Here is a 115,343-nt window from a genome sequence, read left to right as displayed (position 1 = left end):
GTGCGCCCGGCGACCCCTGGGTGGATGGCCGGGCTGGGTCTCCACCGCGTGACCGTTCGTGGCCTTTGGTGATCGTCCCAGGCATCGGCTACTTGCACGTGGATGGCGCGGACCACGCGTTAGAGAGTCGAGGCCGTAAGCTATCGCAGTGCCCGAGCATGGCGTGATCGATCTCGACGAGCACAACCATGTGCCGGCCGAATCGGGTGCCACCACTACCCGTCCTCGTGCGGTTAAGAAGGCCCAACTGCGCCTCGTCGCCGCCTTCCTAGTCGGCTCGCTGCTGGGCGGGATCAGTGTCAACGAGTTGCGAGACCTTCGTGAGCAGCGGGAACGGATCGCGTCGGTCGCACTCGTCGTCGCACCGGGGGCGGCCCGTACCGACGGCGTCGTCACCGAGGGCGTCGCGGAATTGGACGGATCGGTGGAAGTGTCCAACTTTGGTCCTCTGCCGGTCACGATACGTGCGGTGCAAGCGCAGACATCTGGCGTCCTGATTCAGGACACCGGCCAGTCCCAGTCGCTGCGCCCCGGCAGCATCCGCTGGCTCGACGTCAAGCTGCGGATTCAGTGCCCGCTCGAAGTCCGGGACGAGCCGTTGTCGATGCGCATCTCAGTAGAGACCGCCGATAGGCAAATCAGAGAGTTCCGCTACCCGGTGGCCCTGCACCGAAGCGGCTGGCACAGCCAGGCTGGGTTCCTGTGCTTGCAAGCAGGTCTAGACCAGTGAGATGTGACAACGGGGGCCAAGGGGCTTGAGGGAATCCCCGGGTCACTGCGCGGGATGTGGACTGTTCGCGGACTGGCACGTCCGGCGGCGCTGTGGTGGACCTTGAGAAACGGCAGAAGCCCAGGTCAATGACCTGGGCTTCTGTACCGGGCCGCCTGACGGAATCGAACCGTCGACCTACGCATTACGAGATCAAGATGCCCGCCCCGTCGACCTGGTCAACCAAGGGTCTAGCAGCGGGGATGCCTCTCGACATCTCTCACCGCTCCCCCGCCGTCTGCAGACCTCTTGCGGACTAGATGCGGACCGCTCAGGGTCAGGAGGCTGCCAGGTGTCTAGTGGCGGTGGTGCTGGCTGCGCATTTGCGCGGTCACTTCTGCTGTCGAAAGAATCGCTCGACCGGACGGCACGGTAAGCCGATCATTACGCCTGTCCCTTCCACCACCCGTGCGTCGATCACCGCTTACTTGGACCTTCGTTGTCCTGTTCCCGATGGAGGACTGATGCTGGCTCCGCTTCGGTATGGCGCGTTCCGCTACCTCGCTGCTGGCCGGCTGGTCAACATGCTGGGCAACGGTGTCGCGCCCATCGCGCTGGCCTTCGCCGTCCTCGATCTGACCGGCTCGGTGCGCGACCTGGGCCTGGTGGTCGGCGCGAGATCGCTGATGACCGTGCTGTTCGTACTCTTCGGCGGGGTGGTGGCCGACCGGATTCCGCGCCGGCTGGTCCTGGTCGGCTCCAATATGCTGGCTGCGCTGACCCAGGCGGCGGTGGCCGCCCTGGTGCTCACCGGCACGGCGACGATCCCGCTGCTGCTGGCGCTCGGTGCAGCCAACGGCATCGTGAGCGCCCTGGCCCAGCCAGCCTCGGCCGCCGCGACGCCGCAGACCGTGCCGCCGGAGCTGATCCAGCCGGCCAACGCGCTCATCCGGCTCGGCATCAACGCGGGCATGATCGGCGGGGCCGCGCTCGGTGGCCTCCTGGTGGCAGCCGTCGGGCCCGGCTGGGGCCTCGCCGTCGACGCGCTCACCTTCGCCCTCGCGGCTGTCGCGTTCACCGGAGTCCGGGTCGCTGCCTCGCCGGTGAAGAGCACCCGCACGAGCATCGTCGCCGACCTCCGCGAAGGCTGGACCGAGTTCACCGCGCGGACCTGGGTCTGGGTGGTGGTGCTCGGCTTCATGATCCTCAACGCGGCCCTCGCTGGCGGCGTGAACGTGCTCGGCCCGGCCGTCGCGGACGAGACGATCGGCCGTAGCGCCTGGGGCGTGGTGTTGGCGGCGGAAACCGCCGGAATGGTCGTCGGCGGCTTGATCGCCCTGCGGATCCGGGTGCGCCGGCTACTGCTGCTCGGGGTGGCCTGCATGTTCGCCGAGTCGTTCCTGCTGTTGGGGCTGGCCCTGGCGCCCACCATCGTCGTACTCCTTGCGGCCGGACTGGCGGTCGGCATCGCCGTCGAACAGTTCGCCGTCGCCTGGGACACGTCAATCGCGCAACACATCCCGGCCGACCGACTGGCCCGCGTCTACTCCTACGACATGTTGGGGTCCTGGGTGGCCATCCCACTCGGACAGGTGGCGGTCGGACCGGTCGCCGCGGCCATCGGCACCCGCGACACGCTGCTGATCCTCGCCACGTTGGTGGTGCTCGCCGTCCTCGGCATGCTGGCCAGCCGGGACGTCCGCCAGCTACAGGCGGTAGCTCCCGCCCGCGCTGCCAACAGAGCGCAGACCCCGTCACCCGACGGTGGACCGGATGACGACCCTGCCACCACGCCCGCCGAATCAGCAGCCCGCGCCTGACCCAGCAGCAAGACTTCCTCGGGGCCAGCCGCACCGTCAGTTTGGAAGAGCGTTCTCAAACGGACGTGATGCCCGAAACGCCTGCGGGCGGCGGCCGGCCCGGATGCGTCTCGTGCCCGCTCGTGCCCGCTGCGCGCCACGGTTACTGGCCCACGGATGGCCCATGCCGGTCTGACTCCGCACGACCTACGGCACACGGCACACGGCACACGGCACACGGCACACGGCACACGGCACACGGCACACGGCGGCGAGTCTGGCCGTGGCGGCGGGTGCGAACGTCAAGGCGGTTCAGCGGATGCTCGGACACGCTTCGGCGTCGATGACGTTGGACGTGTACGCGGGCCTGTTCGGTGACGACCTGGACGCGGTCGCCAACCGGCTGGACGAGGCGGTCGCGGCGCGGGATGCGGACTATTTGCGGACTGGCACGGGCGGTGGCGGTGTCGTCGACCTCGGGAAACGGCGAAGCCCAGGCCGATGACCTGGGCTTCTGTACCGAGCCGCCTGACGGAATCGAACCGTCGACCTACGCATTACGAGATCAAGTTGCCCACCTCGGTCTACCTGCCCTAACCCCGCCGGGCCTGCGGAAATCCCTCTCGGCATTTCTCAGTGTCGGTGGTCGCGATCCGGCCTCTTGAGGACTAAATGAGGACTGATGCAGTGCGCTGCCGCCATCTGATCCGTAGATTCCCAAGACCAAGTCTGGGCCGTTCTGGACGGTTCGCCTCGCCTTGGTCGTCGCACTCCTGGCAAGGCCACCGGTTCGACGCCGTTCTATCCGGTCCGCCCCGGTGGCTCCCACGCTTGGCTCCCGAAGCTCGCACGGGCCTACGGCTGCACAGTCGTGCAGAGTTCGCACGTGTGTCGGCCGCTGACGTACTCGGCGACGTAGTAGTCGATCTGCTGAGCCGTACCTGTCTGGTGGCGCTGCCCCGTTTGCCGATCCACAAGAATCGGCGCGTTGCCGACCAAGGAGTCGAGGAAGGAGCCTGTCTCGATGTATCGCACCGACTGGTAGTACACGACCCAGCAGGCCTGGCGCTCCTCCACGTTCATGATCGCGAGCGGCGGCATACCGCGCAGCGAGGACATCTCCTGCAGCACAGCTTCGGCCGTCCTTCTTGCCTCCTGCTCCGTGATCACCGGCACATCATGCCCTCAAGACCTCCGGGCGACCAGTGCCTCGCAAAGATCAGGACTGCTGTCGGCCGGCGTCGGCCATCGCCGCTGACCTGCTCGCCGTGTCGCCCACCGTCGACCCGGGACCGTGTCTGTCGGCTGGCTTGGCTGTACGGATGGCTGTACAACCACCTCCTGATCCGTAGCCTCGGCGGGGTCGTCCGGAACGGTCCGCATTCGGTGTCCGCCTTTGGTGATACGCCTGCCCATGTCCACGCTCATCCTGCGCAATCCGACCACGTTGCTGTCAACCAGTGCTGTCGTGGGCGGTGCATGGCGTTCACCGTCTTTGGTGCACCTAGGACTCACGCTGTCCACAAAGCCGGCACCTGGGCTCCAGTTCGTTCGAGGTGGCCAGCCGGAGGGACCGTGGGCGTGACTGCCTGCGTCTACGCTCCTGCCATGCTGTTGTCCGCCGCCCGCCGCGCTGGACGTCGGGTCAAGATTCTTGTCACCGCCGCTTGTGTCCTGCTCTTGCTTTCCACCACGTACCTCACGGTGACTCTGCGATATGAGCTTGCCGCGGGAAACCATGGGTCGAGCCAGGGGTCCTTCTCGGATTCCTTTTCCGGCAACGTCAGAGAAGTCCGCTACCTGGCTCCGCCCGGCGGGGCTATCGAATACGGTTTCAGCATAGCCAACAAAGGACCGTTAACCGTCCGGTTGGAAGAAATCATGAAGAGCGACGGAGTGGACTTCACCATTGAGCGGGTCAGCATGGAGCGAGACATCGTCCGCAAAGGCGTAGTACACGATGCCGTTCCGTTCCAGCCGGTCGACCTACGCCCAGACGAGCAGGTGTTCCTGTGGGTGACACTGCGGTTTGCCGACGAGGTGCCGCCACGGGGCAGCGAATGCAGCTCGGTTTGGTTCGAGACTCAGGTGGTTCGTTTCACCGTGCTCGGCATGCCGCGCGAACAACGAGTGCCGTTGTGGACCGTCATTCGCCTCACAAAACCCGACCCCGACGGTCGGCCATGCGCCGTCTACCAGTAGACCCCTAGACCGGTTGAAGGAACATCACGGCCGACGAGCCCTTGGTGGGTCACGTTGATGCAGAGCGAGGTGACCCTTAGTGCCCCGTGGTGACCGCCCGGCGCGTCCGCTATTGGGACGTGGACGGCACGCGACCAAGGGATTATGAGATCAAGATGGGTGACCCGGCGACCTGGGCAACCAGGCCCCTACCAGCGGAAACACCTCTCGACATCTCTCACCACTCCCCCGCTGTCCGTCGACCTCTTGCGGACCAGATGCGGACCGACGAGGGGTAGGGCGACAGAGGTCCTGTCTCTAAGCTGGCAGGATGGCTGAGCGTGGAATCGTCGACCTAGATCAGCGAGACGGTGGCCCCGGGGAATCGGACGAAAACTGGCCTGGCCGGGACCGGTTTGGGCGACGGTTAGCGATGTACCTCCTCGGTAGCGTCGCCCTCGGTATAGCGATCGGCGGCGTAGGCGGTGCCAACATCCAGGACCGTCGCGAACATCGGGCAGAGTCCGGCACGGTAGCGGTGGTGGCCGTCGCCGGTCCTACCAGCAGTAGCGGCGAGAACCGCAACGGGACCGCGCGTCTCGACGCCCAGCTCACGGTAATCAACACTGGCCCCGCCCCAGTCACGGTTCGTCTCGTCGGAGCGCAGGAGACCGGCGTGCTGGTGCGTGACCTCGGCCAGTCACTGTCATTGGACCCGGGTGGCACGGGTGGGCTTGACGTCCAGTTAGCGGCTGAGTGCCGCTTCGCCAGCCCGAATCCCCTGCCAATGCGCTTGTCCGTCAAGACCGCAGACCAGCGCACCCACGAGGTCAGCTACACCGTCGCAGTTGAAAAAAGCGCCTGGCATTACCGCGTCGATGCGCTCTGCAACGGCTCGCCAACTTGGACCAAGTGATAGACGGTGCGTCCAGGCCATTGAAGCGGATCTCCTCGTCGGGCAGTCGTAGACCGTCCAGCCTCCCCGGGCGGGGCCAAGGTGGAGCGCCCTACCGGACGAACGACCTTGGCCCCGCCCGGGGAGGCTGGTAGCCCTTGTGGTGCCCGATGAGGTGATCTGCGGCGGCATCTCTGAGGAGGGTCGGGGTTCGGGGCAGAGCCCCGAGTTCTTCGGGTCCTGGCAGTCCGTCAATCTGGCCGGCCGGCCCGGCCGATGCCGGCCGGAGGTCGCCAGCAGGCCGGGGCCGTCGGTATGGCCTGCTGGTGCGGTTCCTTGCCTACACCGGGCTGCGGTGGGGCGAGGCGTCGGCGCTGCGGGTGTCGCGGCTGGATCTGCTGCGGCGGCGGGTGACCGTGGCAGTGGCCTTCGCGGAGGTCGGCGGGGAGCTGGTGGAGGGCACGCCGAAGAATCATCAGCGTCGGTCGGTGCCGATTCCGCGGTTCCTCGTCGACGAGCTGGCCGCGCACGTCCCCGGGAAGCGCCGGGACGGCCTGGTGTTCACCGCCCCGAACGGCGGTCAGCTGCGCAACACCAACTTCCGATCCCGGGTCTTCGCGCCGGCTGCGGCATCGGTCGGGCTGGCGGGCCTGACTCCGCACGACCTGCGCCACACGGCGGCGAGTTTGGCCGTGGCGGCGGGCGCCAACGTCAAGGCGGTGCAGCGGATGCTCGGGCACGCCTCGGCGTCGATGACGCTGGACGTGTACGCGGGCCTCTTCGGTGACGACCTGGACGCGGTCGCCAACCGCCTGGACGAAGCGTTCGCGGCACGGGACAAGGACTATCTAAGGACCGGCACCACGGACGGCGGCGTGATCGACCTCGGAAAACGGCGAAGCCCAGGTCGTTGACCTGGGCTTCTGTACCGAGCCGCCTGACGGAATCGAACCGTCGACCTACGCATTACGAGTGCGTCGCTCTAGCCGACTGAGCTAAGGCGGCAACGATCAGCAAGTGTACGGCACCCCGGCGGCACCGACCGAACGGGATACCCTCGCCGCGCCGGCCAGCACCAACCGGACATCGGCCGCCATCTGGACGCTTACCGGACAGCGGATGATCGGGTCCGGGACTACGCTGCGGCGGGTGAGCGACGAACGCGACCACCCCGAACGTCAGGACGAGACGACCGAACGTCCTGACCGCGCGCCGGCCGGTGAACGCGCCGCCCAACGGCCGCGCAGCACCGACCCGCTGGAGTTGGGCTTCACGCCGCGCAAGCCGGTGCCGTGGCTGGCGCCGTTCCTGTTGATCAGCACCGGCATCCGGACGCTGCTGGCGGTGCTCTTCGGGGCGTACCTCGACAAGCGCGAGTTGCAGAACGCGTTCGGCGACGGCGTCTTCCGCCAGGTCGGGCCGGACGGCGGGCTGTGGCTCGACTACGTGGCCGACCTCGGTGACGGCTTCAACGCCACCTACTCGGTGGCGTACCTGCTGGCGCAACCCGAGCTGACCGTCGACGGGCACCGCCTGCCCCGGGCGCAGACCCTGGTGATGGGCGGCGACCAGGTGTACCCGTCGGCGGCCTACGCCGCGTACGAGGACCGCTGCAAGGGCCCTTACCAGGCTGCCCTGCCGGTGGCGCCGGCCGAGAAGCCGACGCTCTTCGCGGTGCCGGGCAACCACGACTGGTACGACGGCCTCACCGCGTTCCTGCGGTTGTTCGTCCGCTCCCGGGACCGCAACTTCGCGGGCTGGGGCACCGGGCAGTCCCGGTCGTACTTCGCTGTGGAGTTGCCGTCCGGCTGGTGGTTGCTCGGCGTGGACGACCAGTCCGGCTCGTACCTTGACGACCCGCAGCTGGCCTACTTCGACGAGGTGGCCCAGCGGCTCGGGCCGGAGTCCAAGGTGATCATCGCGGCGCCGGCGCCGACCTGGGTCAAGGCCGCCGACAACCCCACGGCGTACGACTCGATCGACTACTTCATCCGCACGATCATCGACCCGACCGGGGCGCGGGTGCGGCTGTTGCTCTCGGGCGACCTGCACCACTACGCCCGCTACTCCGGGCCGGACCGGGAGCTAATCACCTGCGGTGGTGGCGGCGCGTACCTCTACCCCACGCACAAGCTGCCGGAGCGCATCGAGGTGCCACCGCGGGACACGCTGACCCGCAAGGCCAGCTCCGCCCAGCCGTACGACCTGGCGGCCCGTTACCCGGACGCCGCGCGGTCGCGCCGCTACGGCTGGGGCATCTTCCCCCGGTTGCCGTTGCGCAATCCCGGCTTCACCACGTTGCTCGGCACCCTGCACACCCTGCTGATGCTGGCCATGGCCGGCGCGACGGCGAACTGGGCCGACAGCACCAACCAGCGGCTGTTCAGCGTCCCGCTGGTGGTGATGGTGCTCGTGACGGTGATCGCGGCAGCGCTGTTCGCCAAGCCGCCGAGCGCGAGCGGCAAACGCCACGCGCGGCACTGGATCCTCGGCGTCGGCCACGGCGTGGCGCAGGTCGCCCTGGGGGCTGCCGGCACCTGGGTCTGGTTGGCGCTGCCGTTCTACGACTGGCCGTGGCCGCTGCCGGCGGTCGCCGCCGCGGTGCTCTACGGCCCGGTGATCGGGCTGGTCGCCAGCCAGCTGGTCGCGGCGTACCTGCTGGTGGCCGGCTCTTTCGGAGTGAACGTCAATGAACTCTTCGCCGGCCAGGGCATCGAGGACTCCAAGTCGTTCCTGCGCTTGCGCATCGACCCGGACGGCACGCTGACCATCTACCCCGTGGGGGTGGACCGGGTCGCCCGCGACTGGCAGGTGAACCCCGACCAGTCCCCCACCCAGAGTTGGCTGATCCCCAAGTCCCCCCTAACCCCCCACCTAACCGAACCCCCCACAGTCCTGCACTAACCCACCCCCACCCACCCCACCCCGCCCCACCAACGCTCCGGTGATCATGAAGTTATTGCCCCGACACGCCGCCCGCGGTGGCAGTAACTTCATGATCAACGCGGGAGGGGGTGGGACGGACGCCCGGGGGCGGGGTGGGAGGGGGCCCGGGACGGGCGCGGGGTTAGGGGGTGTAGTGCTGGTCGTGGGCTTGGCGGGAACCGCAGACGTCGGCGCGGGAGCACATTGAGCGGGAGCCGTCCGCGTCCAGGCGTACGGTCACCGCGTCTCTCGGGACGCTGTGGCCGACGACCCGGCCGTCACCCTCGGGGGTGGAGACCCGGCTGCCGACCGCCGGGGCGGTCTCCTGAAAGCGCTGGTACAGCGGGTGCTCGTACTTCAGGCAGCACATCAGCCGACCGCACGCGCCGGAGATGCGCAACGGGTTGAGCGGTAGGTCCTGGTCCTTCGCCATCCGGATGGTCACCGGCTCGAAGTCGGTGAGGAACGTGGCGCAGCACAGGTCCCGACCGCAGGAGCCGATGCCGCCCTGCACCCGCGCGGAGTCGCGTGCGGAGAGCTGACGCAGCTCCACCCGACAGTGCAGGGTCGCGCCCAGGTCGCGGACCAGGGACCGGAAGTCCACCCGGTGCGGGGCGGTGAAGTACACGGTGCTGCGCTCACCGCCGCTCTCGGCGGAGCCGAGCACATGGTCGACCGCCACCACCTTCATCGGCAGGCCGTGCGAGCGGATCAGCCGCTTCGCGGCCACCTTCGCCTCGGCCTTGCGCCGACGCAACGCCTCGTCCCGGCGGAGGTCGTCGTCGCCGGCCAGCCCGACCAGGCGGGGAAAGCCGTCGGTTTCCTCGGTCACCCACTGCGCGGCCCACACGCACTCCGCCACCTCGGGCCCGTCATCGGTGGGCACCAGCACCCGGTCGCCCACCTGCGGACGCAACTCGCCCGGGTCGAGGTAGTAGAGCCGCCCGTACCGGTTGAAGCTGACCGCGCAGAGCATGCCCATCCCCCCACCCTACGACGGGTCACGGCGCAAGGCGCACCGGCCGGCTACGCCCCGCTCGCATTCATGACGGTCGACTTGACCTATTGCCGGGCGTCCCGTCGTGCCGTTGCTGCTCGCCCGGACGGTTGAATCCGGGGCCGGGCAGGAGACAAGACGTGCCTCGGCGGCGTTGAGTGGAGGCAGACCTGCGGGGGGTGCAGGGGGAAGACCACGGCGTCGCCGTGGGCGTCGGCTTCAGGTCGGGCGCCCGCGAGCGACGCCGTGGCCTGTCCGAGGCGACGCGGCCACAGCCAGAGGACCGAGGTCCGGTGCAACACCGCCACGGCCGGAGGGCCGGGCTCGGTTACCAGCCGACCCGGGTGGGCTGGTCGTAGCGGGGTCGTCCGTCCGTTGGCAGGCGCCACGCGGTCTCGGCGAGGCTCGGCGCCCACTGACGCAGCAGCGTCTCCGCACCGTCGTACGCGACGCAGAGCACCGCCAGCACCCGTGCGGCGATCTCGGCGGCGTCGGCCACACCGGGCCCGACCGGCCCGGGGCGCGTCGACGCACCGGTGGCGGTGGCGGCGACCACGGCGACGGCTTCGGCCGAGCGGAGCACGTCGGCCAGGGTGCGGGCCAGCGCGAGACGGCTGCCCTCCACCCAGTCGGCGAGGGCGTCGGCGTAACCGGCTGTGGATTCGAGTCGCCCGACCAGGCTGTCCGGCCCCTCGTCGAGGTGACGCAGCAGCGCCGCCCGCTGTTGCCCGTACGCCGTGGCGGCCGGACCGGACCAGAGCACCGAGTCGGCGAGCGCGGCTGAGACGTCGTCGTACCCCCGGACGAGCCGGCGCACCGCGTGGCCGGCGCTGGCGAGCGGCACCGGGTGCAGGTCGAGGAAGCCGCGGACCGCGTCGCCCGGCAGCACCTGCATGCGGCGCAGCAGCGGCCAGACCCGGTGCCCCTCGGGGACGCCGGCCGCGATCAGCCTGTCCACCCGGCGGAGCAGGTCGAGGCCGGGCTCGGCGAGCCGGTCCAGCGCATCCATCACGGTTCCCCGGTGAGCCGGCGGCGGGCCGCCCGGTCGACCTCGGCGTAGCGGTCGGCGGCCTCCCGCACGGCCGCCGCGGCGGCGGCCAGTCGACCGGCCGCGGCGCGGGCCTCCCGGGCCCGGTCGTCGGTGGCGGTGGTCCACTGCCTGTGCAGCGCCCGACCGATCTCGCCCGGGCGGCCCGGTGCGTCGGCGCCGAACGCGGCCTGGGCCGGATCGCTGGCGGTGACGGTGTGCGAAACGACTGTGAGCGTGGCGCTCGCCTCGTCCAGTCGGGCGGAGAGCGCGCGCAGTGTGTCCATCTCAGGCCCCCGCGAGCGGTCGGTAGGCGGCGAACGTCTCGTTGTGCAGCTTTTCCCGGGCCCATTCGGCGGCGTCGGCGGCCGCGGTGACCGCGGCCTGCACGGAACCGGCCACGTCGCGCGGGCTGCGGGTGTGCAGCGGCCCGAGGAACCGGACGTCGGTGATCCGTCCACCGGCGGTGACCACCACCTCGACCAGGCCGTCCGGCGAGCGGACGGTCACCTCGACGGTCGACACCGCCTGGTCGAACTCGGCCTGGAGGGACTCGATCCGGCGGTAGCGTCGCACCGCCTCCTCGATCCAGGCTTCGTCGATCTCCCCCCGCGGCATCGGCCGACTCCTCCCGGGTGATCCATCACTCAGTGTGGTGCCACCGTCACCACGGCACAGGGACCGTACCGCACCGCAATCGGGCCTGTCGATGCCTGTGGACAACGGCCGGGAGGTGCGGGTCAGCCCTTCCAGAGGGCGAGCATCATCGCCTCGACCGCGATCCGTGGCTTGACGTTCGCCTCGATCGCCGCACGGCAGGCGAGCACGGCCTCCAACCGGCGCAGCGACCCCTCGGCGTCCCATTTCTGCGCGCCGGCGCCGGCCAGCGCGGCCGTGTCGGTGTGCACCGGGGCGACGGGTGCGCTCAGCGCCATGGTGAGCGCGTCCCGGTAGAAGCCCGCCAGGTCGACGAGCGCCCGGTCCAGTGCGTCCCGCTGGGCCCGGGTGGCCCGGGACTTCTGCCGCTTCTCCAACTCCTTGAGCTGCCCGGCGGCGCCTCGCATGGCGCCGGCCGCGCCCCGGCCGGTGCCGCCCGCGCCGAGCGCCGTCTCCAGTGCCGCCCGCTCGGTCGTGTCGGCCTCGCTGACCGACGCCTCAGCTTCCGCCTCGGCCGCCTCGATCAGCGCCGACGCCGCGTCGAACGCCGCGCCCACACCGGTCAACCGGCGGGGCACCGCGAGCACCGCCTCGCGTCGTTTGCGGGCCTCCGGGTCGCGGGCCAGCCGGCGGGCCCGACCCACGTGGCCCTGCGCGGCCGCCGCCGCCCACTGCGCCACGTCGGGCGCGATGCCGTCCCGACGAACCAGCACCTCGGCCACCGCGTCGGCCGGCGGCTGCCGCAGGGGTACGACCCGACAGCGCGACCGGATGGTCACCGAGATGTCGTCCGGGTGGGTGGACGGGGCGCAGAGCAGGAAGACCGTCCTCGGTGGGGGTTCCTCGATCGCCTTGAGCAGCGCATTGCCGGCGGCCTCGGTGAGCCGGTCGGCGTCCTCGATGACCACCACCTGCCAGCGCCCGCCGGACGGGGTGCTGGCCGCGCGGAGCACCAGGGCGCGCATCTCGCCGACGCCGATGGAGAGTCCTTCCGGCACCACCATCCGCACGTCGGCGTGGGTGCCGCCCATGGTGGTGTGGCAGCCGGGGCACTCGCCGCAGCCGGTCCCGTGCACGCACTCCAGTGCGGCGGCGAACGCCCGTGCGGCGACCGAGCGGCCGGAGCCGGGTGGGCCGGTGAAGATCCACGCGTGCGTCATCCCGGCGGACGGATCCACCCCGCCGGTCGCGGCGTCGTCGGCAGCGGACTCGTTACCGCTGGCCGGGCCGGCGGTGACCAACGCGGCCACGCCAGCACGCAGCACGGCGGCTGCCGCGGCTGCGGCGCGCCGCAGCTCGACCACCGCCTCGTCCTGACCGACCAGGTCGGCGAAGACGTCCGGCATCAGGTCTTGTGCTCCATCGTCACCAGCTCCGCGTCGGATAACTCAGGCTGCACCGAGGTGTCCGGGCCCTGCGCCGGCCGCGGGTGCACGATGCCGCCCGGCTTGCCGAGCATCTCCTCGACCCGCCGGACCACCAGCCCGGTGATCTCGTCGGCCGGCCGGGACGCGTCCAGCACCAGGTAGCGCTTCGGGTCGGCGGCGGCGAGGTCGAGGAACGCGTACCGGACACGCTCGTGGAAGGCGACCGACTCGGCCTCCAGCCGGTCGGTGCCGGTGTTGCGCGAGGCCACCCGGGACAGACCGGTGCGCGGTTCGACGTCCAGCAGCACCACCAGGTCGGGCTTGAGCCCACCGGTGGCCCAGGAGGAGAGCCAGGAGACCTCGTCGACGGGCAGTGTCCGGCCGGCGCCCTGGTACGCCAGGGACGAGTCGACGTACCTGTCGCTGATCACCACGCCGCCCCGGACCAGCGCGGGCCGGACGACGGTGGCCACGTGGTGCGCCCGGTCGGCGGCGTAGAGCAGCGCCTCGGCCCGGGGGGAGGGCGCGTCGTCGCCGGAGGTGTCCAGCACCAGCGACCGGATTCGCCGGCCGACACCGGTGGCCCCCGGCTCGCGGGTGACCACTACCTCTCGGCCGTGACCGCGCAGCCGCTCGGAGAGCGCGGTGAGCTGGGTGGACTTCCCCGCGCCCTCGCCGCCCTCGAAGACCACGAAGAGCCCGGCGGAGACGAACGGCTCGGCGGGCATCAGCGGACGGCCCCGGATGGAGCCCCACAGGTCGGCGAGAACCGGGACGCCCTTCTTGTCGTCCATCTGGCCGAACGCGCTGATCCCGGCGAAGATGCCGGCGGCACCGGCGGCGAGCAGCAGCAGTCGGGTGGAGGAGACGGAGATGCCGAGGTCGGCGATCTCCAGCTTGCGCGAGCCACCGACACCGACCAACACGCTGCTCAGCCCGATGGCCAGGATCAGCACCAGCCGGGTGCCGATCTGCACCACAGCGAAGACCCGGCCCCGCACCTCGTCGGCCACCTCGCCGCCCAGCAGCGTGGTGCCGGCCAGGAAGGCCATCCCGGCACCGGCGCCGACCAGCACCGCGCCGACGATCGCCATGGACAGGTGGATGGCGAAGGCGAGGGTCATCACCGCAGCGCTGGCCAGCACGATGCTCATGCCGAACCAGCGACGCCGGGACATCTCCTTGACGACCATCGGGCCGAGCCCGATGCCGAGCGCCAGGCCGACGAAGATGGCACCGAAGAGCAGTGAGAACGCCGCGTCGCCGGCGCCCAGCGAGTTGGCGAAGAACTTGGCGGTGCCGACCACGATGCCGCCGCCGGCGAACGCGCCGAAGATGCCCAGCACCAGGCCGCGGACGAGCGGGGTCTGACCGATGTACTTCCAGCCCTCGGAGAACTGCCGGAACATGCTCTGCTCGGCACGCTCCGCCTCGCCGCGCTGCGCCTCGCTGATCTCCTTGATCCCGAACGCCACCACCAGTGCGGTGGCGAGCCGGGAGAAGGAGTTGAACCAGAGCGCGAGCTGGGCCGGCTCGGCCCAGGAGGGTAGGTCGCCGCCCACAGCGCCTCTGACACCGCGGTCGAGCACGGCGAGACCGATGGCCGCGGCCACCGGGGTGAGGCCGTACGTGGTGATCAGGGTGAGCTGATTGGCCGCTTCCAGCCGGGCCCGCGGGATCAGGTTCGGGACCGCGGCCTCCTTGGCCGGGATCCAGAGCAGGGTGAGCGACTCGATCAGGAAGGTGGCGATCAGCGCCCAGCCGACCACCAGGCCGCCCGCGGCGCCGCTGAGGGCGTAGAGCGGAATGGAGGCGAAGAGCACGAAGCGCAGCAGGTCGCAGATGACCATCGTCCAGCGCCGGTCGAACCGGTCGGCGAAGACGCCGGCCACCGGGCCGAGCACCAGCGCGGGCAGCAACCGGATCGCGGTGACCCCGCCGAACGCGGCGCCCTGGGCGGTGCTGCCCTGCACCTGCGAGGCGGCGAAGAGGGCGGTGGCCAGCAGGCCGAGCCAGTCACCGAAGGAGGCGGCGCCGAGCACGATCCACAGCCGGCGGAACGGCCGGATGCGCAGCACGGACCGGATCGCGGCATAACCGGACGGATCAACCTGACCGCCGTTGGGCTGCTTGGCGGCGTTGTCCGACTGGTCACCCGAGCGCGACACGCCGGGCGACTCGCCGCTGTTCTGGCTTTCGATGGCCGTACCTCCACGTGCCGGCCCATCGCTGGGCACCTCCGGTGCAACACTCTAGACCCGGTGGGGGCCACCCCCCGGGCGACATTCTCCTGCTCGCTGAGCCTAGGCCGCCGGACGTACCGACCGCAGCCCGGACGTACGCGAGGGTATTTCGCATTCTCCGTCAGACAGTTAGCGTGCACACGTGGCCATCGAAAGCGACAAACTTCGCGAGCGCCTGGATCGGGCGACTGCCCACCTCGACCCCCCGTACGCGGTGGTCGACCTCACCGCCTTCGACGCCAATTCGGTCGCCCTGGCCGATCGCGCCGCCGGAAAACCGGTCCGCCTCGCCAGCAAGTCGGTCCGCAGCCGGGAGTTGATCAGCCGAGCCCTCGCCCGGCCCGGCTGGCAGGGCGTGATGGCTTTCACAGTGCCCGAAGCGATCTGGCTGGTCCGCGCCGGCGTCAGCGACGACGTGCTGGTCGCGTATCCGAGCGCGGACCGGGCCGCCCTCGCCGAACTGGGCGCCGACCCGACGCTCGCCGCCGCGATCACCCTGATGATCGACAGCACCGGCCAACTCGACCTCATCGACGCCGTCACGGCACCAGGGCAGCGCGCCGAACTGCGGCTCTGCCTGGATCTGGACGCCTCCTGGCGACCGCTGCGCGGTCGGGTGCACGTCGGCGTCCGCCGCTCACCGGTGCACAGCGCGCGGGCGGCCGGCGCGCTCGCCGCCGCCGTCGCCGGGCGGCCCGGCTTCCGGCTGGTCGGGCTGATGTCGTACGAGGCGCAGATCGCCGGCCTGGGTGACGCGCCGCCGGGCAGGACGCTGCTGGCGGGCGCGATCAGGCTGGCCCAGCGCGGGTCGTACCGCGAGTTGCTGGCCCGCCGTGGCGCGGCGGTCACCGCGGTACGCGAGCACGCCGACCTGGAGTTCGTCAACGGCGGCGGCACCGGCAGCGTGGCCGCGACCAGCGCCGATCCCGCGGTAACCGAGGTCACCGCGGGATCGGGCCTGTACGGGCCGACGCTGTTCGACGCGTACCGCGCCTGGCGACCCACCCCTGCGGCGTTCTTCGCCTGCGCGGTGGTCCGCCGACCGACGCCGGAGCTGGCGACGGTGCTCGGCGGTGGCTGGATCGCCTCCGGCCCGGCCGCCGACAGTCGACTGCCCCGGCCGTGGCTACCGGCGGGGCTGAAGCTGGTCGGCACCGAGGGCGCCGGCGAGGTGCAGACGCCGCTGTCCGGAGCGGCGGCGGCCGGGCTGAACGTCGGCGACCGGGTGTGGTTCCGGCACGCCAAGGCAGGTGAGCTGTGTGAACGGGTCAACGAGCTGCACCTGATCGAAGGCGACGCGGTGGTGGCGACCGTCCCCACCTACCGGGGTGAGGGGCAGGCTTTCCTCTGAGACCGGACAGCCGCCCTCACCGCCGGCCGGGGCCCGCGCCGCACGCCGATTCAGGCGGGTTGGGGCGCCTCAGCCTGCTTGCCGACTATGGGTCGGCCGCTGTCCGGGCCGTCGACCTGGCGGTGCAGGTACTCCCGGATCAACGCCTTCGCCTCCAGCAGCACCCGCTCGTCGCCCTCGGGCTTCCGGCGGAACGCGAGCTTGATCAGCGCGTCCGCCGCCTCGACCGCGATCTCCAGCACGAAGCGCAGCTTGGGTACGTCGGTGAGCCCGAAACGCTCGGTGAGCACCCGGGCCAACTGGTCGGCGATCACGCCGTTGTTGTCCCGCTGCTCGTCGAGCAGGTGCAGGTCGACCACGTCGCCGAAGTGCAGGGTACGGAAGCCCGGGACGGTGCGGTGCATCGTGATGTACTCGTCGATGCCCGCGTCGACGCCGTCCCACCAGTGGGTCATCTCGTCGGAGGCGAACCGCTCGTCGAGGCGCTGGAGGTAGGACTCCATCGTCCGCAGCGTCAACGCCTGCACGATCGCCCGCTTGTCCGGAAAGAACTGGTAGACCGACCCGATCGCCACCTCGGCCCGCTCGGCGAGCAGGGTGGTGGTCAGCCCCTCGTACCCCACCTCGTCGACGAGTTCGGCGCAGGCATCCAACATGCGCTGTACCCGCGCGACACTTCGACCTTGCACCGGTACGCGGCGCAGCGGCCCGGTCGTGGCGGCTGGTGTGGACACTCTGCGCCACCCCCCTTCGACGGATGAACATATCTCCACGTCACGAGTCCGTGACTACCGGTACAACGAGCGGATCGCAATTGCGGTATTTACCAGCTAGAACGTTCCTGATATGAAGTCAGTTCATATTCATGAATGAGGAGCGCGCATGGTCCGCACCGCACCGCTCGGGGCAGGATGGTCCAACTGGGCCGGGAACCAGCGTGGCAGCGCCAGCGCGATCCTGCGCCCCGGCTCGCCGACCGAGGTCGCAGAAGCCGTCCGATCTGCCGCCGCCGACGGCGGTCGGATCCGGGTGACGGGCAGCGGCCACTCGTTCACCGCCGTCGCGCTCGCCGACGACCGTCGGATGGATTTGTCCGACCTGGACACGATGGTCAGCGTGGACGTCGCCCACCGACTGGTCACCGTGCCGGCGGGCATGACCCTGCACGCGCTCAACGGGCTGCTCGCCCGGCACGGCCTCGCGCTGCCCAACCTCGGCGACATCGACGCGCAGACCGTCGCCGGGGCGATCTCCACCGGCACCCACGGCACCGGAGCCGGCTACGGGTGCCTCTCCACCTTCGTCGAGGCGATCACAGTGGTCACCGGCACCGGCGAGGTGCTGCGCTGCTCCGCCGACGAGCATCCCGACGTCCTCGCCGCCGCCCGGGTGTCACTCGGCGCGCTCGGCGTCCTGGTCGAGGTGACCCTGCGCTGCGTGGACGCCTTCGTCCTGCGCGCCCACGAACGACCGGCCGAACTGGCCGACGTGCTCGGCGAACTGCCCGAGCTGATCGGCCGGCACGACCACGTCGAGTTCTACTGGTTCCCGTACACGTCCCGGGTCCAGGTCAAGGCCAACGACCGGGTACCCGCCAACGACCGGCCGTTGTCCCGCTGGCGCGGCTGGGTGGACGACGACTTCCTGTCCAACCGGGTCTTCGCCGGTGCCTGCCGACTCGGCCGGGCCGTGCCCGCGCTGGCCCCGGGGATCAGCGCGGTCTCCGCCCGCGCCCTCACCGAACGCCAGTACACCGGCCGCTCCGACCGGGTCTTCTGCACCCCGCGTCGGGTCCGCTTCGTGGAGATGGAGTACGGCCTGCCCCGCGAGGCGTTGCCCGAGGCGCTCGCCGCGCTCCAGCGGATCGTGGACGGCCTGCCGTTCAAGGTGCTCTTCCCGGTGGAGGTGCGCTTCACCGCGGCCGACGACATCTGGCTGTCGCACGGCTACGGCCGGGACAACGCCTACATCGCCGTGCACCAGTACGTCGGCATGCCGTACGAGCCGTACTTCCGGGCCTTCGAGCAGGTGGCCGCCGGGCTGGGCGGTCGCCCGCACTGGGGCAAGCTGCACTACCGCGACGCCGCCTCGCTGGCCACGGCGTACCCCCGCTTCGCGGACTTCCAGGCCGTCCGCGACCGGCTCGACCCCGACCGTGTCTTCACCAACGCCCACCTGAACCACGTCCTGGGGGTCTGACGGCTCCCGTCGGTACGCGCCATCGCGGTGACCGGCGCTAGAGCGCGAGGTCGTCCACCCTCTCGCATGACCTGAAACACCACAAAAAAGATCTTGGACAGTTTCCGTTCGGGCGGCGGAACGGAAACTGTCCAAGATCTGGAGCACGGATCAGACGGCGCGGAGGGCTACTCCGTGCTGGTCGCGGCCTTGCGCGGGGCGGCCTTCTTCGCCGGAGCCTTCTTCGCCGCCGTCGCCTTGGCCGTGGTCGTCTTCTTCGCGGCCGTGGACTTGCTGGCGGCGGCCGTCTTCTTGGTGGCCGTGGCCTTCTTCGCGGGGGCCTTCTTCGCCGCCGCCTTCTTCTTCGGCGCCGGGCCCTTCGCCCGCTTCTCGGCCAGCATCTCGGACGCTTCCTCGATGGTCAGCGCCTCGGGAGTCTGCCCGCGCCGCAGCGACGCGTTGAACTCCCCGTCGGTGACGTACGGGCCGAACCGGCCGTCCTTGATCACCATCGGCTTCTCGGTGGCCGGGTCCACGCCCATCTCGCGCAACGGCGGTGCCGCGGCTCGCCGTCCACGCGCCTTCGGGGCGGCCAGCAGAGCCAGCGCCTCGTCCAGCGTGACGGTGAACATCTTGTCCTCGGAGTCCAGCGAACGGAACTCCTCACCCTGCTTGACGTACGGGCCGTAGCGACCGTTGTTCGCGAAGACCTCGACGCCGTCCGGCGCGACACCGATCAGCCGGGGAAGGCTGAGCAGCTTGAGCGCCTCCTCCAGCGTCAGCGAGTCCGGGGTCTGCGTACGCAGCAGCGACGACTTCCGCTCGCCGCTGGACACGTACGGGCCGAACCGGCCGGACTTGAGCACGATCGGCTCGCCGGTGCCGGGGTCGTCGCCGAGCTTGCGCTCGCCGCTGCCGCCCAGGAACAGCTCGTGCACCTTCTCCGGCGTCAGCTCGTCCGGGGCCAAGCCCTCGGGGATCGGCGCCCGGTCACCCTGGGAGCCGCCCTCCTCGCCCTCGGCAGCCGGTGCTGGCTGCTCGCCGCCGGGCAGCTCCCGTTGCAGGTACGGCCCGTAGCGGCCGACCCGCACGACGACCTCGCGGCCGTCGTCGTCAGTGAAGAGCGGGATGGAGTTGACGCTGCGGGCGTCGATGTCGCTGAGGTTCTCGGTGACCAGCTTCTTGAGCCCGCCGGAACGGGCGATGTCCTGGTCACCGGCGCCGTTGGAGCTGCCGAAGTAGAACGCCGTGAGGAAGTCGACCGCCGCGTGGTCACCGCCGGCGATCTCGTCCAGCTCGTTCTCCATGGTGGCCGTGAAGTCGTAGTCGATCAGGCGGGGGTAGTGCCGCTCCATCAGCCCGATCACCGCGAAGGCCAGGAAGGTCGGGATCATCGCCTGGCCGCGCTTGGTGACGTACCCCCGGTCCTGGATCGTCTGCATGATCGACGCGTAGGTGGACGGGCGGCCGATGCCCAGCTCTTCCAGGGCCTTGACCAGCGACGCTTCGGTGTAGCGCGACGGCGGCTGGGTGTGGTGGCCCTGCGCGGCCAGCTCGTCGGCGGTCAGCGGCTGGTCCTTGACCAGGGTGGGCAGCCGGCGCTCGGCGTCCTCGGCCTCGGCGTTCTCGTCGTCGCTCGACTCGACGTAGGCGCGCAGGAAGCCCGGGTCGGTGATGGTCTTGCCGGTCGCGCCGAAGTCGGCTTCCTCCTGGGAGGTGGAGACCGCCCGGATGCGCACCGACACGCTGGAGCCGACCGCGTCGGTCATCTGCGAGGCGATGGTGCGCCGCCAGATCAGCTCATAGAGCTTGAACTCCTCGGCGGACAGCTCCTTGGCCACCTCGCCCGGGGTACGGAAGTTGTCCCCCGCCGGGCGGATCGCCTCGTGCGCCTCCTGCGCGTTCTTCACCTTGCCGGTGTAGCGGCGCGGCTCCGGCGGAACGCTGCGCTCGCCGTACAGCTCGACGATCTGTCGGCGGGCCGCCGAGATGGCGGTCTCCGACAGGTTGACCGAGTCGGTACGCATATAGGTGATGTAGCCGTTCTCGTACAGGCGCTGCGCGGTGCGCATCGTCTGCTGCGAGGACAGGCGCAGCTTGCGGGCCGCCTCCTGCTGGAGGGTCGAGGTGATGAACGGCGCGTACGGGCGGCGACGGTAGGGCTTCTCCTCGACCCGGGTGACGGTGAACGGCCGTCCGTCGAGTCGGGCCGCGAGACCCCGGGCACCGCTCTCGTCGAGGTGCACGACGCCAGCGCCGGCCCGGACACGGCCGGTGGTCGGCTCGAAGTCCTTACCGGTGGCGATCCGGTCGCCGTTCAGGGCGATCAGGGTGGCGTTGAACGCACGCGGGCCCTCGCCGGCGTTGGCCACCGCGAGGGTGGCCAGGATGTCCCAGTATTCGGCGGTGCGGAAGGCCATCCGCTGCCGCTCCCGCTCGACCACGATGCGGGTCGCCACGGACTGCACCCGGCCTGCCGAGAGCCGCGGCATGACCTTCTTCCACAGCACCGGGGAGACCTCGTAGCCGTACAGGCGGTCGAGGATCCGGCGCGCCTCCTGGGCGTCGACCAGATCGCGGTCGATCTCCCGGGGGTTGGCCACCGCCGCCTGGATCGCCGGCTTGGTGATCTCGTGGAAGACCATCCGCTTGACCGGGACCTTGGGCTTGAGGGTCTCGACCAGGTGCCAGGCGATCGCCTCGCCCTCGCGGTCCTCATCCGTCGCCAGGAAGATCTCGTCGACTTCCTTGGCCAGCTTCACCAGCTTGCTGATCTGCTGCTTACGGTCGGCGGAGACGACGTAGAGCGCCTGGAAGCCGTTGTCGACGTCCACCCCGAGCCGGGCCCAGGGTTCCTTCTTGTACTTGGCCGGCACGTCGGCGGCGTTGCGCGGCAGGTCGCGGACGTGACCGAAGCTGGCCTCCACGACGTACCCCGGGCCAAGGTAGCCCGAGATCGTCTTGGCCTTCGCCGGTGACTCGACGATGACCAGACGGGTGGTTCCAGCGTTGCTCGGCACGTCTCTCCCCGACCTCACTCCTGCTCGTGGCCTGCCGGCGCCCGGACAGCGACCGCTTTCGACCCCGCCGTCGCACCGGCGGTCCGGATGTCCAACGTAACGCGCCGCCCGCGTTTCGGGTTTCGCGGGCCGCAAACCGCTTCGACGCGGCGGTCGACGCCGCCCCGCCGCGCTCGGCACTGCCGGACGGCGCCACCGTACACCGTGGGTAGGGCTCGAAGCGGGTCACTGTGACGATGGCGGACCCACGACCGAGGCCCGACCCGCCCGTTTTCCGCCTGGATCAACCCGCCGGCTGTCCGGCACCGGACACCCGACCGGCACCGCCGACCTGGGCGGAATGACCGATTCAGGGGCGGGTTGGCCAGGCGTCGGCCGGCGCCGCGCTCGGCGCTCCGCCCACCAGCTCGGCGAGCCGCGCCAACCGCCGGCGGCCGGCGATCCGGTACGCCGGGCCGCCCTCACCCGGGCCGAGCAGCGTCCCAGCCAGCCCCGCCGAGGCGAGCGCCACGCCGATCGGCTCCCAACACTCCTTGTCGTCGGCGCCCAGTCGCAACAGGAAGCAGTCCGGAGGCTCCGGCGTCCCCGCGGCGGCGAGCCACAGCCGCAACCGCCGGCCGGTCAGGTGGAAGGCGGCCGGCGGGCGTTTCGTCGTACCGTGCAGCCAGGCGGCCGCGAGCGGCTTCAAGACCCGGGTGTACGACGTACGCACGGCGTGTCGCGCGCCCTCGGTCGGCTCCCAGCTCGCCGCCAGCCCACGTGACGCCAGTTCGGCGACGAGCACGTGCACCCGCCAGGCGGCGTCCACCTGCACCGAGAGCCGGGCGGTGCCGCCCATCCGGACCACCTCACCCGGCCCGGCGAGCAGCCCGGCCAGGTCGGCGACGGTCGGTTCGGCCGCGTCCGCGCCGAAGAAGACAAGTTGCCGGCCCGCGTCGTCAGTCTGCTGACCTGGGCCGTCCTGCGACGAGCGGTTCTGCGGCGCGCCGCTGCGGCGTCGCCCGGAAGTGGGCGTGTCGGACTCGGGCGCGGGGAACAGCGCCGGGGGCGGCTGTGCCTTCCCGGTGTCACCGAGCCCGCTCAGCGACACTCCGGCACCTCGTCGAATGCCTGTTTCAACTCCTCGGAGTTGAGCTTGCTGGTGTCCAACGCGCTGGCGTCGTACTCCTTGTTGAGGGTCTCCACGGCGGCCCGCACGCCGTCGTAGAAGACGGTCGGCTCGCCGGTGCCCAGGCCGTCGATGGTGTCCCGGGCGCGACCGTACGCGTCCCGCATCTTCCCCAGGGAGCTACGGAAACCCGCGGAGATGGCCTCGCCGTTCTCCGCCTCCGGGATGCCCGCCTTCTCCACCTTGCGGCGCGCGGCCTCGCTGGCCTGCTCCGCCCCATCGAAGAGCCGCACCAGGTTCTCCTTGGCCTGCGCCGGCGTGGTCTGCGCGGTCATCTGCTCGTCAGTGCTGCTGGTCAGCTTGTTGATCTCGGAGCGCCACGGGGTGAGGGCGCCGCAGACCGAGGCCGCCCAGGCCCGTGGGCTGGGACCCCCGCCGCAGCCGGCCAGGACGACGATCGTGGCCAGGACCACCGTGAGCTTTCCGGCGGCAGACGCCCGGCACGTACGCATGCGTTGCAGCGTACGGCCTTTGGCCAGGTGTGGCATCGGGCCGGACGGCCCGAGGTCCCCGGTCGACGTAGCCGTCGACCGGGGACCCCGGGCCGTTCCTGGATCAGGCGTTGACCGTCTCCGGGCGGTGATCGGTGCTGCCCGCGCCGGTGTTGCCATCGGCGTCCGAGTCGGACATCGCGATGCCCTTGCGCTTGCTGAACACCACCGACGCCACGATGATCAGCGTCGCGACCAGCGCGATGCCGACCCGCAGGCCGACGTTGCGGTCATCGCCGACGCTCCAGGCCACCACGGCGGGCGCGATCAGCAGCGAGACCAGGTTCATCACCTTGATCAGCGGGTTGATCGCCGGGCCGGCGGTGTCCTTGAACGGGTCGCCGACGGTGTCGCCGATGACAGTGGCGGCGTGCGACTCGGAGCCCTTGCCCCCGTACGCGCCGTCCTCGACCAGCTTCTTGGCGTTGTCCCAGGCCCCACCTGAGTTGGACAGGAACACCGCCATCAGCGTGCCGGCACCGATCGCACCGGCCAGGTACGCCGCGAGCGCGCCGGGCCCGAGGCCGAAGCCGACAGCGATCGGCGCGAGGATGGCGAGCAGGCCGGGGGTCATCAGCTCGCGCTGCGCGTCCCGGGTGCAGATGTCGACGACCTTGCCGTACTCCGGGCGCTGGGTGCCGTCCATGATGCCGGGCAGCTCACGGAACTGCCGGCGGACCTCCATCACCACGGCACCGGCCGAGCGGGACACCGCGTTGATGGCCAGCCCGGAGAAGAGGAAGACCACAGCCGCGCCGATGATCAGGCCGACCAGGTTGCGCGGGTTCGCCACGTTCAGCGCGTTGAGGATCTCGTTGTCGACGTTGCCCACGCCAGCCGTCTCGTACGCGCTGCTGAGCGTGTCGGTGTACGAGCCGAACAGCGCGGTCGCGGCGAGCACCGCAGTGGCGATCGCGATGCCCTTGGTGATCGCCTTGGTGGTGTTGCCGACGGCGTCCAGCTCGGTCAGCGTGCGCGCCCCGTGCTCGTCGATGTCACCGGACATCTCGGCGATGCCCTGGGCGTTGTCGGAGATCGGCCCGAAGGTGTCCATCGCGACGATCACGCCGACAGTGGTGAGCAGGCCGGTACCGGCCAGCGCCACAGCGAACAGCGACAGCGTGATGGAGCTGCCGCCGAGCAGGAAGGCGCCGAAGACGCCGGCACCGATCAGCAGCGCCGAGTAGACAGCCGACTCCAGACCGATGCTGATGCCGGCCAGGATCACTGTCGCCGCACCGGTCTGCGAGCTCTTGCCGATGTCCTGCACCGGTCGCCGGTTGGTCTCGGTGAAGTAGCCGGTCAGCGCCTGGATCGCGGCGGCCAGCACGATGCCGATGACGACAGCGCCGATGGCCACCAGTCGCGGATTTCCGCTGGCGGTGGTGAGACCGTCCTCGAACTCGCCGAAGGTCGCCGGCAGATAGGCGTAGGCGGCGATGGCCACCAGCACCGCGGAGAGCACCGCCGACAGGTAGAAGGCCCTGTTGATAGCGGTCAGGGCGTTGCGGTCGGAGGCACGCAGGCGGGTGATGAAGACGCCGACCATCGCGATCAGCACGCCGATGGTGGAGATGATCAGCGGGAAGACCAGGCCCTGCTCGCCGAAGGCGGCGCGGCCGAGGATCAGCGCGGCGACCAGCGTCACTGCGTACGACTCGAACAGGTCGGCGGCCATGCCGGCGCAGTCACCGACGTTGTCGCCCACGTTGTCGGCGATGGTGGCGGCGTTGCGCGGGTCATCCTCGGGGATGCCCTGCTCAACCTTGCCGACCAGGTCGGCGCCGACGTCGGCGGCCTTGGTGAAGATGCCGCCGCCGACCCGCATGAACATCGCGAGCAGCGCGGCGCCGAAGCCGAAGCCCTCCAGGACCGTGGGCGCGTCACCCCGGTAGACGAGGACGACCAGCGCCGCACCGAAGAGGCCGAGGCCGACGGTGAGGAAGCCGACGACGCCGCCGGTCCGGAATGCGATCTTCATGGCGGCCTCGCGGCCACCTACTCGCTCCCGTGCGGCGGCGGCCACGCGCAGGTTGGCGCGGGTGGCCAGCCACATGCCGGCGCCGCCGATGAACGCGCTGAACAGGGCGCCCACCACGAAGAAGAGCGAGCGGCCGATCTTCACAGCCAGCTCACTGCCGTCGGTGTCGTGCACCGGAAGCAGGAAGAGCAGCACGACGGCGACGACGACGAAGATCGCCAGGGTACGGAATTGCCGGAGCAGGTAGGCGGAGGCGCCCTCCTGGACCGCCCCCGAGATCTCCTGCATTTTCTCGGTGCCCTTACCAGCGGCCAGCACCGTTTTCGTCAGGGCGGCAGCGAAACCGAGTGCCACCAGCGCGACAACCGCGGCGATGACGACGTAGGTGACATTGCTTCCGGTAAGGGAAAGCCCGCCGCCGTCGGCGGCCAAGGTCCCGGACATCTGTGTCCTCCTGTTACCGAACAATCGCGCCGGTGAGTGGAGACGCACTGACCGACGCCTGGATGCGGACTCGCAAGCGCGCGCCAACCCACCAGCGGACCAGCGATGAACACCCATACCCGCTGGCTGCGGGATAGGTCACTTGCTGACAACCCGGGTACTGTAGCCCTCCGCAGTGTTGGAGGTCACACCCAGGTGGCACCGTGTCGCGATGATCTTCGTCGCTGTGTTATGAAACGAAATCTGATATAGGGCCCCATCCATGCAAAGAAGGCCGCATCCCCAGCAGGGGACGCGGCCTACGCAGCGGAACTCGTCAGCGGCCGACCGGCCACACCATCCGCACCTCGGTGCCGATGCCCTCATCGACCGGGCGCACCTGAAGGTCCTCGACGAAACCCGCGAGCAGCGCGAAGCCGACGCCGGTGGTCAGCGCCTCATCGGTCAGCGACTCGTTGGCCAACTCGTCCGGTGGCAGCGCGGTCAGACCGATACCCGCCTCGATCGGCGCCCGGTCCACCACCCGCACGGCGTACGAGCCACCGTCGGACATCTCCACCAGCACCGGGTCGGCGAGGCCGTACTGCCGGTGCAGGGCCACCGCGCGCGTGCACGCCTCACCGATGGCCAGGCGCACCTCGTCCAGCAGGTCCTCCCGCACCCCGGCCCGCCGGGCAACGGCGACGCCGACCAGGCGGGCGGTGCGCACGTGCACCGGAGCGGGCGAGAACGAAAGCTTGACTGTCGCCATCACGCGCCGGCGCCCGCCGAGTCGGCGCTGACCGCCGCGTCGACCGTCGGGTGCAGCGGAAACACCTGGTCCAGCGCGGTGATCCGGAAGATCTTGAGCAACGGCTCCTTGTCGCAGACCAGCGCGAACGAACCGCTCGCCGAGCGGAGCCGCTTGAGCGCGCCGACCAGCACGCCGAGCCCGGTGGAGTCGAGGAAATCCACCCGACCGAGGTCGACCACCACGTGACGGGCGCCACCGTCGATCAGTTCGAGGAGTCGTTCACGGAGTCGGGGCGCGGTGTAGACGTCCACCTCACCACCGACCTCGAGCACCGTGTGCTCGCCCACGGTGCGGGTCGCCAGTGACAGCTCCATCGGTCCTCCTCGCCAGAGCCGTAAACTCTCGTGGGCATCTAACCACTACCGCCGGGGCGGCCTGCGAACGCCAGCGGAGGCTTCCCCTTACCCCGGTGTCCGACTTTTCATCTCCGAACACCAGTGCGAGAGTGCAGGGCGTGACCTCCAACGACTTCAGCTCCGCGCGCGGCACGCCGCGCCCCGACCTGGAGTCGTCGTCCGCGGCCACCGTATCCGCTGGTCCCGGCCCCGGGCCAGCGCCGGCCGACCTGCTGCGCCGGCTACGCGCCCGGGGCGCCGCCGACCCGGTCACCCACGTCGAGCGGGTGCCAGCCCGCGCCGGGGTGCCCGCGCCGTGGCCGTCGTGGGCACCGGCGGAGTTGCGCGCCGCGTTCACAGGGCGCGGCGTGGTCGCGCCCTGGCAGCACCAGGCCGAGGCGGCCAACCTGGCGTACGAGGGCCAGCACGTGGTCGTCGCCACCGGCACCGCGTCCGGCAAGTCACTGGCGTACCAGCTGCCCGCCCTGGCCACCCTGCTCGCCGACCCCCGGGCCACAGTGCTCTACCTGGCGCCGACCAAGGCCCTCGCCGCGGACCAGTTGCGCGCCGTCGCCGCGCTGGAGCTGGAGGGGGTACGCCCCGCCTGCTACGACGGGGACACTCCGCGCACCGAGCGGGAGTGGATCCGCCGGCACTCCCGGTTCGTGCTGACCAACCCGGACATGCTGCACCACGGCATCCTGCCCGGGCACGCCCAGTGGTCCGGCTTCCTGCGCCGACTCGCGTACGTGGTGATCGACGAGTGCCACACCTACCGGGGCGTGTTCGGCTCGCACGTCGCGCACGTGCTGCGTCGGCTGCGTCGGCAGTGCGCCCGGTTCGGGGCCACGCCGGTGTTCGTGCTCGCCTCGGCCACCTCCGGCGACCCGGCCACCGCGGCCGGACGGCTGACCGGCCTGCCGGTGACGGCGGTCACCGAGGACGCCTCCCCCCGCGGTGGGGTGACCTTCGCACTCTGGGAACCGCCGCTGCTGCCACCCGACACGTCGGCCGCTGCTCCGGTGCCGCCGCAGGCAACGGGCGAGCACGACGAGCTTCACCAGGTCCGTCGATCGGCGCTGCGCGAGACCGCGGACCTGCTCGCCGACACGGTCGCCGAGGGGGTACGCACCCTCGCGTTCGTCCGCTCCCGCAAGGGCGCCGAGGTGGTGGCCGCCAACGCGCGACGAGCGCTGGACGACGCGGTGCCGGGGCTCGGCGACCGGGTCGCCGCCTACCGGGGCGGCTACCTGCGGGAGGAGCGGCGCGAGCTGGAACGGGCCCTGCTGCACGGCGACCTGCTCGGCCTGGCCTCGACCAACGCGCTGGAACTGGGCGTGGACCTGGTCGGGCTCGACGCGGTGCTGATCTGCGGCTACCCGGGCACCCGGGCGTCGCTGTGGCAGCAGGCGGGCCGCGCCGGGCGTTCCGGGCAGGAGGCCCTCGCGGTGCTGGTGGCCCGGGACGACCCCCTGGACACCTACCTGGTGCACCACCCGGAGGCGATCTTCGGCGCGCCGGTGGAGGCTACGGTGCTCGACCCGGCCAACCCGTACGTGCTGGCACCGCAGCTCGCCTGCGCCGCGGTCGAGGCACCGCTCACCCCGGCCGACCTGGTGCTCTTCGGCGAGGGGGCGAAGGAGGCAGTCGACGAACTGGTCGCGGCGGGGGCGCTGCGGCAGCGGCCCACCGGTTGGTACTGGCGGCACCGGGAGCGGCCCGAGGTGGACCTGCGCGGCGAGGGCGGCGCCCCGGTCGCCGTGGTGGAGTCGTCGACCGGCCGGCTGCTCGGCACTGTCGACGGCGGCTCGTCGCACTTCCTGCTGCACTCCGGCGCGGTCTATCTGCACCAGGGCGTCTCGTACGTGGTCGACCAGCTCGACCTGGCCGACGGGTGCGCGCTGGTGCGCGCCGAGGAGCCGGACTGGTCCACCCACGCCCGCGACGTCACCGACCTGTCCGTGGTGTCGGTGCGCTCCTACGTGGACGCAGGGCCGGTCGGCATGTTCCTCGGCGAGGTGGACGTCACCAGCCAGGTGGTGTCGTACCAGCGGCGACGGATCGCCACCGGCGAGGTGATCGACACTCGACCGCTCGACCTGCCCACCCGGGAGCTGCGCACGGTGGCGGTCTGGTTCACCCTGTCACCGCAGTCGCTGGCCCTCGCCGGGGTCCAGCCGGCCGACGTGCCGGGTGCGCTGCACGCCGCCGAACACGCAGCGATCGGTCTGCTGCCGCTGATGGCGACCTGCGACCGGTGGGACATCGGTGGGATCTCCACCGCGCTGCACCCGGACACCGAGGCACCGACCGTCTTCGTCTACGACGGGCATCCGGGTGGCGCCGGGTTCGCCGAGCGGGCGTACGGGACGGCGGCGGCGTGGCTGCGGGCCACCCGGGACGCGATCGCGGAGTGCGGCTGCGATACCGGCTGCCCGTCCTGCGTGCAGTCACCGAAATGCGGCAACGGCAACAACCCGCTCTCCAAGCCGGACGCGATCCGGGTGCTCGACGTGGTGCTGACGAACCTGCCGGACTGAGCGGCTTGCATGAATCGGCATGGCACGGGGCACAATGATGTGGGAGCGCTTCCATCGATGCCAATGTTGCTATCGCCCCCCGTGCCCGAGGAGAAGCTGTGGCCGACACCATCGCCGAGACCGTCGACCTGCTCTACACCATCGACCAGGACAATCTCACCCTCGACCAGCAGATCGCGCTGGGGTCGGCACTGGCCGCCCTGGCCCAGGCGGAACGGCTGGAACAGATCAACGAGCGCCTGCGCGGCATCCACCAGGTCCTCAACACCTGGGCGCTGCGGGCCGCGACCTCCGTCGACAGTCGCTGAGGTCTCCCGGAGTGATCCTGCTAGGGCACCAGTGATCACTCCGTGCTGGGTAGTCGTCCGGCGACCTCGACGGCTACCCAGCAACTGATCATGGGCAGCAGGGGCGCGACGGTTGTCGGGCTGTGCGAGACTCCGGCGCACCAACCCCAGAGGAGAACACATGCAGCTCGACAACTTGCAGGGCCAGCACCAGTTCCACATCCGCCAGCGACTGCGCATGATGGTCAACCAGTACGAGGTCCGGGCGGTCTCCCCCGACGGCACCGAGGGTGAACTGCTGGCGTTTGCGCAGCAGAAGCGGCTCGCCTTCAAGGAGCAGGTGACCATCTACACGGACGACTCCAAGCAGCAGCCTCTGCTCGGCTTCAAGGCCCGCCAGCGCATCGACCTCGGCGCCACGTACGACGTCACCGACGCCGCTGGCAACCCGATCGGCCTTTTCCGCAAGGACTTCGCCCAGTCGCTGCTGCGCTCCACCTGGCACGTCGAGCAGAGCGGCCTGCCGCAGGTGACGGGCCAGGAGCGCAGCATGCCCGTGGCACTGCTGCGCCGATTCGTCGACTCGCTGTCCTGGCTGCCGTACCACTTCGACTTCACCGCGAACGGCCAGCCGGTCTTCACCGTGGTGAAGAAGTGGGGCCTGCGCGACAAGTACATCGTCGAGGTGCAGAACCCGCAGATCGACCGTCGGCTGGTCATCGCGATGGCCGTCGCCCTCGACGCGCTCCAGGCCCGCTGACACACCCGGCCCGGACCAGGGCACTGCGGTGACCCTCGGTGGTCGCCGTCGCAGCCACCCAATCCTCGGCTGCCGGCCGGGACCTGGACCTCGACCAGTCCCGGCCGGCAGGCCGTCGGGCCGCAATCCCCGGCCGGCAGGCCGTCGGGCCCCACTCTCGGGCGGCGTGCCGTTGGCCGCGCTCCCGGCCGGGCAGGCCGTTGGCGACTCGGCTCCTGACGGGTCCGATCCCCTCTGGAGCTGATGTCGTAAACGCATCGCCCTTGATGTCGTAAACGATTCAGCTCCACAGCGCCCACCAAACCCACCAGACCCCTGAGTCTTTCGACCACGCGCCGGCCCGTACCTGCACCTGATGCCGCGACGCGGGTCAGCCGGGACTCCACAGGCCGCGCCCTGCCGCGGACGCGCCCTGCCGCGGACGCGCCCTGTGCCGGACGCGGCGGCGGTGAGCAGAGACGCCGCCGCGAGGGTCAGCCCCGCACCGGGCCGGCGCGGGCGCTCGCCGCAGCCACCCGACTCAGGCCGGGTAGTGGCGTGAACGCCACCTCGACCGTCACCAGCACGTCCAGCCCGTTAAGGTGACAGCCGACCAGCCGGCCATCGTTGCGACCGGCGAAGTCAGACGCGGACGCGCAAGCCGCAGCGTCGCCGTCGAGCGCACGCGCCGCCCCGGCCAGCGCGCCGAGATCGGCTGCCACCGCCGCCCGCTGACTCGCCATTCCGGCGGCGACGATGGCGGCGCCGAACGTTCCGAACACCACGAAGACGAGCCCCATCGCCAGCAGCAGGACCGTAGCTCCACCTCGCTCCGGGGCCGACCGACCACCAACGAGCCGTCCGCCAGCCGGTTCTCGACCGGAGCGGGATGATGGATCGCCCGTTCGTCGCACTACCAGCTCCCCTCGTGCGCGCCCGGTTCGACGGCGGCGACGGCGGTGGCGACCACGGTGATTCGCGGTAGTTGGCCGCCCAACGTCCGGACGGGTGCCCGCACCGTCGCCTGCACCCGGTCGCCGTCGACGGACACTGAAACCGCCGCCCCCGGCGGCGCCGCCCGGCCACCCTCCGCGCTGCCGTCCGCGCCCCGGGCGGCGGCGAGCGCCGCCTCCCGGGCCGCGTGCAGGCAGCCCGCCTGTGCGCTGACGGCGTTGACAGCGGTCAGGCCGGCCAGCAGGAGCAGGAGAAGCGCCGGCAGGCCGGCCGCCAGTTCGGCGGTGAAGGACCCCCGGTCCCCGCAAACGGTCCGCGCGAGGACGCGAAGCCTCCGCCCGCGGCGTGCCGCCAACCAGGGAACGCTCGACCCTGGAACGGGTCCGGCCCGCCGGCGCCCGATCACTTCAGTGCCCGGTCGATGACCGCGGTCAGCGCCGACTGGACGTTGCCGGAGGTCAACACCTTCAACAGGATCCCGGCGAAGGCGACCGCTGCGAGGGTGCCCACGGCGTACTCGGCCGTGTTCATTCCGGCGTCGCCGCGCAGGCGAGCGATGAGTTTGCGCATGACTGTTTCCCCTTCTCGATGGGTCAGAGCACATCGCCGAGAACGGCGACGATCACCGGCACGAGTCCGGCGAGAATGAACGCCGGCAGGAAGCAGAGCCCCAGCGGCAGAACGATGAGCACACCGGCCCGGCGGGCCGATGCCTCGGCAGCGGTGGCCCGGTCGGCGCGCAGGTCGTCGGCGAGCCGTGTCAGTGCGCCGGCCAGGGCGGCACCACTGTTGGCCGAGCGCAACGCCGCCGCGGTCAGGCGCTCCGCGCCGGGAACGCCGTCCAGCGCGGACCATGCCTCCGCTGGGCCACCACCAAGAAGCAGCGTGCGGCCAACCCGGGCCAACCGACCGGCGAGCGGTCCGTCCAGTGCCTCGGCGACGGCCAACACCGAGCGATCCACCGGAGCGCCCGCCCGCATCGCCGCCGCCAGAAGGTCGGCGGCTAGCGGCAGGTCCGCGGCCTCCTGCTGCCGCCGCCTACGCACAGCGGGCGACTCGATCCGCCGCAACAGGACATCGAGCAGGAACGCGGCCGGGAGAGCACCGAGCAGCCCGAGCCAGCCCTCGACGACGATGGCCACGGCGAGCCCAGCCAGCACCGCCACGAGCCGGATCGCGTCCGGCCGCCGCCGCCTGGTTGAGCTGGGCGGGCCGGCTGGGCCGCGGGCCATCATCCGGCCCGCCCCGGTGTCGCGCCCAGCCGTTCCGCCCAGAGGAGGCCCACGATCTGAAGGGCGACCGCGACAACCGCGCTAGCGCCGCCGACCGTGCTGTGCAGGAGAACCGCCATGGGGTCGACGCCGATGCCGTACCCCAGCCCGATCCCGCCAACCGGCAGGGCCGCCAGTAGCCAGGCCGTGGCCCGAGCCCCGGCCGCCTGGGCCGCCGCCGCGGCCAGACCCCGGTCGGTCGCCCGAGCGTCCGCCTCGATCCGCTCCACAAGCTCCGCCAGCGGCGCGCCGGTCCGGTCGGCCAACCGCACCGCCGCCGAGGTCAGCTGACGTAGGCGGCTCGCCCCGTCATGCTCGCCGGCCGCGACCTCGAGAGCGTGTGGGACGGGCAGGCCGGCCCGCAGATCCGCCGCGAGGCCGCAGAGCTGGTCCAGCCCACGTCGTCGGTCCCGTTCGGCACCCCGATTCGCTCGCCAACGCAGCGCGGCGCGCACGGCCAGCGTGCCGTACCCGGCCATCGCGACCGCGGCCACCGGACCGCCGACCACGGCACCCACACCGCCGCTGAGCAGACCGACCACCGGCAGGACGCGGGCCGTCGGTCGCGAGATGCGCACCGACGGAGGCGTACCCGGCCTTCTCTCGGGCGGGCCGACGCGCCCGTGGGCGCGGCAACCGGCGATCGCGCACCCGTCGGCCGCTGCCCCGGCGGACGCTGCCCCGGCGGACACGTCGCCCCAACAGCCAGCGTCCAGGTCGCCGTGCCCATCTGCGATTGCCGGACCGGAGACATCGTTCCGACCGGTTACGTCCACACCGCTGACACCGATCGGGATCGTGGCCGCCGATGCGCTCGGCCGTCGTTCGGCGTCGAGCATGGTGGGGTCCGCCTCTGGGCGAGCGGTGCCGGTCGGGCGTCGGGGATCCCGACGGGCCGGCGGGCGCGTCGGGCCTTCCGGACGCGTGAACCCGCCTGCCGTTCCCGGCCACCTCGGGCTGCGGGTGACGTCCCGTTCGGGCCAGCCGAGTGCCGTACGCCTTCCGTTGGCACCCGCAGTAGTTGCCGACTCGAACCCGAGGCCGACCGGATGACCCGAGGTCGGCACAGCGCCGATGCCGTCGACCGGCCCGTCCGGCGTGCGACCGAGTTCCCTGATCCACTGCACCAGGGCGTCATCCGGATCGACGGCGGCCCTCCGTCCCGGTGCCAGCACGCGACGTCGACGGGCCCGAATGGTCCGCATGGGCCACGCCACCAGGGCAGCGGCGACCAGGAGCAGCGCCGCCACCAGCATCGTCTCGCCGGTCACGCCGGACCCGCCGACCCGGGCCAGGGCTCGCTGAGGATGGGCGGCACCGCCACCCCACGCTCCCGCAGCAGCGCCCCGAGGGCACGGGCAGCGAGCCCGAGCCCGCTGCCACGCACCCAGGCGGGCACCACTGTCACCATCCGTTCGGGCCCCTCGGGCAGCAGCAGACAGACCGACTCCAGGACGCGGCCCCGGTCGCTGCGTCGCACCTGGAACAGCACCTGCAACGCGGCGGCCACCTGGGCGTGCAGCGCGGCGCGAGGCAGCCCACCCAACATGCCCAGGGCCTCCAACCGGGCCGGCACGTCCGACGGCGTGTTGGCGTGCAGGGTGCCGGCACCCCCGTCATGGCCGGTGTTGAGCGCGGCCAGCAGGTCGACCACCTCACCGCCCCGGCACTCCCCGACCACCAGCCGGTCCGGGCGCATCCGCAACGCCTGCCGGACCAGGTCCGCCAGGCTGACCACGCCCGTCCCCTCCACATTGGCGGTGCGTGCCTGGAGCCCCACCACGTGCGGATGCCCCGGACGCAGCTCGGCGGCGTCCTCCACCAGCACGATCCGTTCGGTGGCCGGCACCATCCCCAGCAGGGTGTTGAGCAGTGTCGTCTTGCCAGAACCGGTGCCCCCGGTCACCAGGTACGCCAGCCGGGCCGCCACGACTGCGGCGAGCAGTGGTGCCAACGGTCGCGGCACCGTCCCCTGGCGCACCAACTCGTCGAGGGTGAACGGCCGGTGCCGGAAGGTCCGCAGGGACAGGTAGGGACCTTCGGTCGCCACCGGCGGCAGCACGGCGTGCAGTCGGGTGCCGTCGGGAAGCCTCGCGTCCGCGTACGGGGAGGCGTCGTCGACCCGCCGCCCCGCGCTGGCTATCAGCCGCTGCGCCAACCGGCGGACGTCCTCCACCGAGCCCATCGGGACGGCGACCTGGTGCAGCCCCGACCCGCGGTCGACCCAGACCCGGACGCCGTTGACGAGGACGTCGGTGACCTCCGAGTCGGCGAGCAGCGGCGCCAACGGCCCGGCCCCGACGAGGTCGTCGCGCACCCGGTCGGCGATCCGCAGCATGGCGGTGTCGCCGAGCACTGCGGCGGCGGGCTCGGCCCGTACCGCGGAGACGATGGCCGCCGCGGTGACCGGGGTGGTGGCGGCGGCGATCCGCTGCCGTACCCGGGCGGCGAGGGTGTCGTCCTCCGGCCCGGCGGTCATGCCGCACCCGTAGCCGGCACGCCGGTAAGGTCGGTGACGATCCGTTGGCAGAGCGCGGCCAGTGGGCCCTTGCCCCCGGCGGCCGGCGCCTCGCCCCGTTCCAGCCCACGGCAGAGCCCCGGCTCGGGGCGCAACGTGCCGGCCAGGGGAAGGCCCAGCGCGCGTGCCACCTCGGAGGCCCGCAACCGCCCGGGGGCGGGCCCGCGCACCACCACCGAGAGCGCGGCGCAGTGCGGGGCGGCCGCGGCCACCACCCGAGTGGCCGCAGCGGTGGCGCGCAACTCGGCCGGTACGACGACGAACGCCTGGTCGGCGGCTTGCAGGGCCACCGCTGCCGCGTCGTCCAACTGTCGGGGCAGGTCGATCACCACGAAGTCCCGCCCACGTCGGGCCGCATCGACGGTCGCCGCCATCGCCGTCGCGGGCAACGCCAGCATCTCGCCGCGGTCCCAGGAGAGCACCACGAGATCACCCCGGCTGGGCAGGGCCTGCACCAGCGCCGGGGCGTCCACCCGTCCGTCTGCGCTGGTGAGCGACGGCCAGCGCAGGCCTTCCAACTGCTCCCAGCCCAGCACGAGGTCGAGGCCACCGCCGAGCGGGTCGGCGTCGATCAGGAGGGTGCGCAGCCGGGCCCGGGCGGCGGTCACCGCAAGACCACCGGCGAGCACACTCGCGCCCGCACCGCCACGACCACCAAGGACCGCGACGACCCGGGCACCGACGCCGGCCGGACGGTCCGGGTCATGTTCAGCGAACCGGTCGACCAACCACGGCTCCGCGGCCGGCAGCGTGGCGACGTGCTCGGCCCCGATCAGCTCGGCGATCTGCCAGCCGGGGTCGAGCTGACCAGCCCGACCGAGCAGCACCAGCCGGGGCCGCTGCGGCAACCGGGCGCGCAGGCAGGCCTGCGCCTGATCGGCGCCGAGCAGCACCAGGGGCGCGGGAAGCCACCGGGTACGGGCAGCCGCTGGGTCGCGGGCGAGCTCCACCTCCGTGCCGCCGACGGCGGCGAGCCGGAGCACATCATCGAGTAGATCGTCGTCGCCGGTGACGACCAGCGGGAGCCGGCGGATCGGCGGAACCGTGGTACGGGGTGGCATCGCGGCCTCCAGCGGTCGGGCTCTGGTATGCCGCCGACAGTGCTCGGAATCCGCCCCCACGAGCCGTCCCGATGTCGTCGCCTGTGGACAACCTGGTGGCCTGTGGAAAACCTCCGCCGAGACAGTCGATCTGCTACGAACGCAGGTAACTTCGCAGCTACTGCCGCTGCGGGAAAGACAGCGAGGCCGCTCCCGAGAGGAGCGGCCTCGCAAGTCGGACGTCAGCCGACCCGGTCGGTCCAGGCGGTATCGAGGATCACCATGTACGAGCTGATCCGCACGGGCGACAGCGTCAACCGCTCATGGGCGAGCAGTTCGCCCGTCTTCGGATCGAAGATCAGAAGAGATTGCGCGTCGTGTTCGCGGTCGTCGAAGGTGACGGCGGCTCCATTGCGACCGGCGCGGTCCGTGACCTGCCCCCGCCAGCGGAAGCCGGGCACGTCGGCGAGGACCCGCAGGACTGCCGCTCGGGTCGCACGCGGTACGACGTACCGGCCATAGAGCGTGCTGACCTCCTTGCTCGCCGCCCCCGCGCCGTACTCGACCTTCAGCAGCTCCCGCAGTTCGGACGGGACGGCCGACGGCGGCCTGAGCTCCTCCGGCGGCAGCGGGATCATGGCCGGAGCAGGGGTGCCCTCGACCGCCGGACGCGAACCGAGATTCCGCTGCCAGTAGTCCCGGGATGCCTGGTCGGGGTACTGCGGCTCCAACTGGGTGTTGATCTGACTGCCGGTCCCGTCTGCGGCCTGCCAGACCTTGGAGGCCCCGGCGAAGGCCACGTGGTGGCGACCGTCGGCGGAGGTCATCACCGGATCGCCCCACACCTTCGTGTGGTGATACATGTAGCGCCCGCTCTGGTGGTCGTACGCCGCGTCTTTGATCTTGTCGGCCAGCATGCGCAGCTGGGGGCCGGCGGCCGGCGGATCCGCGTCGAACTGGTACGCGACCGGCACGAGCACCAATCCCGCTGCGGTTCCAGGCCCACCCGGGGCGTCCGGTGCGGGCCCGCCGAACGGCTGGAGCACCGCCACGGCACCGGCCGCGACCGCCAGAGTCCCAGCCGTCAGGACCAGCCGGCGGGTCGGGCGTACCCGGCGACGCCCGGCCACCGTTTCGGTAGCGTCGGCGCGGTCGATCAGCTCGCGCGCCGAGACCAGCGGTGGCCCGACGACGGCGTTCCGGGCCGGGTCGGCCGGGCCGAGAAGAGTACGGGTTCGCTCTGCTCCGAACATCACAGATCCTCTCGAATGGTCATCAACACCGGGCTACGCCGGGTCTGCGCGGGCCGGTCCGACATCGCTTCGGCAAGACGGCGGCGGGCGCGATGCAGGCGCACTGCGGCGGTCGGCCCGGTGCAACCGAGAACCCTGGCCGCCTCGGACACCGTCAGCTCCTCCCAGCCGACCAGCCGGAGGATTTCCTGGTCGAGGTCGTTGAGGTTGGCCAGAGCAGTCCGGATGTCGGCGACTCCGACGCTCGTGTCGGCACCCGACGATCCGGCCAGTCGCTCGAGGTCGACATCGGTGATCGAGAGGAGGTCCGGTGCGGCACGTCGCGACCGCCACTGGTTCGCGAGAAGACGCCGGGCCACCCCGTACAGCCAGGGCAGGCTGCGCTCCGGCACCTCGGCGCGGCGACGCCAGGCGACGACGAAGACCTCCTGGGCAAGCTCCGCGGACGCATCCCGGTCAGCGAGCCGGCGCAGGCCGTATCGGACCATGTGCTCGTACTCGGCGGCGTAGAGACTGGTGAACCAGCCCTCGTCCCGCTTCTTCGGTGGACCCACCCCGAACCCCCCATTGCCTCGGCGACTCTCACAGTGGCTTGTGTCGCTGAGGGCCCCGGGATTACCGCGCGGCCGAGGGCGGGTGCCGCCCACCGGAAACGAACGCTGCGGTCAGTCGTCGATCGCCTGGTACACGGTGGTCCAGAAGTCGTGCCACATCGGCAGCCGCTGGTCGCCCGCGTGCGCCCGCTGCATGAACACGATCGTCGTCAGGTCCTCGGCGGGATCGTTGTACCAGGCGGTGCCGTAGAAGCCGGGCCATCCGTAGCTGCCGACCGAGGGCCCGAGATGCGTACGGCGGGTCCGGACCGACATTCCGAAACCCCAGCCGATGGCGTCGAAGTATCCGGGCCAGAACCCGGAGATGGCCTTCTGCGTCGGGGTCAGGTGGTCGCTCGTCATCAGCGTCACCGCCGGCCGCGACAGCACCCGCTCGCCGCCGTGGGCGCCGTCGGCGAGCAGCGCCGAGGCGAAGGCCAGGTAGTCCTGGGCGGTCGAGACGAGACCGCCGCCGCCGGACTCGAACATCCGCGGTCGACTGAACCGCCCGTCGGGAGCGTCCTCGACAACCGGCTCGCCGGTGGCGGCGTTGTCCTGCTCGTACGCCGTCGCGAAACGGCCGATGCTCTCGCTACCCACACTGAAGGCGGTGTCGGGCATCCCCAGCGGCTTGCAGACCCGCTCACGGATGGCATCCCCGAAGGACATGCCGGTGGCCCGGGCGACGAGCACGCCGGTGACGTTGGCGGCGGTGTCGTACATCCAGCGCTCACCCGGCTGGTGGACGAGCGGAAGGTCACCGAGCTGGCGGATCCATTCGTCCGGCGACTGATATTCGAGTGCGTCCAGCGCGTCGGCGATCGGGACCGTTCCGGGCTCGGCGGGGACCATGCCGGTGCCAAGGGTGCCGTCCAGGACGTCCCGCAGCGTTATCGGGCGTTCCGCCGGGACGGTGTCGTCCAGCGGGCCATGCGGATCGGCGAGCACTGTCATGTCCGCCAGTTCCGGGAGGAGATCGTCGACCGGATCGTCGAGGCGGAGGGTGCAGTCCTCGACGAGGGTCATCGCGCACGCGGCGACGATCGGCTTCGTCATCGAGCCCAGGCGACAGATCGTGTCGATCGCCATCGGCGTCTGTGACCCGGGGCCCTCGAACGCGAGGTGACCCGTTGCCTCGACGTGCACCTCGCCGTGGCGGGCGAGGACGACCACCATGCCCGGGACGAAGCCGGACTCGACGCGGTGCACGAGGAACCCTTGCAGCCGGGCCAGCCGTTTCGACGAGAAGCCACCACCAGCCACGTTTTCCTCCTCAGCTCGTCCCGTTTGGCAAATTACACGGCAGGCGGCGGTCGCACCGTCCGCGACGAGGCGGGAAGGAAACCCGCCCGAGCAGTACGCGCCCCTCGATCAACCAGCTACTGACACCCGGCGAGCTGGAGGCGAAGACCAACTGGTCACTGGTGAGCGACAGTGACAGCACTGCGCTGGCAGGCTGGGGGCATGGTGTTCGCCGATGATCAAGAACTGGGTAGGGCGATCGGGAACGCCGACTCGGCTACCTGGTCGGTTCGCGCCGCAGCCGGACGGCACCTCGCGAATTCTCGCGAGATCGACGAGGTAGCGGACGTCCTCCACCGCCTTCTCCTAGATCCCCATGACACTGCGGTGACCTGGCAAACGGCCGAGGCACTGCTGGAACGCAAAGACGCCGCGGGCCTACGCCTTGTGCTGTCAGCCCGTAGCAATGCCGCCGTCGAAGCCACTGCCGAAGAGCTACAGGCTGCCCTGGACTGCAACCCTGACTGGATGACGGCCGAGGGTGCGGGCCGTCTGACCAAGCACCTTCGGGAGCTAACAATTGATGAAGACGCCCAGGTGCGCGACGAGGCCCGAAGGATTCTCGGGCCCCTGCAACCCGAATAGACAGGAAATGGGCCGGCGTGCGAGCCGTACCGGCGCCCGCCGTTGCTGACCGGGGAGACACGCGTTCACCGGGGCCGGAAGCGCTCCCGGGAAAGGGACGACCCCCGTCGGGGGGATGCGGACCCAACCTGTCGACTGCTGTCGAGCGATGGCGGCGGAAGTCGGCGAGCAGGTGCCGGCCGTCCTTATTCGACGATCGCAACCAACCCTGATCGAGGCGTTCGCTGCCTTCTTGCTGCCTCGCCGCCGGGTGCTCCTGGCCGCCTCAACCGGCTCGGCGCGGTACATCTAGTGGAGGACATACGCCGGCACCGCCGCGCGTGGACCGTCGCTGGCGAGCGGCTGCACCCGGGCGAGTACGCCCGCCTGTGGCCCGCCGTCGCGCTGGCGTTCGCCGTGCTGTGCGGCACCAAGCTCAACGTGCACCCCTCTGCCCCAGGGTGTCGGCGCATCACCACCTACTGCGGCGTGCCCAGCAACTCCGTTTTGACGCCGCGGCGGATCAGCAACGAGGTTGGTGGCCAAGCGGCGAAGAAGCCGATGATCAGCCCGACCTGGATAACGAACCAAAACACCGGACTGCTAGGCCGCAGGGTCTCGCGGAAAACAAGAAAATGCATTAGCGCAAGCCAACCTAATAGGCCGAGCTCGAAGACGGACACGGTCAGCAGGTCGGCCCTGAAAAATTTCCGCATTGCGGCCCACGCTCTTCGATCACCCGTGTGAGTCTCAGCAGAGTAGCGAAATGCAATGCCCATGGCCACTGCACCTACATAGTCGCCGACGACTTCGGGCCACAGTGTGCTGCCGAATATTTCGACGCCAACGCCGTAGGTGATAGGCGTAGCAATGATGACACCCAGAGTGCAGTGCGTCCCACAATGATAAGTTTGGATTATCGGAGGAGCATGTCGCGACCTCCTGGACGGGTTGCCGTGCCGGTCCAGCCACCGGGGAGACTGGGGTCTACCCCACTTTCTGTAGGTCAGGACGGCTGCTGGGCCAAGGTAGAGGGCGGTCGCCGGCCAGACTATCTCCATGACTTTGACTGGCTGACGATATCCGAGAACAAATTGGTCAACAACGACAACGGCGGTGCTGGCCAACCCCACAAAGAGCACAGCCCACGAAAGCATCACGAGCCACGTCGGTTGCAGAATCATCTTCGTTCGCTCCAGGGCACTCGATGCAATGTCGGTGGCGGCGGATGTGACGAACTCCGCCACCAGGTGAGGAAGGCGACCCAAGATGCCGTCTCAAACATGAGAGCACATCGGGCGGCGCGGCGTCCGGCATCGCCCACCTGCACAACATCGCGCCTTGCGGGCTAAACAATGAACCCGATGCCGAGCAGGGGGGCCTGGTCGGCGTTGTCGGTCAGTGTCAGCGGGTGTCGTTCACTGTGTTCCTGCCTCGGTGTCATGCCGGCTGTGACCATTGGAGGCGGTCGCGCATCACCACGTTCGCTGAGTTTCTGCTGACGCGGCACCTCTTGGTCCGTAGCTCATGGTCCGCCGTACCCCTTGGCAACCTGGGTGGCTATTCAACCGCTATGCCCCGGCTCCGAATCATTCAGCGCTGTAACGATTGACCCACGACGGGAGGGGACAAGATCCCCGTGGCGCCGATGAACGTGCGTCTGCCCGCGTGGCGGGTTCCGGGCTGGCTGCTGGTGTTCTGTGGCTGGGGGTCTGTTCCGCCTCGCCGTGCTGATCGCCCGCTACTGGTGGTGGATCACTGCGCCTGCGGGCCTCGCGCTGTGGGTGCGGGTCGAGTTCGGTGGCCTCGTCTTGGCCGGCGTCGTCGCGGCGGTTGCCGCCGGCAGGCCCGCTCGACGGCCCGGCCGGATCGGGTGGTGGTCCGCTTGATGCGCCGCGATCCGCTTGCCGGAATCGTGGCGCCGCTACCGGTAGGCGACGTTCCGGATCTGGATGGGCTGCCGCTGGGCGTCCGGGAGGACGGGCAGGCGTACCGGTTGCGGCTGACGGTTCACACGTCCTCATCGCGGGCGCGACCGGTGCTGGGAAGGGGTCGGTGCTGTGGTCCCTGATCCGCTCCCTGGCCGGCGGCATCCGCTGCGGGCTTGTCGAGGTGTGGGCGTTCGACCCAAAAGGGTGGCATGGAGTTGGCGGCCGGAGTGCCGCTGTTCGCCCGGTTCTCCTACGACGACCCCGACGGCATGGCCGGCGTCCTCGAAGAGGCCGAAAAGCGGATACGCCTTCGTGCGGCCCGACTGCGCGGGTGACTTTCCGCCCGTCGCCTCGACCGGACGACCCAGAAGACGACCTGTGAGCTGACCGGAAGCGCTCCCGGGAAAGGGACGACCCCCGTCGGGGGGAAAGTGACCTGACGTAGCAGCGAGTGTGATCAAGTGCCGCACCGCGTGGTCAGACATACCGGTAGTGCTGTCGAGCATGATCGGGAGTCGCCACGCGGTACGGCGTTCGCTGACGATCCGCTGACTTTCGGATGAAGCGCTGCGGGCGCCCGAGGACGGCCGGAGGCCGCCCGCAGGGCAGTCCGCAAGCGCCACATTCCGGACCCCTGCTTTGCAAAGATCAAGACTGCTGTCGGCCGGTGTCGGCCCCTGCGGCTCGCCTGCTCGACCTGTCGGTTGCAGACGCTCTCCGCCCGTGTCCGTCGACTGGCTTGGCTGTACGGATGGCTGTACTGCCGTGCGGTTCCAGGTAATGCGAACAGGTGTGGGCGCCCGCCTGCCACCTCGCTTGATGCCGGCCTTGCAGCCGGCCTACGAACGTGACGGCTGGCTCGTCCCCCCCGAGCCAGCCGTCACTGCGTCACTTGCTCTTCTTGCTCTTCTTAGCCGACTCGTTGACAGTCGTCTTCGGACTGCGCTTGACCGTCGACTGCTTCACGAACCGCCCGGTGACAGCACTTCGACCACGCTTGCCAGGCATAGTTTCACCTCCTCTCGCTGTCTCGGTCTGGCGCCCTGCGTCCGTGACGTCAGGCGTACTGGGTCAGCTGCCAGGTCACGGCCCGACCGGCGTACGGCGGCATGACGTTGTTCTTGGCGATCGGGGCGGTCGTGGACGGGTTGCCCACGACCTGCCAGACGCCGCTCTCCGGGCAGCGCTCGCCGGTCTTGGCTGTGGTGCCGATGGTTGCCACTTGATCATTCCTAACTCGAAACGTTGTGCCGGTATCGACACAAGGGTGACTGTAGATCATCGGTGCGTCGACTGGCAAGCAGCGCACCGGAAGTGACACACTCCAAGGCGGGAGGTCACTGGATGAGCAAAACCAAGGTCGACGTCGTTGCCCTTTACGGAGCGCTGAACGCTGCCCGCGAGTCGCAGGGGCTGTCATGGCGACAGCTCGCGAAGGAGATCGGGGTGAGCCCCTCGATGCTGTCCCGCCTCGGAAACGGAGACCGACCCGATGCCGACGGGTTCGCAACGCTGGTGACGTGGTTGGGAATGCCCGCAGAGAAGTTTATGATTGGCAGCAACGATGCTGCCAGAGCGGAGCCGGCGCTGATGACCCAATTAGCACCATTGCTACGAGCCCGGGCCGACTTGACGGAGGACGATGTCATCTATTTGGAGGAGGTCATTAGAGCAACCCTTAGGCGTGCACGCGCCGTACAACAGGAGTAGCGTTGAACAAGGCGGCACTAAAAAGGCTGGCTATTGAACTCCGCGAAGAGGTCGGGATTGGAATTCATGACGTATTCGATCCCTACCAGTTAGCGAAGCTCTATGGAGTTAAGGTTATATCGCTGTCCTCTTCGGGCTGTTCGGAGGAAGCACTTCAACACTTCCAGATCAAGCGGCCCGACGTGTTCTCAGGCGCGTTAGTACCTGTCAACAACGGGGCGATCATCCTGGAAAACGACTTGCACCTACCCGAAAGGAAGCGCTCGACATGTAGTCATGAAATGGCTCATGTCGTATTAGAACATCCCTTCACGGCAGCACTCGTTAACGAGCGAGGGTGCCGCGTAGCCAACCGGGAGCACGAACAGGAAGCCGCAGAACTGTCGGGTGAGTTACTTCTCCCATTCGAGGCGGCGAAGCTACTTGCCCGACGGCGCGCCTCAGACGAAGAAGCGGCTAAGAGGTTTGCAGTTAGCATTGACTTTGCCCGCTGGCGCCTTAACAGCACGGGAGCCCGCATAATCGCAAGTCGCCGCAAGTAGTCATTGCATGCCTCGATATCCGTCATCCCGTCCACCGTCGACCCACACATCGTGGAGCGGACCTGCCCCGGGGTGACAAGGTGGAGCGCCCTACCGGACGAACGACCTTGTCACCCCGGGGCAGGTCTGTTCGGCTTCGCCTGGGTCGACGGTGGGCGGGATGACACCCATCCCAGAAGCCCGAAGTACCCCCGCCGGAGGCGCAGGCCTTATCGGCCGGCGCGCCGGCCGATGCCGGCGCTTGCGCCGCCAGCAGGCCGAGCGCGACCGGCGCGGCCCGCTTGCGGGCCGCCTTGATCCAAAAGAGAGTGTTTCGGCAATGCTGAGACTTGAACCCTGAACCCCTCCGGCCTGGTACTGATCGACCTCAATCGGGCGGATCGGCGGGCTACCTCGGTGAGTTCTTCCGCTGCCTTACAGCAGTTGACAGCCCTTGTCGGTGTCACTTGTGCCCGATGATCTTGTCAAGTCGTCTGGAACTGAGCCAACCGACTACCGTCGACCCGTGCTCGATCCCGCAAGTTGTCTTCGACAACTCCGGCCCGCTGGAGAATCCGCTCACCGACGAAGTTCTGCGGGCCGTGGAGGCGCAGCTTGGGCACCAGCTGCCTATCGCGTACGTCGACCTAGCCCGACGACACAACGGCGGCTCGTTCGCCCGCGACGCCCATCCCGCGCCCGGCCGAACCTCCTGGGCGGAGGATCACGTCGGCGTGTACACCCTGGCGGCGATCGGTCGAACTGCTCGGTTCAGCCTTTGCGGCGAACTCGGCAGCGCGTTCTGGGCGGCGGAATGGGGCTACCCGGACATCGGCATCTACATCGCCGACTGCCCTTCGGCGGGTCACGACATGGTCGCCCTCGATTACCGCTCGCCCGGCGAACCGGCCGTCGTACATGTCGACCAGGAGTGGAACTACCGGATCACGGTCTTCGCTCCCGACTTCGAGACCTTCGTGACCGGCCTCGTGGACGAATCTGACTACGGCATGGACGACTGAGTCGCGCATTACGAGTCGGCTCCAGGATCCTGGTCTGCCACTCAGGCGCCCACATCTGACTTATCCGTGAATACCGAATCTGCGAGGGCCGAAAAGTCCTCCGCATGGATAAGCGCGTAAGCTTCCTTGAACTTCTTCCGCCGCCTCCATTTCGGGAATGCGCGGGCGTCGTTTGCGCGAATAACCACTCCAGTGGCAAGAAGTAAGCTCCTACTCTTCGACTCCCACGGTTCATCGATCTCTATTGCCGCAATAAGGTAACCTAGGTACGCCGCATATAGCTCGTATGCGTCCGGCAATAGGTCCGGCGCTAGGTCGGTTACGACTAGATCAAGGACCTGAACAGCGTCCACTAGGCGATCCGTCGTGGTTTTGCTCTCACGCCGAATTACCGACCGATATTTGAACACCGTTCCCTCAACGTCAAAAGTATTTAGCCGTATTGCCGCTTCCCTAATACGGAGAAGCTGTCGACGCAATTCGGTTTCAGAACGTCGCCTCGCCAAGATGGCATCTTTTCTAGCTTCGAGGCGCGGCTTAGCAGCCCACTCTACGCCGAGGGCTACTAGGGCAGAGGTAGTGGCAGATACGGCCGCCGCCTGCATGAGGGTGTTCATGTCAGCCACGTTTCTGGCCTCCTTCTAACACATCCTGCGGGCGCAAGGCGATTATTGCTATGGCGGCGATTGATGATTGGCTCACCTTGCAATCATGGCATCCGGCCACAAAATAACGACAAGCATCGCACCCGGTCTCGCCATCCCGATGCTCCTATGGATGTCAATCCGCGACCCCTTGGCCCCCAGGCAACGATCAGAACCCGTCAAGCTGCCCCAGCTGCCGTCTTCGCCAGGCATCCGCGTCCCTCATCATCCACCAACGTCCACGCTTGTACGCCGTGATCGTCACCCAGTTAGTCAGTCAGGCTCGTATGCCTCGTGTTCGGCAAAGCGGATGATGGCTTCAACTCCAACGGCCTGCGGCGCTGCCGGCTGCCGTCTATCACGCCGTAGCGGCCGCACCTCTATCGCCTCCTCAGCGAGATGCGTCTCAAGCAAGCACTCAGGATGACGGGCAGGCTGCTCGCCGCCATACACCTCAGCCAACGAGTCGGCCAGCCACGGCCTACTCGCGTAGGTCACTCCAGCGTCGAGTTGACCCCAGGATCCGCACTCGCTCACTCAGCGCATTGCTCATTCTTAACGGCTGCGTCCCTTAAGATTTCATTTCTTCGCATCAGGCTTGAAAATAGACATGATGTCCTTGGTGGCCTGCACTCGCGTCGGAAGTAGGGGGTCGAATGCACTGAGGACGCCGATGATGGCCCATACGGCGGCGGCGGTCACAATGGTGCGACCTGCCACATCTTTGGCTAGGATTCCGGCGCGATCGAGGGCGATTACGGAACCCAACGGGATTAGGGCAACCAAGAGGGATCGAAGGTAGGCAAGGGACGTTCTCGCCCAGTGTCCTCCACCGCCGGTATCGTTCAACTCGATCACTTTAAGAGGCAGCGCGCCGAAACGTCCAGTACACACCGCAGATACTGCGGCACGCACCATTCTCCTAAGCTCGAACAAGTTATCGACGTCTGGCAAGGTCAACGATAGTTGCTGCATATGCATCCACCGAGTAATTTGACGAATTCGCACTACCGCAGCTTCATCGATCGCGACATCGGAGATCCGGGCAGCTCGGCGCAAATCAAGCTCAATTACGCGTGTCGCAAACTCTAGGTGATAGGCAGCTCTTCTTCTTACTGCCGAGTCTGCGAAGCGATGCTCGGGTAGATGCAAGTCGTTAAGAACGGACATTAGCGCATCGAGCGCAAGGGCGTCAGAGTAGCGCCTAGTGTCGTAGCGCTGCTGGAGAATAGCGAATAACTCCCAAAGAACAACGCTCCCGATCAGCGGGAGGATCACTACTCCGGCCAGAAGAATCCCAGAGACGAAACCGTCATGGAAGGTTTCTACGTCAGAGAACATCAGCCTTTCTATCGACGAGGCGGGTAGGCCCTGGCTAAGCTGCCAAGCTAGGGCTATGAATCCAGCCGGTATCGCGATAGCGACTAGGCTGGATAATAAGCTGGAGAATATTCTTTCGATCAAGGCGAGCAGCCCGACCTGAATAGCAATGGTTGCAACGAAGGCTAGCCAGAAGGCACCGAATCCCAGATGGGAGTTGAGCTTAAGAGTGAAGGCGGCAGCTGTCCCTATCACCAAAATGGCGAGAGTGGAACCTAGAAAAAGTGCCTGCAACCGCTCCATCCTTAACTGAAGGGCGCAAACTTGAACACGCAGGCGGCGAAGGCGAATTCGGAAGGCCGCAGGAGCAATGCGATCGCTTTCGTCCAAGTTCAAGAGGGATCGATCCGAAAAATAACTCGCGCGCGCTCGCCGTAGAGTCTCAGCCCTCCGGTAATTCTTTCTAATCGGATGCAAAAACGCGGAAGCTTCGGCGAACGCCCTATGCAGATCCCTCAACGCACTGTACAGCTCCCTCAACCGCAGGCCACTCTCGCTCATGTCAACGAGATGCGCTAGTAGGCGTTCCTTAAGCCGTCGCTCTGCGCCCTCGCCTCGCCTCGCGGTTGTGCCAGCCTTGACAAATCGAACACGGACCTCTCGACGCACGCGACGTTGTCTTGGGACGCGCCTCTTCTGCGACAGCTTCTCAGGCACTGCGCCCCCAATTGTGCTGAACCAGCTATTGAGATCAGCATGGCTGGATTAGGTCGTCACATAGCTTGGTCTATCGAGCGTAGGCCCGCAAACGACGTGTCGGCATCCCGATGCTCCTATGGAGGTCAAGGGGCGAGGGAGGCGAAGTCGGCGCGTAGGGCGGTGTAGACGTCGCGGACGATGTAGCGCTTGAGGCAGCGCAGGATCTCCTGCTTGCTGAGGCCTTCGGTGATGCGGCGGTGGACGTAGGCGCGGGTGCGCTGGTCGTAGCGCATGCGGCAGAGGGCGATGGTGTGTAGGGCGTGGTTGGCGCCGCGGTCGCCTCCTCGGTGGAGGCGGTGGCGGCGCACTCGTCCGGAGCTGGCGGGGATGGGTGCGGCGCCGCAGAGGTGGGCGAGGGCGGCTTCGGAGTGCAGCCGGTCGGGGTTGTCGCCGGCGGTGGTGAGCAGCTGGGCGGCGACGTCGGGGCCGACACCGAACAAGGCCGAGGTGCGGGGCGCCGTTTTCCGGACGATGGGTGCCACCTGCCGGTCGAGGGCGGTGATCTCCTCGGTGAGGGCGGTGACCCGGCGGGCGAGCCCAACCAGGGCTGCCGCGGTGGCGTGTTCCGGCTCGTGGAGTCTGGCCGGGTCGTAGGTCAGCGCAGCGCACCGGCTGGCCAGCACGGCAGCGCTGACTCTGGTCAGGTGGGCTCGCAGGGCTTCGGGGGCGGCGGCGACCAGGCCGCGCATCTGATTCAAGGCCGCGGTGCGGGCCTTGACTGCTCCTCGACGGGCGACCCGCAGGGCGCGGATCGCCTCGACCGGCCCAGTGCGGGCCTTCGGCGTGCCCATCGCGGTGCCATCAAGGGTCGCCCGGGCGGCGGCGATCGCGTCGATCGGATCGGACTTGCCCTGTGCGCGGCGGGCGCGACGGTCCGGCCGGTCTACTTCCGTGACGACGACTTTTTTGCTGGTCAGGTAGCGGGCGAGGCCGGCCCCGTAGCTGCCGGTGCCCTCCACGCCCACGGCAGTCACCCGCCCGAAGGAGCGCATCCAGGCCAGCAGATCCGCGTAGCCGGCGGTGGTCGCTGGGAACTCGGCGTCGGCCAGGAGTCCGCCGGTGCTGTCGATGACAGCGGCGTGGTGGGTGTCGCGGTGGGTGTCAACACCACCGATGAGAGATCGCTTCTTGGCTGCCATGCTGGTGAGGTCCGCCTTTCTCGGTCACGTCGAGAACACGTGGACACGTCACCGGTCAGGCGATGCGGACAACACAGTGGTGGGCGCCTCTCGCACAGGCTCCTATCAGGTCACGACGCCTGACCGGTGACATGCAGCTGCCGGGGCCACCGAGCCAGCCGACGAATCGGGATGAGGACAGCAACCGTCGGTCTGCCGGTGAGTCAGACCAACCCGGCGACCCACCCCACCATCCTCACTGTCTGCCGTCGGCCCGCCCTCCTGGGGAGCGGGCCGCCACCCGGCCCGCCACGTCAAGACGGCCTTGACGCACGCATGGACACTGGCGGGTCGGGTGGTGGTGTACTCGGCTCGCCCGGGTCGATGGCAGGCGGGATGGCCCGCGCAACCACCCACGGACCGCAACTCGCCGACGGGTCTTCAACCATCCCGGAGCCCGAGCGCCCCCGCCGGAGGCGCAGTAACCGCAACCGCGTCACCGGCCGCCAACTCGCCGACGTGGCCGGCGTGCGCTCCCCTACGCCCCGCGGGCTCGTGACCGCGCGGCCCGGCCGGCTGCCGGCCCACCACCACCCGGTCAACCGCCTGTCGTTCTGCGGCGGCCCCTTGGGCTTCCCGCTTCCGCGCCAGCCGCCGGGCGTGTTGCGTGGCCGGAGTCGGAGCGCCAGCGGAGCGACGGACGCGCGCCCAGGCGGCGGCGCGTGCGGCCCGTTCAGGGCCGCCTTGAGGACGTACAGAAACTCCGCGCGGTCGGCGCTACCGGCACGCTTTCCGAAGTCGCTCGACCGCGACAAAGATCTGCTGTTCGGGACCAGGTCGACTCGGCCGCCACTCAGCGAGTACGGGTAGGACGGCTTCGACGAACCCGGTGAGTTCCTCCGTAGTGGTCGGCTCGGGTACGGCGTCAAGCGCCGCGACTCCGGCCATGGTCGCCTGGTGCCGGTGGGCGTTCGTCGGTGTGTCCTGCCACGCGGACGAGTTGCGCCATTCCTGCACACGCTGATGTACCTCGGCTGCGGCGGCTCGGATGGCTGCCGCTTGTTGGCGAGGTGTGAGCTCGGCGCGGGCGTGAAGATGGTCGGCGGGTTCCTGCGGCGGCGTGTCGGCGTCGCGCATGGCGGCGATCGTACCGGTGCCATGATCGGAGTTGCTCGCCCGCGTGCTGAGCGACGATGGCGGTCAGCCGGCGGTGTCGCTCCACTCCGGTGCGAGGATCGAGTAGAGCTGGGAGTCGCGCCAGGCACCGTTGGTGAAGACGTGATCGCGCAGCCGGCCTTCGTACTGCATCCCGAGCCGCTTGGCGACTCCGATGGAGGAAGCGTTGTCGGGGCCGATAGCTGCGGTGATGCGGTGAAGCTTCAGCTCTCGAAAGCCGTAGTCGATGATGGTTCGGGCTGCGTCGGTGGCGTAGCCGTGGCCCCAGTGTTCCGCGCCGATGGCGTAGCCGAGCTTTGCGGCCTGGTGCCCGGTGAGTCCGAGGCGGGCGAAGCCGATCATCCGGTCGGAGGTGTCAGCGACCGCAAGGTAGTACTCGATGCGCGGGTCGAGCTGTGCGCGGTTCGCAGCCCCCTCAACCATGGCGACAGTGGCGGCCTGGTCACGGCTGTCGAACGAGAGCCACCGCGTGACCCGGTCGTCACCGACGATCGCCAAAGCGTCGGCCGCGTCATCAGGTCGCAGTTCGCGAAGAGTGATGACGCGGCCGGGGATGGTGATCGGGTACATGTGCTGATGGTGCCTTATCGAGGAAGGGCGTTGGCAGGCGTGTGCGTGAAGTGCTCGATGCCCTCGACGAGGTCGCGAGCGTCGTTGGCGTGACCGGCACGGGTGATGGCTTGGTGGACGCGCCGGACGGAGTGAATGACGCCGTTGATGCGCTGATCGGCGGGGAGATCGAGCACGGGGGCGAGGGCATCAGCGGCGGCATCGAGCTCTCCGCTGGCAACGCGAGCAATGGCGAGGTTGGTATGGGAGCCGGCCTGATCGCCGAAGGCCCACGCCGGGTCGTAGCGGTCGGAGTACGCCTGGACGGCACGCAGGGCGTAGCGCTCGGTGGAGTCAGCCTCGCCAGGCAGCCAGGCGAGGGCGTCGCTGGCGTAGTAGAGCGTGCGGGGCTGGTTGAAGGTGCAGATGCCGCCGATCTCGTCCATCTCGTCGGGGCGCACCCGTGACCAGGTGTCCTCAGCCTCGGTGATGGCGGCCTTGGCCTGTTCAGAGTTACCGAGCGCGGCGTAGGCGCGTGCAGCGCTGACGGGCAACCAGACGGCCGAGGTTCCGCCTGCTTGGGTGGCGTACTCGCGTCCCGCCTCGGCGTAGCGGACCGCTTCGGCATACCGACCAGCCCAGTAGGCGACCAGCGACTGAAGTCCGCGGAGCCAGGCTTGCAACCCGGAGTGGCCGGACTGGTCGGCGCAGAGGACGGCGGTTCGGGCTTGCAGCATGGCCGAGTGCGGGTCGGCCATGTCGTGCGAGACCTTGGCAAGCAGGCCACTGGTGATGCCAGCAAGGAAGTGCAGGTCACGAGACTGGGTCGGCTGTTGGCGACGTTCGAGCAGCGTGAACAGAGTGTCCTGAGTCTCGGCCAGGTCCGGCAAGATCTGGCTGACCGGTCGCTGCGGATAGGCGAGTGCGAGGCGCTGCACATCCTCGGCGAGCTGGTCGATAGCTGCCGGGGAGGTGGCTTCGGCGGCGAGCATTGCGTACTGGCGGGCGCGTTGTGCGGCCATGGCGAGGAGGTTCCTTTCCGGGCCGGCGCCGGTGGGCTCGACGATGAGCTCTCGGGCCGGCACAGGGGTCAACTGGTGGGATGCCCAGGGGCGCTGCAACTCGTCAACCGGCTTGCCGAACATGACCTGCAAAGCCCGCCGTGTAGCGGGCGTCGACGAGGCCAGGTCCCGTTCGCCACGAGCCAGCCGACCGAGGTGCCGCGCGCTGATCGCCGCGTGAGGGTCCATGCGGCTGAACTCGTCGGCCAGTTCCTCGTACGTGCGGTCACTGCACTGGATCAGGTACTCCAGGACCGTGTGAGGTTCGCGGCGATCTCGGGCCATCGTCGGCGCCTTCCTGATGGGCTATCTCCACGCTCACCTGCGCGAGGTCCTGACCACAAGACAGGTCCTCATGGTGTCCGCCCGAGGTCCGCCAGAGGTGCTGTTTCGGTCCTCGATCGGTCTCTATAACCGGGTGTTCCATCTCCACCATGGACTTCTCACCCACCGCAATTGTGCGCGTACTGAACGCTGAGATGCACGTATCAAAACGGCGTCCGGCTCCTCGCGCCCGCGCCGATTCGGCTGCAAGGACGAAAGTGCCCGGACCGCGCCGGCAACGGCGGTCCTTGTCGTAGCGGGTGCACGTCCTGAGCAGGGCACCGGAGCAGGTGCAGGCAGGCGATTCGCGGTGTCGGCCGTGGCCACAGCCCGCCTGCTTCGGTGCCCATCCACTGATCGAGGGCGGGCGGTGATGGTTCCAAAGCCGGGCGATGTTCTGCACGTCGGCAGCGATGCGTCGGTGCAGTTCGGCGGCGATCGCTCGCTGATCTTCCGTGTCATCAAAGTCTGCGACCGGCCGACGTACGACGGCTGGATCTGGCTGACCGGCTACTCACTCGACCGTACGGGCAAGGCAGTCGACCGGCGAGAGGTCTTCGTGCAGCGCGCCGGGTTGCGAAGAATCACTCCGGCCGCCCCTCCCGCCACCGGGCGGACACCACCCGCTCCCCCACCCCCTGCCGGCCTGAGCGGCGCGAGCCGGAGAACCCGCACGACGGTTTCAACATCGAGGAGGCTGTGAGCATGCATTCGGTAGGCGTCGTCCGGGCCGCGTCGCGCCTGGCCCGGCTCCGCCCCGAGCAGGTCAAGCGAATCCGCTTCGGTCGCGCGAAGCTCGGGCGACGCGGCCTGGCCGAGGAACAGGTCTACGCCTTCCTCCGGGCCGTCGTCGACGAACTGATCGCACGGGATGGCGTGGAAGCTGGCCTTCGGGCGGAAAATACCCGCTTGAAGACCGCTTTGAGGCGTTGGCAGGGCAACTTCACCCCAGAGCCGAGCCGGATGGGGAACGCGGGGCGAGGTGCACGCCTGAGGAGTACGCCGAGCGAGTTCGGCTGACCTTCGCTAGTCACTCCGACCGGAAGATCCAGGAGGCACGCCTTCACCTGGTCGGAAGCGCTCCCGGGGAACGGGACGACCCCCGTCGGGGGATGTGGTCCCGCGCTGTCGACCGCTGCCAACTGGTGGTGGCACGCGTCAACGAGCAGGTGCTGGCCCTCGTCGCTTGCCATTCAAGGCCGACCAGCCCCGGCGCTCGCGCTGCCTCTTTGCTGCCTCGCTGCCTGACGCTCGCTTACAGGTCCGGTGCAAATCGTCCGGTTGCTCACGCGCGTTAATGTGTTCCGTGATCGTATGGCTCAACGGCACCCACGGCGCGGGCAAGACGACGACCAGCTCGCTCGTGCAGCAACTGATCCCGGATTCGCGGGTGTTCGACGCCGAGAAGGTCGGCGAAACACTCATGGACATCACGCCGGGGCTGCCCGAGACGGACAACTTCCAGCACTGGCCGCCGTGGCGGCAACTCGTCGTCGAGACCGCCCGCCGCGTGCTCGACTACACCGGCGGCACTTTGGTAATACCCATGACTGTCCTGGTCGAGCAGTACTGGCGCGAAATCAGTACGGGCCTCGCCCAACACGCCATCCCGGTAAGGCACTTCGTCCTCCACGCTGATCAAGACACCCTTCGCGGGCGCATCGAGGGAGAACACCCAGTTCCGTCTCCGTTCCGTCTCAAGTACCTCGAGCCCTACGCGGAGGCGGCCCGCACGTGGCTGCATGCCGAGGCCGAGGTCGTCGACACCACGCACCTGACTCCTGCACGAGCCGCCATGCAGATCGTCCTCCGAGCTACCGGGGGAAGCCCCGGGGCCCAACCTCAACTGACGCGGCCGGCGTGAGTGAGTGGCACTTTCGTACTGACGGGCGCCGCAGATCTGGGCGATACTTCTTCACTGGCTGATCAGGCGGGATAGGAGCAGCGGCATGGAACCGCAGTCCGGAGACGGCGTTGATGCGGTCGAACGTGCGCGCGAGCTGGTTCGGGCCGAGCAGTTCGGGCCCGCCATCGAACTGCTGCGCGAGCACCTGAACGCGCACCCGGATGACGGCATCGCCTGGCACCGCCTCGCCGGCGCCTTGATTGGTCTCGACGACCATGCCGCTGCGGTCGATGCGGCTGGTCGAGCAATCGAAATCGACCCCGAGGACGTGGCTGCCTACCGCTACCGGGCGCTCGCTCTTCTCATGCTCAAGCGGGACGGGGATTCGTATGCCGACGCGAAGCGCGCGGTGGAGCTTGCGCCCGATGACCACGAGGCGCTGAGCCTGCTCGCCCGGAACGTCGTCGAGGTCGATCGCGACGTAGCGCGGTTCAAGGAGCTCATCCAGCGGGCGCTCACCGTGAATCCGGACAGTGCCCCTGCACGGCACCTGGCCAGGCAATATCGAAGGCGCCATCGCCGGACCCTAACCGTCGCGATACATCTTGTGACCCTCCCGGTCGCGATCGTGTTGCTGCTTGGTTGGTTCGCGGTAGACACCGGCAGGTCGATGGACGCTCGTTGGATGGTGTGGCCTTGCCTTGTCGCGCTGGCCGTCATCCTTATCAGAGGCATGTTCACTTGGTCGGAACGCGGCGTGCTCCCGATGCTCACACTGCCCCAGGTGTCGGCAGCGGCGGGCGCCGCCGGAATTGTCGCGGCAGGCGCGGGTTACGGCACTACACGAGAAGTCCCAGCCGCAGCCATCCTTGGCCTGACCACCCTCGCGATATCGGGCGTCATCGGGCTTCTTCTCCTGCTCCGTCACGCCACACGGCATAACCGACCATCAGAAGAACCTACGACTGGCCATAGATCGTCCAGCCGGACAAGTCACGCAGGTCCTGAGACCGGTCTGTCACGCAGGTCCTGAGACCCGGACCGTCAGACACCGCCCCGGCGCGCCACCTCCGGCACCGCTCACACCAGCAGGGCCCAACCTGAGGGCGTACCTTATCCGGCCGATCACCGCGGCTCTCGGAGCACTCGGCCGTCCGCGCTGGTCTACTCGGCCAGATCGCCAACACCGGTCCGCACCGGTACCGCGCTATGTGGCCCGATCGGGAGGGCATCGAGTGGTCAGCCGAGTTCACCACCGAACGGGAGGCAGTGGCGTGCGTCGCGGCCAAGGCTGTCGGCGGGATGCGGTTCCACGATCTGCGGCACGCCTACGTCACCTGGCTGGTCACCGACGGCATCCCGATCAACCTGGTGCAGCGGGTCATGGGCCACGAACAGGCATTAACGACGCTCAACCGGTACACCCACACCCCGGACGACTACGCCGCTCGGGTCCTGGAGGCGTTTGACGGCCCTGCTGCCTCTCTGCTGCCTCCGGCCGTAGAAACGCCGTCCCTGGACGGTCTGGACGGCCCGGAGGACGACTTGTGAGCTGTGGTGGAGCGTTTCCAGCAGAAAGGGACGACCCCCGTCGGGGGGAGACGGGGGTCGTCGGAGGTTCGGCTCCGGGGGGGTCGAGCCGAACCACTCAGCGGTCACGGGGGGTGCAACCGCTGAGGGTCTGCCTGTTTCGAGGATGTGAAAGCTCGTCGTACGGACAAGTCTGCCTGAGCGGGCCCGTCACGTCGAGTGGTGCTGCCTCCACTCACTGCGAAAATCTCCTCGCAGAGTGTGAGCGTGATCACGCGGAGCGGAGAGCCCGCAGGTCTGAGGGGTGGCATGACCCCGGGCACCCGCCGACGATAGACCATCCGGCTAGACTTTCGCGCCGTGGGCCGAAGTGCCGCTTTCTTCGATCTGGACAAGACCGTCATCGCCAAGTCGAGCGCCCTGGCGTTCGGTCGGCCGTTCTACCGGGATGGGCTGATCACCCGGCGTGACGTCGTCAAGTCGGCGTACGCGCAGCTGATGTTCCGGCTGGGCGGCACCGACGAGCAGACCATGGCCCGAACACGGGACTACCTGGCTGCGCTCTGCAAGGGCTGGCAGGTGGAGCAGGTCCGCCAGATCGTCGCGGAGACGCTGCACGAGCTGATCAACCCCTACGTGTACGCCGAAGCCGCCGCCCTGATCGAGGAGCACCAGGCGGCTGGGCGGGACGTGGTGCTGGTGTCGGCGTCGGGCGAGGAGATGGTCCGGCCGATCGGCGAGCTGCTCGGGGTGACCGACGTGATCGCCACCCGGATGACGGTGCGGGACGGCCGGTACAGCGGCGAGGTCGAGTTCTACGCGGCCGGCCCGAGCAAGGTCGAGGCGGTCAGCGAGTTGGCCGCCGCCCGGGACTATGACCTGGCTGATTCGTACGCCTACTCCGACTCGTACAGCGATCGCCCGTTGCTGGAGTGCGTGGGTCACCCGAGTGTGGTCAACCCGGACCGGCAGCTACGCAAGTTGGCCTCCGAGAACGCGTGGCCGGTGCTGGAGTTCCGGCACCCGATCCCGCTGGGCCGGCGGCTGCGGGAACGGCCCGCGGTCCCGGTGGCCGCGGCGGCCCTGGGGGTCGGGGTGGGTGTGGCCATCGGCATCGCCTGGTACGGCCGGCATCGTCGCACCCGAGCCGCAACCACCGCCTGACTCCACCCGTCCAACCGTTCAGGCGGCGGCGAGGATCTCGTCTCCGATGGCGGTGAGCTGGTCGGTGCCGACCTCGACGGCGGCCATGTAGTGGCGTAGCCAGGAGCGCAGCCCGTCCGGGGTGCCGGTGGCGAAGGCACCGGCCGCGCCGACGTACTCGGGCTCCCGCTCGCGGTGCCCCACGTCGACGGGGAGCAGGCCACGCGGGTCGAGGCCACTGGCGAGCAGCACCAGCCGGGCGGCCCCACGGGCCACCACGCCGGACGGCCCGGCGAACGGGCGCAGGTTCAGCAACTCCCCGTGTACTACAGCGGCGAGCACCAGCGGGGAGACCTTCGTGCCACCGGCGACGAGGCCGGCCAGCCCGTCCAGCCGGGTGGCGACCACCGGGTCGGCGACCGGGCGGCCCAGCTCGGTCTCCGACACCAGGTCCCGGGCGGCGAGCACGTGCAGTTTCGCGAGCGCCTGGCGGGGCGCCTTCGGCCACAGCTCGCTCAGGCCCGGCAGCGCTCCGGCGACCCGCAGCGCCCCCTGGAGCACCGGGTCGGTGACGGTGCCGGCCCGGACCGCCTCACGCTCATGCCCGGCGCCCTCAAGGGCCGCGCTGGCCACCGCGGAACGGAGGCTGACCTCGGCGGCGACCTGTCCACCGTGCCGGCGCAGCGCCCGGTGCCCGAGCGCCTGGTCGAACCGCGCGCGGGCCTGCTCGACGGCGGCGGTGATGTCGGCGAGCGCGAGCAACGGGGCGAGCGGGTCGGTGGTCACCCCGCCACGCTAACGACCCGACCCGGGGCGGCGGGCCGCACCCGCCCGCAACGCGACCCGGACCACCCGCCTCGGCCCGGCACGGGCAAGGTCAACACTGGCTTCTTGAAGTCGCGATGTCCGGGCGAGGCAGACACCGCGACTTCAATGAACCCGAGTCGATCAAGGCGCCCCGCCAGCGACCGGGCCGGGGACGGGCCGCCGGGCGCGCGGCGGGGGCCACTCGGCGCGACGCGGCGGGCAGCCGTGGCCGGTCGCAGGCCCCGCGACTACCCTCGTGCCATCGAGACCCAGGTCACCCCGAGGATGAGGAGTCACGGCATGAGCGAGGCATTGGCCAATCTGCTGAACGAGACGCGCCAGTTCCCCCCGCCGGCCGAACTCGCCGCGCACGCCAACGTCACCATCGACGCGTATGCCGAGGCTGAGGCCGACCGGCTGGCCTTCTGGGCGAAGCAGGCCGATCGGCTGGCCTGGTCGAAGAAGTGGGATGAGGTGCTCGACTGGTCGAACCCGCCGTTCGCGAAGTGGTTCGTGGGTGGGCAGCTCAACGTCGCGTACAACTGCCTGGACCGGCACGTCGAGGCGGGCCGGGGCGACAAGGTGGCGATCCACTGGGAGGGCGAGCCGGGCGACACCCGCACCATCACGTACGCGGACCTGCACGAGCTGACCTGCCGGGCGGCGAACGCGCTCACCGCCCTGGGGGTGACCGCCGGCGACCGGGTGGCGATCTACCTGCCGATGATCCCGGAGGCGGCGGTGGCCATGTTGGCGTGCGCCCGGATCGGCGCCGCGCACAGTGTGGTCTTCGGTGGCTTCTCCGCCGACTCGTTGACCAACCGGATCCAGGACGCCAGCGCCAAGGTGGTGATCACCGCGGATGGTGGTTACCGGCGGGGCAAGCCGTCGGCGTTGAAGCCCACTGTGGACGAGGCGGTGGCGAACTCCCCGTCGGTGGAGCACGTGCTCGTGGTCCGCCGCACCGGCGAGGACGTGGCGTGGTCGGAGAAGGACCACTGGTGGCACGAGACGGTGGAGACCGCGTCGGCCGAGCACACCGCGCAGCCGTTCGACGCCGAGCACCCGCTGTTCATCCTCTACACCAGCGGCACCACGGCCCGCCCGAAGGGCATCCTGCACACCACCGGCGGTTACCTCACCCAGGCGTCGTACACGACGCACGCGGTGTTCGACCTGAAGCCGGAGACGGACGTCTACTGGTGCACGGCCGACATCGGCTGGGTGACCGGGCACTCCTACATCGTGTACGGCCCGCTCTCCAACGGCGCCACCCAGGTGATGTACGAGGGCACCCCGGACACGCCGCACAAGGGCCGGTTCTGGGAGATCATCGACAAGTACGGGGTGAGCATCCTCTACACCGCTCCCACCCTGATCCGGACGATGATGAAGTGGGGCGACGACATCCCGGCGGGCTTCGACCTGTCCTCGCTGCGCCTGTTGGGCAGCGTCGGCGAGCCGATCAACCCGGAGGCGTGGATGTGGTACCGGCAGCACATCGGCCGGGGCGAGCTGCCGGTGGTGGACACCTGGTGGCAGACCGAGACGGGCGCCATCATGATCTCGCCGTTGCCGGGGGTGACGGCGGCCAAGCCGGGTTCGGCGATGACGCCGCTGCCGGGCATCGTGGCCGACGTGGTGGACGACCAGGGCCAGTCGGTGCCGAACGGTGGTGGCGGCTACCTGGTGCTGCGCGAGCCGTGGCCGTCGATGCTGCGCACCATCTGGGGTGACGACGACCGGTTCATCGACACGTACTGGTCGCGTTTCCAGGGCATGTACTTCGCCGGCGACGGTGCGAAGAAGGACGACGACGGGCACATCTGGCTGCTTGGCCGGGTGGACGACGTGATGCTGGTGTCCGGGCACAACATCTCGACGACCGAGGTGGAGTCGGCGTTGGTGTCGCACCCGTCGGTGGCCGAGGCTGCGGTCGTCGGCGCGACCGATCCGACCACCGGTCAGGCGATCGTCGCGTTCGCCATCCCGCGGGGCAGCACTGACATCGCCGGTGAGGCGGGCGAGCAGCTCATCGCCGACCTGCGCAACCACGTGTCGAAGACCCTCGGCCCGATTGCCAAGCCGCGGCAGATCATGCTGGTGCCGGAGCTGCCGAAGACCCGCTCCGGCAAGATCATGCGCCGGTTGCTGCGGGACGTGGCGGAGAACCGGTCCCTGGGCGACGTGACCACGTTGCAGGACTCCTCGGTGATGGACCTGATCTCCTCGGGGATGAGCGGTACGAAGTCCGACGAGGACTGACGGTAGGCGTACTCATTGGAGGGTGGCGGTCCGTGCGGACCGCCACCCTCCGTCATGTCTTACGGGTTCGGTTCGTGCTGCCTCGCCACTGTCACATCGGTCGGTCGGGGGAGTCGAGAGAAGCTGAACGGGCACAGGCGTAGATCACCTCTGTCCTTTCGGCCGGTTGTGCTTTAGGTTCACGCAGGTTGGAAGAGTTCGACACACATCACATCGATGGTCGGCCACGCCAACGTCCTCCTCCCCATGCCCGAGAAACGGAGCGGCATGAACCACAAACCGCAGTCCAGGGCGCGGCGACGACTACTCGTCGCGCTGCCCGCCATCGCCCTCGCGGCCACGTCACTGACCGTGAGTGGCAGCGCGGCGGCCCAGTCGCCGTCCGGCACCCCTCTGGCGGTGATCGGGGCCGACGAGCACTACATCAACTACGCCGAGCCCGAGGTGCAGCCGGACACCACCGGCCGTGAGGTGAAGGGCAAGGGTGGCATCTACACCCCTGCCGCTGAGTCCGCGCGCGCGTTCGACCAGAAGCACGCCCGGGGCAACCCGGTGACCGCACGGCAGCTGGCCAAGGACGAGGCCAAGTCGCTGAAGACGGGTCAGAACCCCCGCAAGTTCAAGAAGGCGCCGACCACCCAGACGGCGAAGCTGCTGACGCTGCTGGTGGAGTTCAACGACAAGGCCAACGACGACTTCACCGGCGTCATGGTCCCCAAGACGGTGTTCGAGGACCGCACCTGCGTCCCCGGCACGGTCCAGAACGGCCCGAAGCACAACAAGATCCCAGACCCGGCGCGCCTGCCCCACGAGGACAACAACTCGATGTGGGTGCCGGACTTCTCGCCGCAGCACTACAACAAGATGCTCTACAGCAAGAAGGGCATCACCGAGCGGGTCCGCACGGACCTGAAGGGCCCGGACGGCAAGAAGGGCATCGACCTGTCCGGTCGCACCATGCACAACATGTACCTGGAGATGTCCAAGAACGCGTACACGGTCGACGGGCAGGCCAGCCCGTGGATCACCGTGCCGCACTCGGAGGGCTGGTACGCGGCCAACCGCTGCTTCCAGGACGAGACCGGCGCGTGGGTTCCCGGCCGTGAGCAGTCGATGAACGGCCACCCGGACAACCCGGCCGGTGCGGGCCGCCTGGCGACCGACGCGATCGACGCGCTCGTCGCGAAGGACCCGAACTTCCCGTGGGCCGACTACGACATCGAGGACCAGGCCGACCGCGACGGTGACGGCAACGTCTTCGAGCCGGACGGCGTGATCGACCACCTCGTGCTGGTGCACGCCGGTCAGGGCAAGTCCCGCGGCGGCGGCGCCGAGGGCGTGTACGCCGTGTGGGCGCACTCCTCCACGGTCGCCGGTGGTTACACCATCCCGGGCACCAACCTGAAGGCGTCGAACTACATCGTGCAGCCGGAGGACGCCGGCGTTGGCGTCTTCGCCCACGAGTTCGGCCACGACCTGGGTCTGCCGGACCTCTACGACACGTCCGGCAACGCCGACTCCGACGTGGACTTCTGGGACCTGATGGCCTCGGGCTCGCACTCTGGTGAGATCTTCCAGGCGCTGCCGACGCACATGGGCATCTGGGACAAGTGGGTGCTCGGTTGGGCTGACCCGCTGACCATCCGCCCCGGGTCGAACCCGCGCGAGGTGAAGCTCGGCCAGACGTCGCGCACCCCGATCGACTCCGAGGACGGCATCAAGGTTGACCTGCCGGACAAGGTGACGACGCTGGCCACCCCGCACAGCGGCACCAAGATGTGGCACAGCAACAACGACCAGGAGTGGGCCGACGTCAAGCTCAGCCGCTCGGTCGACGTGCCGGCGGCGGCCGACTCGAAGTTCTGGATGTGGAACAACTACATCATCGAGGAGGACTGGGACTACGGCTTCGTCGAGCTCTCGACCGACGGCGGTACGACCTGGACCGAGCAGAAGGTGTACGACGAGGGCGGCACGGTGGTCACCACGCCGGACGGCTACCCGGACCCGAACGGCCGCATGAACGACTTCGGCGGCAAGAAGTACGGCCTGACCGGCAGCACCGACGGCTGGCGGCACGACTACGTCGACCTGTCGGCGTACGCCGGGACGACGGTCCAGGTGCGGCTGCGCCTGGCCACCGACGAGGCGTTCGAGGAGCGCAACTGGTTCGTCGACGACTTCTCGGTCACCGGCGGCGGCGCCCCCACCTGGAGTGACGACGTCGAGGGCGGCGCCAACGGCTGGACGGCCACCGGCGGCACCTTCGTCGACACCACCGGCGGGGGCTGGAAGGTCTCCAGCGGCACCGAGGTGCACGCCCAGTACTACCTGGCGGAGTGGCGCAACTTCGACGGCTTCGACAAGGGCCTGAAGTACGCCTACGACACCATCTACTCGCACGAGGCGTGGAAGGTCGACCGGATCTCCTACAACGCTCCGGGCATGCTGGTCTGGTACCGGGACACCGCGCTCGGCGACGTCAACCACGTCACCGGGCAGATGACCGCGCTGCCCAGCTACGGCGCGAAGGGCGGGTTGCTCATCGTCGACTCGCACTTCGACCCGTTGCGGCGAACCGGTGAGGCGGCCGTGAAGGACCCGTCGGTGACGGACAACCTGCCGAGCCGTCCGCAGTCGTCGAACGCGGCCTTCACGTTGCAGCGGACGTACCCGTTCACCGAGTGCCTGGAGGCGGCGGACGAGCCGTACAGCGCGTACTGCACGAAGTTCAAGGGGCTGGCACCGGTGAAGGCGTTCACCGACGCCAAGGGCTGGTACCCGGGCATCGAGATGCGTGATGGCGCTGCCTACGCCCGGGACAACGACGCGTCGGTGGTCCTGCCGTCGCGCGACAACGCGCCGTACACCACCCGGGTCACCAACCCGGACGGCAGCCCGGCGCCGGAGTTCTACGGCGTGACCCTGGGCGGTGGCGCGATCGTGCTGGGCACCGGCAACCCCGGCGACCAGGGCGTGAACTACGGCGTCTCGCTGACGATCAAGAAGGCCGCCGGGGACAACTCGTCGGCCATGATCTACGTGACCCCGGCGAAGAAGTAACGGTTTCACGGGTCGAGAACTGACGGTGGGGCCGGTGGCGGAGACGCTGCCGGTCCCACTGTCGTATGTGGGATCGGCTTGATCGAAAAATGTCGTTGTATACGTTCGCGCCCGGAGCCGCGCTGGTCAACGCGGCTGATGAACCGGCGGGGTGTGACGGTGAAAAGCATTCCCAACAAAATCTTGCAACAAATCGACGCGTTCGTCTTCCCACCCGTCCCGCCAGTAACTATGTTCACCAATGGTCCCACTAGTGGGATCGATCTCCCACCGGCCCGTACCCCGTTGGGCCGGTTCCCTCAAACCGGAGGTACCACGTGCGCAAAGTCGCAGTGGGTCTGCTCGGGCTCTCACTGACGGCGACAGGCCTGGCTTTCGGCCCGTCCGCCTCGGCGGCGCCTCAGCCCAAACTGCCGGCCGCAGCACCGGCCGCTGCCGAACCACAGGCGCTGAAGGATGAACTCCCCGACAAGCTCGAGGAGAAGCGCCGCGCACTGCGTGAGCAGGGGCTCAGCGACGTGCTGAGCGGTCGGAGCAAGCCGATCGAGCGCAACGGAAGCACTGTCGTCAAGGTCGGCGAGGTCGCCAAGGCGGCCGGACTGGGCGCCAACGCCCGCACCACCGCTGGCGCGAGGCAGACCAAGGACCAGTACGTCGAGCTCAAGCGCGAGCGGACCGACAAGATCTTCGTGATCCTGGCCGAGTTCGGTGACGAGCGGCACCCGTCCTACCCGGACAAGGACATGAACCCGGACATCGCCGGACCGACGACGTTCGAGGGTCCGCTGCACAACAAGATCCCCGAGCCCAACCGGGCCGTGGACAACTCCACCATCTGGCAGCCGGACTTCAGCCCGGAGCACTTCCGCCAGCTCTACTTCGGCACCAACCCGGGCGACGAGTCGCTCAAGCAGTACTACGAGGCCCAGTCCTCGGGTCGCTACACCGTCGACGGTGAGGTGACCGACTGGGTCAAGGTCAAGTACAACGAGGCCCGCTACGGTCGCTCCGACGACCCGATTCCGGACCCGGAGCCCGGCCAGGAGCCGGACCCGCAGGATGACCGGGCCGTCTGCGCCGACAACGTCTGCCCGAACACCTGGAACCTGATCGCCGACGCCGCCAACCAGTGGGTCGCCGACCAGAAGGCCAAGGGCCGGACGGACGCGCAGATCGCCGCGGAGATGAAGTCCTTCGACCAGTGGGACCGCTTCGACTTCGACGGCGACGGCGACTTCAACGAGTCGGACGGCTACATCGACCACTTCCAGATCGTCCACTCCGGCGGCGACCAGGCCGACGGTGACCCGCAGCAGGGTGAGGACGCGATCTGGAGCCACCGCTGGTCGGCGTTCAACAGCTCGCCCGTCGGCCCGCCGAACTTCCCGATCGGCGGCACCCAGATCGGCAACACCGGCGTCTGGATCCGCGACTACACGATCCAGCCGGAAAACGGCGGCCGCAGCGTCTTCTACCACGAGTACGGCCACGACCTGGGCCTGCCGGACGACTACGGCCCGGCGGACAACAGCAACGAGCACTGGACCCTGATGGCCCAGAGCCGGCTCGGCGCCAAGAACGACGTCGGCATCGGCGACCGGGGCGGCGACCTCGGTGCGTGGAACAAGCTCCAGCTTGGCTGGCTCGACTACGAGGTGATCGTGGCGGGGCAGAAGCGCTCCCTGGAGCTCGGTCCGCAGGAGTACAACTCGGACAAGGCCCAGGCCGCAGTGGTCGTGCTCCCGCAACGGGAGTACACGTTCAACTACGGTGCGCCGTTCGAGGGCACCAAGCAGTACTTCTCCGGCAATGAGGACAACCTCGACAGCAGAATGACGAGGACGTTCGACCTCACCGGCAAGTCCGCAGCGGCGATGTCGCTCAAGGGCAAGTACAGCATCGAGGCCGGCTACGACTACCTCTACTTCGAGGCGTCCACTGACGGCGGTAAGACCTGGATCGACCTGGACGGCACCGCCAACGGCACGCCGATCGGCGTCGACGGCGCGGGGCGTCCGGCCCTCGCCGGCACCAGCAAGGGCGCCTGGGCGGACATCAACATCCCGCTGACCGCGGTCGCCGGCAAGGTGGCGCAGGTTCGCCTGCACTACGTCACCGACGGTGGCGTCTCCGAGGGCGGCTTCTTCGGTGACGCGATCACCGTGACCGCCGACGGTCAGACCGTGCTCAGTGACGGCGCCGAGACCGACGCGGGTTGGTCGTTGGAGAAGTTCCAGGTGGTCGGGGCGACCTACACCCGACTGTTCGACAACTTCTACATCGCCGGCAACCGTTCGTACGTCTCGTACGACAAGTACCTGAAGACCGGCCCGTACTTCTTCGGCTACGCGAACACCCGCCCGGACTGGGTGGACCACTACGCGTACCAGGAGGGCCTGCTCATCTCGTACTGGAACACCCGCTGGTCGGACAACAACACCGCCCCGGCGTCGGCGTCCAACCCGGGTGGTCACCCGGGTGAGGGTCGCAACCTGTACATCGACGCGCACCCGCGCCCGATCTACAACCTGACCGGGGCCCCGTGGCGGGCCCGCGTCCAGATGTACGACGCACCGTTCAGCCTGAACAAGGCGGACTCGTTCACCCTGCACCTCAACAGCCAGCCGCAGTACATCCGTGGCCAGGCCGCTGAGCCGCTGTTCGACGACACCAAGAAGTACTTCTACGAGGAGCTGCCGAACCACGGCGTCAAGCTCCCCGCTACCGGTGTCAAGATCAAGGTTCTGGAGCAGGACGGCACCTCGATGAAGATCCGGGTCAGCTGACCACTGATCCCGCACCAACCAGCGACGCCCGGGCAGGTCATCTGCCCGGGCGTCGCGCTTTGCGCGCCATCTCCCGGACGTCCCGGGCCGAATGTCTCCAGGGAGATTCGACCCGGTGCCCCTGGTCCTGGTCCGGGGCAACCCGGGGCTTTCCCCTGTTCACCGCGACCGCCAGGGTCGCCTGCGGCAACCGGGTCCTAGGCTGTCTGCCATGACCGACCAGCGCGGCGGGGCCGTCGACGAGTCCTGTGTCCTCACCGAGGGGCCGTGGACGCACCGTTTCGTCGGCGCCAACGGCAGCCGGTTCCACGTGGTCGAGGGCGGCACCGGGCCGATGGTGCTCTTCCTGCACGGCTTCCCAGAGCACTGGTGGGCCTGGCACCAGATGCTGCCGGCGATCGCCGACGCCGGCTTCCGGGCGGTCGCCGTCGACCTGCGCGGCTACGGCGCCAGCGACAAACCACCCCGGGGGTACGACGGCTACACCCTCGCCGCCGACATCGCCGGACTGATCCGCGCGCTCGGTGAACGATCCGCGACGATCGTCGGCAGCGGCCTCGGTGGCATGGTGGCCTGGACGGTGGCCTCGTTCCACCCGTCCCTGGTTCGCCGGCTCGTCGTGCTGGGGGCACCGCACCCGCTGCGACTGCGCGCCGCCATCTTCGCCGACCCGCGCGGGCAGTTCACCGCCTCCACCCCGGCGTTGAAGTTCCAACTACCCCGCTACGAGCACGTCCTGACCCGCGATGGGGCTGCGGCCGTCGGCGAGATCATGCGCCGCTGGGGCGGCCCACAGTGGGTGGCCGGGCCGGACTTCGAGGCGTACGCCGAGCGGTGCCGGGAGGCGATGTGCATCCCGCAGGCCGCGTTCTGCGCGCTGGAGGGTTACCGCTGGGCGTTCCGCTCGCTGCTGCGGCTGCACGGCTACCGGTTCGTCCGGCTGATGCAGAAGCCGCTGTCCACCCCGACCCTGCAACTGCACGGCGCCCTGGACGCCGCCTCCCTGCCCCGCACCGCGCTGGGTTCCGGCCGGTACGTCGTCGCCCCGTACGAGTGGCGACTGCTCGACGGGGTGGGGCACTTCCCGCACCTGGAGGCACCGGAGCTGGTGCTCGGCGAAATCCTGCGGTGGGCGAAGACCTGACCGGTCAGACCCGCTGCTCCCGCAGGTCGGTGACCTCGGCGGCCGGCGCCCAACCCTGGTAGACGCCGAAGTCGAAGACCTCCAGCCGCATCGCCTCGGCCACCGGCCAGCGACCACCGGTGTACTCCACCCGCAGCCAGGCGTCGTGCTCCCCGAGCACGATGAACGGCTGCCCCTTCCAGGTGCAGGTGGTCCGCACGTACGCCAGATCCTCGATCTCGCTCGCCGGCAGCACCCGGACGTAGCGGCCCGCACGGACCTCCTCGAAGCCCTCGCCCGGCTCGGGCTGGTACAGGCGGATGTTGTCGCCGTCCGGGCTGGCCTGGTATTCCCGGCCCTGCCAACGGGCCACGTAACCGTCGCGCATCACGCCTCCCCGACCCGTCGCCAGGTGACCGAGTCGGTGTCCAGCTCCGCGACCACCCGCTCGCTGCCGTCCGCGCCGATGCGCCAGAGTTGGGCGCCGTGCGGCAGCCGTGCGCTGTCCACCTTGAACTCCGCCACCACGTCGCTGCTCTCACCAGGGGCGAAGCCGTTGCCCCGGAACGGCGGACGTTCGATGACCCAACCCTCCATGGCTCGCATCGCCGGCTCGTTCTGGCCGCCGTAGGGGATGCGGTAGAGGCTCGGCCGGTGCGCCGGCCAGCGCAGCACGTAGATCTCCTCGGCGTCCGGGGCGAACGGCGAGCCGGGGTAGCTGAGGCCCAGCGCCTCGTGCAGCTGAGCCGGTGTGGTCAGGTGGGAGAGCTCACCGGCCCGGTGCACGAACCCGGAAACGCGGTCGTACCCACGATCCAGGTAGTAAGCGAGCTGGCTGGGGGCGATCGCCTTCTGCATGACCGTCGGCCGGGTCGGGTCGACTGCCGCGGGGGCGTACCGGGGACGGGCGGCAGGTTCGGCCACGGCCGGCGCTTCCACCTGGTCCACTTCCAGGTCGTCCCCGAGCCCCACCTCGGCGGCCCAGTTGGCCAACGCGACGATCTGCTCACCAGGCAACTTGGCACCCACCGGCGTACCCGGGTTGACCGCGAACGACCAGTCCTCGTCGGGCCAGCGCCGGATCAGTTGGGCGAACTTCACCCGGACCGTGTCGACGTCCCCCTCGACATGGTCGGCGAGGCGCTCCGACGACGTGTAGACCACCACGTACGTCTCGCCGTCGAGCTGCCCGGTACGCCAGACGAAGCCGGGATCCCCGGGGCGGCTTCCCCGGACCGACTCGGGTGCCGCCGGCAGTAGCACCCGGGCCAGCAGCAGGGTGGACAGGAACGTGTCGGTGCTGCCCGAGCCGGCGGCGCTGAGCAGGTCCTCCTCGACCGTGTTGGCCGGCTCGAACTCGACCGGCGGAGGTTCGTCGGCCGGCGGGCGCGGAACGTCGTCCGCGATCACGCTCGCGCCGCTGCCCTCGCCGCCGGGCTGCTCCGTACCGGCCGGGCCGACCGAGGAAACAGCACCGTCGGCGCGGTCGTCACGCAGCGGGGCGTCGACGCGACCGTCGATTCGCGGGTCGCCCAGGCCACCGCCGGCAGCGCTGACCTCTGTCGGAATCACCGGGTGCGGAGCGGACGGGCTCGGGGCGGGCTGACCGGGGTTGAACGACGCGGGCCCGGATGGGCTGGAACCGAAGGACGACGGACCGAACAGGCCCGGGTCGGAGGGCGTCGAGCCGAACGGTGGCGGGGCGGCCTCGGCAGGGCTGGGTGACGACGGACCGAACAGGCCCGGACCGGGGGGCGCCGAGCCGAACGGTGGCGGGGCGGCCTCGGCGGGGCTGGGCCGCCGGGGCGCGTCGACCGGCGCGCTGCTCTCGACCGGGTCGGTGAGGTCGCGGGACTCGATGATGGTGCCCTCGATGACGATGGGCGTGAAGCCGCGGCGCGGCGCGGGCGGCCCGGAGACCGGTTCCGCGACGGACACCGGCAGATCCTCCGCCGGTTCGAACCGGCCCGGCCGGTCCTGGGGAATCGCCTGCGTCTCCTCCGCCGATGGTCGCCCGGGCGCACCGGCCAGGGGAGGTTCACCGGCCATCCGGAACGCGCGGGTGGGCTCCTCAGCCAGCGGGTTGTGCCGGCGCGGCGGCAGCGGCTGGGTGATCTCCTCGCCGGATGGCGGCGCGTCCGTCCGGCGGGACGCGCCGAGGCCGCCCTCCGGCCGTCGTATCGGCTGGGTGGCTGCCGGGTCCGTCGCCATCGGAAAGGCCCGCGTCGCGGTCTCGTCGGCCGGCGCGTCGGCCGGGCGGCGGCGAGGGAAGGGCTGGCTGCCTCGCCCGAACCGGGTCGGCGGGGCCGCCCGGTCACCGGGGCGTCCCCCGCTCGCGGCCGGGTCGCGGGCCGGGCTGGGGTCGAAGAAGGAACGCCGAGGCGCGGCCTGGGGGCCACCGTTGCCGTTACCCGGAGCGGGGCCGTCGACGTCGCCCGGCCGGGTCGCTGCCGGCCAGCCCACGCCAGGCCCGGCCTGGTCGGTGGTGGGGCCGGCGGTCGCCAACGGGGTGAACCGGGACGGCCGGCCGGTGCGGGGCAGCGCTCCGTTGCCCGGCGCGGGCCGGGGCGGCTCGGTCGGGTGCCGCTGACCGGCGGCGGGCAGGTCCTCCTCGCCCCCTCGGCGCGGCGGCTCGGCGGGGACGGGTGGCCGGGGCGCCGGACCCGGCACCGGCGGGGCACCCACCCGAGGGCCCGGGCTCCGCGCGGGCCTTCGGGGTGCGAGCGGAGCACTCTCGGGCCCGGACGAGGTTGCCGCCGTCACCGGAGGCGATCCAGCGGCTGGCGCGGCGTCCCGGCCCGGCATGCCGGGCCGGGTGCGGGCCAACGTCTCGGCCCGCTCCAGGCGAGCGCGGGCACCCATGGCACGGCCGGGCAGTCGCACGTCGCCTCGGGACAGCTGCGACACGAACCAGGCCGGCAGGTAGCCCTCGACCGGCAGGCCCGGATTGACGGCGAGCCACCACTCGTGGTTGGGCCAACTGGCCGCGAGATCGGCGAAGGGGATGCGTCGGTTGCCGCCGGCGTGATCGCCGAGGCAGGCCCGCAGGGCGGCGGCGGAGGTGAAGGCCAGGACGTGGGTCCGGCCGCCAGTGGTCCACGTGCCCCATCCGGCGGGTGGCTGACCGGGCTGCGTCGGCGCGGAGACCGGCAGCAGCACATCGGTGCGGGACAGGAGCCGGAAGTAGAGCTCCTGGTCGTTGGCGCGCAGCGCGTCGCGCATCGCCACCTCGGCCTCCGTGGCCGGCTCCCATGCGGTCACGGCCACCTCCCCTTCCGAGAACAGGCCACAGGTATCGCGTACAACCTACAAGGTGGTACCAAGATCACAATGGCTGGCTGCCGGCGGTCAGCCAGGGCGTGGAGGAGGGGATAACATCCCGTTCCGGAGCCGACACGATACGGAGGGTGTCGATGTCCCGATCGATCACGCGCCCGGTCCTCGCAGGTCTGGCCGCCAGCCTGTTGACCGTACCGGCCCTTCCGACCGTCGCCGCCACCGCCGGGCTCCGGGCGGCACCGGCCTGCGCGACAGCACTCGCCCCCGTCCGGCCGGTCGCGGCCACGCCCTGGCCACAGCAACGGTACGACCCCGCGCGGCTCGCGCCGCTGGCCACCGGCGCCGGGGTGACCGTCGCGGTGGTCGACTCCGGGGTGGACCGGGTGCACCCGCAGCTGGCTGGGCGGGTGCTGGCCGGCGCCGACCTGCTCGACCCCGGCGGGGACGGTGGTCGGGACTGCGCCGGGCACGGCACCGGTGTGGCGAGCATCATCGTCGCGGCACCCCGCCGCGACGTCGCCTTCCGCGGCCTGGCACCGGGCGCCCGGATCCTGCCGGTGCGGGTGAGTGAGCAGCAGGTGGTGCAGGGGCGGGAGTCGGGGCGTACGGTCAGCGCCGACGAGTTCGCCCGGGCCATCCGGTGGGCCGTCGACCATGACGCCGACGTGGTGAACCTGTCCGTGGTGCTGTACGCGGACGACCCGGAGGTCCGTTCGGCCGTGCGGTACGCGGTCGACCGGGACGTGGTGCTGGTGGCCGCCGCCGGCAACCTGCACGGCAGCGGGGACCCCCGACCATTCCCCGCCGGCTACGACGGGGTGCTCGGCGTGGGCGCGATCGGGGCGGACGGCGGGCGGGCGGCGTTCTCGCAGGCCGGCCCGTACGTCGACCTCGTGGCCCCGGGCAGCGAGGTGCTTACCGCCGCACCCGGTGCCGGCCACCATCGGGTCGAAGGCACCAGTTACGCGGCGCCCTTCGTGGCCGCCACCGCCGCGTTGCTGCGGGAATACCGGCCGGAGCTGACCGCCGCCCAGGTGGCGGAGCGGATCATCGCGACCGCCGATCCAGCTCCGGGCGCGGGCCGGGGCGGCGCATACGGCGCCGGGGTGTTGAACCCCTACCGGGCGGTCACCGAGACCAGCGGGGGCCGTGTGGGCGGCGCTCGGCCGGTCGCCGCCCTCGCCGATGATCGGGCGGACCCGGCGCAGCTCGCCCGCCAGGCCCGCCGGGCCGCCGCACGGGACCGAGCCCTGCTGGTCGGCGCGGTGGCCGGCATCACGGCGGTCACCGTGGCGCTGCTCGCCCTGGTGGTGCCCCGTGGCGCCCGTCGGCGCTGGCGCCCGCCCGGCCCGGCCTGAGCCCGCCCGCGCACGCTCTGGGCCCGCCCGCACACGGCCTGAGCCCGCCCGCGCACGGCCCTGACCGCCGACCGGCTGCGGGCGGGGCGCTGACCCGGACACGGTCAGCGCTCCCGGCCCACATCGCTCACTGGAACAGCCCGGTGTTCTTCTTCTCGGTGTCCAGGTAGTCGGTGGCGGAGTCGTTCACCGCCAACCTGATGTCACGCAGCATCCCCTGCAGGTCCTGCGAGGCCGAACGCCACCGCGCCTGCCGCTGCTCGTAGGCCTGCCGCGCCTCGCCCGTCCAGCTCGCCACCAGCGGGGCGGCGTCGCGTTCGAGTTGGCCGAGTTGCGCGTCGAGGGTGTTCAACGCCTTCTGAATGTCAGCGCCGGCCTGCTGCAGCGCGGCGAAGTTGACGACCAGCACACCATGGTCCATCGGATTCCCTCCCCAGCGGGATCAGAGCGGCAGCTGGATGCCGCCGCGGTTGGTGCCGGCCACCCGGCTGGCCACCTCGTCGTCGGACGCGTGGTACTGCCGACCGGCGGTGCGGATCGCACCGGCGGTTTCGCGCAGCGCGCGGTGCAGCGCCGCCTGGTCCTGTGACCACTGCTGCTTGACCTGCTCGAACGACCGGCCACCAGCGCCACGCCAGGCCTGCTGCAACACCTCCAGCTCGGCCAGCAGGCCGGTCAGCATGGACTGCAACGACTGGTCCACCTGCTCGAACTTCGCGGCAGTCTGCTGCATCACCGCTGCTTCTGCCTTGGTTTGGGACATCCGGACGTCACCTCGTCTCTCGGATCGCACCTGGCCGTCGACGCGCCCGCCCCGGGGCGACGCGTCGTCGCTGGGCCCGGTCGTCGAGCACTGAGACACGGGTCAGCGACTGACTTCGTGGCTGACGGTAGCGACCTCGTAGCAGTTCTGCTACCCCACCGGCTTCCCCTGTGGACAACCGAGGCGGCCATCGGTCGCTTACGATGTGCCGCAGCCACGTCGCGGCGCGTGACGGGCCGCCGGAGGGCGGCCGGCCGCCCGACCCGGTCCCCACTGGTCGAGGAGGCACGGTGCCGGCGATCACTACCGGAGGGCCGCACCCGCCGACCCCGGTCGGGTCCGAGGCAGCTGCCTCCCCAGGGGTGGGCGGGCCAGGCCGACCCACCGACCGCCGCCCGGGGTCGGTCGATCAGCACACCCCCCGTCGCCGGTCGCCGGTGGCCCACTGGGTCGCACTCGGCCGTCGTGCGGCTGCCGGAGCGCGAGCCGGCCAATTGGTCACCGCACAGGTCGCGGCGGCGCTCGTGCTGGTCGCCCTCGGCCGGCCCGCACCGGTCGTCGCGGCGGCCGTACTGGTGGCCGTGCTGCTGGTGGCCGCCGCCTGGATGCCGGTGCGCGGGCGGTGGCTGTTCGAGTGGCTGGGCACCGCCATCGGGCACCTCACCCGCCGGCGGGTGTTGACCGCGCCGGCCGACGCGGCCGAACTGCTCGACCTGGTTGCCCCGGGCACTGTGGTCCGCTCGACCGAGTTGACCGGCGGGCCGGCGGCCGTCCTGGAGGACACCACCGGCATGGTCGCGCTCCTGGAGCTCGGCGACCCCGGCGACCTGCTGGGCGACGTGTCCCAGGCGATCCCCGCCCCGGCCGCGTTGCTCCCCCCGACCGGGCCGGACCAGCCCCCGCTGCTGGTCCAGCTGCTGCTCGCCGGTGCGCCGGCGCCGGTGCCGAGCGCCGGTGGCACGGTCGGCACGTCGTACCGGCAGCTCACCGACGGGCGGCTCGCCGGGCGCGAGCGGGCGGTGGTGGCGGTCCGGGTGCTGCGGGTGAACGGTTGGTCCGAGGAGGACCTGCGCCGGGCCCTCGCCGGCACGGTCCGCCGGATCGTCCGCCGGCTCGGGCCGTTGGCCGCGCGGCCGCTCGGGGTGCCGGCGGCGCTGCGTGTCCTGGGCGAGCTGGCCCACCACGACGGCGAACCGGTCCGGGAGTCCTGGCCGGCGATCCGGTCCGGCACTCTCGTCCAGGCCACCTTCCGTCTGCTCCACTGGCCCGACGCGCGCGCTGCGGCCGGACGCCAGCTGGTGCCCCGCCTGCTCGCGCTGCCGGCGACGGCCACGACGGTGTCGATCTGCTCAGGCCCGTCGCCGACGATGTCGACGTCTTCGGGTCCGCCGGCGGCCAGCGAAGTGCCGACCGAGCTGACCGTACGCCTGGCCGCCGGGACGGCGGCCGAGTTGACGGCGGCCACCGAGGCGCTGGTCCGCCTGGTGACCGACCTGGGCGGAAAGCTGCGACGACTCGACGGCGCCCACCTGAGCGGGCTGGCCGCCACGCTGCCGTTGGCGCTGACGGCACCCGGGGCGCGGCCCCGCCCACCGGCGCCCGGAACGCGCCCCGACTCGGCGGTCGACGACTGGGAGCTGTCAGTGGGCGACGCGGGAATGATGGTCGGCACCAACCGGCACGGCCGAGCGGTCACCGTGCGACTGTTCCGGCCGGAGAGCACCCGCGTGCTGCTGGTCGGCGGGGTGCGGGCAGCCCAACTGGTGGCCCTGCGCGCCCTGGCACTCGGCGCCCTGGTGGTGGTGCAGACCGCCCGGCCACGCGCCTGGGAACCGTTCATCCGAGGAGTGGGCGCGCCGGGCGGCACGATCCCGTTGCTCCCTCCCGGTCGGGCGGTCGCCGACGGGGTGGGCACCGCGCTGCGTCCGTTGCTGCTGATCGTCGACGCCGGGCCGGTGGCGGCCGAGGCCGCGCCGGGCCCGCCGTGGCGGGCCACCCTGGTCGTACGCGACGAGCTGACCCCGGCCGATGTGGACGCGTTGAGTCGGGCCGACCTGGCGTTGCTCCAGCCACTGACCGCAGCCGAGGCCACCCTGGCCGGAGCCGCGCTCGGGCTGGGCGGCTCGGCCGAGTGGCTGACCCGGATCCGGGAGGACATGGTGGCCGTGGTCAACCGTCGGGCGCTGCGCTGGGCACTGCTCTCCCCCACTCCGATCGAGGCGCAACTGATCGGGCCGCCGACGCGCGGCTGAATCCACCGGGACGGCCAGCCGGCGGGTTACGTCGGTGCGGTGTCCGTGGCACGATCCCCGCCATGGGTTTTCTGAAAGGTCTGCTGATTCGGCTGGCCAGCACAGCTCTGGCTTTCTGGCTGGCCACGCTCCTCATCCCGGGCATCTCCCTGGATTCGAACTCGGCCACCGAAACGGTGACCACGCTGCTCCTGGTGGCGGTGATCTTCGGCGTGGTCAACGCGGTTCTCCAGCCGATCATCAAGACCGTCGGTTGTGGCTTTTACCTGCTGACCCTGGGTCTCATCGCCCTGGTGGTGAACGGACTGCTCTTCCTGCTCACCAGCTGGATCGCCGACCAGGCCGGGCTGCCGTTCTCGGTGGACGGTTTCTGGCCGGCAGCAGTGCTCGGCGCCCTCTTCGTGAGCATCGTGACCTGGATCCTCGGCGCCGTCCTCGACCGGGACTGACCGCCGACCAGCCAGCACCGACCCGGTCCGTCCGGGGCTCCGACCTCGGCCGGGGCCCCGGCGGGCCGATGACCAGAGTTCGGGAATTTGGCGGCAAGACCGCCCATCTCGGCGGTTAGCGTCGCGGCATGTTCTCGCTGACCCATTCCGACGGCCACCTGCTCAGCACCGATCCGGCGCGGATCGACCTGGACCTGGTGCACCACTGGTTGTCCACCGACGCGTACTGGGCGCTCGGACGAGACCGGGAGACCACCGAGCGGTCGTTCGCCGGCTCGCTGCCGTTCGGCATCTACCGGCCGGAGGACGGCCGCCAGGTCGCGGTGGCCCGGGTCGTCACGGACGGCGCCACCTTCGCCTGGCTCTGCGACGTGTACGTCGACCGCGCCGCCCGGGGTCGCGGTCTGGGCGGGTGGCTGGCCGGCGCGGTCCGCGATCACCTGGATGAGCTGGGCGTACGCCGGATCCTGCTCTGCACCAACGACGCCCACCAGGTGTACGCGGGGGTGGGCTTCACCCCGCTGGACGCGCCGCAACGGTGGATGCAGCTGGACCGGCGGCCCCCGGTGACCCCGATCACCGGAAAGGAACAAAGCAGCACTACGCCCCTTACGGTGGAAGCGTGACGCCACTCCGCCTGGGATACCTCTACGGCCTCGGCGCGTACCTGCTCTGGGGTTTCTTTCCGCTCTACCTGAAGCTGCTGCGACCCGCCGGCCCGCTGGAGATCCTGGCCCACCGGATCGTCTGGTCGGTGCTCTTCGTGGCCCTGCTGCTGGCGGCGCTGCGCAACGTCGGCTTCCTGCGGGCGCTGCTGCGCCGTCCCTGGGCGATGGCGGGGATCGTCGCCGCCGCCGCGCTGATCGCGGTCAACTGGGGCACCTACATCTACGGGGTCAACTCCGACCGGGTGGTGGAGACCGCGCTCGGCTACTTCATCAACCCGTTGATCGTGGTGCTGCTCGGGGTGACGGTGCTGCGGGAGCGGCTACGCCCGGCGCAGTGGGTGGCGCTGGGGATCGGCGCGTCGGCGGTCGCGGTGCTCACAGTGGACTACGGCCGGCTGCCCTGGCTGGCGTTGACCCTGGCGTTCAGCTTCGCCGGCTACGGCCTGGTGAAGAAGCGGCTCGGACTGCCTGCGGCGGAGGGGCTCTTCGTCGAGTCGGCGGTGCTGGCGTTGCCCGCGCTGGGCTACCTGGGCTGGGTGACGGCGAAGGGCGACCTGACCTTCGGGCACGTCTCGGCCGGGCACACCGCGCTGCTGGTGCTGGCCGGCGCGGCCACGGCGATTCCGCTGCTGCTGTTCGCCGGGGCGGCCAACCGACTGCCCCTGAGCAGCCTCGGCACGCTCCAGTACCTGACGCCGGTTCTTCAGCTCGGCTGCGGGGTGCTGATCTTCCACGAGCCGATGCCGCCGGCCCGGCTGGCCGGCTTCGCGCTGGTCTGGCTGGCCCTGATCGTCTTCACCGCCGACGCCGTCCGAACCTCCCGCCGCACCCGCCAGCCCCACCAACCAACCTCCACCCCCACCCCTGTCCCCACCCCCTAACCTCGCGATCTTGCAGATTCGGTCGTCGATATGCCTGACATGCCCCTTACGGCAGGGCAGAAAGTGCAAGATCGCGGAGGACCAGGGGTGGGCGGGCGGGTCAGGGGACGGCGTAGGTCAGGAGGGGCGTGCCGTCGGCTTTCTGCAACTCCACGCTGACCAGCTCGGCGTCGGTGAACCTCGTCGCGCCGGTGAAGCTGAGGTCGTCGCCCGGAGCCGCCAGCCAGGAGCCGATCTGCTCGGTGGCGCCGTTCGGACCACGCGCCACCAGCCGGAACGGGTACGCCTTGCCGTAGCTCGTCCGCGCGTCGTACCCGCAACGCATGGTCACCTCGGTGCCCCACTTGGTGCCGGTCAGCCCGAGGTCGGCGTGCACCGGCCCGGCGGCGGCCACCGGTCGCATGGCCACCATCGACACCTGCGGTGCCGGGTTACCCTGCGCGCCGGGCGGCCGGGACTGGTCGACCGGTCGAGGCAGCGCCACGGCGGTGCCCACACCGACCAGCAGCGCCAGCCCGGCGGCGGCCAGTGTGGTCAGTGCGTACCGTCGCCGGTCCGCGGCGCGTTCCCGACGACGGCGCTGGCGGGCCTCGTCCAGCAGCGCGGGCACCCGGGGCGGGGCCGGCGGCGGCAGGATCTGCTCCAACCCCGCCGGGTCGAGGCGCCCGAGCAACCCGGGCAGGACGGCGATCTCGGCGACCGCCTCCCGACACGAGGCGCAGCCGCCCAGGTGCCGCTCGTAGGCCGCCCGCTCGGCGGGGGCCAGGGCGCCCAGCACGTACGCGCCGTCGTCGTACGCGAACTCGCACCGGGTCATCCCGTCACCCCCATCTCGGCCAGGACCAACCGTAGAGACCGCAGCGCGTAGTGGGTGCGGGATTTCACGGTCCCTGGCGGTACGCCCAGGCGGGACGCCGCCTCGGCCACTGACCGCCCCTGGTAGAAGCACTCGACCAGCACCTCCCGGTGGGTCGGGCTGAGCCGGTTCAGCGCCTCGGCGACGGTCCACGCCTCCACAGCCCGTTCGGCCTCGTCGATTGCCTCGGGCGGTTCGGGCAGATCGTCGGTGAACACCTCGCCGACCCGGGTGGATCGCCGCCGCCAGGCGTCGATGGCCAGGTTGCGGGCGGTGGTGAACAGCCAGGACCGCACCGATCCGCGCGTCGGGTCGAGTGACTCCGGATGTCGCCAGGCCCGCAGCAGCGTCTCCTGCACCAGGTCCTCGGCCCGCTGCCGGTCCCCGTTTACCAGCCGCAGGGCATGGGCGTACAGCGCCTCCGCGTGCTCGTCGTGCAGCGCGCGCAGCAGTTGGGCGTCGTGGTCGCTGATGGCGGTCTCCTCGCTTCCGGCGCGCGTCCGGCGGTGCGTTCGCTCGGGAATACGTGCGGTCACGCCGATCGGTTCAGCCCGAGGTCAGACCGGTTGCGTGCCGGTTGCCACGACGAAGGTGTTCATGCCCGGTTCACATCGCGGCTGACGAGCGCTCACCACGTCCTCCTAGCGTCCGGCTGGTACGCCGCCTGTCGTGCCACCGACTTCTCTGGAGGCCTCCCCCATGAGCGACCGTCCCCGGCTGCTCCCCCTGTTGAACGGCACCCGCCATGGCACCCGTGATGCCATGACCTGTCTGTACCGGTGCGGAAACGCGTGCGACCACCCGGTCCCGAACACCTCCGACAACGCGTACTTCGGTGACGTGGTGAACGCCGAGGTGTCGCGGCGTGGCGTGGTCCGGGCCGGCGCGGTCGGCGCGCTGGTGCTCGGTTTCGGCGGCGCGGCAGCCGGCGCGCTCGCCGGGGCGGCCCCGGCCATGGCGGCCCCGACCGCCCCGGACGTTCCGGAGAACTTCGGGTTCGGTCGTCCCAGCACCGGGGTCGGCAGCGGCGCGCTGACCTTCAAGCCGATCCCACCGAACAAGCTGGACACCCTGGTCGTGCCGAACGGGTACGACCACGCCGTGGTGATCAAGTGGGGTGACCCGGTGCTGCCGGGCGCTCCGGAGTTCGACCTGCACCACCAGACCGCCGCCGCGCAGTCCAGGCAGTTCGGTTACAACAACGACTTCGTGGGCGTGTTGCCGCTGGACAAGCAGGGCAAGCGGGCGCTGCTCGTGGTCAACCACGAGTACACCAACGAGGACCTGATGTTCCCGGGCTTCCCCGGCCTGGACGGGCTCTCCGTGGAGCAGCTGCGCACCGCGATGGCCGCGCACGGCATGTCAGTGGTGGAGCTTGAGCGGGTGGCGGGCACCGGGCAGTGGAAGCCGGTCGGCAAGGGCCCGCGGCCGTACAACCGACGGGTCACCGCCCTGAGCACCAAGTTCGACCTGACCGGCCCGGCGGCCGGCTCGGCCTGGCTGAAGACCGCCGCCGACCCCAGGGGCCGCACTGTCGTCGGCACGCTGAACAACTGCGCCGGCGGCGTGACCCCGTGGGGCACGGTGCTCTCCGGCGAGGAGAACTTCAACCAGTACTTCGTGGGCGCCGACGCCGTCCCGGCCGAGCTGAAGCCGAAGCTGGACCGTTACGGCATCAGCACCGCCGCCCGCTACCCCAGCGGCAGCCGCAAGTGGGAGCGCGCGGACGAGCGCTTCGACCTGGCGAAGCACCCCAACGAGGCACACCGGTTCGGCTGGGTCGTCGAGATCGACCCGTTCGACCCGGAGAGCCGCCCGCGCAAGCACACCGCGATGGGCCGGTTCAAGCACGAGGGCGCCAACGTGATCGTCGCGAAGGACGGCCACGTGGTCGCGTACATGGGCGACGACGAGCGGTTCGACTACCTCTACAAGTTCGTCTCGGACAAGAAGTTCATGAAGGGCAACTCCTGGGCTGCCCGCAAGCACAACCTGACCCTGCTGGAGTCCGGCACGCTCTACGTGGCAGAGCTCTACCAGACCAGCGCCGCCGAGATCGACGGCTCCGGCAAGCTCCCCACCGACGGCGCGTTCAACGGCCGGGGTCGCTGGATCAGGCTGGTCAGCGGCAACCGGTCGTTCGTCGACGGGATGACCGCCGCGGACGTGCTCACCTTCACCCGGCTCGCCGGTGACAAGGTCGGCGCGACCAAGATGGACCGCCCCGAGGACGTCGAGCCGAGCCTGCTCACCGGCACGGTGTACGTGGCGCTGACAAACAACACCAACCGGGGCGTCGGCAGCAACCCGAAGCCGGACGAGGCCAACCCGCGCAACGCCAACAAGCACGGGCAGATCCTGGAGCTGGTCGAGGACCGCAACGACAACACCTCGGAGACCTTCGCCTGGTCGCTGCCGATCGTCTGCGGCGACCCGACCGACCCGTCGACCTTCTTCGCCGGGTACGACAGGACCAAGGTCTCCCCGATCTCCTGCCCGGATAACGTCGCCTTCGACGCCACCGGCAACCTCTGGATCTCCACCGACGGCAATGCGCTGGGCAGCAACGACGGCCTGTTCGCCACCGCCGTGGAGGGTCCGGAGCGGGGTCACCTCAAGCAGTTCCTGACCGTGCCGCTCGGCGCGGAGACCTGCGGCCCGTTCATCACCGACGACAACCGCTCGGTCTTCGTCGCCGTGCAGCACCCGGGCGAGATCACCGGTGCCTCGGTGGAGAACCCGGCCTCGAACTGGCCCGACGGCGACTACGCCAAGCCGGGCGTGGTGGTCACCTGGCGCCTCGACGGCGGCCCGGTGGGCAGCTGACATCGCACCCGCGGCCGAGCGGCCGCTGACGTTGCTCCGGCGGTCCGGCGCTGGACCGCCCCGAGAGGCCCTCCCCCAGCCCGGGAGAGGGCCTCTCGGCGGTCAGTTGTCGGTGGCGATGCCGTCGGCCACGCCGCGGGCCACTGTGAGCAGCTTGGCGCGTACCACCCGGGCGGAGGTCATCATCTCGCTGGCCGGCAACGCACAGGCCAGCACGACGCGGCGTTCCATGTCCTTGTCCGGCGCGACGAGCACCGCGGCGCAGGCCACCCCCTGGCGGAACTGCCCCATCTCCAGTTGCATGCCGCGCCGGTCGCCCGCGGCCAGGTCGGCCTCGAAACTCTCGGTGGTGGTCAGCGTGGCGGTGGTGAACGGGCGCATGCCGTACTCACGCAGATAGCGATAGCGCTGGTCGGTCGTGAGGGTGGCGAGCAGCGACTTGCCGAGCGCTGTCGCGTGCGCCCCCTCGTCGAAGCCGGGGACCAGATCCTCCAGGTAGGGCGAGCGGTGCCCCTCGGCGACCGCGGTGAGGGCCACCTGACCGCCGACGAACCGACCGAGGTAGTGGCTGTAGCCGGTGTCCAGGGCGGCCCGCCGCAGCGTCTCACCGACCGCCGGCGGACCCCGGAACGCCGTCACCAGCTCCCGGTACCGGTCGGCCACCTCCAACCCCACGATGTACGTGCCGTCCTCGCGACGGATCACGTAGCCCTCGTAGGCGAGGGTGCGGACCAGGTGGTAGGTGGTGGCCACGGTCAGCTCACAGCGCCGGGCGATCTGCTTGACGGTCAGGCCCTTCGGGGCGCGACCGACCGACTCCAGCACCCGTAGCGCTCGGGACACGCTGCGAATCAGGTCCGAAGGTTCTGCCAAGGGGTCGCGCACAACCACCTCCGCCGCCGGGGACTTACACCATATGAAAAACAGGCCCGGTGCGAAATGCCTGTTCGGGTCGAGGATGCCAGATCACCATCCACAGGTTGTGCCCCGCCGGTCACCGGGAGTGCGGTGAGCGGGGCTCGCGTAGGTTTGCCGAACGATGACCGACACCTCCAATACCCCCGATCCGGCCGTTGCCCAACCCCGTCCGGTCCGGGCCAGCGCCGGCGCAGTCGTCACCACAGTGGCCTGCGTGCTCCCCGTCTTCCTGCTCGGCGGTCTCGCCGTGCAGATGGGCACGGACCTCGGCTTCTCGCCCGCCGGCCTGGGCCTGGCCGTCTCCGTCTACTTCGGGGTCAGCGCGCTGGCCTCGGTGCCCTCCGGGCGGTTGGTCGAGCGGTACGGGCCGGCAGTGGTGGCCCGCTGCGGCATCCTGCTGGCCGCCGGGTCGATGCTGGCAGTGGCGGCCTTCGCCCGGTCGTACCCGGTGCTGGTCGGCCTGCTGGCGCTCAGCGCCGCCGCGAACGCGCTCGGCCAGTTGGCCAGCAACGCCGCGCTGGCCCAGCACGTGCCGGCCCGGCGGCAGGGGCTGTCGTTCGGTGTCAAGCAGGCCGCCATCCCGGTGTCCACCCTGCTGGCCGGGGTGGCGGTGCCCACCATCGCGCTCACTGCCGGCTGGCGCTGGGCGTTCGTGGCCGCCGCCGTGGCCGCGCTGACGACGCTGGCCGCCGTACCCCGGCAGTTGCCCGGCCTGGCCCGGCGGGCCGGTGCCACGCGCGCCGGGCGGGCGACGGCGGCGCTGGTGGTGATCGGCGCTGCGGCGACGTTGGCCTCGGGCGCGGCCAACTCGTTGGGCACCTTCCTGGTGGACTCCGCCGCGGCCCGGGGTCTGTCGCCGGGCCTCGCCGGCCTCACCCTGACCCTGGGTAGCGCGGTCTGCGTGGTGGCTCGGGTGGGCGCCGGCTGGTTGGCCGACCGCCGCGAGACCGGCCACGTCGCCCTCATCGCCGCGATGCTGCTCGTCGGCGCGGTCGGGCTGGGCCTGCTCGCGTTGACCGGTTCGATGCCGTTGGTGGTCGGAGTGGTGCTCGGCTTCGGCCTGGGCTGGGCCTGGCCCGGCCTGATGAACTTCGCGGTGGTCCGGCTCCACCCGCAGTCACCGGCCGCCGCCACCTCGATCACACAGACCGGGGTGTACGCGGGCGGCTGTCTCGGCCCGCTGAGCCTGGGCCCACTCGCCGCCCACCTCGGTTACCCGGCGATGTGGACCATCGCGGCCGTGGCGATGCTGCTCGCCGCCGCCCTCATGCTCGTCGGCAGCCGACTGTTGACCCGCGCCGCCACCGCGGCGGGCCGGGGCGTGGATCAGCTGGTGCGGTCGGCGATGTAGTCGCAGAGCGACTCAAGCGCGCTGCGTGACGGGCCGGGCGGCAGCGGGGCGAGTTGCGCGCGAGCCTCCTCGGCGTAGCTGCGCACGGTCTCCCGGGCCCGCTTGAGCGCCGGGCTCTCCCGCAGCAGCCCCAACGCCTCGGCGTGCAGCGCGTCGTCAGTCAACGGGCCGGTCGCCAGGATCTCCCGCAGCCGCACCGACGACGCGTCGGAGTCGTCCGCCTCGCGGGCGTAGAGCACCGGCAGCGTCGGGACACCCTCGCGCAGGTCCGTGCCGGGGGTCTTGCCCGACTGCACCGACTCGGAGGCGATGTCCAGCAGGTCGTCGGAGAGTTGGAAGGCGACACCGATCGTCTCGCCGTACCCGGCGAGGGCCTCCACGTGCTCCGGGGCGGCACCACCGAACATGCCGCCGAACCGGGCGGACGTGGCGATCAGCGAGCCGGTCTTCTCGGCGATCACGTGCAGGTAGTGGGCCACCGGGTCGTCGTCGGCGCGCGGCCCGACCGTCTCCGCGATCTGGCCGTGCACCAGCCGGGCGAAGGTGCGCGCCTGCAACCGGACCGCCTCGGGGCCCAGGTCGGCGGCGATGTCCGCCGCGCGGGCGAAGAGGTAGTCGCCGACCAGGATGGCGACCGAGTTGGTCCACCGGGAGTTCGCGCTCGGCGCGCCCCGACGGACGGCGGCCTCGTCCATCACGTCGTCGTGGTAGAGGGTGGCGAGGTGCGTGAGCTCCATCACCACGGCGGCCGGGACCACCTGCGCACCGGTCGGGTCACCGAACTGGGCGCCGAGCGCCACCAGCAACGGCCGGAACCGCTTCCCGCCGGCCTCGACGAGGTGCCGGGCGGCCTCGGTGACGAACGGGTCGGCGCTGGCCACGCTGGCCCGCAACTCGACCTCGACCGTGTCCAGAAGACCCAGCACGGACGCCTCGACACGAGGATCGGCGAGGTTGAGGCCAAGCGCGCCGAACTGACTCGTGCTCGCCCGACCCCGACGACCGCCGGAGCCGGAGGCACCTGAACGCTCGCCCGCCGGTTTCACCACGCTATCAACCATGCCACACCCGTTCGACCTGCTCCGGCCCGGGGATACGCACCGGGGGCCGGCACGTGAACACGCGTCGACCCCCGGTGATCGATCCTTCGGTCATCGAACGAATTCGGCGGCTCCGGCAGCCAGATCGAGCAGCGGCGCCGGGGCGACACCCAACACCAGGGTCGCCAGCACACCGATCATCAGCGCGGCGGAGGTGAGCCCACCAGGCACCGTGACGGTCGGGGTGGACTCGCCCGGCTCGGAGAGCCACATCATCACCACGACCCGCAGGTACGGGAACGCGAGAATCATGCTGGTCAGCACACCGGCGATCACCAGCCAGGCCTGGCCACCCTCCAGCGCCGGCCCGAAGATGGCGAACTTGCTGGTGAAGCCGCTGGTCAGCGGAATACCGGCGAAGGCCAGCAGGATGAACGTGAACAGCGCCGCGAAGAACGGCGACCGACGGCCCAGCCCGGCCCAGCGGGACAGGTGGGTGGCCTCGCCGTCGTCGTCCCGTACCAGCGTCACCACGGCGAACGCGGCCAGCACCGAGAAGCCGTACGCGACCAGGTAGAACATCGTGCCGGCGAGCCCGTCGCGGCTCGGCGCCAACACACCGACCAGCAGGTAGCCGGCGTTGGCGATCGAGGAGTACGCGAGCAGCCGCTTGATGTCGGTCTGGGTGACCGCGAGCACCGCACCCACCAGCATGGTCAGCACCGCCACCGCGCCGAGGACCGGCGTGAAGTCCCAGTTGGCGTCGGCGAACGCGACCTGGAAGACGCGCAGCAGGGCACCGAACGCGGCGACCTTGGTGCAGGCAGCCATGAACCCGGTGACCGGGGTCGGAGCACCCTGGTAGACGTCCGGGGTCCAGACGTGGAACGGGGCCGCCGCGGCCTTGAAGAGCAGACCGATGGCGAGCAGCGCCATGCCGGCGAAGAGCAGCACCGGGCTGGCCGGCGACTCGCCCACCGCCGCGTGGATGGTGGCGAAGTCAACGCCGGCCGAGCGGCCCGGGATGCCGGAGGTGAAGCCGTAGATCAGGGCCACGCCGAACAGGAAGAACGCCGAGGCGTAGGCGCCGAGCAGGAAGTACTTCATCGCCGCCTCCTGACTCAGCAGACGCCGGCGACGGGCCAGCGCGCAGAGCAGGTAGAGCGGCAGGGAGAAGACCTCGAGTGCGATGAACATGGTCAGCAGGTCGTTCGCCGCCACGAAGATCAGCATGCCGCCGATCGCGAACGTGGTCAGCGGGTAGACCTCGGTGAGACCGTTGCGCCCTTCGGCCTGCCGCCGGTCGTCGGCCGACTCCGCGGTCACCGCGGCCTGGGCGACGAACGCTCCGCCCCGCTCGACCGAGCGGTCACCGATCAGCAGCAGCGCCATCGCGGCCAGCACCAGGATCGCGCCCTGGAGGAAGAGCGTCGGCCCGTCGATCGCGAGCGCCTGGCCCGCAGTGATGATCCGCTCATCGGCGCTGAGGACCACCATGGTCAGTGCTGCGAGCACAGCGAGCAGCGCCAGCGTCAGCTGCACGACGTGCCGCCAGCGACGAGGCACCAGAGCCTCGACCAGCACGCCGAGCAACGCCGTGCCCAGCATGATGAGGATCGGAGAGATCGCCGCGTAGTCGATCGACGGCAGCTTCAACTCGGTCACTGGGCCGACCTTTCGTTCGCGACTGCGGGGCTCGCAAGCTCACTCCTCGCGCTCACCGGCCTGCCTCCTGGACGGTGCCGCCCACGGACGGCGCCGGGTCGGTTCTGCCGATGTCGTCCATGGTCGCCTGGACGGCGGGGTTGATCACGTCAGTGACCGGCTTGGGGAAGAAGCCGAGCAGCACGATCAGCGCGATCAGCGGGGCGACCACTACCTTCTCGCGCAGGTTGAGGTCCCGACGCATGCCGTCGACCTCGGTCAGCGCCGGGTTGAGGGTGCCCTGGGTGGTGCGCTGCACCATCCACAGCACGTACGCGGCAGCCAGGATGATGCCGAGCGTGGCGATGACCGCGACCGGCTTGTTCACAGTGAAGGTACCGATCAGCACCAGGAACTCGGAGATGAACGGCGCCGTGCCGGGCAGCGCGAGCGAGGCGAGACCAGCGAAGAAGAGCACCCCGGCGAGCACCGGGACGAGCTTGCCGGCGCCACCGAAGTCGCTGATCAACGCCGAACCACGCCGGGAGATCAGCATGCCCACCACCAGGAAGAGCAGGCCGGTGGCCAGCCCGTGGTTGAGCATGTAGAGCACCGCGCCGGTGCCGGCCTGGGTGGTGAAGGCGAAGATGCCCACACCGATGAAGCCGAAGTGCGCGATCGAGGTGTACGACACCAGCCGCTTGAGGTCGTTCTGGCCGACCGCCAGCAGCGCGGCGTAGACGATGCCGATCACGCCCAGGGCCAGCGCCCACGGCGCGAACCACTTCGACGCCTCGGGGAACAGCGGCAGGCAGTAGCGCAGGATGCCGAAGGTGCCGACCTTGTCCAGCACGCCGACGAGCAGCGCCGCCGCCCCCGCCGGGGCGGCGCCACCGGCATCGGGCAACCAGGTGTGGAACGGGAAGAACGGCGCCTTGATGGCGAACGCGAGGAAGAAGCCGAGGAACAGCCACCGCTCGGTGCCGGTGCTGATGTCGACCTGCGAGAGCGCCTGCCAGTCGAAGGTCTTTCCGCCGACCACCCACAGGCCGATCACCGCGGCCAGCATGAACAGACCGCCGACGAGCGAGTAGAGGAAGAACTTCACCGCCGCGTACTGCCGCTGGTGGCCGCCGTAGCTGCCGATGAGAAAGTACATCGGCACCAGCATGACCTCGAAGAACACGTAGAACAGGAAGACGTCGGCGGCCGCGAAGACGCCGATCATCGTGCACTCGAGGACCAGCAGCAGTGCGAAGTAGACGGGCACCGACCGCTTCGACGACTCGGCGTCGTGCCAGGACGCCAGGATCACCAGCGGCACCAGCACCGCGATCAGCATCAGCATCACCAGCGCGATGCCGTCGGCGGCGAAGGTGAAGCTGACCCCCCAGTTCGGAATCCAGGAGTACGACTCGCGGAACTGGAACCGGTCACCGCCGGCGTTGAAGCTGACCCACATCACCACCGAGAGCACCAGCACGAGCAGCGACCAGGCGAACGCCACCTGCTTGGCCAGCTCCGGGCGGTGGCGCGGCAGGAAGGCCACCACCAGGGCGCCCACCAGCGGCGCCACGGTGAGCACCGAGAGGAACGGGAAGTTGGACATTATGCGGCCTTACCTCCGTCGTCACTGCGTGGTCCGCCGGCGGGGGCGGCCGGAAAGAGGTTGATCACGCCAACCACCCCGCCTGCACCGCCAGGAACGCCGCCATCACCAGCAGCGCACCGGCCAGGATCGAGGTGGCGTACGAGCGGACAAAGCCGGTCTGCATCCGACGGAGGCGACCCGAGCCCCCGCCGACCGCGGCGGCGAGCCCGTTGACGAGCCCGTCGATGCCCCGGTTGTCGAGGTACACCAGCGCCCGGGTGAGGAAGATGCCCGGCTTCTCGAAGACCGCTTCGTTGACCGTGTCGGTGTAGAGGTTGCGCCGGGCGGCGGTGACCAGCACCCCGGCCGGCTGCGGCGCGGTGGCCGTGCCGGCCCGGAACAGGAACCAGGCGAGCCCGGCACCGAGCACGGTGACCAGCAGCGACAGGATGGTGATCACGGTGTGCGAGAGGACCGCCGCGTGCTCCGCGTGCTCGCCGCCCAGCCCGGCGGTCTCCGTCAGCCAGTCCGGGACGGACGTGGCGAGCAGGAAGCCGGCGCCGACCGACCCGACCGCCAGCAGGATCAGCGGGATGGTCATCAGCTTGGGCGACTCATGCGGGTGCTCGATGTCCTCGGTCCACCGCTGCGGGCCGTGGAACGTGAGCACGAACAGCCGCGTCATGTAGAACGCGGTGAGCCCGGCGCCGAGCAGTGCCGCACCGCCGAAGAGCCAGGCGGTCCAGTCCTCCCGCTCGAAGGCGGCCACGATGATCGGCTCCTTGGAGAAGAAGCCGGAGAAAGGGAACATCCCGATGATGGCCAGCCAGCCCATCATGAAGGTCAACCAGGTGATCTTCATGTACTTGGACAGCCCACCGAAGCGGCGGATGTCGACCTGGTCCTTCATTCCGTGCATGACCGAACCGGCGCCCAGGAACATGTTGGCCTTGAAGAAGCCGTGCGCCAGCAGGTGCACGATGGCCAGCGCGTACGCCGCGCCGCCGAGGCCGACACCGAGGAACATGTAGCCGATCTGGCTCACCGTCGACCAGGCGAGCACCCGCTTGATGTCGTCCTTGGCCGCACCGATGATGCAGCCGATCAGCAGGGTGAGCGCGCCGACGCTGACCACCACGAGTTGCAGCGTCGAGTTGGCCGAGAAGATCGGGTTGGACCGGGCGATCAGGTAGACGCCCGCGGTGACCATGGTGGCGGCGTGGATGAGCGCCGACACCGGGGTCGGGCCCTCCATCGCGTCCGGCAACCACGCCTGGAGCGGGAACTGGCCGGACTTGCCTGCCGCCCCGAGCAGCAGCAACAGGCCGAGGACCAGCACCGTGGTGCCGGTCAGCGCGCCGACACCGTTGAACACCTCGTCGTACTGGGTGGTGCCCAGGGTGGCGAACATGATGAAGATGCCGATGGCCAGGCCGGCGTCGCCGACCCGGTTCATCAGGAACGCCTTCTTGCCGGCGGTGGCCGCGCTCGGCCGCTCGGTCCAGAAGGAGATCAGCAGGTACGACGCCAGACCGACGCCCTCCCAGCCGAAGTACAGCATCACGTAGTTGTTGCCGAGCACCAGCAGCAGCATCGCCGCGACGAACAGGTTGAAGTACGCGAAGAACCGACGACGGCCCGCGTCGTGCGACATGTACTCCACCGCGTACAGGTGGATCAGGAAACCCACCCCGGTGATCAGCAGTACGAAGACCGCGGCCAGCGGGTCGAAGAGCAGGCCGAAGTCGACGCGCAGATCACCGACAGCGATGAAGTCCCAGAGGCTCAGCTCGACCGACTTGTTCTCCAGGCCACGCAGCTGGAAGAAGAAGCTCAGGCCGAGCACGAACGCGGCGCCGATGGCGGCGACGCCCAACCAGTGCCCCCAGCGGTCGGCCCGGCGGCCGAGCAGCAGCAGGATGGCCGCGCTGACCAGCGGGATCGCCACCAGCAGCCAGACGCCCCCAAGCAGCCCCGTGGCCTGGGCGTATTCCACAGTCTCTTCCACCGGTGGACCCCTCTAGTACTTGAGCAGGTTGGCGTCGTCGACACTCGCCGAGCGTCGCGTCCGGAAGATGGACATGATGATCGCGAGCCCGACCACGACCTCGGCCGCCGCCACCACCATCACGAAGAACGCCATGATCTGGCCGTTGAGGTCACCGTTGATCCGGCTGAAGGTGACCAGCGTCAGGTTGGCCGCGTTGAGCATCAGCTCCACGCACATGAACAGCACGAGCGCGTTGCGCCGGACCAGCACCCCGGCGGCGCCGATGGTGAACAGCACCGCGGCGAGCACGAGGTAGTAGGTCGGCTCGACCGAGAAGAACGATTCCATTACTTGTCCGTCCCCTTCAGCGAGGTCTCCTCGGCGGTCAGCTCGCGCTGCGGAAGGATCGCCGGGGTGCTGCGGTCGGTCAGGCGGCCGTCGGGCAGCCGGGCCGGGGTGGCCACCGAGGAGGAGGTCGCGAAGACGCCGGGGCCCGGCTTCGGGCCGGGGTAGTTACCCGGGGCGAAGCGTGCCTTCATGGTCGACACCTGGTCGATCTTGTCCTGCTTGCGCCGCTCGACGTGGGCCAGCACCATGGCACCGACCGCCGCGGTGATCAGCAACGCCGAGGTCAGCTCGAACGCGAAGACGTACTTGGTGAACAGCAGCCGGGCGATGCCCTGCACGTTCCCCTCGGCGTTGACCTGCTCCAGACCGGCCGTGCTGGTCCGGTCCAGTGCCTGGTAGAGGCCGGTGCCGACCAGGCCGGCGAAGCCCAGACCGAGCACGATCGCGGCGACCCGCTGGCCGCGCAGCGTCTCGATCAGCGAGTCCGTGGAGTCCCGACCGACCAGCATCAGCACGAAGAGGAAGAGCATCATGATCGCGCCGGTGTAGACGATGATCTGCACCATGCCGATGAACGGACCGGCCTGGAGGACGTAGAACACGCCCAGGCAGAGCATTGTCAGCACCAGCCACAGCGCCGAGTGCACGGCGTTGCGCGCGGCCACCATCCCGATCCCGCCGATCAGCGCGAGCGGGGCGAGGATCCAGAAGGTGACCGCCTCGCCGGTGGAGACCGAACTCGCTGCGGCGAGCACCGTAGACGTGGTCATGCTTCCTCTCCCTTGCCGGCCGCCACGCGCTGGGCGGCCTGCTCGGCGCCGGGGAACGTCACGCCGGGGTGCTCCTCGACCTGGTAGCGGCCGGGGCCCATCGGGGACGTCTCCGCACCGGCGGAGGTGCCCGGGTTGTCCAGCGCGCCGACGTAGTAGTCCTTCTCGCTGTCACCCAGCCGCATCGGGTGCGGAGGCTGCTCCATGCCCTCCAGCAACGGCGCGAGCAACTGCTCCTTCGTGAAGATCAGGTCCTGCCGGTTGTCCCGGGCCAACTCGTACTCGTTGCTCATGGTGAGCGACCGGGTCGGGCAGGCCTCGATGCACAACCCGCAGAAGATGCAGCGGGCGTAGTTGATCTGGTAGATGCTGGCGTACCGCTCACCCGGCGAGAAGCGCTGCTCGTCGGTGTTGTCGCCACCCTCGACGTAGATCGCGTCCGCCGGGCAGGCCCAGGCGCACAGCTCGCAGCCGATGCACTTCTCCAGGCCGTCCGGGTGCCGGTTGAGGATGTGCCGCCCGTGGTAGCGCGGCGCCGACACCGGCGGCTTGAACGGGTAGTCGGTCGTGACGACCTTCCTGAACATGTGCGAGAAGGTGACACCGAATCCCTTGAACGTTCCGGTGATCGCGCCCACGTCACACCTCCCTGGAGTCCGAGCCGGCAACGATGTTGGCCGGCTCCCGCTCGGCGACCACGCGCGTGATGCGCGGGCTCGGTGGTACCTGAAGATCCATCGGTGGCAGCGGGAAGCTCCCGTGCGGCCGGTTGTCGACCTGTTCCTGCGTCGTCGGCTTCGGCTTCGGCTTCCGGCTGGGCCAGAAGATCGTGGCGATCAGCAGGATGCCGGCCGGGATGCCGACGGCGATCACCTTGCCGCGGGTGTCCCAGTCCTCGATGGAGCGCAGGCCCGACAGGACCAGGATCCAGACCAGGTTGATCGGCAGCAGCACCTTCCAACCGAGCCGCATGAACTGGTCGTACCGCAGCCGGGGCAGCGTGCCACGCAACCACACGAACACGAAGACCAGGGCGATCACCTTGCCGAAGAACCAGAGCATCGGCCACCAACCGGAGTTGGCGCCCTCCCAGATGGTGATCGGCCAGGGTGCCCGCCAACCACCCAGGAACAGCGTGGTGGTGACCGCGGACATGGTCACCATCGCGACGTACTCGCTGAGCATGAAGAGCGCGAACTTCAGCGAGCTGTACTCGGTCATGAAGCCGGCGACCAGCTCGGACTCGGCCTCGGGCAGGTCGAACGGCGCGCGGTTGGTCTCACCCACGGTGGCGATGAAGAAGATGATGAAGCTCGGCAGCAGCAGGATCGCGTACCAGCCCGGTGCCGGGATGGTCTGGCCGAAGACGGTCAGCTGGGTGCCGTCGCCCTGAGCGGCGACGATCCCGCTGGTGCTCATCGTGCCGGCGGTCATGAAGACCGCCACGATGCTGAGCCCCATGGCGACCTCGTAGGAGATCATCTGGGCACTCGACCGGAGACCACCCAGCAGCGGGTACGTCGAGCCGGAGGCCCAGCCGCCCAGCACGATGCCGTAGACGCCCATCGAGGAACAGGCGAGCAGCAGCAGCACCGCCACCGGCACGTCGGTGACCTGCAACGGCGTGTGGTGACCGAAGATGCTCACCATCGGGCCGAACGGCACCACCGACAGGGCGGTGACCGCGCAGATCACCGAGATGGTCGGGGCGAAGAAGTAGACGACCTTGTCGGCCGCCTTCGGCAGGATGTCCTCCTTGAAGGCCATCTTCAGGCCGTCGGCGAGGGTCTGCAGCAGGCCGAACGGGCCGACCTGGTTGGGGCCGGGCCGCACCTGCATGTAACCGACCACGCGCCGTTCGAACCAGACGCCGAGCAGGGTGGCCAGCAGACCGAAGGCGAACGCGAAGACAATCTTGCCGAGAACCAGCCACCACGGATCCCGGCCGAAGTCGGCCAGCGTCGGATCCTGGGCCAGGTAGATCGGACTCACTGGTTACCCCCGGAGTTGAGGAGCGGACCCGGGAGACCGGTCTCGTCGGCCGCCACGCGTCCGGCCGGGATGGCCGTACTCGGTGCGGGGACGGAGATCCGGACGACCGCGCCGGACGTCGCCCCGAGGCTGCGCCGCACGGTCGAGCCGGGTGAGTTGGTCGGCAGCCAGACCACGCCGTCCGGCATCTCGGTGAGTTCCGCCGGCAGGGTCAGCGCCCCTCGGTCGGTGCCGACAGTGACCGCGTCACCGTCGACCACACCGAGCGCCTCGGCGGTGCCCTTACCCAGCCGGACCACCGGCGGACGGGCGGTCCCGGCGAGGTTCTCGTCGCCCTCGGTCAGGGTGCCGAGGTCCACCAGCTGATGCCAGGTGGCCAGCACGGCCTCCCCGGCGTTCGGCTGCGGCACCCGGCCCGGCGCGACCGACGGTGCGGCCGGCCGGGACATCCGCGTCGCCGGCAGCGTGCCCAGCTCACGGCGCACGCTGAGCACGTCGGCCGTGCCGAGGCGTACGTCGAGCAGCGCGGCCAGCGCGTCGAGCACCCGACCGTCGGTCATCGCGGCGGTGTTCAGCACCGCCTCGAACGGGCGCAGCCGGCCCTCCCAGTCCAGGAAGCTTCCGGCCTTCTCGGCCACCGGGGCGACCGGAAGCACCACGTTGGCCCGCCGGGTCACCGCGCTGGCGCGCAGCTCAAGGCTGACCACGAACGGCACCGCGTCCAGGGCGGACTCGGCAAGTCGCGGGTCGGCCAGGTCGGCCGGGTCGACACCACCGACGACCAGCGCGCCGAGCTGCCCGTTGGCGGCCGCGGTCAGGATGCCGTCGGTGTCCCGCCCGGCCTGGCTCGGGATCACCCCGGCCGGGATGTCCCACGCCTCACCCAGCTCGGCCCGGGCGGCCGGCTCGGTGACCAGGCGTCCACCGGGGAGCAGGTTGGGCAGGCAGCCCGCGTCGACAGCGCCACGGTCACCCGCGCGCCGCGGCACCCAGGCCAGCTTCGCGCCGGTACGCCGGGCCACGTCGGCCGCCGCGGAGAGCCCACCCGGCACGGTGGCCAACCGCTCGCCGACGATCAGGATCGCGCCCGGTGCGCTCAGCGCCTCGCTGACCGTGGCATGCTCGGCGAGCACGCTGGCCTCCTCGCCCGGCACCACCCGCGCCAGCTTGGCACCGAGCTTCTCCAGGCCGCGGGTGGCGAAGGGCGCCAGCGCGTACACCGTCAGGGTCTTCTTCAGGTACGCCTTGCGCAGCCGCAGGAAGAGGATCGGGCACTCCTCCTCGGGCTCCAGGCCCACCAGCACCACCGCCGGCGCGTTCTCCACGTCGGTGTAGGTGACGTCGGTGACCCCGGCGACCGAGCTGGCCAGGAAGTCGGCCTCCTCGCGGGAGACCGGGCGGGCCCGGAAGTCGATGTCGTTGGTGTTCAACGCGACCCGGGCGAACTTGGCGTAGGCGTACGCGTCCTCGACGGTCAGCCGACCGCCGGTGAGCACCGCAGTGCCCTGCCCGCTCTCCCGGGCGATGTGCAGCCCCTCGGCGGCAACTGTGAGCGCCTCACTCCAGGACGCCTCGCGCAGCTCACCGGTGTGCTCGTCGCGGACCAGCGGAGTGGTCAGCCGGTCGGCGGCCCGGGTGTACTGGAAGCCCCAGCGACCCTTGTCGCAGTTCCACTCCTCGTTCACCGCCGGCTCGTCGCCGGCCAGCCGGCGCAGCACCTTGCCACGCCGCCAGTCGGTGCGCTGCCCGCAGCCGGCCGAGCAGTGCTCGCAGACGCTCGGGCTGGAGACCAGGTCGAACGGGCGGGCGCGGAAACGGTACTGGGCACCGGTCAGCGCACCCACCGGGCAGATCTGCACGGTGTTGCCGGAGAAGTAGGAGTTGAACGGAACGTCGCCGGCGTCGCCCTCTTCGCCGTACGCGTCGTCCCGGTAGATGTTGATCTCCTCGGCGGACGACCGGCCCATCAGGTCGATGAACTTGTCGCCCGCGATCTCCTCGGAGAACCGGGTGCACCGCTGGCAGAGCACGCAACGCTCGCGGTCCAGCAGCACCTGGCTGCTGATCGCCACCGGCTTCTCGTACTCCCGCTTGTGCTCGTGGAAGCGCGAGTCGGTGCGGCCGGTGGACATCGCCTGGTTCTGGAGCGGGCACTCGCCGCCCTTGTCACACATCGGACAGTCCAGCGGGTGGTTGAGCAGCAGCAGCTCCATCACCCCCTCCTGCGCCTTCTTGGCCACCGGGGAGGTGATCTGGGTACGCACGACCATGCCGTCGGCGACGGCCTGGGTGCAGGAGGCGACCGGCTTGCGCTGGCCCTCCACCTCGACCAGACACTGCCGGCACGCGCCGGCCGGGGCCAGCAGCGGGTGGTCGCAGAACCGGGGGATCTCGGTGCCCATCTGCTCGGCAACCCGGATCAGCAGCGTCCCCTTGGGGGCGGTGACCTCGACGCCGTCGATGGTGAGGGTGACGGTCTCGGTCTGCTTGGCTACGTCGGTCATCAGTGCGCCCCTACCAGGGTCTTCTCCGACAGCTTGGGTGCGGTCCGACCCTCGATGTAGTCGAGGTAGTCCTGCTTGAAGTACTGCAGCGAGGAGGTCACCGAGCTGGTCGCGCCGTCACCCAGACCGCAGAACGAGCGGCCGAGGATGTTGTCGCAGGTGTCCAGCAGGGTGTCCAGGTCTTCGTGGGTGCCCTGACCGGCGAGGATCCGCCGGTAGACCCGGACCATCCAGTAGTTGCCCTCACGGCACGGGGTGCACTTGCCGCACGACTCGTGGTGGTAGAACTCCAGCCACCGGTACGTCGCGTAGACCGGGCAGTCCTGGTCGGAGAAGATCTGGGTGGCCGTGGTGCCCAGGATCGAGCCGGCCGCCGCCACCCCCTCGAAGTCCAGTGGCACGTCCAGGTGCTCAGCGGCGAGCAGCGGGGTGGACGAGCCGCCCGGGGTCCAGAACCGCAGGTTGTGGCCGGGCTGCATACCACCGGCCAGTTCCAGCAGCTCGCGCAGCGTGACACCCATCGAGCACTCGTACTGGCCCGGGTTGGCGACCCGGCCGGACAGCGAGTAGATCATCGGCCCGGAGGACTTCTCGGTGCCCATGCTCTTCCACCAGTCGGCCCCACCGAGCACGATCGGCGGCACGCTGGCGATGGTGCCGACGTTGTTCACCACCGTCGGGCTCGCGTACAGGCCGTGGGTGGCCGGGAACGGCGGGCGCAACCGAGGCTGACCCCGGAACCCCTCCAGGGAGTCCAGCAGCGCCGTCTCCTCGCCGCAGATGTACGCCCCGGCGCCGGAGTGCACCACCAGCTCCAGGTCGTAGCCACTGCGCAGGATGTTCCGGCCCAGGTAACCCTTGTCGTACGCCTCCTGGACCGCGTTGCGCAGCCGACGCGCGGCGTGCACCGCCTCGCCCCGGATGTAGATGTAGGCGCGGGCGGCCCGGATCGCGTACGACGCGATGATGACGCCCTCGACCAGCGCGTGCGGGTCGTGGGTCATCAGCGGCAGGTCCTTGCAGGTGCCCGGCTCGCCCTCGTCGGCGTTGACCACCAGGTAGTGCGGCTTGCCGTCGCCCTGCGGGATGAAGCCCCACTTGAGGCCGGTGGGGAAGCCGGCGCCACCTCGGCCCCGCAGCCCGGAGTCCTTGATCAGCTGGATCAGGTCGTCCGGGTGCGCCTTGAGCGCCTTGCGCAGCGCGGCGTAGCCGTCCAGCTGCTCGTACGTGCCGATCTGCCAGGCGTCCGGCGACAGCCAGCGCTTGGTCAGCACCGGCGTCAGCTTGGCCAGCGTCTCCGGGCGGGGAGTGGTCACTTCTGGGCCCCCGTTTCGTTCGCGTCCGCCGGTCCGGCGCCGTCGGCGTCCGTCGCAGCCTTCGCTTCGGTGAGGTTGCGCTCCTGCGCCCCGGCCTCGTCGCCGGCGGGCTTGCCGTCGCCGGCCGGCGCGTTGGCCGCCACGCCGGCGGCCTCGGCCGACCGCGCGTCGCCGGCCGCGGGCGCGGTGCCGGTGCCGTCCGTCGGGACCTTCGTGCCGGGGGCGTCCGGCACTGCCGTGCCCGCGTCCGGCTGCCGGGTCTCGGCGGTACGCACCTGCGGCGACTTGTCGTCCGGTGCCTTGACATCCCGCGTGGTGCTGCCACTGGCGGCCTCGGGCTTCGCCGGCTCGCCGACCCCGGCCGCCCCTGTCGGGGCGGACGCCCCGTCGCCACCCTTTACCGGCGCCGCGCTGGCCTCGACGGGCGCCGGCTTGGCGGCCTCCGCCTTCGCCTTCGCCTCGGCGGCGGCCTTGTCGGCCTCAGCCTTGCTACGGATCGGGGTGTTCGGGTCGAAGCCCGGCACCGAGACGCCGTGCTGCTGGGCCAGCCGCAGCCCGCGCAGGGTGGGCTCGCCCGGCCCGCCGTCGGCGACCGCGCCGTCGCGCTCGTCGGCGAAACCGGCGAGCTGCACCGCCATCTCCTTGAGGGTGCAGAGCCGGGCACCCCGGGTCGGCATCGGCCGACCGCCGGCCCGCAGCTCGTCCACCACACCGACAGCGGTGGAGGCGTCCACGCCGTCGAAGAAGTCGTAGTTGACTGTCATCACGGGGCCGTAGTCGCACGCCGCCAGGCACTCGGCGTGCTCCAGCGTGATCGTGCCGTCCGCTGTGGTCTCGTCGTGCCCGACGCCGAGGTGCTCGGCGAGGGTGTCGTAGACCTCCTGGCCACCGAGCACGTTGCACATCGTGTTGGTGCAGACGCTGACCAGGAAGTCACCGGTCGGCTTGCGCTTGTACATCGTGTAGAAGGTGGCCACCGCGCCGACCTGGGCCTTGTTCAGCCCCAGCACCTCGGCGCAGAATGCGACCCCGGCCGGGGAGACGTACCCCTCTTCGGCCTGCACCAGGTGCAGCAGCGGCAGCAACGCCGAGCGGGACCGGTCCGCCGGGTAACGGGCGATGATCTCGCGCGCCCGCTCCCGGGTCTCGTCAGTGAAAGTCGTCGTCATCAGAGCCGCCTTCCGTTCGCGACTGCGGGGCTCGCAAGCTCACTCCTCGCACTCACCTGTCACACCCACCCATCACCGGGTCCAACGAGGCGCCGCCAGCGATCACGTCGGCGATCAGACCGCCCTCGGCCATCGCCGGGAGGGCCTGCAGGTTGACGAAGCTCGGCTCCCGGTAGTGCACCCGGTAGGGCCGGGTGCCACCGTCGGAGACGGCGTGGACGCCCAGCTCGCCGCGGGGCGCCTCGATGGCGACGTACACCTGGCCGGGCGGGACCCGGAAGCCCTCGGTCACCAGCTTGAAGTGGTGGATCAGCGACTCCATCGACTGACCCATGATCTTCGCGACGTGCTCCAGCGAGTTGCCCATGCCGTCCACGCCGATGGCGAGCTGCGCCGGCCAGGCGATCTTGCGGTCGGCGACCATCACCGGGCCCGGACGGAGCCGGTCCAGCGCCTGCTCGACCAGCTTCATCGACTCCCGGATCTCGGCGAGCCGGACCTGGTAGCGACCCCACACGTCGCCGTCGGGGTGGGTCGGCACGTCGAACTCGTACGTCTCGTAGCCGCAGTACGGCATGGTCTTGCGCAGGTCCCAGGCGAGGCCGGCGGAGCGCAGCACCGGGCCGGTGATGCCGAGGGCCACGCAGCCGGTGACATCCAGGACCGCGACGTTCTTCGTCCGCTCGGTCCAGATCGGCTGGCCGGAGAGGAGGTCCTCGTACTCCTTGAGCTTCTTCGGCATCATCTTGAGGAACTCGCGGATCTTGACGATCGCCTCGTCCGGCACGTCCTGCGCCACACCGCCCGGCCGCACGTACGCGTGGTTCATCCGCAGGCCGGTGATGGTCTCGAAGATGTCGAGGATGTACTCCCGCTCGCGGAAGCCGTACAGCATGATCGAGATCGCGCCCAGCTCCATGCCGGTGGTGGCCAACCAGACCAGGTGCGACGAGATCCGGTTGAGCTCCATCATCAGCACGCGGATCGTGGTGGCCCGCTCGGTGATGTCGTCGGTGATGCCGAGCAGCTTCTCGACCGCGAGGGCGTACGCCGTCTCGTTGAAGATCGGGGCGAGGTAGTCCATCCGGGTCACGAACGTCGAACCCTGGACCCAGTTGCGGTATTCGAGGTTCTTCTCGATGCCGGTGTGCAGGTAGCCGATGACCGAGCGGGCCTCGCGGACCGTCTCGCCCTCAAGCTCCAGGATCAGCCGCAGCACCCCGTGCGTGGACGGGTGCTGCGGACCCATGTTGACCACGATCCGCTCATCGTTGATCGGGTCGGTGCCCGAGACGATCGTGTCCCAGTCCCCACCGGTGACGGTGAAGACCCGACCCTCGTCGGTTTCGCGCTCGCTGGCGTAGTTCGACGTCGTCACAGTGCCGGCCCTCCGATCGCGACTGCGGGGCTCCGCTCCGCTGCACTCCTCGCGCTCACTGGTACGACCTCCGCTCGTTCGGCGGCTGGATCTCCGCACCCTTGTACTCGACGGGGACGCCGCCGAGCGGGTAGTCCTTGCGCTGCGGGTGGCCCTCCCAGTCGTCCGGCATGAGGATCCGGGTCAGGTTGGGGTGGCCGTCGAAGACGATGCCGAACATGTCGTACGCCTCGCGCTCCTGCCAGTCCGCTGTCGGGTAGATGGCGGTCACGCTGGGCAGGTGCGGGGCCTCGACGGAGACCGCGGCCTCCAGCCGGACCCGCCGCCGGTACGTCATCGAGGTGAGCAGGTAGACCACGTGCAACCGGCGCTCGTCGGCGCCGAGGTAGTCCGCACCGGACACCGAGGAGCACAGCTCGAACCGCAGCGCCAGGTCGTCCCGCATCACCTGGCACACCTCGGCGATCCGCTCCGGGCGTACGTGCAGGGTCAGCTCACCCCGGTCGACCACGACCTTCTCGATGGCGTCGTTGAAGGCCGGGTACGCCTCCTCCAGCGCGTCGCGGACCTCGTCGAAGTAGCCCCCGTACGGCCGGGACGCCTCCTCGATGGGCTGGCGCTGGCGGACCAGGCCGCCGTAGCCGGACACGTCGCCGGTGCCCTGGTTGCCGAACATCCCGCGACCCGCCGGGCTGGCCGGCGGGTACTCGGCGGGGGCACCACTGGTGGCGCCAGCCGGCACCACCGGCAGCGGCACTCCGCCGTCGTTTGGCTTGTCCGTGGGTGACGTCATTTCGGGCCTGCCTGCGGGTGGAGGTGGTTCTGAGCGTTCATCCAGTTCTCGATGCGCAGCTGCTCCTCGCGGCCCTCGCGGACCGCCCGGGTCCACTCGGCGCGCCGAGCCTTGTCGCTGCGGTACGAGGAGGGCATCGAGCCGTAGGGCACGACCGGAACGTCGCCGCGCTCCTGGCGGGCCGCCAGCATCTTGCGGCCGTTCGGGCCCAGCGGCTCATACATGATCTTCTCGCGGAGCTTGAGGATCGCGTCGATGAGCATCTCCGGCCGGGGCGGGCAGCCGGGCAGGTACATGTCGACCGGCACCACGTGGTCGACGCCCTGCACGATCGCGTAGTTGTTGAACATGCCGCCGCTGCTGGCGCAGACGCCCATCGAGAGCACCCAGCGCGGCTCGGCCATCTGGTCGTAGATCTGGCGCAGCACCGGGGCCATCTTCTGACTCACCCGGCCGGCCACGATCATCAGGTCGGCCTGCCGGGGCGACGCCCGGAAGACCTCCATGCCCCAGCGGCCCATGTCGTAGTGCGGACCACCGGCGGCCATCATCTCGATGGCGCAGCAGGCCAGGCCGAAGGTGGCGCCCCACACGGACGACTTCCGAGACCAGTTGACCAGCTTCTCCACCGAGGTGAGCAGGACGCCGGCGGGAAGCTTCTCCTCGATGCCCATCTGACGTTCCTTCCTCAGTCCCAGTCCAGGCCGCCGCGCCGCCACACGTAGGCGTACGCAACGAAGACCGCGACGATGAACAGGACCATCTCCACGAAGCCGAAGATCGGCAGAGCGTCGAACGAGACCGCCCAGGGGTAGAGGAAGATGATCTCGATGTCGAAGACGATGAAGAGCATCGCCGTCAGGTAGAACTTGATCGGGAACCGCCCACCGCCGACCGGCTGCGGGCTGGGCTCGATGCCGCACTCGTAAGCCTCGAGTTTGGCCTTGTTGTAGCGACGGGGACCGGCGAAGCGGGCGGCGCCAACGGAAAACAGCGAGAACGCCGCGGCGAGGGCGAACAGCCCGATGATCGGTGCGTAAGGCGAGAGCGACATCGTTTTCTCCTGCTCGTCCTTCCCTGCCCTCGGTGCTTGACGAAAATCACACTATTCACGTCCCTCGCAGTGGCAGTCGGCGGGGGTCGATCTTTGTCGGCATCGGCGCCGTGACCAGCGCCGATGCCGTCCTACTTATACGGCTGGGGCGGCCTTCGTCATCGCGTTGATGACCCGATCCATCGCGTCCCCGCCGCGCGGGTCGGTCAGGTTGGCCAACAGCTTGAGGACGAAACGCATCAGCGTCGGGTGCGGCATGCCGTGTTTGGTGGCGATCCGCATGATCTCGGGGCGGCCGATCAGTTTCACGAAGATGCCGCCCAGTCGGTAGTAGCCGCCGAGCCGGGCCTTCAGCTCGTTCGGGTACGCCAGCAGCGCGCGCTCGCGTTCCGGGCCGGCCGGGCGGGCGAGGGCCTGGACCATGACCTCCGCGGCCAGTTCGCCGGACTCCATCGCGTACGCGATGCCCTCACCGTTGAACGGGTTGACCATGCCGCCCGAGTCGCCGACCAGCAGCACGCCCCGGGTGTAGTGGGGCACCCGGTTGAAGCCCATCGGCAGCGCGGCACCGAGGATCGGGCCGTCGGCGTTGGTCTCGTCGGTCATCCCCCAGTCTTCCGGGGTGTTGGCGAGCCAGTCGGTGAGCAGCCGGCGGTAGTTGGTCTTGCCGAACGCCGAGGACGAGTTGAGCACGCCGAGCCCGACGTTGACCCGCCCGTCACCGAGGCCGAAGATCCAGCCGTACCCGGGCAGCAGGTTGTCGCCGCTGTCCTTGCTGCGCAGCTCCAGCCAGGACTCCAGGTAGTTGTCCTCGTGCTTGGCCGGCGAGCGGTAGTAGCGGCGGACGGCCACACCGATCGGCCGGTCCTCCCGCTTGGCCAGCCCGAGCGCGAGCGGGAACCGGCCGGAGACGCCGTCCGCCGCGACGACCAGCGGGGCGTGGAAGGTGGTGGGCTCCTTGCCCGGCCCGACCTCCGCCTCGACGCCGGTGACGCGGCCGTCGCCGTCGAGCACCGGGCCCAGCACGTTGACGCTGGTCCGCAGTTTCGCGCCGGCGGCCACCGCCCGTTGGGCGAGCAGGTCGTCGAAGTCCAGGCGCGTGCGCACCAGACCGTAGTTGGGGAAGCTGGCCAGCTCCGGCCAGTCCAGTTCGAGGCGCACCCCGCCGCCGATGACCCGCAGGCCGCGGTTGTGCAGCCAGCCCACCTCGGGCGAGGTGTCCACACCCATCCGAATGAGCTGGCGCACCGCGCGCGGGGTCAACCCGTCGCCGCAGACCTTCTCCCGGGGGAACTCGGTCTTCTCCAACAACAGCACCCGTACGCCGTGCCGGGCCAGGTGGTACGCAGTCGCTGACCCACCGGGACCGGCGCCCACGACAATGACGTCGGCGTCGTGTTCCACCGCGGTCATTCGCGCCTCCTCCCGCACGCTCGTGAAATGCTTCACAAGCCAGACGGGACGAGTGTATGACCGGCGTCATACCAGCGCAGGATCAGGGGTACCTAACTCGCCGATGTGACACCTCATCACCGTCCACAGCGGTCAGGTGTCAGGCCGGGCTGGAGGCGTCCAGGCCCGCATCGACCCGAATTGTCTCCGGTAGATGCTCGCGGAGGGCCCCACCCGCCGCCCGGTCCAGTGCCGCCAACACCTCGGCGACCACCTGCCGAACCTCCACCGGGTCGGCCCCGGCCAACTCGCGCAACTGGGAGATGAGTTCGGCCGCGTCGTCGTCGGTGGCGGCCACCGGGTCCGCCGGGTCTGCTCCGGTCATGCGATCGAGCGTACGGGGCAAAGTGGACTAAAGACCGATATTCACGAAACCTGAATAATGTCCGCGCTGTCCGTACCGGTCGCCGGCTACTCGCGGATCCCCCGGTGCAGGGCCACCACACCACCGGTCAGGTTGCGCCACGCCACGCGCCCCCACCCGGCCGCGGCCACCCGGCCGGCCAGCGCGGACTGCGCCGGCCAGGCCCGGACCGACTCGGCGAGATAGACGTACGCCTCGGGATTGCTCGACACCGTGCGGGCCACCGCCGGCAGCGACCGCATCAGGTACGACAGGTAGACCGTCCGGAAGACCGGGTTGACCGGGGTGCTGAACTCGCAGACCACCAGCCGGCCGCCCGGCCGGGTCACCCGGGCCAGCTCACGCAACGCCGCGTCGGTGTCGTTGACGTTGCGCAACGCAAAGGAGATGGTCACCGCGTCGAAGCTGGCGTCGGCGAACGGCAGCCGCAGCGCGTCTCCCGCCAGCAGCGGCACCTCGGGCCGGGCCCGCTTGCCGGTGTGCAGCATCCCGAGTGACAGGTCGACCCCGACCGCGTACGCCCCGGACTGGGCCAGCTCGCGCGTCGAGACGCCGGTGCCCGCACCCACGTCCAGCACCCGCTCGCCCGGCCGCAGCCCGAGCGCCGCCCGGGTGGACCGGCGCCAGGAGCGATCCTGGCCCAGCGAGATCACCGTGTTGGTCAGGTCGTAACGCTCTGCCACGCCGTCGAACATCGCGGCGACCTCGTGCGGCTGCTTGTCCAGACTGGCGCGCTGGCCCTGCGGGGTACGGCTCACCCCCTCACTCTGCCAGCCGCCCGCCAACCGACGTTCGCTGGGTGGGCGGCACGAAGCCCGTACGCGAAAGGGCGGGGTGGTCGCCCACCCCGCCCTCGCGTCGTGCCCGCGACCGTGACACCTCGGTCAGAACGCCTGTCACCATCGCACCCGCCGCGGTCGCGCCTCGCCTGCGCGCCGCTGGTCAGGGCACCGGTGTCAGTCGGTCGACTTCTCGTCGGTCGGCGAGACCAGGACCACCTTGCGGCGACGGGTGAGCACCAGCAGCGCCCCACCCACCAGCAGGATGATCACGCCGATGCCACCGATCAGGCCGACCTGCACACCGGTAACCGGCAGGCCGCCACCGCCCGAGCCACCACCGGCGGAGCCGCCACCGGCACCCGGTGAGACCGTCGTGCCCGGCGTCGTCGTACCGCTGGGGATCGGCGTCGGCGTGGCCGTCGCGGTCGGAGTGACCGGCGGCGTCGCGGTCGGGGTGACCGTCGCGGTCGGCGTGACCGTCGGCGTCTCCGTTGCGGTCGGGGTCGGCGTAGCCGTGGGCGTCTCCGTCGGAGTGACCGTCGGCGTCGGGGTCGGCGTCTCGGTCGGGGTGACCGTCGGCGTCGGCGTGACCGTCGGCGTCTCCGTCGGGGTCGGCGTCTCTGTCGGCGTCGGCGTCTCCGTCGGGGTCGGCGTCTCCGTCGGGGTCGGCGTCTCGGTCGGGGTGACCGTCGGCGTCGGAGTGACCGTCGGCGTCGGCGTCTCCGTCGGAGTGACCGTCGGCGTCGGCGTCGGTGACTCGGTCGGGGTGACCGTCGGCGTCGGCGTCGGCGACCCCGTCGGGGTGACCGTCGGCGTCGGCGTCGGCGTCGGCGTCGGGTCGACGGCCAGGTCGACGAAGACGTCGAAGATCGCCTGGTTGTCACCCTCGTCGATCTCGGTGAAGGCCTTCCGCTGGGCGGTGCTGGCCCGCCGCGGCTGCTCCTCGGGCTTGCCCGCTGCCACGTCCAGGCCGTGCGCCACCAGCTCGCCGACCCGCAGCACCGGCTCGGTGACGTCAGTGCCGACGGTCACCTTGATGTCCGCCGTGTAGTAGTCACCGGGACGGATCACCGCGCCGTCGTCCTGGCAGAGCGCCTGAGTGACGCCGAAGGTCTGCGTGGTGCACGTGTCCGGCAGGGTGTCGAAGGTGACGCCCGCCGGCAGGGTCAGCACGTAGGCGAGGCCGGTGGCCTTACGGCTGCCGTCGTTGTAGACCGCCCAGTCGACCGGCACCGTCTCGCCCGGCCGCACCGGCCGAAGGTCGGGGTCGTCGCCGTTGACGCCGTTCACCACGACGTTCGCGTTGACGTCCTGCACCCAACTGGTCAGGTCGTACCCGGGCTCGGTGACGGTGATGTCGTGCTCGACCTTGTTGTCTTCCTCGTTGGGGTCCTCGGTGGCCGAGCGGATGGTGACCACCAGAGTGCCGGCGGCGCCCTTACCACCGGTGGAGAAGATTGGGATACCGAAGTCCTCGCTGGTGCCGGCGGCCAGGTCGCCGAGGCGGCAGGTGAACTTCTTGCCGTTCACCCGGCAGCCGTCGGGCACCACGACCCGGACCTTGTTCGTCTTCAGCTTGCTGGTGTCCACCGTGTAACTGACACCCTTGGCGTCTTCCTTGCTCCGGGTGTTGTCGACCGAGAACTTGAACGGCTTGCTCTTGGCCTCCGTCACACCCTTGGCCAGGTTGTAGCTGAGCGGCACCAGGGCCAGATCGGCCTCCTCGGCCGCCAGCACCGGAGCGGCCACGGCGGCGATGCCGCCGGCCGCCAGCAGCGCCACGACACTGGCGCGCACCAGCGTCGAGCGGTGGAACGCTGTCATCAGTCCCCCGGGGGTAGGGAAGAAAGAATGGTTGCGGAACGAGCGGACGTTATCGGAGGCCGATCTTCCACGCCAGCAGGCGGACGCGTTTTCATCCGTCCGACCCGAGCTGCGCAGACAGTACGGGCGGGATGGTCACCCATCCCGCCCGTACTGCCGTGCGTTATATGAACGACCCGCAGCGGGCCGATGGAGGACAGACTCGTCGGTCGACGATGGTGACGAATATGAGCCGGGACGCTAGCCGCCGACGATCATCTCCACCAGCCCCGCACCGGACAGGCTGACGCTGCGGCGGCGGGGACCACCCGTACCGCCGGGCTGATCCGGCGGGAGCATGAGCGTCGATCAGCCGAACGGCCGGGTGTCGACAGTCAGCTGACGTCCACCAGGGGCAGGGACTTCCCCGCGCCACCGCCGGGCAGTGCGATCGAGGAGAAGTGCGAGACCACCCGCTCGTCGGTCGGGTCGTCGGCCGGCGTGTGGTGCACGGCGAGCCGGTTGTAGAGGGTGTCGCGCTGCGCCGGGATCCGGTCCGCGGAGCGGATCATGCCGATCAGCTCGTGCAGGTTGGAGCGGTGCCGGGCGCCGGCGGAGGAGATGACGTTCTCCTCCAGCATGATCGAGCCGAGGTCGTCCACGCCCATGTGCAGCGAGAGCTGTCCGACGTCCTTGCCGGTGGTCAACCAGGACGCCTGCAGGTGCGGCACGGTCTCGAAGAAGAGCCGGGCCACCGCGACCAGGCGCAGGTATTCCAGCGTGGTCGCCTGGGTGCGGCCCTTGAGGTGGTTGTTCTCCGGCTGGTACGTCCACGGGATGAAGGACCGGAAACCGCGGGTGCGGTCCTGCACGTCACGGATCATGCGCAGGTGCTCGATCCGCTCGGCGTGCGTCTCGCCGGTGCCCATCATCATGGTGGCTGTCGACTCGATGCCCTGCCGGTGGGCCAGCTCCATGACCTCCAGCCAGCGCTCGCCCGACTCCTTGAGGGGGGCAATGGCCTTACGGGGCCGGTCGGGCAGCATCTCCGCGCCGGCGCCGGCGATCGAGTCCAGGCCGGCGGTCTTGATCCGGGCGATGGCCTCGTCCAGGCTCACCCCGGAGACCTTGGCCATGTGCAGGATCTCGCTGGGGCCGATCGAGTGGATGACCAGCTGCGGGTACGCCTGCTTGACCGAGGAGAACAGCTCCTCGTAGTACTCCACGCCGTAGTCCGGGTGGTGCCCGCCCTGGAGCATCACCTGGGTGGCGCCCAGCTCGACCGCCTCGCCGCACCGGCGAAGGATCTCCTCGGTCGGGTGGGTCCACCCTTCCTTGTGCTTGGGCGCCCGGTAGAACGCGCAGAACTTGCACGCCGTCACGCAGACGTTCGTGTAGTTGATGTTGCGGTCGATCAGGTAGGTGACGACGTTGTCCGGGTAGCGTCGCCGACGCACCGCGTCCGCCGCCTCGCCCAGCGCGTGGAAGGGCGCCTCGGTGTAGAGCAGCAGCGCCTCCTCGGGCGTGATCCGCCCGCCGTCCGCGCCGCGCTGCAGGATGTCGTCGATCTCCCGGCTCACCGTCACACCCCGAGCCTACGTCGGCCCACCCGACTCGACCGCCGGACCCCGGCGGGGTGCGGCACGTCCCACAGCCGCCGTCAGCTCTCGCGTACCTCGACGTGTATGCCGTAGGTGTCCCGCAGCTCCGCCGCGAACTCCGGCCCCGCCCACGCCGGCACGTGCGCCTGCCACCACGACCCCTCGGAGCCCCACGGCATCGGCTGCTCGGAGAGCACCGCCCGGAACCGCTCGTCCGCCGCCTCGATTCGCTCCCGGACCCACCCCATCTGCGGAAATCCGAACAACCGTGGGTCGTTCAGCATCCTCTCGATGGCGTCGCGGATGCTGAGGTCGAACCAGTACTCGTCGAGAATGTCGTGATAGCCCTCCTCACAGAACCCGACGAACTGCTCCCACCCCTCCGCGTAGCTGGTCGGAAGCCGTCCCCCGGTGACCTCGGCGAACCGCTCGACGAACTCCCGGTCGTTCGGCGTCGTCATGCGTCGTAGTCGACGGTGAGCTTGTCGGTGGTCGGGCTGGACTGGCAGGTAAGCACGTAGCCGGCGGCCAGCTCGTCGGGCTCCAGCGCGTAGTTGCGGGCCATCGTGACCGCGCCGTCGACGACCTTCGCCTTGCAGGTCGAGCAGACGCCACCCTTGCAGGCGTACGGCAGCTCACCCCGCACCTTCAGCGCGGCGTCCAGCACCCGTTCCTCGCGACCCATCGTGAAGCTCGACGACCGCCCGTCCAGCACGATGGTCACCTCGGCCCCGGCGCCCGCCTGGTCGACAGGTCGGCGCACCGGCTCCGGTGGCGTGTCGACGTGGAACAGCTCGGTGTGCACCGCCGACTCGGGCAGCCCGCGTGCGGTCAGCACGTCCCGGACGTCGACCACCATGCCGTACGGGCCGCAGAGGAACCACTCCTCGATCAGGTCGCCCGGCACGATGGTGTCCAGCAACCGGCCCAGCCGCTCGGCGTCGATCCGACCGGAGAGCAGCGGCGACTCGCCCTGTTCCCGGGAGAGGACGTGCACCAGGTGCAGCCGGGTGGGGTGACGGTCCTTCAGGTCGGCCAACTCCTCGGCGAACATCACGGTGTTCGCCGTGCGGTTGCCGTACACCAGGGTGAAGGTGCTGGCCGGCTCGACGGCCAGGGCGGTCGCGACCAGCCCGAGCACCGGCGTGATGCCGGAGCCGGCGACGACAGCGCCGTAGTGCCGCACCCGGTCCGGCGCGAACGCCGTGGTGAAGGTGCCCAGCGGCGGCAGCACCTCGACGGTGTCACCACCGCGCAGCGCCCCGCAGGCGAACGCCGAGAAGGCGCCGCCGGGGATTTCCCGCACCCCGATCCGCAACCGGCCGTGCCGGGCCAGGTCGTCCGAGGTGGAGCAGATCGAGTACGACCGGCGCACGTCAGTGCCGTCCTCCGCGGCTCGCCGCACGGTGAGGTGCTGGCCGGCGCGGAACGCGAAGGTCTCCCGCAGTTCCTCGGGTACGGCGAAGGTAACCGCCACGGAGTCGTCGGTGAGCCGGTCGACGGCGGCGACGGACAACGGGTGGAAGACCGGCCGGCGGCGAACCGGGCGGGTGATGGTGACAGTCACAGCGCCTTCAGGTGGTCGAAGGGTTCGGAGCAGGATCGGCACCGCCACAGCGCCTTGCACGCGGTCGAGCCGAACCGGCTGACCTGCTCGGTCTCCGGTGAACCGCACTGTGGGCAGCGGACCGCGAGCGTCAGCGACACGACGCCGGCGGTGGACACCGGGGCCGGCGGGGCGATCCCGGCGGCGGCGAGCTTGGCCCGCCCACCCTCGGAGATCCAGTCGGTGCTCCACGGTGGGCTGTAGACGGTCCGGACCTCCGCGTCCGGGTGGCCGGCAGCGGTGAGCGCGCGGCGGATGTCGGCCCGGATCACGTCCATGGCCGGGCAGCCGGTGTAGGTCGGGGTGATGGTGACGGTGACCCGCCCGCTGGCCGGATCCTCCTCGACCGCCCGCAGGATGCCCAGCTCGTCGATGGTGATGACCCGGATCTCCGGGTCCACCACGCTCGCGGCGGCTTCCCGTGCGCCCGCCCTGCCGGTGCCGTTCGCGATCGTGGGGCTCGCGCTCCTCGCGCTCACCACTTCGCTCCGGGGTGGGCGCGGTGCAGCACCTGCATCTCGGCGAGCAGGTAGGCCAGGTGCTCGGTGTGCACGCCGGCCCGCCCACCGGCCGGGGCCCAGGCACTGTCCGGCTGGGTGAGCGTCGCCTCGGCCAGCACCGGGCCGACGACCTCGTCGAACGCCGGCCGCACCGTGGCCGGGTCGACCGGCGCCGCCGGGTCCGCGGCGAACAACTCGTGGGTGTACGGCCACACCTGGTCGACGGCCGCCTGCATCCGACGATGCGACTCCTCGGTGCCGTCACCGAGCCGCTTCACCCACAGCGCGCCGTGGTCCAGGTGGTACGCCGACTCCTTGCGCGCCTTGGCGCCGATCGCGGCCAACCGCTCGTCCGCGCAGCCGGCCAGCGCCGTGTACAACGGCAGTTGGTACGCCGCCAGGAAGAACAGCTTCGCCATCGTCACCGCGAAGTCGTCGTTGGGCAGCTCGACCACTAGCGCGTTGCGGAACTCGCGGTCGTCGCGCAGGTACGCCAGCGCGTCCTCGTCACGGCCGGCGCCCTCCAGCTCGCCCGCGTACGACAGCAGCAGGCGCGCCGCGCCGAGCTGGTCGAGGGCGATGTTGGCCAGCGCGATGTCCTCTTCCATCTCCGGCGCGCGGGTGGTCCACTCGGCCAGCCGCTGGGCCGCGATCAACGCGTCGTCGGCGAGAGCGAGGGTGAAGTCGAAGGGTCCGTTCACGCCGTCACCTCGCTGCGCTGCCTGGTTCGTTCGCTCCGCTCGTTCACAGGTGGGCCACCCCGTCCGGCACCTCGTAGAAGGTGGGATGGCGGTAGACCTTGTCGGCGGCCGGGTCGAAGAAGGCGTCCTTCTCGTCCGGACTGGACGCGGTGATCGCACCGGCCGGCACCACCCAGATCGACACACCCTCCTGGCGACGGGTGTAGAGGTCGCGGGCGTTGCGCAGGGCAAGCTCGGCGTCGGGGGCGTGCAGGCTGCCGACATGCGTGTGCGACAGCCCGCGCCGAGCCCGCACGAAGACCTCCCAGAGCGGGGTGTGTTGCGTCATGCTGCGACCGTCTCCTTCTGTCCCGCCCGCTTCGCGGCGTATGCCGCGGCGGCCTCGCGTACCCAGGCGCCGTCGGCGTGCGCGGCCCGGCGGTGGGCCATCCGCTCCCGGTTGCACGGCCCGTTGCCGGAGATCACCTGCATCAGCTCGTCATAGTCCGGCTGGGTGTAGTCGTACGCCTGCCGCTCGTCGTTCCAGCGCAGGTCCGCGTCGGGGATGCGCAGCCCGAGGATCTCGGCCTGCTGGACGCACATGTCGACGAAGCGTTGGCGCAGATCGTCGTTCGAGAAGCGCTTGATCTTCCAGGCCATCGACTGGGCGGAGTGCGTGGAGTCGCCGTCCGGCGGACCGAACATGGCCAGCGACGGGTACCACCAACGGTCCACGGCGTCCTGGGCCATCGCCTGCTGGGCGGGGGTGCCGTGTGCCAGGGTGTGCAGGATCTCGTAGCCCTGCCGCTGGTGGAACGACTCCTCCTTGCAGACCCGGATCATCGCGCGGGCGTACGGGCCGTACGAGCAGCGGCAGAGCGGGACCTGGTTGACGATCGCCGCGCCGTCCACCAACCACCCGATGGCGCCCACGTCGGCCCAGCTCAGGGTGGGGTAGTTGAAGATCGAGCTGTACTTCTGGCGACCGTCGAGCAGCAGTTGGACCAGCTCGTCGCGGCTGATGCCGAGGGTCTCGGCGGCGGCGTAGAGGTAGAGGCCGTGACCCGCCTCGTCCTGCACCTTGGCCAGCAGGATCGCCTTTCGCTTGAGCGACGGCGCCCGACTGATCCAGTTGCCCTCCGGCTGCATGCCGATGATCTCGGAGTGGGCGTGCTGGGCGATCTGCCGGATCAGCGTCCGCCGGTACGCGTCGGGCATCCAGTCGCGGGGCTCGATCTTCTGCTCGGCGTCGACCACCTCGGCGAAGTACGCCGCCAGGTCCTCGTCCGGCGCGGGCCCGCCACGCCGCCCGCGCGCCGCCGCTGCCCGCAGCTCGGCCTCGGCGGCCTCGACCTCGCCCAGCAGGCCGCCGGGCGCCTCGTCAGTGGCGCCGTCCGGGGCGGAGAAGTCGTTGCCATACATGAGGCTAAGTGTTACAGCTTGCGCCACGTTGCACCAGGGGGTGTAACAGGAATCCGCGCATCCCATCTGTGAGCGGATGAGTGCTTTGCGCTACTTGAACACCGTCACATCGCCGTGACCTAGGCCACGAAACAAAGGTGAATCCCTGCAAAAACCTCATACCGGCCCCATATCCCGTCTTTATCGCAGGTTGCCTAGTGTCGAACCCTGGCGGTCTGCCGGTCCGGACGTAGACTTCTGCCGGACAACCGATCGGCTGCCGACATCGACATCTCCACAGAGGCCATCTCCCCCGGCCTCGGCGATCGCACCCGATTCGTCCCGACGACAAGCCGGTCCCCCCGGCCCTGACACCTGGAGTTCACCCACTCATGCGATCTCGCGTGACCCTGGTGCTCGCCATCACGGCGGTCGTGCTCGGCGGCGTCCTACTGGTCCCCACCGCGTACGCCCGGCTCGCCAGCGACAGCGGCGGAGGCGGCGGAGGAGGTACGTCGAGCGTCGCCGCGCCCGCGCCCACCCCACCACCGCCGCCCACCCTGGCTGCCGGCCCGGTGTCGGTGAGCTTCAAGGGTGAGTTCTTCTCGTGGGCTCTGCTGGACCGGAAGACGGGCAAGATCTCCGGGTCGCCGAACATGACAGCGACCAGCTCCACCGAATCGATGATCAAGGCGTGGATCGTCTCCGACTACCTGCGGCAGCTCGGCGACAAGGAGCCGCCCGCAGCGATGAAGGAGATGGCCCGACTCGCCATCGTCGACAGCAACGACGGAGCGGCCAACAAGGTCCACGCCGCTGCGGGTGGCTCCTACAAGCCCTCGTCGAGCAGCGTCCCCGACGCGGTGATCCAACGAGCGATCAAGATCTGCGGGCTGACCGACACCAAGCGCGGCAACGTCAAGCCGTACACCGGCTACTGGAGCTTCACCCGGATGTCCCCGCGCGACGCGGCCCGGGTCGGCGACTGCATCGCCGACGGTAAGGCCGCCGGCCAGAAATGGACCAAGTGGGTGTTGGACCAGATGAGCAAGGTCAAGGGCACCACGGCGGCCAAGGACCAACGGACCTCTTCCGGTGGTGGCCGCTGGGGGATCATCGACGGTCTACCCAAGTCGATCACCGCTCAGGGGCCGGTCAGCATGAAGAACGGCTGGACCCCCATCTACGGCGACGGCAACTGGCACGTCAACTGCCTCGCCGTCACCAGCAAGTGGAGTCTCGCGGTGATGCTGCGCTACCCGATCAGGACCGGCCTGGACTACGGTGCGAAGGTCTGCGCCAGTGTGGCCACCCAACTGGTCACCCCGCAGCCGGGCGCCGCCCTCAAGGTGCCGCAGCAGCCGGTCGGAAAGCTCTGATGGCCGGCAACCGTCGGGGCGACCGCCGCAACGGCGGCGAGGCCTCCCCGATTCGACTGATCGCCGTCGCGATCATCCTGATCGGGCTGGTCCTGGTGTCGCTGCGGCTGCTGCCCGGGTCGCCGTTCGAGTCGTCCGCCGCGGCCAAGTGGGGCGACGCGGGCTCCGGCACCAGCGACCGCCCCACCGGCGCCGGCACCGACCGCAGCGCCCGCCAGCCGTCCTCACCGTCGCCGAGCCCCAGCCCGTCGCTGGAGCCGCTGCCCTTCGTGGCCAAGAACCTCGATCTGGACATCGAGGGCTGGTACTCCTGGAGCGTCCTCGACCGCCGAACCGGAAAGATCATCGGTTCGAAGAACATGGGCGAAACCAGCACGACCGCCTCGATGATCAAGGCCTGGATCGTCGCCGACTACCTGCGTCGCGCCGCCGACGCCGGCCAGACCCCGAGCGACGCCAAGCTCGCCGACGCGACGCGGATCATCCGGGACAGCGACAACACCCGGGCCGAGCAGTTCTACAACCAGGTCGACCGGGACGCCTCGATCAAGCGGCTCATCTCCATGTGCAAGCTGACCGACAGCAGCGTCGCCCCCGACCGCGGCTGGAGCCGGACGGCGCTCTCCCCCCGGGACACCGCCCGGATGGGCAACTGCATCGTCACCGGCACCGCCGCCGGGCCGAAGTGGACTAAGTGGCTGCTCAACGAGATGAAGCTGGTTCGCGGTGCCGGCGACTTCGGTATCCGCAAGGCCTTCCCGGCGGCCGAGCAGAAGAAGATCGCCATCAAGAACGGGTGGATCGACCGGACCAGGGAGCAGGAGATGCACATCAACTGCCTGGCCATCGGTGACACCTGGACGATGGGCGTGATGGTCAAGTACCCGATCAACATGGGCTACGACTACGGCATGAAGAACTGCGAGAAGATCACCGAGGCACTGCTCCGCCCCGGCACCTGAGCCCCTCAGGCCGCCACCGGCCGCTCTGGCCCGAGGTTTTGGCGGGCCTGGATTGTGCCGGGCCGGCGTACTGACGGGCCGGCGTACTGACGGGCCGGCGGCCGGCGGTCAGCCGGCGAAGAACTCCGGGCCGCCGTCCGGCAGCGCCGGGGCCTCGCCGATGGCGGCGGCCCGTCGGGCCCACTCTCGCAGCCCCGCTACCTGCCGGTCGCCGAGGGAGAAGTCGAGGGTCCGGAAGTACGTGGCCAGGGTCTCCGCGTCGAAGGTCTCCCAGCGGGCAGCCGCCTCGGCGACCTGGTCCAACTCCGCCAGGCAGAGATCCCGCGAGCGCAGGAATGCCTCGTGAACCTCCTTGACCAGACCCGGGTGGGCGGCGGCGAAGTCGCGGCGGACCGCCCAGACGGCGAAGACCATCGGAAGCCCGGTCCACTCCCGCCACGCCTGCCCGAGGTCGGTGACCGTGAGGCCCTTCTGCGGTGCCTCGTAGTACGCCCGCAGCGCCACGTCCCCGATCAGCACGGCGGCGTCAGCTTCCAGCAGCATCTGGGTCAGATCCGGCGGGCAGCGGAAGTACTCGGGCCGCACGTTGTACTGCTCGGCGAGCAGCAGCTGAGCCAGCATGACCCCGGTCCGCGAGGTCGAGCCGAGCGCCACCCGGGCGCCGTCCAACTCGCCGAGGGGACGGGTGGAGACCATGTTGACCGAGAGCACCGGCCCGTCGCTGCCCACCGCCAGGTCCGGCAGGAGCAGCAGCTCGTCGGCGTGCTTCAGGTACTCCAACAGCGTGATCGGGCCGATGTCGAGGTCGCCGGCGACCAGCGCCGCGCTCAACCGGTCCGGCGAGTCCTTGTGCAGGTCGACGTCGAGCAGGGCACCGGAGCGCATCAGACCCCAGTAGATCGGCAGGCAGTTCAGGAACTGGATGTGCCCGACCCGCGGGCGTGCGATGCGCTCAGCCATGGCCCGACCGTATCCCCGGCGGCTGGCTCCGGCTCGGCGGGCCGGCCCGGAGTGGCCAAGCCCGCACTTGACGACCGTCGTACCGCCCGGGTCACGAACGGCACGAAGACCAGCACCACCAGCAGCCCGACCACACCGGCACCGGCGATCAGCGGCCGAGGAGGAACGACCGCGAGCAACGCCCCGCCGATCAGGAAGCCCCCCATCGAGCCACCCTGCACCGCCGCGCCGTAGCTGGCGTACGCCCGGGCGCGCATCGCCTCCGGCACCCGCCGAGCGGTGAGCAGGTTCGCGAAGACGTTCTCGCCACCGTTGGCCGCACCACCCACCAGCCAGAGCGGCACCAACACACCTGCCGCCGGCACCGTCGACGCGAGCAACACCATCAGGCTGCACACGGCCAGAGTGGCCAGCACCCCGCGTACCAACCCGGCGTCGTCGTCGAGCCGCCTGGCAAGTCGTACGGCGAGCCAGGTCCCCGGCAGCATGCCGGCCATCCATGCGGCACTGACCAGGCCGTACGTGGTCGCCGAACCCTCCAACGTCTCCCGGATGAAGAAGACCTCGATCACGTTGATGCCGCCGATCGCCGCGATCACCACGGCGGTGCTCACCACCATGACGAGCATCAACGGATCGCGGCGCAGCCGCCAGCCGATCTCCGTACCCCCGGGGATTGCCACGCCGCCCGACACGGCCGGGCCGTTCGCGGCGGCGGCCGGACTGGCGGCGGCCTCGCTGGCGGCGGCCTGGCTGCTCACGGCGGCGTCGCTGCTCACGGTGGCGGGCCGCCGGCCGCCGCGTCGGGTCCGCAGCAGCAGGCCCGCGACCACGAGCGCCAGGTAGGTCGCGGCATCGAGAAGCAGCGGTACGCGGGTGCCGAACTGCCCCACCAGCAGGCCCGCCAGTACCGGGCCACCGAGCGCGCCGAGCGAGACGGCGGTCTGGCTGATCGCGCTGGCTCGCGGCAGGTCGGCCGGGCGGACCATCGCCGGCAGCAGCGCGGCGAGGCAGGGTTGGGTCACCGCGAGCCCGCAGGCCAGCAGGGCGACGAGCCCTACCACCAGGACGGGTTGCTCGACGACGGCGAGGAGCGCGCAGATTGCGGCCTGCCCGAACCCGATGGTCACCAGCAGGGTACGGCTGTCCGTCCGGTCGGCGAGTCGGCCCGCGAGTGGGGCGAGTACCACCAGGGGCAGGGTCGCGGCCAGCAGCAGCCCCGACACGGCCAGCCCGCCGGCACCGGCCCCCTGTAGCGCCAGCGCCAGCGCGGTCGCGGCGAGGAAATCGCCGCAGATCGTGGTGCCCCGAGCGGCGGCGGCGAGCCAGACGTCCGACCAGCGCGACTCGTCAGTTGTGAAGGACATACTTCGAAAATAGTCCTTCACAACTGATTCATGCAAGCCTGGCTATGCCAGCGGCACCGTCCGGTACTGCACCGCGACCGTGCGCGCCCCCGGCGGTGGGTCACCCTGCCGCCGCCGCGGGTGATACGACCGGAGCAGCGCCAGCACCGCCTCGTTCAACTCGGCCAACTCGTCGGCGGTGAGCAGCAACAGCGTGTCGGTGAACAGGGCCGTGTCGTACCACTCGGCCGGCTCGTCCCCGGCGCGCCGCAACCAGTCCCGGGTCCGCTCCATGGCCCGGACCGCATGCGCCTCCACCAGCGCCTGCTCGGCCGCACGCGCCTCGGGCCCGGCATCACGCCCCGCCTCGACCAGCACACTCACACTCGGCACACGCCACAACCGCTCGCGCGCGTCCCCCCGGCTCGGCGCCTGCTCGACCAGGCCGAACTTCGCCAACGCCCGCAGGTGGTAACTGGTTGCGCTCGGTGACAGCCCGACGATCTCGGCACACTCTGTGGCAGTCCCGCCACTTTCGCGACTGTTCAAGTACTCCATGATCGCGATCCGGGCCGGATGGGCCATCGCCCGCATCACCTGGGGGTCGCTGATCGTCATCCGGCGCGAATCGGAGCGGGCCTCGGTCATAGGCCCATGATCCCGGGCAGTCCCCCAACCTGCCATCACCCCCGCGTCCCGTTCGGACCACCGCGCGTCGACCACGCCTTTACCTACGGCAGCGAGCGGGCGAATTTGACGACGGGCACGCTTGGCTGGATGGCCTGAATGGCGAGCGCGGCTTGGCGCCTCAGCAGCGCGGCGCGGCGGCGCGGCTTGGCAGCGCGGCGGCCAGAGCGGCTCAGCGGCGCGGCTTCGCGGCGCGGCGCGGCGCGGCTTCGCGGCGCGGCGCGGCGCGGCTTCGCGGCGCGGCGCGGCTTCGCGGCGCGGCGCGGCTTCGCGGCGCGGCGCGGCTTCGCGGCGCGGCGCGGCTTCGCGG

104 protein-coding genes, 1 tRNA gene and 4 pseudogenes are annotated in these 115,343 nt (G+C 70.1%); 38 read left to right on the top strand and 71 right to left on the bottom strand.

The window, feature by feature from the left end:
- The first annotated feature begins 148 nt into the window (after positions 1–148).
- From FB453_RS27930 to FB453_RS35150, 3 genes and pseudogenes are all read left to right on the top strand, one after another.
- Positions 149–730 (top strand): hypothetical protein, encoded by a 582-nt coding sequence (locus tag FB453_RS27930; protein WP_145795040.1) that lies wholly within the window; start codon positions 149–151, stop codon positions 728–730.
- A gap of 503 nt (positions 731–1,233) precedes the next feature.
- Positions 1,234–2,529, top strand: a complete 1,296-nt coding sequence (locus tag FB453_RS27925) for an MFS transporter (RefSeq protein WP_145795038.1) — start codon at positions 1,234–1,236, stop codon at positions 2,527–2,529.
- A 226-nt stretch (positions 2,530–2,755) separates the two neighbouring features.
- Positions 2,756–3,013 (top strand): annotated as a pseudogene (locus FB453_RS35150) (tyrosine-type recombinase/integrase); the annotation flags it as partial.
- A gap of 350 nt (positions 3,014–3,363) precedes the next feature.
- Here FB453_RS35150 and FB453_RS27915 read toward each other — a convergent pair.
- Entirely contained in the window at positions 3,364–3,678 is a 315-nt protein-coding gene (locus FB453_RS27915) for a YrhB domain-containing protein (protein WP_145795036.1), read from the bottom strand.
- Positions 3,679–4,116: 438 nt separating this feature from the next.
- Between FB453_RS27915 and FB453_RS27910 the strand changes: the two genes are divergently transcribed.
- From FB453_RS27910 to FB453_RS27900, 3 genes are all read left to right on the top strand, one after another.
- On the top strand, positions 4,117–4,710 hold the full coding sequence (locus FB453_RS27910) for a hypothetical protein (protein WP_145795033.1): 594 nt from the start codon (positions 4,117–4,119) through the stop codon (positions 4,708–4,710).
- Positions 4,711–5,020: 310 nt separating this feature from the next.
- Positions 5,021–5,605, top strand: coding sequence for a hypothetical protein (locus FB453_RS27905; RefSeq protein ID WP_145795031.1), 585 nt, complete (start codon positions 5,021–5,023; stop codon positions 5,603–5,605).
- Between the two features lie 305 nt (positions 5,606–5,910).
- Entirely contained in the window at positions 5,911–6,498 is a 588-nt protein-coding gene (locus FB453_RS27900) for a site-specific integrase (RefSeq protein ID WP_222431423.1), read from the top strand.
- A 17-nt stretch (positions 6,499–6,515) separates the two neighbouring features.
- Here the strand turns inward: FB453_RS27900 and FB453_RS27895 are convergent.
- Positions 6,516–6,589 (bottom strand) — tRNA-Thr (locus FB453_RS27895).
- A gap of 144 nt (positions 6,590–6,733) precedes the next feature.
- On the opposite strand from FB453_RS27895, the gene FB453_RS27890 reads away from it, so the two are divergent.
- Positions 6,734–8,488 (top strand): metallophosphoesterase family protein, encoded by a 1,755-nt coding sequence (locus FB453_RS27890; protein ID WP_145795027.1) that lies wholly within the window; start codon positions 6,734–6,736, stop codon positions 8,486–8,488.
- Positions 8,489–8,651: 163 nt separating this feature from the next.
- Here the strand turns inward: FB453_RS27890 and FB453_RS27885 are convergent, their stop codons facing one another.
- The 6 genes from FB453_RS27885 to tmk all read right to left on the bottom strand — a co-directional run bounded on the left by FB453_RS27885 (position 8,652) and on the right by tmk (position 14,635).
- A complete protein-coding gene (locus FB453_RS27885; protein WP_145795025.1) occupies positions 8,652–9,491 on the bottom strand; it encodes a regulatory iron-sulfur-containing complex subunit RicT in 840 nt (279 codons plus the stop codon).
- A 343-nt stretch (positions 9,492–9,834) separates the two neighbouring features.
- On the bottom strand, positions 9,835–10,515 hold the full coding sequence (locus tag FB453_RS27880; RefSeq protein ID WP_145795023.1) for a hypothetical protein: 681 nt from the start codon (positions 10,513–10,515) through the stop codon (positions 9,835–9,837).
- The gene (locus FB453_RS27875) at positions 10,515–10,820 is read right to left on the bottom strand and encodes a type VII secretion target (RefSeq protein ID WP_112725261.1); all 306 of its coding nucleotides are present in this window, start codon (positions 10,818–10,820) and stop codon (positions 10,515–10,517) included. The genes FB453_RS27880 and FB453_RS27875 overlap by 1 nt, the downstream gene beginning before the upstream one ends.
- A 1-nt stretch (position 10,821) precedes the next feature.
- Positions 10,822–11,151 carry a YbaB/EbfC family nucleoid-associated protein gene (locus FB453_RS27870; RefSeq protein ID WP_007454690.1) on the bottom strand — a complete coding sequence of 110 codons (330 nt, stop codon included), beginning with the start codon at positions 11,149–11,151 and terminating at the stop codon, positions 10,822–10,824.
- A gap of 122 nt (positions 11,152–11,273) precedes the next feature.
- Positions 11,274–12,536 (bottom strand): DNA polymerase III subunit delta', encoded by a 1,263-nt coding sequence (locus tag FB453_RS27865; RefSeq protein WP_145795021.1) that lies wholly within the window; start codon positions 12,534–12,536, stop codon positions 11,274–11,276.
- Positions 12,536–14,635 (bottom strand): dTMP kinase, encoded by a 2,100-nt coding sequence (gene tmk / locus FB453_RS27860; protein ID WP_112677647.1) that lies wholly within the window; start codon positions 14,633–14,635, stop codon positions 12,536–12,538. Before tmk ends, FB453_RS27865 begins: the two co-directional genes overlap by 1 nt.
- Before the next feature lie 307 nt (positions 14,636–14,942).
- Between tmk and FB453_RS27855 the strand changes: the two genes are divergently transcribed.
- Positions 14,943–16,151: an amino acid deaminase/aldolase gene (locus tag FB453_RS27855; protein ID WP_145795019.1), complete on the top strand. Its 1,209-nt coding sequence runs from the start codon at positions 14,943–14,945 to the stop codon at positions 16,149–16,151.
- Positions 16,152–16,201: 50 nt separating this feature from the next.
- Here FB453_RS27855 and FB453_RS27850 read toward each other — a convergent pair whose 3' ends face one another.
- Positions 16,202–16,807 carry a TetR family transcriptional regulator gene (locus tag FB453_RS27850; protein ID WP_145795017.1) on the bottom strand — a complete coding sequence of 202 codons (606 nt, stop codon included), beginning with the start codon at positions 16,805–16,807 and terminating at the stop codon, positions 16,202–16,204.
- 226 nt (positions 16,808–17,033) lie between these two features.
- On the opposite strand from FB453_RS27850, the gene FB453_RS27845 reads away from it, so the two are divergent.
- A complete protein-coding gene (locus tag FB453_RS27845; RefSeq protein ID WP_145795015.1) occupies positions 17,034–18,350 on the top strand; it encodes a D-arabinono-1,4-lactone oxidase in 1,317 nt (438 codons plus the stop codon).
- Between the two features lie 167 nt (positions 18,351–18,517).
- Here FB453_RS27845 and topA read toward each other — a convergent pair whose 3' ends face one another.
- The 6 genes from topA to FB453_RS27815 all read right to left on the bottom strand — a co-directional run bounded on the left by topA (position 18,518) and on the right by FB453_RS27815 (position 26,540).
- A complete protein-coding gene (gene topA / locus FB453_RS27840) occupies positions 18,518–21,349 on the bottom strand; it encodes a type I DNA topoisomerase (protein ID WP_145795013.1) in 2,832 nt (943 codons plus the stop codon).
- 349 nt (positions 21,350–21,698) lie between these two features.
- Complete coding sequence (locus FB453_RS27835) at positions 21,699–22,439, bottom strand: hypothetical protein (RefSeq protein ID WP_145795010.1); 741 nt, start codon at positions 22,437–22,439, stop codon at positions 21,699–21,701.
- Entirely contained in the window at positions 22,430–22,969 is a 540-nt protein-coding gene (locus FB453_RS27830; protein WP_112585753.1) for a hypothetical protein, read from the bottom strand. The genes FB453_RS27835 and FB453_RS27830 overlap by 10 nt, the downstream gene beginning before the upstream one ends.
- 103 nt (positions 22,970–23,072) lie before the next feature.
- Positions 23,073–25,433 carry a sodium-translocating pyrophosphatase gene (locus FB453_RS27825; protein ID WP_145795008.1) on the bottom strand — a complete coding sequence of 787 codons (2,361 nt, stop codon included), beginning with the start codon at positions 25,431–25,433 and terminating at the stop codon, positions 23,073–23,075.
- A gap of 316 nt (positions 25,434–25,749) precedes the next feature.
- Positions 25,750–26,187 carry an ATP-binding protein gene (locus FB453_RS27820; RefSeq protein WP_030334228.1) on the bottom strand — a complete coding sequence of 146 codons (438 nt, stop codon included), beginning with the start codon at positions 26,185–26,187 and terminating at the stop codon, positions 25,750–25,752.
- Positions 26,184–26,540, bottom strand: coding sequence for an STAS domain-containing protein (locus tag FB453_RS27815; protein WP_112585749.1), 357 nt, complete (start codon positions 26,538–26,540; stop codon positions 26,184–26,186). Before FB453_RS27815 ends, FB453_RS27820 begins: the two co-directional genes overlap by 4 nt.
- Before the next feature lie 188 nt (positions 26,541–26,728).
- On the opposite strand from FB453_RS27815, the gene FB453_RS27810 reads away from it, so the two are divergent.
- The 3 genes from FB453_RS27810 to FB453_RS27800 all read left to right on the top strand — a co-directional run bounded on the left by FB453_RS27810 (position 26,729) and on the right by FB453_RS27800 (position 30,148).
- Entirely contained in the window at positions 26,729–29,101 is a 2,373-nt protein-coding gene (locus tag FB453_RS27810; RefSeq protein WP_486480502.1) for a DEAD/DEAH box helicase, read from the top strand.
- Positions 29,102–29,199: 98 nt separating this feature from the next.
- Positions 29,200–29,409, top strand: coding sequence for a hypothetical protein (locus tag FB453_RS27805; protein ID WP_030334221.1), 210 nt, complete (start codon positions 29,200–29,202; stop codon positions 29,407–29,409).
- A gap of 160 nt (positions 29,410–29,569) precedes the next feature.
- Positions 29,570–30,148 carry an LURP-one-related family protein gene (locus FB453_RS27800; RefSeq protein ID WP_112699975.1) on the top strand — a complete coding sequence of 193 codons (579 nt, stop codon included), beginning with the start codon at positions 29,570–29,572 and terminating at the stop codon, positions 30,146–30,148.
- A gap of 473 nt (positions 30,149–30,621) precedes the next feature.
- Here FB453_RS27800 and FB453_RS27795 read toward each other — a convergent pair whose 3' ends face one another.
- From FB453_RS27795 to FB453_RS27750, 10 genes are all read right to left on the bottom strand, one after another.
- The gene (locus tag FB453_RS27795) at positions 30,622–31,047 is read right to left on the bottom strand and encodes an Rv3654c family TadE-like protein (RefSeq protein WP_486480501.1); all 426 of its coding nucleotides are present in this window, start codon (positions 31,045–31,047) and stop codon (positions 30,622–30,624) included.
- A complete protein-coding gene (locus tag FB453_RS27790) occupies positions 31,041–31,436 on the bottom strand; it encodes a TadE family type IV pilus minor pilin (protein ID WP_145795001.1) in 396 nt (131 codons plus the stop codon). Before FB453_RS27790 ends, FB453_RS27795 begins: the two co-directional genes overlap by 7 nt.
- Before the next feature lie 47 nt (positions 31,437–31,483).
- A complete protein-coding gene (locus FB453_RS27785) occupies positions 31,484–31,651 on the bottom strand; it encodes a DUF4244 domain-containing protein (RefSeq protein WP_081883916.1) in 168 nt (55 codons plus the stop codon).
- Positions 31,652–31,674: 23 nt separating this feature from the next.
- The gene (locus tag FB453_RS27780) at positions 31,675–32,316 is read right to left on the bottom strand and encodes a type II secretion system F family protein (protein WP_486480499.1); all 642 of its coding nucleotides are present in this window, start codon (positions 32,314–32,316) and stop codon (positions 31,675–31,677) included.
- Positions 32,313–32,930, bottom strand: a complete 618-nt coding sequence (locus FB453_RS27775) for a type II secretion system F family protein (RefSeq protein ID WP_486480498.1) — start codon at positions 32,928–32,930, stop codon at positions 32,313–32,315. Before FB453_RS27775 ends, FB453_RS27780 begins: the two co-directional genes overlap by 4 nt.
- Positions 32,931–33,619: 689 nt before the next feature.
- Positions 33,620–34,831: a TadA family conjugal transfer-associated ATPase gene (locus tag FB453_RS27770; RefSeq protein ID WP_145794999.1), complete on the bottom strand. Its 1,212-nt coding sequence runs from the start codon at positions 34,829–34,831 to the stop codon at positions 33,620–33,622.
- The gene (gene ssd, locus FB453_RS27765; protein WP_145794997.1) at positions 34,828–35,931 is read right to left on the bottom strand and encodes a septum site-determining protein Ssd; all 1,104 of its coding nucleotides are present in this window, start codon (positions 35,929–35,931) and stop codon (positions 34,828–34,830) included. The genes FB453_RS27770 and ssd overlap by 4 nt, the downstream gene beginning before the upstream one ends.
- A gap of 221 nt (positions 35,932–36,152) precedes the next feature.
- Positions 36,153–37,163 carry a CU044_5270 family protein gene (locus FB453_RS27760; protein ID WP_145794994.1) on the bottom strand — a complete coding sequence of 337 codons (1,011 nt, stop codon included), beginning with the start codon at positions 37,161–37,163 and terminating at the stop codon, positions 36,153–36,155.
- Positions 37,163–37,717, bottom strand: a complete 555-nt coding sequence (locus FB453_RS27755; protein WP_145794991.1) for an RNA polymerase sigma factor — start codon at positions 37,715–37,717, stop codon at positions 37,163–37,165. Before FB453_RS27755 ends, FB453_RS27760 begins: the two co-directional genes overlap by 1 nt.
- A gap of 111 nt (positions 37,718–37,828) precedes the next feature.
- Positions 37,829–39,019, bottom strand: coding sequence for a serine hydrolase domain-containing protein (locus tag FB453_RS27750; protein WP_145794989.1), 1,191 nt, complete (start codon positions 39,017–39,019; stop codon positions 37,829–37,831).
- A 201-nt stretch (positions 39,020–39,220) separates the two neighbouring features.
- Here FB453_RS27750 and FB453_RS27745 point away from each other — a divergent pair, with 201 nt between their 5' ends.
- Complete coding sequence (locus FB453_RS27745) at positions 39,221–39,643, top strand: hypothetical protein (protein ID WP_145794987.1); 423 nt, start codon at positions 39,221–39,223, stop codon at positions 39,641–39,643.
- Between the two features lie 458 nt (positions 39,644–40,101).
- Here FB453_RS27745 and FB453_RS27740 read toward each other — a convergent pair whose 3' ends face one another.
- On the bottom strand, positions 40,102–40,869 hold the full coding sequence (locus FB453_RS27740) for a DUF4396 domain-containing protein (RefSeq protein ID WP_145794984.1): 768 nt from the start codon (positions 40,867–40,869) through the stop codon (positions 40,102–40,104).
- 453 nt (positions 40,870–41,322) lie between these two features.
- Between FB453_RS27740 and FB453_RS35145 the strand changes: the two genes are divergently transcribed.
- From FB453_RS35145 to FB453_RS35135, 3 genes and pseudogenes are all read left to right on the top strand, one after another.
- A complete protein-coding gene (locus FB453_RS35145; RefSeq protein ID WP_486480504.1) occupies positions 41,323–41,511 on the top strand; it encodes a hypothetical protein in 189 nt (62 codons plus the stop codon).
- Positions 41,423–41,698: pseudogene (locus FB453_RS35140) on the top strand (hypothetical protein); the annotation flags it as partial. The gene FB453_RS35145 and the pseudogene FB453_RS35140, both read left to right, overlap by 89 nt.
- 64 nt (positions 41,699–41,762) lie before the next feature.
- Positions 41,763–41,888, top strand: coding sequence for a hypothetical protein (locus FB453_RS35135; protein WP_486480503.1), 126 nt, complete (start codon positions 41,763–41,765; stop codon positions 41,886–41,888).
- Positions 41,889–42,610: 722 nt separating this feature from the next.
- Here the strand turns inward: FB453_RS35135 and FB453_RS34445 are convergent.
- On the bottom strand, positions 42,611–42,775 hold the full coding sequence (locus FB453_RS34445) for a hypothetical protein (protein WP_186718601.1): 165 nt from the start codon (positions 42,773–42,775) through the stop codon (positions 42,611–42,613).
- Between the two features lie 122 nt (positions 42,776–42,897).
- Between FB453_RS34445 and FB453_RS27730 the strand changes: the two genes are divergently transcribed.
- From FB453_RS27730 to FB453_RS27720, 3 genes are all read left to right on the top strand, one after another.
- On the top strand, positions 42,898–43,263 hold the full coding sequence (locus FB453_RS27730; RefSeq protein WP_145794982.1) for a helix-turn-helix domain-containing protein: 366 nt from the start codon (positions 42,898–42,900) through the stop codon (positions 43,261–43,263).
- Between the two features lie 2 nt (positions 43,264–43,265).
- Entirely contained in the window at positions 43,266–43,805 is a 540-nt protein-coding gene (locus FB453_RS27725) for an ImmA/IrrE family metallo-endopeptidase (protein ID WP_145794980.1), read from the top strand.
- Positions 43,806–44,260: 455 nt separating this feature from the next.
- Positions 44,261–44,806, top strand: coding sequence for an SMI1/KNR4 family protein (locus FB453_RS27720; RefSeq protein ID WP_486480497.1), 546 nt, complete (start codon positions 44,261–44,263; stop codon positions 44,804–44,806).
- 41 nt (positions 44,807–44,847) lie between these two features.
- Here FB453_RS27720 and FB453_RS27715 read toward each other — a convergent pair whose 3' ends face one another.
- The 6 genes from FB453_RS27715 to FB453_RS27690 all read right to left on the bottom strand — a co-directional run bounded on the left by FB453_RS27715 (position 44,848) and on the right by FB453_RS27690 (position 51,718).
- Entirely contained in the window at positions 44,848–45,432 is a 585-nt protein-coding gene (locus tag FB453_RS27715; RefSeq protein ID WP_145794977.1) for a hypothetical protein, read from the bottom strand.
- Between the two features lie 597 nt (positions 45,433–46,029).
- A complete protein-coding gene (locus FB453_RS27710; protein ID WP_145794975.1) occupies positions 46,030–47,064 on the bottom strand; it encodes a hypothetical protein in 1,035 nt (344 codons plus the stop codon).
- Positions 47,065–47,612: 548 nt separating this feature from the next.
- Complete coding sequence (locus tag FB453_RS27705; protein WP_145794973.1) at positions 47,613–48,668, bottom strand: IS110 family RNA-guided transposase; 1,056 nt, start codon at positions 48,666–48,668, stop codon at positions 47,613–47,615.
- Between the two features lie 756 nt (positions 48,669–49,424).
- Positions 49,425–49,784 carry a hypothetical protein gene (locus FB453_RS27700; RefSeq protein WP_145794971.1) on the bottom strand — a complete coding sequence of 120 codons (360 nt, stop codon included), beginning with the start codon at positions 49,782–49,784 and terminating at the stop codon, positions 49,425–49,427.
- A 63-nt stretch (positions 49,785–49,847) separates the two neighbouring features.
- The gene (locus FB453_RS27695; RefSeq protein ID WP_145794969.1) at positions 49,848–50,393 is read right to left on the bottom strand and encodes a GNAT family N-acetyltransferase; all 546 of its coding nucleotides are present in this window, start codon (positions 50,391–50,393) and stop codon (positions 49,848–49,850) included.
- Positions 50,394–50,407: 14 nt separating this feature from the next.
- Positions 50,408–51,718: an NsdA family TPR-like regulatory protein gene (locus FB453_RS27690; protein WP_145794967.1), complete on the bottom strand. Its 1,311-nt coding sequence runs from the start codon at positions 51,716–51,718 to the stop codon at positions 50,408–50,410.
- 412 nt (positions 51,719–52,130) lie between these two features.
- Here FB453_RS27690 and FB453_RS27685 point away from each other — a divergent pair, with 412 nt between their 5' ends.
- The 6 genes from FB453_RS27685 to FB453_RS27660 all read left to right on the top strand — a co-directional run bounded on the left by FB453_RS27685 (position 52,131) and on the right by FB453_RS27660 (position 56,297).
- A complete protein-coding gene (locus FB453_RS27685; RefSeq protein WP_145794965.1) occupies positions 52,131–52,460 on the top strand; it encodes a hypothetical protein in 330 nt (109 codons plus the stop codon).
- A 2-nt stretch (positions 52,461–52,462) separates the two neighbouring features.
- A complete protein-coding gene (locus FB453_RS27680; RefSeq protein ID WP_145794961.1) occupies positions 52,463–52,777 on the top strand; it encodes a DivIVA domain-containing protein in 315 nt (104 codons plus the stop codon).
- Between the two features lie 286 nt (positions 52,778–53,063).
- Positions 53,064–53,621, top strand: coding sequence for an AAA family ATPase (locus tag FB453_RS27675; RefSeq protein WP_145794959.1), 558 nt, complete (start codon positions 53,064–53,066; stop codon positions 53,619–53,621).
- 85 nt (positions 53,622–53,706) lie between these two features.
- Positions 53,707–54,636: a tetratricopeptide repeat protein gene (locus FB453_RS27670; protein WP_145794956.1), complete on the top strand. Its 930-nt coding sequence runs from the start codon at positions 53,707–53,709 to the stop codon at positions 54,634–54,636.
- Between the two features lie 176 nt (positions 54,637–54,812).
- Positions 54,813–55,154 (top strand): tyrosine-type recombinase/integrase, encoded by a 342-nt coding sequence (locus FB453_RS35130; protein WP_186718599.1) that lies wholly within the window; start codon positions 54,813–54,815, stop codon positions 55,152–55,154.
- Between the two features lie 339 nt (positions 55,155–55,493).
- Positions 55,494–56,297 carry an HAD family hydrolase gene (locus tag FB453_RS27660; protein WP_030486293.1) on the top strand — a complete coding sequence of 268 codons (804 nt, stop codon included), beginning with the start codon at positions 55,494–55,496 and terminating at the stop codon, positions 56,295–56,297.
- A gap of 18 nt (positions 56,298–56,315) precedes the next feature.
- Here FB453_RS27660 and FB453_RS27655 read toward each other — a convergent pair whose 3' ends face one another.
- Complete coding sequence (locus tag FB453_RS27655) at positions 56,316–57,062, bottom strand: oxidoreductase (RefSeq protein ID WP_145794954.1); 747 nt, start codon at positions 57,060–57,062, stop codon at positions 56,316–56,318.
- Positions 57,063–57,383: 321 nt separating this feature from the next.
- Between FB453_RS27655 and acs the strand changes: the two genes are divergently transcribed.
- The 4 genes from acs (at position 57,384) to FB453_RS27635 (ending at position 66,341) form a co-directional block, all read left to right on the top strand.
- Positions 57,384–59,348 carry an acetate--CoA ligase gene (gene acs / locus FB453_RS27650; protein WP_145794952.1) on the top strand — a complete coding sequence of 655 codons (1,965 nt, stop codon included), beginning with the start codon at positions 57,384–57,386 and terminating at the stop codon, positions 59,346–59,348.
- 267 nt (positions 59,349–59,615) lie between these two features.
- Positions 59,616–62,411, top strand: coding sequence for an immune inhibitor A domain-containing protein (locus FB453_RS27645; protein WP_145794950.1), 2,796 nt, complete (start codon positions 59,616–59,618; stop codon positions 62,409–62,411).
- Positions 62,412–62,743: 332 nt separating this feature from the next.
- The gene (locus tag FB453_RS27640) at positions 62,744–65,197 is read left to right on the top strand and encodes an immune inhibitor A domain-containing protein (protein WP_145795134.1); all 2,454 of its coding nucleotides are present in this window, start codon (positions 62,744–62,746) and stop codon (positions 65,195–65,197) included.
- Between the two features lie 211 nt (positions 65,198–65,408).
- Positions 65,409–66,341 (top strand): alpha/beta fold hydrolase, encoded by a 933-nt coding sequence (locus tag FB453_RS27635; protein WP_112585718.1) that lies wholly within the window; start codon positions 65,409–65,411, stop codon positions 66,339–66,341.
- A gap of 4 nt (positions 66,342–66,345) precedes the next feature.
- Here the strand turns inward: FB453_RS27635 and FB453_RS27630 are convergent, their stop codons facing one another.
- Complete coding sequence (locus FB453_RS27630; RefSeq protein WP_112585716.1) at positions 66,346–66,711, bottom strand: hypothetical protein; 366 nt, start codon at positions 66,709–66,711, stop codon at positions 66,346–66,348.
- Complete coding sequence (locus FB453_RS27625) at positions 66,708–69,581, bottom strand: SseB family protein (RefSeq protein ID WP_145794947.1); 2,874 nt, start codon at positions 69,579–69,581, stop codon at positions 66,708–66,710. Before FB453_RS27625 ends, FB453_RS27630 begins: the two co-directional genes overlap by 4 nt.
- Before the next feature lie 152 nt (positions 69,582–69,733).
- Here FB453_RS27625 and mycP point away from each other — a divergent pair, with 152 nt between their 5' ends.
- Positions 69,734–70,957, top strand: a complete 1,224-nt coding sequence (mycP, locus tag FB453_RS27620) for a type VII secretion-associated serine protease mycosin (RefSeq protein WP_145794945.1) — start codon at positions 69,734–69,736, stop codon at positions 70,955–70,957.
- 127 nt (positions 70,958–71,084) lie between these two features.
- Here mycP and FB453_RS27615 read toward each other — a convergent pair whose 3' ends face one another.
- Together FB453_RS27615 and FB453_RS27610 are read right to left on the bottom strand one after the other, a co-directional pair.
- On the bottom strand, positions 71,085–71,378 hold the full coding sequence (locus tag FB453_RS27615) for a WXG100 family type VII secretion target (protein ID WP_112585712.1): 294 nt from the start codon (positions 71,376–71,378) through the stop codon (positions 71,085–71,087).
- A gap of 21 nt (positions 71,379–71,399) precedes the next feature.
- Positions 71,400–71,720 (bottom strand): WXG100 family type VII secretion target, encoded by a 321-nt coding sequence (locus FB453_RS27610; RefSeq protein WP_091395516.1) that lies wholly within the window; start codon positions 71,718–71,720, stop codon positions 71,400–71,402.
- Between the two features lie 445 nt (positions 71,721–72,165).
- On the opposite strand from FB453_RS27610, the pseudogene eccE reads away from it, so the two are divergent.
- The 4 genes and pseudogenes from eccE to rarD all read left to right on the top strand — a co-directional run bounded on the left by eccE (position 72,166) and on the right by rarD (position 75,970).
- Positions 72,166–73,972: pseudogene (gene eccE / locus FB453_RS27605) on the top strand (type VII secretion protein EccE).
- Positions 73,973–74,034: 62 nt separating this feature from the next.
- Positions 74,035–74,421 (top strand): phage holin family protein, encoded by a 387-nt coding sequence (locus tag FB453_RS27600; RefSeq protein WP_091395522.1) that lies wholly within the window; start codon positions 74,035–74,037, stop codon positions 74,419–74,421.
- A 128-nt stretch (positions 74,422–74,549) separates the two neighbouring features.
- Positions 74,550–75,047, top strand: a complete 498-nt coding sequence (locus FB453_RS27595) for a GNAT family N-acetyltransferase (RefSeq protein WP_145794940.1) — start codon at positions 74,550–74,552, stop codon at positions 75,045–75,047.
- A complete protein-coding gene (gene rarD, locus FB453_RS27590; protein WP_145794938.1) occupies positions 75,044–75,970 on the top strand; it encodes an EamA family transporter RarD in 927 nt (308 codons plus the stop codon). The genes FB453_RS27595 and rarD overlap by 4 nt, the downstream gene beginning before the upstream one ends.
- A 100-nt stretch (positions 75,971–76,070) precedes the next feature.
- Here rarD and FB453_RS27585 read toward each other — a convergent pair whose 3' ends face one another.
- Positions 76,071–76,787 carry an anti-sigma factor family protein gene (locus FB453_RS27585; protein ID WP_091395531.1) on the bottom strand — a complete coding sequence of 239 codons (717 nt, stop codon included), beginning with the start codon at positions 76,785–76,787 and terminating at the stop codon, positions 76,071–76,073.
- Positions 76,784–77,299, bottom strand: a complete 516-nt coding sequence (locus FB453_RS27580) for a sigma-70 family RNA polymerase sigma factor (protein ID WP_091395533.1) — start codon at positions 77,297–77,299, stop codon at positions 76,784–76,786. The genes FB453_RS27585 and FB453_RS27580 overlap by 4 nt, the downstream gene beginning before the upstream one ends.
- Before the next feature lie 226 nt (positions 77,300–77,525).
- On the opposite strand from FB453_RS27580, the gene FB453_RS27575 reads away from it, so the two are divergent.
- Complete coding sequence (locus FB453_RS27575) at positions 77,526–79,652, top strand: PhoX family protein (protein ID WP_145794936.1); 2,127 nt, start codon at positions 77,526–77,528, stop codon at positions 79,650–79,652.
- Between the two features lie 102 nt (positions 79,653–79,754).
- Here FB453_RS27575 and FB453_RS27570 read toward each other — a convergent pair whose 3' ends face one another.
- Entirely contained in the window at positions 79,755–80,537 is a 783-nt protein-coding gene (locus FB453_RS27570; RefSeq protein ID WP_091395539.1) for an IclR family transcriptional regulator, read from the bottom strand.
- Between the two features lie 154 nt (positions 80,538–80,691).
- Between FB453_RS27570 and FB453_RS27565 the strand changes: the two genes are divergently transcribed.
- The gene (locus FB453_RS27565) at positions 80,692–81,921 is read left to right on the top strand and encodes an MFS transporter (RefSeq protein WP_145794934.1); all 1,230 of its coding nucleotides are present in this window, start codon (positions 80,692–80,694) and stop codon (positions 81,919–81,921) included.
- On the opposite strand, the gene FB453_RS27560 is transcribed toward FB453_RS27565, so the two are convergent.
- From FB453_RS27560 to paaA, 26 genes and pseudogenes are all read right to left on the bottom strand, one after another.
- Positions 81,897–82,982, bottom strand: a complete 1,086-nt coding sequence (locus FB453_RS27560; RefSeq protein ID WP_091395545.1) for a polyprenyl synthetase family protein — start codon at positions 82,980–82,982, stop codon at positions 81,897–81,899. The genes FB453_RS27565 and FB453_RS27560 overlap by 25 nt on opposite strands.
- Before the next feature lie 90 nt (positions 82,983–83,072).
- Positions 83,073–84,626, bottom strand: a complete 1,554-nt coding sequence (gene nuoN, locus FB453_RS27555) for an NADH-quinone oxidoreductase subunit NuoN (RefSeq protein ID WP_112585698.1) — start codon at positions 84,624–84,626, stop codon at positions 83,073–83,075.
- Positions 84,627–84,678: 52 nt separating this feature from the next.
- Positions 84,679–86,214: an NADH-quinone oxidoreductase subunit M gene (locus FB453_RS27550; RefSeq protein WP_145794932.1), complete on the bottom strand. Its 1,536-nt coding sequence runs from the start codon at positions 86,212–86,214 to the stop codon at positions 84,679–84,681.
- Positions 86,215–86,278: 64 nt separating this feature from the next.
- A complete protein-coding gene (gene nuoL, locus FB453_RS27545) occupies positions 86,279–88,204 on the bottom strand; it encodes an NADH-quinone oxidoreductase subunit L (protein ID WP_091395553.1) in 1,926 nt (641 codons plus the stop codon).
- Positions 88,205–88,216: 12 nt separating this feature from the next.
- Positions 88,217–88,534, bottom strand: a complete 318-nt coding sequence (gene nuoK / locus FB453_RS27540; RefSeq protein WP_112638712.1) for an NADH-quinone oxidoreductase subunit NuoK — start codon at positions 88,532–88,534, stop codon at positions 88,217–88,219.
- A complete protein-coding gene (locus tag FB453_RS27535) occupies positions 88,534–89,304 on the bottom strand; it encodes an NADH-quinone oxidoreductase subunit J (RefSeq protein ID WP_145794930.1) in 771 nt (256 codons plus the stop codon). Before FB453_RS27535 ends, nuoK begins: the two co-directional genes overlap by 1 nt.
- Complete coding sequence (gene nuoI, locus FB453_RS27530; protein WP_112585694.1) at positions 89,301–89,942, bottom strand: NADH-quinone oxidoreductase subunit NuoI; 642 nt, start codon at positions 89,940–89,942, stop codon at positions 89,301–89,303. The genes FB453_RS27535 and nuoI overlap by 4 nt, the downstream gene beginning before the upstream one ends.
- Position 89,943: 1 nt before the next feature.
- Entirely contained in the window at positions 89,944–91,296 is a 1,353-nt protein-coding gene (nuoH, locus tag FB453_RS27525; protein WP_112585692.1) for an NADH-quinone oxidoreductase subunit NuoH, read from the bottom strand.
- Complete coding sequence (locus FB453_RS27520; protein WP_145794927.1) at positions 91,293–93,800, bottom strand: NADH-quinone oxidoreductase subunit G; 2,508 nt, start codon at positions 93,798–93,800, stop codon at positions 91,293–91,295. The genes nuoH and FB453_RS27520 overlap by 4 nt, the downstream gene beginning before the upstream one ends.
- Complete coding sequence (nuoF, locus tag FB453_RS27515) at positions 93,800–95,116, bottom strand: NADH-quinone oxidoreductase subunit NuoF (RefSeq protein ID WP_091395571.1); 1,317 nt, start codon at positions 95,114–95,116, stop codon at positions 93,800–93,802. The genes FB453_RS27520 and nuoF overlap by 1 nt, the downstream gene beginning before the upstream one ends.
- Positions 95,113–96,285 (bottom strand): NADH-quinone oxidoreductase subunit NuoE, encoded by a 1,173-nt coding sequence (gene nuoE, locus FB453_RS27510; RefSeq protein WP_145794925.1) that lies wholly within the window; start codon positions 96,283–96,285, stop codon positions 95,113–95,115. The genes nuoF and nuoE overlap by 4 nt, the downstream gene beginning before the upstream one ends.
- Before the next feature lie 52 nt (positions 96,286–96,337).
- Positions 96,338–97,663, bottom strand: a complete 1,326-nt coding sequence (locus FB453_RS27505) for an NADH-quinone oxidoreductase subunit D (RefSeq protein ID WP_112585684.1) — start codon at positions 97,661–97,663, stop codon at positions 96,338–96,340.
- A 55-nt stretch (positions 97,664–97,718) separates the two neighbouring features.
- A complete protein-coding gene (locus FB453_RS27500; RefSeq protein WP_112585682.1) occupies positions 97,719–98,456 on the bottom strand; it encodes an NADH-quinone oxidoreductase subunit C in 738 nt (245 codons plus the stop codon).
- Entirely contained in the window at positions 98,453–99,130 is a 678-nt protein-coding gene (locus FB453_RS27495; RefSeq protein WP_030486262.1) for a NuoB/complex I 20 kDa subunit family protein, read from the bottom strand. The genes FB453_RS27500 and FB453_RS27495 overlap by 4 nt, the downstream gene beginning before the upstream one ends.
- A 14-nt stretch (positions 99,131–99,144) precedes the next feature.
- The gene (locus tag FB453_RS27490; protein WP_007454588.1) at positions 99,145–99,510 is read right to left on the bottom strand and encodes an NADH-quinone oxidoreductase subunit A; all 366 of its coding nucleotides are present in this window, start codon (positions 99,508–99,510) and stop codon (positions 99,145–99,147) included.
- Positions 99,511–99,645: 135 nt separating this feature from the next.
- Positions 99,646–100,923, bottom strand: coding sequence for a geranylgeranyl reductase family protein (locus FB453_RS27485; RefSeq protein ID WP_145794923.1), 1,278 nt, complete (start codon positions 100,921–100,923; stop codon positions 99,646–99,648).
- 139 nt (positions 100,924–101,062) lie between these two features.
- Positions 101,063–101,287 carry a hypothetical protein gene (locus tag FB453_RS27480; RefSeq protein WP_091395588.1) on the bottom strand — a complete coding sequence of 75 codons (225 nt, stop codon included), beginning with the start codon at positions 101,285–101,287 and terminating at the stop codon, positions 101,063–101,065.
- A gap of 86 nt (positions 101,288–101,373) precedes the next feature.
- Positions 101,374–102,084: a demethylmenaquinone methyltransferase gene (locus FB453_RS27475; protein ID WP_091395591.1), complete on the bottom strand. Its 711-nt coding sequence runs from the start codon at positions 102,082–102,084 to the stop codon at positions 101,374–101,376.
- Between the two features lie 786 nt (positions 102,085–102,870).
- Positions 102,871–103,932: pseudogene (locus tag FB453_RS35125) on the bottom strand (cell wall anchor protein); the annotation flags it as partial.
- 374 nt (positions 103,933–104,306) lie between these two features.
- Positions 104,307–105,497: a cyclic dehypoxanthinyl futalosine synthase gene (mqnC, locus tag FB453_RS27465; protein WP_145794921.1), complete on the bottom strand. Its 1,191-nt coding sequence runs from the start codon at positions 105,495–105,497 to the stop codon at positions 104,307–104,309.
- A gap of 74 nt (positions 105,498–105,571) precedes the next feature.
- Positions 105,572–105,973: a hypothetical protein gene (locus tag FB453_RS27460; RefSeq protein ID WP_112605729.1), complete on the bottom strand. Its 402-nt coding sequence runs from the start codon at positions 105,971–105,973 to the stop codon at positions 105,572–105,574.
- Positions 105,970–107,079, bottom strand: a complete 1,110-nt coding sequence (gene paaE / locus FB453_RS27455; protein WP_145794919.1) for a 1,2-phenylacetyl-CoA epoxidase subunit PaaE — start codon at positions 107,077–107,079, stop codon at positions 105,970–105,972. The genes FB453_RS27460 and paaE overlap by 4 nt, the downstream gene beginning before the upstream one ends.
- Positions 107,076–107,570, bottom strand: coding sequence for a 1,2-phenylacetyl-CoA epoxidase subunit PaaD (gene paaD / locus FB453_RS27450; protein ID WP_145795131.1), 495 nt, complete (start codon positions 107,568–107,570; stop codon positions 107,076–107,078). The genes paaE and paaD overlap by 4 nt, the downstream gene beginning before the upstream one ends.
- 23 nt (positions 107,571–107,593) lie before the next feature.
- Positions 107,594–108,319 (bottom strand): 1,2-phenylacetyl-CoA epoxidase subunit PaaC, encoded by a 726-nt coding sequence (gene paaC / locus FB453_RS27445; protein WP_112585672.1) that lies wholly within the window; start codon positions 108,317–108,319, stop codon positions 107,594–107,596.
- Between the two features lie 43 nt (positions 108,320–108,362).
- The gene (paaB, locus tag FB453_RS27440; protein ID WP_091395615.1) at positions 108,363–108,647 is read right to left on the bottom strand and encodes a 1,2-phenylacetyl-CoA epoxidase subunit PaaB; all 285 of its coding nucleotides are present in this window, start codon (positions 108,645–108,647) and stop codon (positions 108,363–108,365) included.
- Complete coding sequence (gene paaA, locus FB453_RS27435) at positions 108,644–109,720, bottom strand: 1,2-phenylacetyl-CoA epoxidase subunit PaaA (RefSeq protein ID WP_112605735.1); 1,077 nt, start codon at positions 109,718–109,720, stop codon at positions 108,644–108,646. The genes paaB and paaA overlap by 4 nt, the downstream gene beginning before the upstream one ends.
- Positions 109,721–110,091: 371 nt before the next feature.
- Here paaA and FB453_RS27430 point away from each other — a divergent pair, with 371 nt between their 5' ends.
- Both FB453_RS27430 and FB453_RS27425 read left to right on the top strand, forming a co-directional pair.
- A complete protein-coding gene (locus FB453_RS27430; RefSeq protein ID WP_145794917.1) occupies positions 110,092–111,078 on the top strand; it encodes a hypothetical protein in 987 nt (328 codons plus the stop codon).
- Positions 111,078–112,040, top strand: coding sequence for a serine hydrolase family protein (locus FB453_RS27425; RefSeq protein WP_145794915.1), 963 nt, complete (start codon positions 111,078–111,080; stop codon positions 112,038–112,040). Before FB453_RS27430 ends, FB453_RS27425 begins: the two co-directional genes overlap by 1 nt.
- A 108-nt stretch (positions 112,041–112,148) precedes the next feature.
- Here the strand turns inward: FB453_RS27425 and FB453_RS27420 are convergent, their stop codons facing one another.
- The 4 genes from FB453_RS27420 to FB453_RS27405 form a co-directional block, all read right to left on the bottom strand.
- Positions 112,149–113,000, bottom strand: a complete 852-nt coding sequence (locus FB453_RS27420) for a menaquinone biosynthetic enzyme MqnA/MqnD family protein (protein ID WP_112585664.1) — start codon at positions 112,998–113,000, stop codon at positions 112,149–112,151.
- Positions 112,952–114,367, bottom strand: a complete 1,416-nt coding sequence (locus FB453_RS27415) for an MFS transporter (protein WP_145794912.1) — start codon at positions 114,365–114,367, stop codon at positions 112,952–112,954. Before FB453_RS27415 ends, FB453_RS27420 begins: the two co-directional genes overlap by 49 nt.
- Positions 114,368–114,409: 42 nt before the next feature.
- The gene (locus FB453_RS27410) at positions 114,410–114,994 is read right to left on the bottom strand and encodes a winged helix-turn-helix domain-containing protein (protein WP_145794910.1); all 585 of its coding nucleotides are present in this window, start codon (positions 114,992–114,994) and stop codon (positions 114,410–114,412) included.
- 83 nt (positions 114,995–115,077) lie between these two features.
- Positions 115,078–115,343: hypothetical protein (locus FB453_RS27405; protein WP_222431422.1), on the bottom strand; the 266-nt coding region annotated here is incomplete at its 5' end.

The sequence above is a fragment of the Micromonospora sp. CNZ322 genome, assembly GCF_007827755.1.
The sequence above is the reverse complement of the archived record's forward strand: the minus strand, read 5'-3'. Positions and strand labels throughout refer to the sequence as shown.

Coding starts and splice junctions, on each gene's coding strand:
- FB453_RS27925 (WP_145795038.1), top strand. CDS start 1,234: ATGCTGGCTCCGCTTCGGTATGGCGCGTTCCGCTACCTCGCTGCTGGC.
- FB453_RS27910 (WP_145795033.1), top strand. CDS start 4,117: ATGCTGTTGTCCGCCGCCCGCCGCGCTGGACGTCGGGTCAAGATTCTT.
- FB453_RS27905 (WP_145795031.1), top strand. CDS start 5,021: ATGGCTGAGCGTGGAATCGTCGACCTAGATCAGCGAGACGGTGGCCCC.
- FB453_RS27885 (WP_145795025.1), bottom strand. CDS start 9,491: ATGGGCATGCTCTGCGCGGTCAGCTTCAACCGGTACGGGCGGCTCTAC.
- FB453_RS27880 (WP_145795023.1), bottom strand. CDS start 10,515: ATGGATGCGCTGGACCGGCTCGCCGAGCCCGGCCTCGACCTGCTCCGC.
- FB453_RS27875 (WP_112725261.1), bottom strand. CDS start 10,820: ATGGACACACTGCGCGCGCTCTCCGCCCGACTGGACGAGGCGAGCGCC.
- FB453_RS27870 (WP_007454690.1), bottom strand. CDS start 11,151: ATGCCGCGGGGGGAGATCGACGAAGCCTGGATCGAGGAGGCGGTGCGA.
- FB453_RS27865 (WP_145795021.1), bottom strand. CDS start 12,536: ATGCCGGACGTCTTCGCCGACCTGGTCGGTCAGGACGAGGCGGTGGTC.
- FB453_RS27850 (WP_145795017.1), bottom strand. CDS start 16,807: ATGTTGGATGCCTGCGCCGAACTCGTCGACGAGGTGGGGTACGAGGGG.
- FB453_RS27845 (WP_145795015.1), top strand. CDS start 17,034: ATGGTCCGCACCGCACCGCTCGGGGCAGGATGGTCCAACTGGGCCGGG.
- FB453_RS27830 (WP_112585753.1), bottom strand. CDS start 22,969: ATGCGTACGTGCCGGGCGTCTGCCGCCGGAAAGCTCACGGTGGTCCTG.
- FB453_RS27825 (WP_145795008.1), bottom strand. CDS start 25,433: ATGTCCGGGACCTTGGCCGCCGACGGCGGCGGGCTTTCCCTTACCGGA.
- FB453_RS27815 (WP_112585749.1), bottom strand. CDS start 26,540: ATGGAGCTGTCACTGGCGACCCGCACCGTGGGCGAGCACACGGTGCTC.
- FB453_RS27800 (WP_112699975.1), top strand. CDS start 29,570: ATGCAGCTCGACAACTTGCAGGGCCAGCACCAGTTCCACATCCGCCAG.
- FB453_RS27785 (WP_081883916.1), bottom strand. CDS start 31,651: ATGCGCAAACTCATCGCTCGCCTGCGCGGCGACGCCGGAATGAACACG.
- FB453_RS27780 (WP_486480499.1), bottom strand. CDS start 32,316: ATGATGGCCCGCGGCCCAGCCGGCCCGCCCAGCTCAACCAGGCGGCGG.
- FB453_RS27770 (WP_145794999.1), bottom strand. CDS start 34,831: ATGACCGCCGGGCCGGAGGACGACACCCTCGCCGCCCGGGTACGGCAG.
- ssd (WP_145794997.1), bottom strand. CDS start 35,931: ATGCCACCCCGTACCACGGTTCCGCCGATCCGCCGGCTCCCGCTGGTC.
- FB453_RS27760 (WP_145794994.1), bottom strand. CDS start 37,163: ATGTTCGGAGCAGAGCGAACCCGTACTCTTCTCGGCCCGGCCGACCCG.
- FB453_RS27745 (WP_145794987.1), top strand. CDS start 39,221: ATGGTGTTCGCCGATGATCAAGAACTGGGTAGGGCGATCGGGAACGCC.
- FB453_RS35135 (WP_486480503.1), top strand. CDS start 41,763: ATGGAGTTGGCGGCCGGAGTGCCGCTGTTCGCCCGGTTCTCCTACGAC.
- FB453_RS27730 (WP_145794982.1), top strand. CDS start 42,898: ATGAGCAAAACCAAGGTCGACGTCGTTGCCCTTTACGGAGCGCTGAAC.
- FB453_RS27720 (WP_486480497.1), top strand. CDS start 44,261: ATGATCTTGTCAAGTCGTCTGGAACTGAGCCAACCGACTACCGTCGAC.
- FB453_RS27705 (WP_145794973.1), bottom strand. CDS start 48,668: ATGGCAGCCAAGAAGCGATCTCTCATCGGTGGTGTTGACACCCACCGC.
- FB453_RS27700 (WP_145794971.1), bottom strand. CDS start 49,784: ATGCGCGACGCCGACACGCCGCCGCAGGAACCCGCCGACCATCTTCAC.
- FB453_RS27695 (WP_145794969.1), bottom strand. CDS start 50,393: ATGTACCCGATCACCATCCCCGGCCGCGTCATCACTCTTCGCGAACTG.
- FB453_RS27690 (WP_145794967.1), bottom strand. CDS start 51,718: ATGGCCCGAGATCGCCGCGAACCTCACACGGTCCTGGAGTACCTGATC.
- FB453_RS27685 (WP_145794965.1), top strand. CDS start 52,131: ATGGTTCCAAAGCCGGGCGATGTTCTGCACGTCGGCAGCGATGCGTCG.
- FB453_RS27680 (WP_145794961.1), top strand. CDS start 52,463: ATGCATTCGGTAGGCGTCGTCCGGGCCGCGTCGCGCCTGGCCCGGCTC.
- FB453_RS27670 (WP_145794956.1), top strand. CDS start 53,707: ATGGAACCGCAGTCCGGAGACGGCGTTGATGCGGTCGAACGTGCGCGC.
- FB453_RS35130 (WP_186718599.1), top strand. CDS start 54,813: ATGTGGCCCGATCGGGAGGGCATCGAGTGGTCAGCCGAGTTCACCACC.
- acs (WP_145794952.1), top strand. CDS start 57,384: ATGAGCGAGGCATTGGCCAATCTGCTGAACGAGACGCGCCAGTTCCCC.
- FB453_RS27645 (WP_145794950.1), top strand. CDS start 59,616: ATGAACCACAAACCGCAGTCCAGGGCGCGGCGACGACTACTCGTCGCG.
- FB453_RS27635 (WP_112585718.1), top strand. CDS start 65,409: ATGACCGACCAGCGCGGCGGGGCCGTCGACGAGTCCTGTGTCCTCACC.
- mycP (WP_145794945.1), top strand. CDS start 69,734: ATGTCCCGATCGATCACGCGCCCGGTCCTCGCAGGTCTGGCCGCCAGC.
- FB453_RS27615 (WP_112585712.1), bottom strand. CDS start 71,378: ATGGACCATGGTGTGCTGGTCGTCAACTTCGCCGCGCTGCAGCAGGCC.
- FB453_RS27610 (WP_091395516.1), bottom strand. CDS start 71,720: ATGTCCCAAACCAAGGCAGAAGCAGCGGTGATGCAGCAGACTGCCGCG.
- FB453_RS27600 (WP_091395522.1), top strand. CDS start 74,035: ATGGGTTTTCTGAAAGGTCTGCTGATTCGGCTGGCCAGCACAGCTCTG.
- FB453_RS27595 (WP_145794940.1), top strand. CDS start 74,550: ATGTTCTCGCTGACCCATTCCGACGGCCACCTGCTCAGCACCGATCCG.
- FB453_RS27585 (WP_091395531.1), bottom strand. CDS start 76,787: ATGACCCGGTGCGAGTTCGCGTACGACGACGGCGCGTACGTGCTGGGC.
- FB453_RS27575 (WP_145794936.1), top strand. CDS start 77,526: ATGAGCGACCGTCCCCGGCTGCTCCCCCTGTTGAACGGCACCCGCCAT.
- FB453_RS27565 (WP_145794934.1), top strand. CDS start 80,692: ATGACCGACACCTCCAATACCCCCGATCCGGCCGTTGCCCAACCCCGT.
- FB453_RS27560 (WP_091395545.1), bottom strand. CDS start 82,982: ATGGTTGATAGCGTGGTGAAACCGGCGGGCGAGCGTTCAGGTGCCTCC.
- FB453_RS27550 (WP_145794932.1), bottom strand. CDS start 86,214: ATGTCCAACTTCCCGTTCCTCTCGGTGCTCACCGTGGCGCCGCTGGTG.
- nuoK (WP_112638712.1), bottom strand. CDS start 88,534: ATGGAATCGTTCTTCTCGGTCGAGCCGACCTACTACCTCGTGCTCGCC.
- FB453_RS27535 (WP_145794930.1), bottom strand. CDS start 89,304: ATGACCACGTCTACGGTGCTCGCCGCAGCGAGTTCGGTCTCCACCGGC.
- FB453_RS27520 (WP_145794927.1), bottom strand. CDS start 93,800: ATGACCGACGTAGCCAAGCAGACCGAGACCGTCACCCTCACCATCGAC.
- nuoE (WP_145794925.1), bottom strand. CDS start 96,285: ATGACGACGACTTTCACTGACGAGACCCGGGAGCGGGCGCGCGAGATC.
- FB453_RS27500 (WP_112585682.1), bottom strand. CDS start 98,456: ATGACGTCACCCACGGACAAGCCAAACGACGGCGGAGTGCCGCTGCCG.
- FB453_RS27495 (WP_030486262.1), bottom strand. CDS start 99,130: ATGGGCATCGAGGAGAAGCTTCCCGCCGGCGTCCTGCTCACCTCGGTG.
- FB453_RS27490 (WP_007454588.1), bottom strand. CDS start 99,510: ATGTCGCTCTCGCCTTACGCACCGATCATCGGGCTGTTCGCCCTCGCC.
- FB453_RS27485 (WP_145794923.1), bottom strand. CDS start 100,923: ATGACCGCGGTGGAACACGACGCCGACGTCATTGTCGTGGGCGCCGGT.
- FB453_RS27480 (WP_091395588.1), bottom strand. CDS start 101,287: ATGACCGGAGCAGACCCGGCGGACCCGGTGGCCGCCACCGACGACGAC.
- FB453_RS27460 (WP_112605729.1), bottom strand. CDS start 105,973: ATGACGACGCCGAACGACCGGGAGTTCGTCGAGCGGTTCGCCGAGGTC.
- paaB (WP_091395615.1), bottom strand. CDS start 108,647: ATGACGCAACACACCCCGCTCTGGGAGGTCTTCGTGCGGGCTCGGCGC.
- paaA (WP_112605735.1), bottom strand. CDS start 109,720: ATGTATGGCAACGACTTCTCCGCCCCGGACGGCGCCACTGACGAGGCG.
- FB453_RS27430 (WP_145794917.1), top strand. CDS start 110,092: ATGCGATCTCGCGTGACCCTGGTGCTCGCCATCACGGCGGTCGTGCTC.
- FB453_RS27425 (WP_145794915.1), top strand. CDS start 111,078: ATGGCCGGCAACCGTCGGGGCGACCGCCGCAACGGCGGCGAGGCCTCC.
- FB453_RS27420 (WP_112585664.1), bottom strand. CDS start 113,000: ATGGCTGAGCGCATCGCACGCCCGCGGGTCGGGCACATCCAGTTCCTG.
- FB453_RS27415 (WP_145794912.1), bottom strand. CDS start 114,367: ATGTCCTTCACAACTGACGAGTCGCGCTGGTCGGACGTCTGGCTCGCC.
- FB453_RS27410 (WP_145794910.1), bottom strand. CDS start 114,994: ATGACCGAGGCCCGCTCCGATTCGCGCCGGATGACGATCAGCGACCCC.